Genomic DNA, 109,856 nt, shown 5'->3' on the forward strand with positions numbered 1-109,856 from the left:
GAGACCCGTGTGCGGGTCGGAAACAGCTCCGGATAGAAGCTCGGGAAGATCGCGTTGTAGCCCTGATAGACGACGCCCCACATCAAGAGCGACAGCAGGATCGCGAGCGGCACGTTCCGGATGCTGATGGCATACAGATAGCCGAACGCGAGCAGGCCCGAGAGCAACGCGCCCACGATGATCGGAGGTTTGCGGCCGACCTTGTCGGAGAGATGGCCGACGAAGGGAATGATGAATACGGCCAGCATGTTGCCGAGCACCGGGATCCACAGATAAACGTCCTTGGCAAAGCCGATGCCATAGGCCGGCTGCACCGCGTAGGCCGCACCGAAGATGGTCGCGACCACGGGAATGACGTTCATCAGCGCCATGCAGATCACCCTCAGCATGTCGGGCCAGCTCAACCTGATGGCCTGGACGATCGGAGCGCGCGGCGTTTCTCCCCGTTTCTCCTCTCGGGCAAAGGCAGGCGTTTCGTCGACCTCGCGGCGAATGATGTAGCCGGCGACGATGACGAAGAAGCTGAGCAGGAACGGGATCCGCCAGCCCCAGCTGTTGAAGGCCTCGGTCGGCATATAGGCCGCCAGCGGCAGGAAAACCGCGGCCGCGAGGATTTGTCCGGCTTGCACGCCCTGAAGCGCGAAGCTCGCATAGAAGCCGCGTCGGCCGAACGGCGCATGCTCCAGGATCATCGAGCTGGCGCCGGAGATTTCACCGGCCACGGCAAATCCCTGCACGAGACGCAGCATGACGAGCAGGATCGGCGCCAGGATGCCGGCCTGCTGATAGGTCGGCAGCAAACCGACGGCCATCGTCGAGATGCCCATCAGGAACATGCAGAGGATGAGAACGGTCTTGCGGCCATGCGTGTCGCCCCAATGTCCGAGCACGAAGGCCCCGATCGGCCGCGCCACGTATCCGACGCCATAGGTCGCAAGCGATGCGACGATCGCAACGGTGGGATTGTCCGACGGGAAGAAGATCTGCGGGAAGATCAGCGATGCCGCCGTGGCGTAGATGAAGAAGTCATAGTATTCGAGAGCCGAGCCGATCCAGCCGCTTGCTGCAGCCTTCCTCGACTGACTCCTGTCATGGATCGCGCGCGTGGTGGCCATCATAAAATTCCTCCCGATCTGGCTTGTTCGTTGACGTCCCGTTGGCGGGCTTCGTTGGACAATTGGACAGCAATCTCCCGGCGCTCTGCGGAGCACCGCGAGCGCTTGGCACTGCCGGTCGGTGTCTTGGGTGAGGACGACAATAGGCTTTCGCCGGGGTAACACAATTACCCAGTTATGCGATAAACCTAACATGATGTTATGGCGGTGGCGGACGCGCCGGCGGCAGCGATGGGGGCGCAAAGTGGCGTCGTCCTCGGCGATGGCATCGAAGCCGGCCGCTGGCGCCGTGGTCGCGATCGGGATCGCCTGCCGGGCGCGGGCGGCTGATCGTGTGATCACGACAGCCGCCGAGCGGCGTCACGCGGTGTGGCCGGGATCGATATGCTTCGGGGTCTTCTTGTCGCGCTGGGGCGTCATCTTGGCCGGATCAGGCGCGTCCGGCACGCCGCGCGGTCCGAGCTGGTCGCGCTGGATGTCGTCCTCGGAGCGGGATGGCTCGACACCGTTGGGCTCACGGGGTTTCGTCATCGCGGCCTCCTTCTCTCGAACGCCATGTCTGCGGCGGGCTCTACACGCCGAGCGCGTTGTCGCCGGCTTCGCGGCCGGGCACGCTGACATGGACTTCGTGTCCCTCACGGAGGGCCAGGGATGCCGCGGCCACCGCCGACTCGAATGCAGCTTCTTTGGTGGCGTATCTGCTCTTGACGTCGCCGTCATGCAGCACGCCCCATTCGTCCTGCACCGGCACGATGGCGTATTGAGCCAGACCCATTGTCCTACTCCTGATGATTTGCCGTTCAAAAAATCGCCTGGGCTCTCAACGCGGTGCCGGGCTTAACGTTGCGTCAGCTGCGGATGCGCCGCACTCACCCGCCAGACCGTGTTGCCGCTGTCGTCGGCGACCAGCAGCGCGCCGGTCTTGTCGATGGCGACGCCGACGGGGCGGCCGCGCGCCTGGTTCTTATCGTTTAGGAAGCCGGTGACGACGTCTTGCGCGGGACCGCTCGGCTTGCCGTCCGTGAACGGCACGAACACGACCTTGTAGCCGTTGAGCACCTGCCTGTTCCAGCTGCCGTGCTCACCGACAAAGGCGCCGCCGCGATAGTTGGCCGGAAGACTGGTGCCGGTGTTGAAGGCGAGCCCGAGCGGGGCGACATGTGAGCTCAGAGCGTAATCCGGCACGATCGCCTTGGCGACGAGATCCGGCCGCTCCGGCTTGACGCGCGGATCGACGTGCTGGCCGAAATAGCTGTAGGGCCAGCCGTAGAAGCCGCCCTCCTTCACCGAGGTCATGTAGTCGGGCACGAGATCGGGACCGACCTCGTCGCGCTCGTTCACCACCGTCCACAATGCACCGGTCTGCGGCTCGAAGCTGAGGCCGTTGGGATTGCGCAGGCCGCTTGCGAACACGCGCCAGCGGCCGCTGGCACGATCGACCTCGAGGATCGCAGCGCGGTTGTGTTCGGCTTCCATGCCATTCTCGGTGATGTTGCTGTTGGAGCCGACGCCGGCATAGAGCTTCGAGCCGTCGGGGCTGGCGACCAGGCTCTTGGTCCAGTGATGATTGATCGGACCACCCGGCAGCGGTGTCAGCACCGTGCCGGCCGCAGTGATCTTCGTATCGCCTTCCCTGTACGGATACCTGACGATGGCATCGGTGTCGGCAACGTAGAGCTCGTTGCCGACCAGCGCGACGCCGAAGGGCGAGTTGAGATGGTCGAGGAAGACGCTTTGCGTCTCCGGCACACCGTCGCCATTGCTGTCGCGCAGCAGTGTGATCCGATTGCTCTCGCCGCTGTCGCCGCCGGAGGTCGCCCAGGACTCGACGAAGCCCATCACGATCTCCTTGGGACGCTTGATCGGGGCGCCCTTCGGCGCCTTGGATTCCACCACCAGCACGTCGCCATTGGGAAGAACGTAAAGCGAGCGCGGGTGCTGCAAGCCCGTGGCGAAGGCCTTGGCCTGCAAGTCCTGCGCAACGGTCGGCGTCTCGTCCTTCTTCCAGCCGACGATGCGCGCGATATGAATCGGCGGCAGCAGATATTGCTGGATCTCGGGCAGCACCGGATTGGCGCCGATTTGCGCCTTCGGATCACCGCTCCCGTCGTTGCAGCCGGCAAGACACAGCAAGGAGGAGCAGAGCAGCGCGCGGGCAATCGAGGTTCTCATCGCACAACTCCCACGCCGTGACGGTACACCATGGCCCAGCCGAGCCAGCCCGTGACGGGCAGGATCAGGACGGTGAGGACCGAAAGAACCAGCCCGACCGGCCAAACCGAGGTCCAGGCGTCGCGGGTGTGGATCAGCGCGTTGAAGATCGCCAGGATCAGCGCCACGGCGTTGCCGATCAGATGCGGCCAGGCCGGGGTCTGCGCCCGCACCAGCCGGTTTCCGAGGAAGTCCATCAGGCCCGCGATCGCCGCCAGCACGCCGAAGATGACGCCGACGAGCAGAAGCCAGGCCGAAAAATCCGCCCACATGATCTCGGCGCTGACGACATAGGCGATGTCGGTCAGCAGCGCCCCGATGAAGCACACGATCGGGATCGGCACCAGCATCGGATGGATCGGATGACCCGCGATCTGCGCGGTCGAGCGCACGCGCACGTCGTCTTGCACGGTTGGCCTCGCGTGACTTTCGCCCCGCCCGGCCGGCCAACTCGCGCCTGCAGTGATGGTTCCTCAGACCCGACCTTCCCCGGATCCGCGGAGGCTGACACATCGGGTCACCGCTCGATCGTTCCGGTTCGCCGGATCTTCTTCTGCAGGAGGACGAGCCCATAAAGCAGGGCTTCAGCCGTCGGAGGACAGCCGGGCACATAGATGTCGACCGGCACGATGCGATCACAGCCGCGCACGACCGAGTACGAATAGTGATAGTAGCCGCCCCCGTTTGCGCACGATCCCATCGAGATGACGTAGCGCGGCTCCGGCATCTGGTCATAGACCTTGCGCAAGGCTGGTGCCATTTTGTTGCAGAGCGTACCCGAGACGATCATGACATCGGACTGCCTTGGCGATGCGCGAGGAGCCGCGCCAAACCGCTCGATGTCGTATCGTGGCATCGATACCTGCATCTGCTCGATCGCACAGCACGCAAGGCCAAACGTCATCCACATCAGAGAACCCGATCGCGCCCATGTGATGAGGTCGTCGAGCGGGGCGACGAAGTAGCCACGGTCACCGAGATGGTCCTGGACATTGTCGAGGGCAGCGTTTTCGAGATGGTTCATGGCGATATCGCCTTGCAAGCCCTTCCCGATGCGGCAAGCACAGCTCCGTCGCGCTGTTCCTAATTTCTTCGCTGATTCCTCGGCCCCGAGCTCAAATGTCGTTTGCACCCCGGAACAGTCTCGCGGATAGGCGGTTGACCGCCAAATTCGGAACCCGGGTCATCCCAATCCAAGCCATGGACACGAACATCATGAAGATCGAAAACTTCAAAGACCTGTATATCGCCGAGCTGCAGGAACTCGTCAGCATGGAGGACCAGCTGAGCGATGCACTCAAACGAATGGCCGAGATGGCGGTGCATCCCTCCCTGAAACTTGCTCTGGCCGAGCATCAGCGAGAGACGGAGCAACAAGGTCAACGGCTTCAGAAAATCCTGCGGCGGCATGGCGCAGATGCGCGCGTGCACACCGATCAGGCCGTGGAATCGTTGATCGAGGAGACTGCGAAGATGATGAAGATGGTGACGCAGGATGACTTGCGCGACGCCGCGATGATCGCATCGGCCCAGAAGCTGGAACATTACGAGATTGCCGCCTACGGCAGCGCAGCCGCCCTTGCCGGGCAGCTCGAGTTGAGGGAGGACCAGAACATCCTGCACGAAAGCCTGGAGGAGGAGAAGGCGACCGACGTCATGCTGACGACACTCGCGAAGGACGAGGTCAATCTCGACGCTCTTGCAGCCTGACTGGAACGTCGCCGATGACCCCTCGCTGACGGCCACTCGAGTTCGGTGGGAGGGCCCCGGCCTGCCCTAGATGCGGCGGTACTTAAGCGCAGTCTTTGTACCCGCAATCACGCGTGAAACGGATAGTTGCGCTTGGTTTCTCGTCGCGGAACCTTGGACCCTACGCAAATCCCAACGGGCCCCATCATCCCTAAAGCGAGGTCTTCAAAACAAGGAGTCTTCAAAACAAGGACCCCGCCGGTTACCGGGGTAACCTGGCGGGGCTTGTGACGAATCTTTGATTTGGTTTATCCGCAGCTTTCGCTCTGGCCTCGCCATTCATCGATCGTCACTGAACTACCAACCGATGACCTCCATGGACGTTCCGGACGACGGCTATTTTTAATGTTTCTGATCCTCCGTACTGGCGCTGGAGCGCAAGGCGCTGAGCGGAGGAAGGCCGGATCTCGGAGAGGAATGGAACAGGGAGCCGCACTTACCCTTCAGGTGTGAAGCTGCACGGTGACTACCTCGACACCCGCATCCTAAACACAGAAACAGAGCTGAGCACATATTCAGCAGCCATGAACAGTCTGCTCGATCGCATTGCTGACGAGCACGGCCTGATCAGCGCTCGCGCGGCTTCATGGGACGCCCCGTCTTCTCGGGCTTCTTTCTCGGCCTCGCGCGGCCGACTTCGTCCCCTGCGCGAGCACGGTGCCTTGTGGCAGCACAAGCTCGGCGACCTGGATGCCGAGCGCGAACGCGATCTTGTGCAACGAACGCCACCCCTCTCCGCCGCCATCGCTCGCCAGCGCTGCGCTTTTGGGCAAGCGAGCGACGGCGGCTCCGAGGGGATGGCTCGGCCGGACCCCATGATCAATTTTGCTGAACTTGACACACAGAACTCTCGATGGATCACCGCAGTCTCAAGTGATCTGAACTAGCAACCGACTTTAATAGCCAAATGACTATGTTTCAGCCGTTTTCAGTGATCCGGCACCCCCTAAGCGCGAAGCGGACGAAGAAATTGGCACCACGATGCTCAGGCCCATCAAGGGGATGCACGCCCCCCCTCTCCGCCGCCGTCGCTCGCCAGCGAACACGCCGGTGAGAACGTCGGGAATGGTCTTCTTCAAGTCCGGATGATCATCGGAGACGACGAACTCGACGCCATGCAGGCCGCGGGCCTTCAGGCCTTCCAAAACACCTTCCAGCTCGATCGGCTCTCCCGGTTGGCGAGCTCAACCGCGAGCACCTGGCGCCGTCCCTCCCAGTCGACCCTAGGGGAATCGCATATGGTGCTGGCAGGGTGTTGCCAAGCGGTTGGAACTGGATTCTTTGGGTGTCTCTCGATTCCAGAGGGAGACCTGAATGCGCAAGCTCAAGCGCCTGTTTCGACCGCTCAAGGACCCGCGCGCCAGCAACACCCGACATGATCTTGTGGAGATCCTCGTCATCGCCTTGGCGGCGACGCTGGCTGGCGCCAAGACCTGCACCGAGTTCGAGTTCTTTGGCCAAGGCCGCGAGGAGCTGTTGCGGCGCTTCCTGGAGCTCAGGCACGGCATTCCGAGCCACGATACGTTCAGCAACGTCTTCCGTGCGCTGGATCCGAAGGGGCTGGAAGCGGTTTTGCGCAAATTCAGCAAGAGCTTCGGCATCAAGGGGGTGGTCAGCATCGACGGCAAGGCGCTGCGCGGGGCCTACACGCGGGGCCGGCAGGCCACGCCGCTGCATATGGTCAATGTCTGGGCCGCAGGCACTCGCATGGCGCTGGCCCAGAGAAAGGCTCCCAACCGCAACGAGGTTGCCGGGGCTCTCGAAGTTCTCGCGCTGCTCGATCTGGACGGGGCTCTTGTCACCGCCGACGCCTTGCATTGCCGGCCCGATACCGCGCAGGCCATCCTCGATCGGAAGGGGCACTACGTGTTGGCCATCAAGAGTAACCGTGGCCGGCTCTTCAAGGCCGCCAAGACGTTGGTCGATACAGCCCGAAAGCCCGCGCGAGCGAGTCAACGAAGAGCCACTGCCCACGGTCGCGCCGAGCGCCGGCAGGCCATCGTCGCGCCGGCTCCTCAGTTGGCGAAGCAATACGACTTCCCCGCTATCGCCGCAGTCGGTCGCATCGACAGCTGGCGCGCAAACTCTGGCAAGACCGCCAAGCATACGGTCCGATACTTCCTCGCCTCGCGCCTGCTGTCGGCCAAAAAGCTGCTCGAGGTCGTGCGTGCTCACTGGAGCATCGAGAACAACCTGCACTGGGTTCTCGACGTTCTGTTCGACGAAGATGCCTGCCGCAGCCGCAAAGATCACGCCGCCGAAAATCTCGCCCTCATCCGCAAGCTGGCCATCAATACCCTGCAGGCAACGCCCGGTCCTGCCCGCATCAGCCACAAAATGCTCCAAGCCAGATGGAATAATGACTTCCTTCTCTCCGCCCTCGCCCATATGCGATAGCCCTACAGTCGACCCCGATCGCGATCAGCGTCGAGCTTGCGCAACTGCCTCTCCGCCCTCTCCCGCTCTTCCTCCGTCTTCGCCTCATCGACATGCGACTGAAGCCGGGCCTGTCCCCGGCCCGACGACTGTTATCTTTCTGCTAGAGCGCGACGAATGAAGCGCCGAGCGCGCTAATCATCAGACGAAAATTCTGATAATCTAAATCGCTCGGAGTCAAAAGTGCACGCGTCTCATAGACTTCGGGATTTTTGGAGTCCGACCTGCGCCCGAAGTATCCACAATTGGGTTGTGAAGAGCGATTGACTGCCGTCGGAACCGCATGCAACGCATTGAATCATTGAATCATCGATGATTTTTACGGCGCAACCGGAGCGAGTGAAAGGAATCAAACCCTCGTATTCAGCTTGGAAGTCACAAAAATTCGCAATCCGCGCAAGGCCGATTCCGACATTTTGCAGCCCTCCGGACGCTTGAGATCACAAGGGAATTTCCCGTTGTCGGAATGGTCGTGCGAGTTTCCCGAACGGTCTCCTAGTCTATGGAAATCCATGAAGTACGGGTGGCAACGTGTCTCGCGAATTGAGCACAGCTCATCCGGCTCAGCCGGTCGCCGCGGAACGATTGTTTGGCAGGCAAGCTGTTAGGCCTCGGACCAGACCAGGCGACGCCAAACCCGAGGCCTTCCGACTACCAGATGGAGGCCATCGTGGCCTACCTGGAGGAGTCGCGAGCCGGCCAGTCTCGCTGAGCGAGTATGAGGTCTACCCTCAGTTTCCAAATGAATCGAAGGCCACGAAGCGGAGGTATTTATCCTCATGATTCACCACGTTGCATCTAGCTGGAGATGGATCGAGCCTCCGATTGGCGGAATCGAAATCTTTTTGATTACCTCATATTCTCCGCATCCGGCCCAAACCGCTCCCATTTTTCCCCGTCGAACCGGATGAGTTGCTCCTGTTTAATCGGCGCAAAGTCCGTCGGTGACGTGTTGATCGTTATTCCCGGGAGAAGCATGTCGAGCTTCAGATCCTTGAGGCTGGCAGCTTTTTTCATAACGTTCTCTCGCGTGAGATCGTCGCCGCACATCTTGAGCACCTCCGCCAGGGTCTGCGCGACCGAATACCCATAGACCGTGTTGGAATCGGCTTTGTCAGTTCCGGGCATGTATTCGTTCATGAAGGCAAGCCCGTGCCGGTAGCCCTCGTCGCCGCTCCAGGCCGGATCGAGCGGATTCTTCAAATATGCGGTCGAGATCACGCCCTTGGCGTTGTCGAGCCCGGCAGGTTTCAAGACAGCGGCCACCGACGTGGAGACGTTGTTCAGGATGTGCAGCGGCCGCCATTGCAGCTCACCCGTCTTGCGAATGGCCTGCGCGGCAAATTTCGGCGACGTCACGTCGAAAAAAACGTTCGCGCCGGATGCCTTCAATTGCGACATCTGGGGATCGACGGTCGGGTCCGTGATCTCATAGGACAATCTGGTTGTGGGCTCGAATTTGCCGCCTAGCCCCGCAACGAAGCCCTTGACGTAGTCCCGTCCGGAGTCGTCGTTCTGCCAAAGTATCCCTATCTTTGCATCGGAAAGCGTTTGAGCGACATACCGACCATAAATTCGTCCTTCGGCTTGGTAGCTTGGCTGCCAGCCCATCGTCCAGGGAAAGTGCGCCGGGTCGTTCCATCGCTCCGCACCACTGGCCACGAACAATTGCGGCACCTTCTTGCCGTTGAGGTACTTCTGCACAGCGGCATTGTGTGCCGTGCCGAGGATGTTGAAGGTCAGCAGAACCTCATCGCTCTCCACCAGCTTGCGGACTTGCTCGACGGCTTTCGGCGGACTGTAGGCATGATCGTACGAGATGAAGTTGATCTTTCGACCGTTGATGCCTCCGTTCTTGTTGATCATCTCGAAGTACGCCGCCTCGACTTTCCCAATCACGGAATAAGCCGATCCCGGCCCGCTATAGGGCATCAGGTTGCCGACCTTGATTTCGGTATCGCTGGCGCCGGGATCATATTGCTTCTGCGCGGACGCGGCCGAAGAAAGGAGAGCGACGCTCAAGGCGACGAACGTCGAGGAGCAGGCATATCTCATTGTCAAATCCTCTTCGCGGAGCCGATCAGACGAGTCCGAGTTCTTGCAGGAGAGCATTGCGGTCGGCATCGAGCTCTGGCGCAGGCCGATAGTTTGCGAATTGTTCGCCGGCGAACCGGATGGGACAGGCCGCGGTTTTCAACACCATGCCCCCCGGAGCCTCCAATGAGACGAACATGTCGCGCGCGTTGAGCTGCGGATCACGCAGTACGCCGGCAATGTCGTTCATTGGTCCACAGGGAATCCCGGCTTGCGTCAGGATGGGGAGCCATTCCTCGGCGGTTCTGGTTGCCAGCGCCTCTTCGATCCGCGCGGCGAGGGCACGATGATGTTCGCATCGCGACGAATTCGAGAGGAATCGCGGATCGGCTTTGACGTCCCGCATCTGCAGCACATCGCAAAGATCTCTGAACTTCCGGTCGTTGCCGGCGGCGATGATGAGATGCCCGACCTTGCTCTTGAAGACGCCAAATGGCGTGATAGAGGGGTGTCTGGAGCCGATGGGCCCCGGAACGACTTGCTCGACTTGATAGCGGACAAGGGCATTCTCGAGCAGAGAGATCTGCGTATCGAGCATGGAAATATCGACGTGCTTACCGCGACCGGTGCGGGCACGCTCGATCAACGCCGCCTGGACCCCGATCACCGCATGAGTGCCCGCGGCGATGTCGCCGATCGATACTCCGACGCGCGTCGGCGGGCCTCCCTCCTCGCCCGTCAAGCTCATGACACCGCCCATGGCCTGCACGACCATGTCGTAAGCCGGCAGTTCGCGGTAGGGCCCCGTCTGACCAAAGCCCGATATCGACGCCAGAACCAGCCGGGGAAAGCGCGAGCTGAGCGCCTCCCAGCCGTAGCCGAAACGGTCCATGGTACCGGGCGTAAAATTTTCCGCGAGGACATCGGCGTCCAGCAATAGTCGCTCGAATATCGCGCGGTCGGCAGCATCCTTGAGGCTCAGTGCGATCGATTCCTTGCTTCGATTGATCGAGAAGAAATAGCCCGAGCTTGGCAAGCCATCGGCGTTCGAGATGAACGGGCCGATGTGCCGCGCATCGTCACCGATGCCCGGCATCTCGACCTTTATGACCCGCGCGCCGAGATCCGCGAGCATCATGGTGCAATACGGTCCGGCCAACACGCGGGTGAGATCGATCACGATCAACCCAGCGAGTGGCCCCTTTGACCGCGGCTTCAGCGTGGACGCCGGTGGCGAGTGAGGTCCGGTCATCGGCCGTCCAGGTCGGCGCCGAAGCGCGGGGGGCGCTTTTCGGCGAAAGCCGCGCTGCCCTCGCGCAGCTCGGCGCCCACGAGGCTCTCACCGTAACGCTGATCGGCAGCAGCACGATCGAACGAGTTTCCGGCGATCTCGTTGATGGCGCGTTTCATGCCACGCATGGCGGCCGGCGCATTGGCAGCGAGAACAGAGGCGAGCTCCTTCACGCGCGCATCGAGGCTGCCCGCAGGAACGGCTTCATCCAGATAGCCTATGCGCAGCATCTCGGCCGCGTCCAGTTTCAGGCCCGTGAGGAACAGCTTCTTTGTCGCCGCTACGCCGAGGCGCGACGCAAAGCGCATGAGACCGCTGCTGTAATAGTGAAGCCCGAGGCGCGCGGCCGGCATGAACATCTCGCAATCATCCACGCCGATCCTGAAGTCGCAGGCGAGCGCAAGATCAGTTGCGCCGCCATAGACTCCGCCGTTCAGCCTGCAGATGGTCGGTATCGCCAGAGTTTCGAGCTGATCGACGACGTTCTCAAAACCGGAAGCATGAACATCTTCCTTAGACGAGGTTCGCGCAGCGATGTCTCCGAGGTCGTATCCGGCGCTGAACGCGCGTCCTTCGCCGGTCAGGATGAGAACTCTCGCACCTGCCTTCTCAATGCTGGCGAAGTGGCCCGACAACACGGCGAGATCGGCTGCGGTGATCTTGTTCATCTGCCGCGGGCGATCGAGCTGGATCGTCGCGATAGGCCCATCCGTCTTCAGCAAAGGGGTGCCGCTCAAATTCACGGAAGTCATCGGCGTTTCCTGTTGTCCTCGTTCTGTGCCCGGATTATATGTATTTTTTTAAATGGTCTACGTATACATAAAGGCATAAGCGTATACATAAGGGCAAGCCAATGCGGGTTCGTGTCTCCGATGAGCTTTGTCGACGGATCGAAAGCGATATCGCCGAGGGACGGCTGGTCCCGGGCGACAAGCTGGACGAGCAGAGCCTCGCCAGACGCTTTTCGGTCTCGCGGACGCCAGCGCGGGAAGCGCTGCTTCGCTTGGCCAATGAGGGTCTCGTCAAGTTCAGGTCGCGCCAAGGCGCAACCATCGCGAGCATGACACCTCAGCGAGCGATCGGCATGGTAGAAATTCTCACTGCGCTCGAAGCGGAGGCTGCCGGTCTGGCGGCGCGCCGAATGACTGTCGCCGAACGAACCGGCCTGCGTGAGATACACGAACAATGCGCATCAGCCGTGCACACCGGCAACACGGCGCGCTACGTCGAACTCAACACCGCATTTCACCAAGCCATCTACGCTGGCGCACGCAACACGCCCTTGGCCGATCTCGTGACTGAAACCCGCCTTCGGATGCGGTTCTTCCGGCATCAGAGCTTGTCGCGACCAGCCCGCCTCGCGGCATCATTCGGCGAGCACGCTCTGATAGTCAGGGCGATTGAAACAGGGAGCGAAAGCGAAGCACAGCAATCGATGCGCGCTCACATCATCGTCGGAGGCAACCTCTTTGCCGACATGGTCGCTTCCATCAAGTCCGAGTGACGGTTCCGCGCCCCGCGCCGTGAAAAGGTCATCGATAAACGATGGTGCATCTTCATCACGATGATGAGGAGAAGCAGGACGCAAAAATGAAGCGGATCAAGCAGGCGGCCCAAAAGTGAACCCTTGTCGGAATGAAAACCAACAAGCTCACTAAGTAACTGAAATCATTGGAGCGGGTGAAGGGAATCGAACCCTCGTATTCAGCTTGGAAGGGTGTCGAACTCTCAGTATTTTCAATGCTCGTTCGGACAAAATGCAGCTTCGGACGCCTTTGAACCCCAATAACTTTCCCGGCCTGTCCGAACCCGCCGAATGCAGGCCCGCTCGACCCAACTCTCTGGAAATTGCCCAAACCATGCAGCGCAATTCGTAGTATACTTGCCGTCCTTTGCATAGCGCGGGCCGCGAGCGATGCGTATTTTAAGAATTGTTGCAGTAGCCATAGGGATAATTGCCGCCCTCACCTTCGGGCTGCCGATTTTTTTTCATTTCTACCGGCCATTTCCGAACCTCGCCGCCGGAATTTCTTCGCTCAGCACTGATGCAGAGGCGCGCTCTGAGTTCACCAGACGGTTGAGGCAGAAATTTCCAGTAGGATCACCGGACGCGATATTGAAAGCCGAACTTGATCGGGAGGGGTGGGGCCCAATCTACATAGATAATATCAACGACCGGAGACCTCCTGATCAGTACGTAAGGTTCAAGCGTCACATGAGCCTGCTCTTCGTGGAGGTCGCTACCGTTGCGTGGAAATCAGATGACAATGGCAACTTGATCGAAATCAGCGGCCGTTATTTTAGGGATGCTTTCTTCAAGCAAGGTTAGCTTGTCCGAACGGAAAGCGAGCTGCCCTACAAGTTCTTGAAAACATTGGAGCGGGTGAAGGGAATCGAACCCTCGTATTCAGCTTGGAAGGCTGCTGCTCTACCATTGAGCTACACCCGCGTCGGGCGATCCCCTAACACGGCTCGGCGGCGGTCTCAACTGCCCGGACGGCGCCTTTCCGGGCTTTGCGAAGACGGCTGGTTCCGACTTGGCCGCCCCGCCCCTTAACAGCGGCGGGATCGCCGCCTATGTTGAAGACTTCCTTAACCAACGAAAGGAGGTGATCCAGTGTCTTATCTCAAGCGCTGTCACCTCGCTGGGATCGCCCGCTGAGCTTTGGCTGAAGCTTGGCATCGGGGCGCTCTCGGCCCTGGACCAGCGAGCAAGAAATCGGGCGCGACGGGGCCTCCCCGCCGCGCCTTTTCTTCGCGATTTCCTTGAAGCCGGATCGCCGGGTCAGCCGGCGCGAAGCCGCTCGCGCAGTGCGACGGCGGCGATCAGCATGCCGACGCACCAGGCGACGGCCGCGCGGTGCGGCTCGCCGCCGAGCAGCACCGTGAAGAGGCTCGCCAGAAGGCACGGCGCAATGGCCTTGCCGGTCCGGCTCATCAGCGCGACCAGGAACGGCGTCGCCGCGATCGCCATTTGCAGGGCGCTCATTTTGACGACCGGCGCGTCGAAAGGCTTCAGAAGCCGCAGATGTTGAACGCGCGCGGCCGTTTGCCGCGCCGGCTCTCCGCGATGCGCTCGCCGCCGTTCTCGGCCGAGCTGCCTTAATAGCGGTGATGGCCCGCCTCGTCGTGCAAATCGGCCGGCTGCGACTGTGCCGCCCGCCGCGCATCCCAGATGATCTTGATGGTGTGACCCGACATTGCCGCCTCCAGCCAAAGCTTTGTTGTTCGTGGTCCATCAGTCGCGACCAGTTCCGGCGGCGTTCACATGGCAAGGCCGCAATCGGGTTTCAGGACGGTTTCGCTGCTTGCCGGCCACGCAATATTTTGCTTCGGGATTGTCGGCACGGGCTGCCGGGCCGCGTCCTTGGAACTTGCGCAGAAAGAAACGAGGTGATGATGCTGTACGCCATCCTGGCCTATCACGTGGAAGACGAAGTCCTGTCCTGGACGCCGGAGCAGGACGCCGCGGTCGTGGCCAAAGTCATCGAGGTTCAAGCACCTCTTCGGGCCAGCGGACAGTTTGGGCCGGCGGCCCGCCTGGATGAAACCCGAAAGGCCCGCACCCTGCGGGGCCCCGGCGCGGGCATGGTGCTGGACGGGCCGTTTGCCGAGACCAAGGAGCAGCTTCTGGGCTTCCACCTGATGCAATGCGCCACCGAGGATGAGGCGATCGCGGCGGCGCGGAAGCTGCGTGCGGTCAATCCGACGGCCGTCTACGAAATCCGCCCGGTCAAGCTCTACGTGCCGGCCGATGGGTTCGGCGCGACATCCGGTTGAGTCCTACGCCTCCAGCCCTGTCCGCCCCGCATAGAAGCGCTGGATCACGAGCCCGCCGAACGCAATGAACCACACAAAGGGGGCGACCTGGGGCGCGAACGCCGCAACGATCGTGCCCGGGATGAACACCAGAAGTGGAAACAGCGAGGCCATGATCTCGTGGCGCCAGCCGCCCAGGATCGTCCACCACATCCAGGCGTTGAGGCCGGCAATCGCGGTCAGATGCAAGCCGTAGAGCACGGCGACGGCGCTGCTCATGGCGTAATTGGTATAGAGGCCGTTGGTCACCGGCAGCAGCACGATCGAGAGCAGGAAAAACAGATTGAGGATCACCATGCCGCGGCTGCCGACCGGCTGGCGCGCCAGCCGGCGGTGATGACTGATCCAGAACACGCCGGCGATGATGAAGCTGAGCGCGAAGCCGGCGAGCTTGCCGGAATAGACATGGGCAAGATCGCTCCAGCCGGGAGCGCTGGTGAACACCGCAGCCTTGGGCAGGTCGTAGGCGAGCAGCGTCATGGCGACACCGAAGATGGTGTTGCTGAGCGATTCCAGCCGCCGCATCTCGAACTGGTCGGGCTTGAGCTCGGTCATAGCGGACGCGTTTCTCGGGCTGGAACTCGGGGCCGCCCCTTCCCCCTAAATCCTAAACCCGGTTTCGTCCAGCCGCATTGCGATTCGCGCCGGGATCGCCGACTCTCATCCTTTCACCGGGGCGATTCGTGGCGACATATCTGGACACGCTCAATGCGGAGCAGCGCCGCGCCGTCGAGCATGGCGTGGCTGAAGGCGCGACCGTGGGCGCCCCCCTGCTCGTCATCGCCGGCGCCGGCTCCGGGAAGACCAACACGCTGGCCCACCGCGTTGCGCATCTGATCGTCGCAGGCAGCGATCCCCGCCGCATCCTGCTGATGACATTTTCCCGCCGCGCGGCGGCGGAGATGGCCGGCCGCGTCGAGCGTATCGCCCGCAAGGTGCTGGGTGAGAACAACGCCGCGATCATGCGCGATGCGCTCACCTGGGCCGGCACCTTCCACGGCATCGGCGCGCGGCTCCTGCGCGAATATGCCGAGCGGATCGGCGTCGATCCCGCCTTCACCATCCATGACCGCGAGGACTCTGCCGACCTGATGAACCTGGTGCGGCACGAGCGCGGGCTGTCGAAGACCGAGAGCCGCTTTCCCGCCAAGGGCACCTGCCTGTCGATCTATTCCCGCTGCGTCAATGGCGAGATGGAAATCGAGAAGGTGCTCGGCCAGCACTATCCCTGGTGCGCGGGCTGGGCCGCCGAGCTGAAGGGCTTGTTTGCCGCTTATGTCGAGGCCAAGCAGGCCCAGCACGTGCTCGATTACGACGACCTCCTGCTCTACTGGTCGCAGATGATGAGCGATGCGCTGATTGCGGAAGAGATCGGCGGGCGCTTCGATCACGTGCTGGTCGACGAATATCAGGACACCAACCGCCTGCAATCCTCGATCCTCTTGGCGCTGAAGCCCGACGGGCGCGGCCTCACCGTCGTCGGCGACGACGCGCAGTCGATCTATTCGTTCCGCGCCGCCACCGTGCGCAACATCCTGGAGTTCCCGCAGAGCTTCTCGCCACGCGCGGAGATGATCACGCTCGACCGCAATTACCGCTCGACACAAGCGGTGCTGTCAGCGGCGAACGGCGTCATCGGCCTGGCGCGTGAGCGCTTCACCAAGAATCTCTGGACCGACCGCATTTCGGGTCAGAAGCCGCAGCTCGTCACCGTGCACGACGAGGCCGATCAGGCGCGCTACATCGTCGAGGCGGTGCTGGCGAACCGCGAGCAAGGCGCGCTGCTCAAGCACCAGGCGGTGCTGTTCCGCACCTCGTCGCATTCGGGCCCGCTGGAGATCGAGCTGACCCGCCGCAACATCCCGTTCGTCAAGTTCGGCGGGCTGAAATTCCTCGACGCCGCCCATCTCAAGGACGTGCTGGCGCTGTTGCGCTTCGCCGAAAACCCGCGCGACCGCGTCGCCGGCTTTCGCCTCCTGCATCTGTTGCCGGGCATCGGCCCCGCGACGGCGCAGCGCGTGCTCGACCAGATGGCGGAGAGCACCGACCCGCTTGCCGCGCTCGGCCGGCTCCCGGTGCCGGCGCGCACCGGCCCCGACTGGACCGACTTCGTCCGCACCGTCGAAAACCTGCGCTATTCGGAATGGCCTGCCGATCTCGAACGCGTGCGGCTCTGGTACGAGCCGCATCTCGATCGCATCCACGAGGATGCCGAGACGCGCCGCGCCGACCTGATGCAGCTCGAGCAGATCGCCGGCGGCTATGCCTCGCGCGAGAAGTTTTTGACCGAACTCACGCTGGATCCGCCCGATGCGACCAGCGACAAATCCGGACCGCCCCTGCGCGACGAGGATTATCTGATCCTCTCCACCATCCATTCCGCCAAGGGCCAGGAGTGGAAATCGGTGTTCGTGCTCAACGTCGTCGACGGCTGCATGCCCTCCGATCTCGGTGCCGGCACCAGCGCCGAGCTCGAGGAGGAACGCCGCCTGCTCTATGTCGCGATGACGCGCGCCAAGGACGATCTCCACCTCGTGGTGCCGCAACGCTTCTTCGTCCACGGCCAGGCCGCCAAGGGCGACCGCCACGTCTACGCCTCGCGCACCCGCTTCATCCCGAAGCAGCTGGTCTATCTGTTCGAGCGCACCGCCTGGCCGAAAGCCGCGGCGGGCGCAGCGCGCACTGCCGCGCAGGGGCCGAAGATCGACATCGGGGCGAAGATGCGGGGGATGTGGCGGTAGTTGGCGTCTTGTTGTGACGCGTTTTCTTTACGCGAACCGGTATCCACTTCGCTCCAAAAGGCTTTAGGCTTTCAGCCTGTCGAACTGGACCTTCCCCGCCTTCACCACTAGCGGGATATGCTCGCCCTGACCGAGCAGGCAGGCGACATCGCGCAGCGGATTGCCGTCGACCACCAGCAGGTCCGCGATAGCCTCCGGCATGATGCGACCGAGCTTGCTCTCCATGCCGAGCACCTCGGCACCGATCACCGTCGCGCTGGCGATGACGGCGCGCGGGCCGAGGATTTCGGCGCGAATGCGGAATTCATCGCTCTGCAGGCGTTGCGACGGCCCGAGCAAATCGCTGCCGAAGCCCATCTTCACGCCGGCGTCGCGATAGATCGCGAGCGAGCGCAGGCCGGCGTCGCGGACATCGGCGATCTTGGCCACGCTCTCGGGTGGCAGGCCGTATTGGGCGCCCTCGTTGGCGAGCGCCTCATAGGTGACGAGCGTCGGCACCACATAGGCCCCCTTTTCGGCCATCAGGTGCGCGGTCGGCGCATCGACCAAATTGCCGTGTTCGATGGTGCGCACGCCGCAGCGCACCGCGCGCTCGATCGCGGCAGCGGTATAGGCGTGGGCGAGCACATAGGTCTGTCGCCCGCGTGCCTCCTCGACGATCGCGCGGATCTCGTCCTCGGAGTAACCAAAGGCGCCAACCGGATCGGTCGGCGACGCCACCCCGCCGGAGGCCATGATCTTGATCTGGTCGGCCCCCATCTGGAGCTCTTCGCGCGCGGCCTTGCGTACGCCGTCGACGCCGTCGGCCACGCGCGCCAGCGCGCCGACCCGCACGCAGCAGGGACAGGGCGCGTCACTCGCAAGGTAATCCGAGCGTGCCCGCATGTCGCCGTGGCCGCCGGTCTGGCTGAGCGCGCGACCGGAGACGAACAGCCGCGGTCCATCGGTCAGGCCGGTCTCGATCGCCTGCTTCAGCGCGTGGCCGGCGCCGCCTGCGTCGCGAACCGTGGTGAAGCCACGCCGCAGCATGCCGCGCAAGAGCAGCGTCGAGCGCAGCGTCACCAGCACGTTCGGCATGTGCACCTGTTGCGCCAGATTGAGCTCGACCGCGATCGCGTGAACATGCAGATCGATCAGCCCCGGCATCAGCGTCTTGCCGTTCAAATCGATGGTGCGATCGGCGGTGGCCTGGATCGGCCGGTCGGAGATCTCCCTGATCAGATTGTCCTCGACCAGCACATGATGCCCCTCCAGCAAGTCCGGCTGGAGCGGATCGAGCAGTGCGGCGTTCTTGAAGAGGATGCTTGTCATCGCGACGGTCCTGTCAGAGATCGGCCGGCGAGAGCAGTGCCGGCAAGGTAAGCTGGGCAAAGGGAAGGCACGCAGCCACATCATCTTCGCCGTACCAGCCCGCCTCGTGAAGCAGATTGAGCGAGCCGAGCGTGCGCCCGCGCCAGCGCACGGGCATGTTGAGCACGCTCTCGCAGCCGAGCGAAGCGATCAGCTCATGATCGGAGAAGACGGTGCGCAGATCGTCATGAGTACGGCCGATATAGGCTTCGCCGCGATCGAGCACGGCCTCGGTCCACGGTCCGGGCGTGAGCCGCTTGCGTCCGCCGGTCGGGTACGGGCTCGGGAGATTGGAATAGACCCGCGCCGCTTCACCGGTGCTGCCGTCATAGGTGAGGATCGTGAACAGCTTGTGCCCGATCGCCGACTTCACGGCCTGGTCCAGCGCCACGTACAGCGCATCCGGCTGATCCATCCTGCCCTGCGCCGCCGCGACGGCGCAGAGCCAGGGATCGGCCTTCAGTTTCGTCCGCGTCATGCGACTTCGCCCGCCGCAATCTCCTCCAGCGAGCGACCGCGCGTCGGCACGCCCATCAGCACGACGGTGACAGCCCCGAGCAGCAGCACGGTGGTGGTGACGCCGAACACGCCGGCAAAGCCGAAGGTCGGATAGAGATAGCCGACCAGGATCGGCGAGACGATCGCGCCGATGCGGCCGATTGCGGAAGCGAGCCCGGCACCCGTGGTCCTGACCGGGGTCGGGAAGACTTCCGCGGTATAGGCATAGACGCCCGCATAAGTGCCGTTCATGAACAGCGACAGGAAGATTCCCGCCGCCATGATCTGCTGGTCGCTCTGCGCGAAGGCGAGCCCGAGCGCGCTGGCGCCGCCGAGCACCATGTAGGTCGCGATCGTCGCCTGCCGGCCAATGCGCTCGTTGAAATACGCCGCGCTGAAATAGCCGGGAATCTGCGCGCAATAGATCGCGATTGAATAGGCGAAGCTCTTGGTGATGCTCATGCCGTTCTGGACCAGGAGACCGGGGATCCAGACGAAGAAGGAATAATAGCTGAAGGTGATCGCCAGCCACATGATCCAGGTCATGATGGTGATGCGCGCCTGCCGGCCCGTCAGAAGCGCGGCGAAATTGGCGAGCAGAGTCCCGCCTGTCCCCGCCGGCGCTGTTGCTTCCACCACCGGCTGCGGCAGGACATGACCCTCGCGCGCAAAGCCCGCCTCGATCCGGTCCAGCAGGGCCTCCGCTTCCTTGCCCCTGCCCCGGCTTTCGAGCCAGCGCGGCGATTCCGGCAGCGACTTGCGCCACCACAGCAGCATGACGACCGGCACCGCGGTGATCACCAGTACGATACGCCAGCCGTTGTCGGAGGTGGGAACGATGAAGTAGCCGAGCAAGGCTGCGGCGACGAAACCGAAGGAGAAGAAGCCGGCCAGCGCGCCGGTGAAGCTGCCGCGATAGCGGCGCGCAACGAACTCCGCGAGATAAGGCGCGATGATCGCGCTCTCCGCGCCGGTGCCCATGCCGGCCACGACACGCGCGGCGAAAAAGGACGGCCATGTGTCGACCACCGCGCTCACGATCGACGCCGCGCAATACAGCGCCAGCGCCGACATCATCACCGCACGTCGGCCGATCAAATCGCCCAGCGTGCCGGCCAGCAACGCGCCGAACAGGAAGCCGATGTAAGTGCTGCTGCCGAGCACGCCGATCTGCACGCTCGACAGATTCCACGCCGTGCGCAGCACCGGCAGGATGAAGGCCAGCACCGCCGCGTCCATCGCGTCGAACATGTAGCCGAGCCCGCCCATCAGCAGCAGATGCGTGTGGAAACGTGCGAACGGAAGGCGCTCGATGCGCGCCGATATCATCGACATGAAAGTCCCCCTCTGATGTCACGGGCCCGGCGCGCCGCTCGGGAGGGAACCATAGACAAAGTGACATTATCGTCATAATTTATAATCATGATCTAATATATCACTAAGGTGAATGTCCTTGTCGTTCCGCGCGCTCGACCTCAACCTGCTGAAAGTCTTCGAGGCGCTGATGACCGAGGGCAGCGTCACGCGCGCCGCGAATGCGCTGCGGATGACCCAGCCCGCCGTCAGCAATGCGCTCGCGCGGCTGCGCGACGCGCTCGGCGATCCCCTGTTCGTGCGAGCCGGCACCGGTATCCGCCCGACCCAGCGCGCCGTAGTGCTGTGGGAGCCGATCGGCGAGGCACTGGAAAGCCTCCGTGGAGCGCTCGACGAGCAGGTGTTCGATCCCGCCCGCGCACAGACGGAATTCAGCCTGTCGATGTCGGACTACGTCTCCTCGCTGGTGATGCCGAACCTGCTCGACCATCTCGGCAGGGTTTCCCCAAAGTCGCGCGTCCACACTGTGCCCAATACCGTCGTCGAGATCGCCGACCAGCTCGAGGACAACAGAGTCGATTGCGTGCTCAGCGTCTATGTCAACGAGGCGCAGCAGCCGGCTGCCATTCGCTCGCGCTCGCTGTGGACCGTCGACTATGCCTGCTTCATGAGGCGCGGCCATCCGCTTGCTGCCCAGAAACGGCTGAGCACGCGAACCTTCCTGAACGCGGGACATGTCGACGTGAGCCTTGCGGGCAAGACCATGCCGTCTTACGACCTCTTCCTTGCCTCGCGGGGGCTGTCGCGCAACCTGGTCGCCACCGTCAATCACTACAGCGCCGCCTACGAGGTCGTGCGCCAGTCCGACCTGATCGCCGTGCTGCCGAGCGACCTGCGCTCGCAATCGAGGCATGCGCCGTTCCTGCATGCGATGCCGCTGCCCCTCAAAGCGCCGCCGCGCATCGTCAGCCTGTTCTGGCACCAGCGCAACGACACCGTGCCGGCGCAGCGCTGGCTGCGCGAAACCCTGGTCGAGATGTTCGCCAGATCCGATTGAGCCCGCCGGTTCGATGAAGAACCGGAAACGATGGCTTTCCTGGAGCAGCATTGTCGAAGCGGTCTTCACCCCCTAGCTCCACCGGAATCATTCCCTCCCACACGACGGCGCCTTCGCGCCCCACAGAGACCTCATCGATGACCGCACCGCTCGAATTCGGACTGGATACCTTTGGCGATGTCACCAGAGCCGGCTCCGGCGGCCTGCTTCCGCATGCGCAGGTGATCCGCAACGTCGTCGACGAAGCGGTGCTGGCCGACGAGCTCGGGCTCGACTTCATCGGCCTCGGCGAGCATCACCGCGCCGATTTCGCGATCTCCTCACCGGAAACCGTGCTCGCGGCGATCGCATCGCGCACCAGGCGCATCCATCTCGGCTCGGCCGTGACGGTGCTGTCTTCGGACGATCCCATTCGCGTCTTCCAGCGTTTTGCAACACTGGACGCGCTCTCGAACGGACGTGCCGAGGTGATCCTCGGCCGCGGCTCCTTCACCGAATCCTTCCCGCTGTTCGGCTTCGACCTGCGCAAATATGAAGAGCTGTTCGAGGAGAAGCTCGATCTGTTCGCCGCGCTGTTGTCGCAGAAGCCGGTCACCTGGGAAGGCAAGCTGCGTCCGCCGCTGCGGGAGAAGCTGGTCTATCCGCCGGTCGAGAACGGCACGCTCAAAACCTGGATCGGCGTCGGCGGCAGTCCGCAATCGGTGGTGCGCGCCGCGCATTACGATCTGCCCCTGATGCTCGCGATCATCGGCGGCGATCCCGCGCGCTTTGCGCCTTACGTCGATCTCTATCACCGCGCCTTCAAGGAGTTTGGCCGCACTGTGCAGCCGATCGGCGTGCATTCGCCGGGCTATGTCGCCGAGACCGATGCGCAGGCGCGCGAGGAGCTGTGGCCCGATTACAAGGCCATGCGCGACCGTATCGGCAAGGAGCGCGGCTGGCTGCCGATGGGACGCGACGAATTCGTCAACGAGGCCGAGCATGGATCGCTCTATGTCGGCTCGCCGGAAACGGTGGCGCGCAAGATCGCGAAGACCGCAAAGGCGCTCGGGATTTCGCGATTTCAGCTGAAGTACTCGGCGGGACCATTGCCGCACGAGAAGCTGATGCGGAGCATCGAGCTTTATGGACGGAAGGTGGTGCCGATGGTGCGGGAGATGATGGGGTAGCGGTTGAGACAGCCTCAGTCCGTCTTCGCCCTACGGGCTTCGCCGGACACCACGCTTCGCCTATCGGGTATCACGTGGCTGCGCCACGCCTAGCCCGAAGGGCGAAGCATGGTGGGGGAGGCAGGACTCGAACCTGCGAAGCCATGAGGCGGCTGATTTACAGTCAGCTCCCTTTGCCACTCGGGACACTCCCCCGCTCGACGGCAGCACAATCGGGCCGGACCTTGCCGGCGGACCGAAGACGGCCATGGAACGTGAAGGCCGCGACAACCCGGATCGGGGCGCGACCGGGCGCGTTTATGGGCGAAGCGGTGGGGCAAAGTCAACCGAGGCAAGCAGCTAAAATCGCCCCCTCAGGCACCGAAATTGCCATATTCCGGAACCCGTGACAGAAGCGAACCCATGAAGGATCGAAAATTCGGCCCCAAGGGGGCTCGCGGCGGCGCTAAGCCCTTCAGCCGGCCCGGAAAATCACCCGGCCGGCCGGCTTGGCGCGAGCGTGATTCGCAAGCAGATGGCCCCATCATTCTCTATGGCTGGCACACCGTCACCATGGCACTCGCCAACCCTCGGCGCCGAATCCGCAAGCTGACGCTGACCGAGAACGCCGCAAGACGACTTGCGGAAGAGAACATCCAGATCCGTGTGGCGCCCGAGATCGTGCGGCCCCAGGAGATCGATCGGCTGCTGTCGCCCGACGCCGTGCACCAGGGGCTCTTGGCCGAGGCCGATCCCCTGCCCTCGCCCGATATCGAGACCTTGACGCAGGAGGGCATGGTGCTGGTGCTCGACCAGATCACCGACCCCCACAATGTCGGCGCCATCCTGCGCTCGGCCGCAGCCTTCGCGGTGAAGGCGATCGTCACCACCGCGCGGCACAGCCCGGAAGCGACCGGCGTGCTGGCCAAGGCCGCCTCCGGCGCGCTCGAGCTGGTGCCGATTGTCACGGTGCAAAACCTCGCTCGTGCGCTGACGGCGCTGAACGAGCGCGGCTTCCAGACCGTCGGCCTCGACAGCGAAGGCAGCGAGGATATCGGCGACGTCGCGCTGCGCGAGCCGCTTGCACTGGTGTTGGGAGCCGAAGGCAAGGGCCTCAGGCAATTGACCCGCGAGACCTGCAGCGTCGTCGCACGGCTCGACATGCCCGGCGAGATCAAGAGCCTCAACGTCTCGAACGCCGCGGCGCTCGCGCTCTATGTCGGCGCCAGCCGGCTCGGTTTGATGAAGCGCCAATAGAACAAAACGCCCGTCCGCATTGCGCAGACGGGCGTCACGTTGGCTCTAACCGATCAGAGATCAGTAATAGCGGCGCAGCACGCGGTGACCGCCATAATAGTACGGCGCGTGGCGATGGGCATAGCCGTAACGCGGAGCATGGCCGTAGTGCACGCGCGGCAGATAGCCGTAGCGCGGGCCATAGCCGTAGCGATACGGACGGAAGTACGGGCGGCGATAGGGATAAGCGGCCGGCGGCGCCACCGTAGCAGCACGATAGCCATAGCCATGACCGTAGCCGTAATTGGCAGGCGCGACGACGGCGTCCTCACGGTAGGTCGGATACGGCGCGAAGGCACCCGGACCGGTATAGGTCGGGCCTTGGTTGACGTAATAATACTGCGTGGTCGGCTCGACGAGACGCTCATAGGCGCCATAGCCATAGCCGTAGCCATACCCGCCGCAGCCGGTGTTGCAGCCGGTATAGACCGGTGCAATCGGCGCGCACGTGGTGAAGCCGCAGGCCGCGGCGGGCGCGGTGGCGGCAAACATCACGGCAGCTGCCGCGACCAGTCCCGAAATCATCTGACGCATTACTCTCTCCTGTTGATTTCCGTTTTTTGGATTTTCACGTTTCTCAACCCGGCGGCTTGCCGGGTATCTCCGTATGCGGCCGCAGCCGAGGGGGCCGAGGACGGTCGTTGATCTCGGGCGCATAGATCACGGGCGGCGGATCGACGGGCACGTCCATCTGCGGCGGCAAGGGCGCGGACGACGCGCCCCAACTCTGGTGGTAGCTCTCGGCGGGCGCCGGCAATTTGCGGTTCGCGGGCGGCTCGACCTCGAGCCGGCCGTAGCCCGGCCGCAGACCCAGCGTCGGATAATAGTGGCCGACGTGGTCGGGCTGCCGCTCGGCGATGTAGCGTCCACCATAGATTGTGGGCTGTACTTGCTGGTTCTTGCCGAGGCCCCAGACACCTTCGACCACGCTATAGGACGCGTCGATGTTGTTGATGATGATCGGCACGCCGGGACGGCCCGGGACGACGATCTCGAAGCCGCCGGCCAACGCCGTCGCAGGCATTCCGATCAGAAAGGCGGCGAGCGCGACAGCGCGCATGAGGAGACCCCGGTTATCCGGGTACAACCTAACCGATCGCGGCGCCGAGAGGGTTAAGGCCAGCTCACCAAATTCCGGTAAGCCTAACGTGCAAGGATTGCGCGACACTCAATGCTGAAGAGCGAACTAGCGAAGCGTTAACGGCGCGGGATTCCGCCGCCGGAACGGCGCCTTTGTGCTCACATCCGTTTGACTGTTCGCCGGCGAAAATCCCACGGTTGCACCGGAACGTCCTGCGCCGTCAGCGTTTAGTTCCCGTCAACAAAATGGGAGCGAAGAACCATGAACATCAAGCTTCTCGGGGCCACCGCGATTGCAGCGACCATGCTGGCAGGCTCTGCCATGGCGCAGGCGGTCGTCACCAATCCGGGCCGCTGCTCGGCGCAATTCCCCAACGCCAATTGCCAGAACCTCGGCCCCGGAAATCCGTACACCGATAGCGGATACCGTCATCGCCGCATGTCCTATCGTCAGACCCGGGCCGACTGGAATAACGATTGGAACAGGAGCCGCACCGGCTTCTGGCCCACCGACGTCGCGGCCGGCGTCGCCGGCGCCGCGATCGGCACTGCCGGCGCGATTGCCACCGCCCCGTTCCGCGCCTGGGACAATTCCTACGCCTATGACCGCGGTTGGGACAATCGCGGCTGGGACACCCGCACCTACGCCCAGCGCAACGGCTTCGTCTGTACGCCCGGCACTTACTTCAAGGGCGAAGACGGCCGCCGGCACATGTGCCAGTAAGGCGGTTTGAGCCGAACGCCACAGATTGGGCGGCGACACGGATCAGGCGGCTCCTCCTCGGGGCCGCCTGATTTCATGCCTGCGACCACGATCGCGGGTTCTGGCACTTTCCAATCAAGTCTGGTATTGCGGCGCGCACGGGCAGACGGCTCCAGGTAGGCCGAGCCCCGCCCCGCATCTTGGGTGTCGCCGGCTTAGCTCAGCGGTAGAGCAGCGGTTTTGTAAACCGAAGGTCGGGGGTTCAATCCCCTCAGCCGGCACCATTGGTTTAGCTCCGCGACCGCAGATCGAAACCTGTCAATGGCCACGGCCCCTTTCGGCGACCACCGGAAGAACTAAATCATCGGTTTGGCGTTATCATCCTCCTGCTATAGAGCCGTCTCGCGGAGGTCTAGCGATGGACCCGAATGATCGGGTAGCCTTAGCCCTATCCGCTGTCGCCTTGGCCATCGCCATTGTGGTTGCATCGACAGTCACGTTGGAGCGCGTCAATACCCGTACGGCCAGCAACGGCGCTCCTCCCGGAACGGTAGGACTCGCCAGGCCCCACCCGCCGCTGGACCGTGCTCCCGGTGAACCGATACAGACAACAGGAACGCCATCCAACGCAAGGCAGCGCCCCTGACCGAACGCCGGCCGCGACCGGCACGAGCAGTCGATGCCTGTGCCTCAGCTTGAACGCTGCGCGCGCTGCCCTGTTCGAAGTGCGCGACGCCGGCGCCACCGATCTCGACCCAGGCGTGTTTCGATTGGTCGAACACCGATCTGACGGGCGCCGGAAAATCCGGACCCGCGATGGCGCCGACGGCAATGCCGATCGTGTCGGGCAGATTGTCGGCCTTCCAGCACACCGTCGAGCCACAGCCAGCGCAGAAATAGAAGCGAACCCCATCGCCGCTTGCGGCGACGCGAGCGTACTGCCGCGCCCCAAAGGTTGTTGATCAGCTCGACGACGTCGCCGATGCGGGTGGCGGCGACCGAGAGCTCGCTGACGCGCTCGGTCGTGGTGCGCGCCTGGGTGACGGCTTCGCCCGCCATCCGCGCCGATGCCTGCACCTGGCGGCTGATCTCGTTCACCAAGGAGGACAGCTCCTCCGTCGCGGTCGCAACCGACTGGACGTTGCCGGTGGCTTCACCCGAAGCCGCGACGATGACGGAGGTCGGCATGTCGCGGCGGCGCTGCTCGGCGGCCTGCTTCTCCGTTTCGATCTGCGCGGCCTCGAGACGGCCTCGGTTGCCTCGGTGAGGACCGCGTCTGTTTTCGCCCGGCCCGGAACTGGCTCCGCCACCAGCCGTTATTGGCCCATGCGGATCCGGGAAGAAAACCGAAACATGATTCTACTAGCGACGGTGACGCTGTGCTGCAGCGCCTTGGCTGGCACATTGGCGCTGTTCGAGCCGGTGCTGGGACCGGCGCCTGAAAAGCGTGTCGCCGAGGGAGCCGTGATCGACATTACCCGGACATCGATTCAGGCCCCAGTTCGAGTGGTCGGCGCGCCGTTCGAGCCCAACGTCAATCCGCGCGAACGGTAGCGCTCACCGCGGCGAGACCTTCGCGCCCTCCTCGGGCGGGCCGTGGGCACGTGCCAATTCTTCCACGAACGCGATCACCTCCGCCCGCTTGTCGGGCGGCAGCGACAGGAACGCGCGGATGAGCCTCAGCCCCTCCATTTCGTCCGACCGTTCTTCTGCAGCGACCATTCGGTCAATGTCTGACGACCGGGAAAATTATGCAATCCCTTTGCGAACCTCCTTGATTCGATGCAGCCGCTTTGCTGGAATAAGCGTGGCTGAGGTGGATCATGAAATGGATCAGCGAGCGCGACGCACTGATCGCGCAGACACTGGCCTTCGTCCAATCGGTGACCGGCAGGAAGGATGACACCCTTCAGCCGGAGAACCCTGCGGTTGGCTCGACCGCCGCGGTGGAGATCGTCGCCGTGGAGGCGGTCGCCCGCGAGTTCGAACCGCCGCCAGCCCCCCCTCCGTCCCGACCCGCACCTGTCCCGCTGCCGCGGGCAAACGGTGATTTCCGCACCGAGATGCAGGCCCGCATCGCCAATTTCCGCAAGCATCAGGAGCGCTTCGAGCGCGAGCGTGAGGAATATTATGCGGCGACGCTGACCAAACTGCGTGCCGCCATCCGCGACCCCGGCGGCCCCCCGCCCAAAAAATAAGGTCGCCCCGTCAGGGACCTACAGCCAGGACCAGACCACCCAGAGATTGGTCGCGCAGGCGCCGAACAGCGCTAGCGTGAGGGGCAGGAGCATGTGCCCACAGGATGTCTTCAGGTCGCTCGTCATGGCGGAAAACATCCGCTGATTCCGGCCAACGAGTCCCAGGGATTCTTTTTTCCGGGATTCAGGACTCGTTAAGGACTCAGGGACGGCGGTAACCGATCACGGCGCCGTGATCGAACCGCGGGCCGGAACCCCTTACCGGGCAAGCTCGTTAACTGGGTTTGTTGGAGCGGGAAGAATGCCCTACGCCCTGTTCTGCAACGACGCCCAGATCAGCAAGGCCTATCCGAGCGAGTCCGACGTCTGGAAGCTCGCGCAACGGAGCGGTCTCGTCGTGGACGTGATGGCGGACGACGAGCGGCCGGGACCGCGCCGGGTGCTCGACAACGACTACGAGATCGCGCCTTGCCAGGCAGCTCAGGGCGAGGACCCCGCCAAGAACAAGGCTGAGGCCGACCAGGAGTCGCGGATGGAGTTCGAGCTGAACTCCTGAGCTCCGGCACGAAACCGGATCGCAGCTCAGGGCGTGTCAGGGCGTGGCGGCCGCAAGCGAGGCCTGCTCGCCTGGCATGGCGACGCAGGCCTTGCGGCGATGCAGCCCACGGATGGAGCCGGTAACCTTCAACACCTGGCCCGACGGACAGGAAGCGTTCTTGACGAAGGCGACCTCATAAGGTGCCAGCATCAGAGGCTCGGATTTGAGGATTGTCTGTGCAGAGCACGGCAGGCCGAAGAAGCACGAGAGCACCACTGCCGACATCAAGATACGCATGTCCGTCGTCCCACCAGCCCGGTAAATCTCATATAACGCGTTCCGGAGCGCGAGTTCCGTAAATCGCAAAGATTATTTTTGCTTTACGTCGGCTCCGTGACGCGCGTGAGAAGGCGCGTCAGCATCGTTTGCAAGCAAATGACGCGCCAGATGGTTTACGCAAGGAAGCAAGCCGCCGGAAGACCGGCAAACGAAAGGCCGGCGGAGCCGGCCTTTGTCGGGTTTTGGATCGTCGCTGGGCCGCTCACTAGCGGGAGCCGGCCGGGCCGCCCCAGCCGAAGCGATAGTTCACACCGACCTTGACGGCATGGTCGTCCTCCCGGCCACGAACGCCGACGATGTCGGCCGGACCAGAGGTGAAGGTGGTGCTGCCGAAATTGTAATACTGGTACTCGGCCTTGGCCGACCAGTTCGGCGCGAACATGTATTCGAGGCCGGCGCCGACGGTATAGCCGTCCTTGCTGTTGCCGGTGGTGGTGAAGGCCTGCGGCACCCCGGCGATGTTCACGCCAAGGCCATTATTGCGCCAGGCGTAACCGCCCTTGGCGTAAAGCAGCGTCGGTCCCCAGGTGTAGCCGATGCGACCGGTCACCGACCCGATCTGGTCGGTGTTGGACGTGACCTGCGTGCCCAGCGGGAAGGTGACACCGTTGTTGTTGGTCGGCAGCCAGGAATATTGAGCCTCGACGCCTACCACCCAGTTGGGCGCGAACTGGTAGTCGAAGCCGCCCTGCACGCCGCCCATGAAGCGGGCGTCGCTCGACTGGAAGCTGCTGTCGCCGGCAAACGCGCCGCCGACATGGCCGCCGATGTAGAAACCGGTCCAGTTGTAGATGACCTGCGGCGGCGTATAGGCCGGAGCCTTGGTATAGGTGCGCGGCTGCATGTCCGCGGCGGCCGCCGGTGCGGCCAGCGCCAGCAGAGCTGCTGCACCGAGCAAAATCGACTTCATGATCATCCCCGTTCTTTCATCTACGACACTCGGGAAACAACGTGGCGTGAATTGGGTTGCTTCGCGGCGATGCCGGAACGTTGATCGTTCGTTACTGTGACGGCTTTGCAACGAGAGTATTTTGTTCCACCACGTCGACTGCGCAAGGCCGCCGCAACGATTTGTCGCAAGACAAACCACCCCGTTCAAAGCTCGCCGAAACGTGATCCAGCGGCTCGGCCGCTTCTGTCTAACACCAGACGATGAAGGCGGGCTTTGCGCTACCGCGTCATCTTTTCCAGTTCCGGAAAGGGAGCGTAAACCGCACCAGTGCAGAGATCGCTGGTCCGGTCGACCACGCGATCCGCTCGGCCGTTGACGAAGATCACGGCACGCTCACGCATGGCCTTGTAGCTGCCATCGCTCTCGCGCGGGGTGAAGTGCAGGCAGCTCACATAGAACTGCCGGCCGCCGACCTCGCGTTGCACCGGCTCGGCCATGCTGGCATCGCGCACGCCGACCGGATTGTTGAGATACGCTTTCATCAAAGCCACCGTGTCGCTGCGGAAATTGTCGGGAAACGGCTGCGGCCCGCCCGCCTGTGTCCCATCCAGCAGGGTTGGACGGTCACCGTCATTGCCGAAACATGCCGCAAGCACCAGCGGCAACGCCAGGATCACCGCACATCTCGCCAATCGCCCCACCGGCCCCGCTCTCCGCTCGATCAGATTCGGAGACGTTCTAGCCCCAAGCCTGCGCGAAGGGAATTCGCTTGCAGCGGAGCAAACAGCGCACCGGCCCGCTGCCGGCACCTCGGGCTTTCGCGCAAGGTGTGGCGAACGGACCGGGCCTGACGTCCGCGCGCGGCAGCGGGCAATGCCAGGGATGCCGCCGCGCGGGATCAGTCGTCAGTTGCGCTTGTCCGACGTTGCCGGCTTGGTCACGTCCGGCTGCGCCTTCTGCGACGCCTTGGCCGAGACCTGCTTGTGGTGATGGCGATGCTTGCGCACGGTCTTGTGCTCGTCGGTGGTGACCGCGGCATTGGCGTTCATCGCCTTCGACTTGGTATCCACCTTGGCATCGGCCTTTGCATCGGGCGCCTTGACGCCGGTGTCCGGTTTCGCAGCGGTGGTCGCCGCCTTGGTCTGGCCCTGATCCGCCTTGATCACCGGGGCTGTCGTAGTGGTCTTGCCGGCTTCAGCTGCGAAGGCAGGGGCTGCGATCACGGAAGCTGCGAGCAAGGCTGCAGAAATCGTCTTCAACATGGTGGTCTCCTCTTGCAAGGATCTTGAGGCGGCGCCCTCTCGTCACCCCTTCGATCGTGGGTCGGAGCCTAGGCGTGGCGCGCTGAACCCAGTCTGAAGCCCCTTGCAGGCTTCCGTTCATCTCGATGACAAGTTTGTCATCCGCGGCTGGGCGAACAGCGCGACTTGGGTAATAGAACTTGGCGAATAGAACTTGGCGAATAGATCGTGCGAAGCGGGAATGTTTCCGCCCGATGGGTGTTCCGGTCTTTGGGCAATCGTGTAGGATCGCCACGTTCCATACGGGAGACTTTTAGATGCGCAAACTCTCAACGCTTGTTGTGCCGGGCTTGGTCGCCATGACGTTGGCGGCTGCGCCGGTGCTGTCCAGCGCCTACGCCGCTGGCAGCGACGAGCCGTCCTCACCGCCGAAATCGGACTCCTCGTCCAAGAAGGGCAAGAAGAAGAGCTCTTCCGTTAGCGATCCCAAATTCCTGGCTGCCTATCGCACCGCCTACGCCGCGGTCTACGACAAGCACGATTACACGGGCGCGATCGACCAGCTGAAGTCGCTGGGGCGCGACGACGTCGCCGACGTCGCCAACCTGATCGGCTATTCCTATCGCAAGCTCGGCGACTACCAGTCGTCGAAGGTCTATTACGAGCTGGCGCTGAAGGACGATCCGAACCACGTGCGCACCTGGCAGTATTACGGCCTCTGGCAGCTCGAGCAGGGCAACCGCGAACAGGCGCAGTATCATCTGAACAAGATCGCCTCGCTCGCCGGCACCGACAGCTCTGAATATCGCTCGCTTGCCGCAGCGCTCGACAAGCCGACCGGCGCGACGCTGGTCTACTGAGACCAATCGCATCTTCTGACGAAGCGGACGGGCACAACCTCAGGGTTGTGCCCGTTCTGCATTTTCGGCTAGCCTCGCGCACCCAATCCTCCCTCGCAAATTGGTTTCGCAATGGACACGTGGCTGCGATCCGCGATCGACTACATCGGCTCCTGGATCGAATTCCAACTGACGACAATCCAGCAGCCGGGCGTCATCGTGGCCTTCGCCCATCGCGGCGAGGTCGTCGCCGAGCATGCATTCGGCCTCGCCAATCTCGACACCGGCGAGAAGCTCACGCCGCGCCACCGCTTCCGCATCGCCTCCCATTCCAAGAGCTTCACCTCGGCCGGCATCATGAAGCTGCGCGAGCAGCGCAAGATCCGGCTCGACGACATGGTCGGCCAATATGTCGGCGGCCTGCATCCGCGCGTCGCCGAGACGACGATCGCGCAAGTGCTCTCGCACAGCGCGGGGCTGACGCGCGACGGCGCCGATTCCGGCCAGTTCATCGACAGCCGCCCCTATCTCGATGCCAACGAGCTGCTCGCGGAATTGAAGCAGGCCACCGCAATCGAGCCCGGCACCCGCTTCAAATATTCCAATCACGGCTTTGGGCTGATCGGCCTCGTGATCGAGGCCGTGACCAAGGAGCCCTACCCGGTCTGGATCAAGCGCGAGATCATCGAACCCGCGGGCTTACGCGAAACCGAGCCAAATACGCCGCTTGCCAAGGGCACGCCGTTCGCGTGCGGTCATACGCGCAAAGTGCCGCTGGGCGAGCGGGGCGTGATCCCCGGCGACAATCCCGCACATGCGATGGCATCCGCCGCAGGCTTCGTCGCCACCGCCGCCGACACCGCCCGCTTCTTCGCGCAGCTGGCACCCAATGCGAGGAAGAGCGTGCTGTCGGTCGCGAGCCGCCGCGAGATGACGCGACACCATTGGCGCATCCCGCAGAGCTTCGAGGCCTACTATGGCTTGGGCGTCAATGCCGGCAAAACCGACGGCTGGGACTGGTTCGGCCATGGCGGCGGTTTCCAGGGCTACATCTCCCGGACCTGCGCCATTCCCGCCTGCGAGCTTTCGATCAGCATCCTCAGCAACTCCATCGACGGCGCGGCCCCGTTCTGGATGGATGGCGCGATGCAGATCCTGCGTGTCTTCCAGACCCGCGGCGCGCCCGACCGGCGCGTGCGCGACTGGACCGGCCGATGGTGGACGATCTGGGGCGCGACCGATCTCGTGCCCGCGGGCAACCGCGTGCTCGTCGCCAATCCGCAGTTCAACAATCCGTTCATGGATGCCGCCGAGATCGAAGTCACCGGCCGCGACAAGGGCAAGCTCGCCTGGGCTGCCGGCTATTCCAGCCATGGCGAGCCGGTGCGCCGGATCCGTGACAAGCGCGGCAAGATCAGCGACATCTGGATCGCTGGCGCGAATGTGAAGCCGGAAAACGCCGTGGCACGCGAGATCGCGCGCCGGTATCCGCCGCGCAAGCGAAGGCCTACTCCCTGATCAGCGTCTCGACCTCGCTACGGAACGCCTGCCGCGATCCGTCGCGCGAATAGAACATGTGGCCGCCGGGATAGACGACGAACTTCACGCGCTGCGTCACGAAGGCCGGCAGCTGATCGAGCACTCGCTTCGTTCCGAAATAGGGCGTGGCGAGGTCGAACAGGCCGTGCGCGACCAGCACGTTCAGCTTCGCATCGGTGGCGAGGATCTGGCGCAGCTCGGAGACCGATTGCGGCGGGTTGATGCCGCGGCCGAAATCCCAGTGGCCTTCCACGGTGCCGTTCAGGACTTCATAGGAGCCGTCCGGCCGCCAGTTGAGCTTGCGCGTCAGGACGTCGACGGCCGCACTCGTCAGCGGCGCCTGTAGCGCGTCGCCCGAGGGATCGCCGAAGCGCGAGCTGCCGGAATCCGGATAGGGATCGAAGCCGCGGACCGAGCCGTCGTAGCGCCCCGTCACCTTGCCGTTCTTGCGGTCGAGCTCGCGGCGAAATTCACCGACGTCGAAGCGCCCGGCGAGCCTGCGGCTGACCGCCTGGTCGATCCCGGTGAGCTCGGCGACCCTGTCGGCGAGACGATTGGTTGCCTCCTTGTCCGCCTCGCCCTTGACGAGATCGGTCAGGAATTCGCCGCGCGCGTAAGCCTCGACGTCGGCGAGGTCGGCGCGCTTGACCGGTCCCTTGGCTTCGCGCGCCACTGCGACATAGCTCGGCAGCGTCGCCACATATTGCAGGAGGCTCGTGCCGGTGAACTCGCGGAAATCCAAGAGCGGCGACACCATGATCAGTCCCCTGACGCCGATACCGTGCTGAAGCTGCAGCTGGCGCACGACCTTCGGCCCGCGAATGCCGCCATAGCTCTCGCCCGCGACGTATTTCGGCGAGGTCAGCCGGTCGTGCTTTTCGAGCCAGCGCCGGATCACGAGCGCGATCGAATTGACGTCGCCGTCGACGGAGTAGAAGGATTTGCGCGCGTCCTCGCCGCTCGCGACGAAGCGGCTGTAGCCGGTGCTGACGGGATCGATGAAGACGAGATCGGTGAAGTCGAGCCAGGTTTCCGCGTTCGGTTTCACTTCGGGCGAGGCCGAGGGCGACAGGGCCTCGCCATCGAGCGGCAGCCGCCACGGACCGGCCGTGCCGAACTGGAGCCACGCCGAGGACGCGCCGGGCCCGCCATTGAACAGGAACGTCACCGGGCGCGTCGCGCGGTCGGCACCGTCGAGCTCATAGGAGGTGACGGCGATGTCGGCCAGCGGCTCGCCCTTGCCATCGAACACGCGGATCGAACCGGCGGTCGCGGCGAAATTGAGGGTCCGGCCGGGCAGATCGAGCGTCTGCTTCGTGGTCGAATCCGGCGGCAGACGGTGTAGCTCGGCGGTCGATGACGATGTCTGCGATGCGCTCTGCGCGCCGCCACCGCGCCCGCCCTTCTGTTGTCCGGCCGGCGATGCCGTATCGGAGCGCGGCTGCGGCGGATCATCCGCGTGCGCAAAGTCCGCGAGCGCGAAAGCCGCGACCGCCAGCACCAGACTCGCGTGACGGAGCACCGGCAAGTTCGTGACCATGATCGTTCTCCCTGCCCGGCCCTGACAGCCGGTGAGAACGGAAAGCTTAGCGCGGAATTGCGACGGTTTGGGGGATCATTGGTCTGGAGGGGCCTGAAGAAGCCGGCCAGGTTCAAATCGCCCGGTTCTGTGCTTAAATCCGGTTGCACAGTCCCTGTTAGGTTTGGCGGGCGGTCATCCTCGACAATGGATGCTTAGGTCGTATAGACGAGCCCGGCGGAACTTTTCTCCAGCAAGGCGGCCCTGCCGAGAAGCCATGACCAAGCCCTCGCGATACGACCGGATCGCCTTCGTCGCCAGCCCGAGTAACGAGGCGCAGGTCGCCTTCGGCCAGCTCACCAGGGACTATGGCAATTGCGACCCCAAGGAGGCCGACGTCGTCGTCGCACTCGGCGGCGATGGCTTGATGCTCCAGACGCTGCACCAGCACATGCACACGGGGAAGCCGATCTACGGCATGCACCGCGGCACCGTCGGCTTCCTGATGAACGAGTATTCGACGCACGATCTGCGCGCGCGGCTCGAGGCGGCCCATGAATCCGAGATCAATCCGCTGCTGATGCGCGCGACCGATGTCAATGACCACGTCCATCTGCACCACGCCATCAACGAGGTCGCCCTGTTCCGGCAGACCTACCAGGCGGCGCGGCTGCGTATCCTGATCGACGAGCGCGAGCGCATGTCCGAGCTGATTGCGGATGGCATCATGGTGGCGACGCCGGCCGGCTCGACCGCCTACAATCTCTCCGCCCAGGGACCGATCCTGCCGATCAACGCCGCGTTGCTGGCGCTGACACCCATCAGCGCCTTCCGCCCGCGCCGCTGGCGCGGTGCGCTGCTGCCCAACACGGCCTATGTCGTGATCGAGGTGCTGGAGGGCGACAAGCGGCCCGTGGCAGCCGTCGCCGACCACGACGAGGTGCGCGACGTCCGCCGCGTCGAGGTGCTGTCCGACAGGACGATCGCGATGCGGATGCTGTTCGACCCCGGCCACAGCCTGGAAGAGCGCATCCTGCGCGAGCAGTTCGGCTATTGAGCCCGACAGCGCGTCATTGCTCGCAAGGCTGAATCGCGTCCAGGCCGCTCGCCATGGCGGGATCACTGAGCAGGCCGAAATCCCTGACGACGGGGTGAAGCTCTTCGTCTCCGACGTCATCAGGTAGATCGTGACGGGCAGCGTGGCCTGCGGCGCCGCATTGGTGCGACCTGCTCGACCATCGAGGCGCGCAACGCCTCGAAACGCGTGGCATCCTCTGGCAACCCTTCGTTAACCGCCAGCGCGATATGGTTAACGAAAGTTGACCGCTTTGGCCCAGGCGTCATGTTCCGCATCGATTTCAACAAGCTGCGCTTCCTCGTCTGCGACGACAATCCGCACATGCGCCGCATCCTGCGGACGCTGCTGCATTCCTTCGGCGCGCGCGAGGTCTATGAAGCCGAGGACGGCGCCACGGCGCTCGAAATGTACAGTCATTACGTGCCCGACATCGTCATCACCGATTGGGCAATGCCGATCTTCGACGGGCTCGAGCTCGCGCAGATGATCCGGCAGCCGGAATCCAAGGGCAACCCTTACGCGCCGATCATCATGCTGACGGGCCATTCCGAGAAGCGCCGCGTCACGGTCGCGCGCGATGCCGGTGTCACCGAATTCCTGGCCAAGCCGATCTCGGCCAAGGGACTCTATCAACGCATCCTCAACGTGGTCGCCAATCCCCGCCCCTTCATCAAGACCAAGACCTATTTCGGTCCGGACCGGCGCCGCAACACCAACTCCGCCTATATGGGTCCCGAGCGCCGCGTCGGCGAAAAGCACGAGGTGCTGCAGCAGCCCTCACTGCTCGACAAGGCCCGCTCCACCATCTAGCGCAACGTCCTTCAGACGAGGCAGGTATCATGGCGAAGAACAGCGCAAAGGACATCGAGGTCAAGGCCTTCGCCACGCATCAAATCATCACGCAGCCCAACCCGCTGCGCAAGGTCCTGCGCCGCGTCGAAGCAAAGGACATGGACGATCCGGTCGGCCGCGCCGAGCAGGCGCTCGCAAGCCTGGCCGGTGAGTTCAAGGACTGGATGGCGATCGAGGTCGAGAGACTGTCGGCCGCCTGGACTGCCGTGCAGAAGCATGGCTTCACCAAGGAACTGCGCGACGAGCTGTTTCACGCCGCACACGACATCAAGGGCGATGCGGCGACTTTCGGCTTTCCTTCGGCAGCGGGAATCGCCGAGAGCCTGTGCCGCGTCATCGAGCACGCGCCTGATCTGGAAAAGGTGCCGGCCGAGCTGTTCACGCACCACATCAACGCCATTCTCGCCATCGTGCACGAGAACACCAGGCTCGACAGGATCAGCGTCTCCGCCGAGCTCAGCCGCCGCCTGCGCAAGGTCGCCGACGACTATCTCACCCAGGTCAACCGCGACCGCCCCGAGCATCTCGAGGTGATCCTGGCCCCGACCATCGCGCCGGTGGATTGAAGCCTCTCTCCCCTCGTCATTGCGAGCGCAGCGAAGCAAATCCGGACTGTCCCCGCGGCGGGATTCTGGATTTGCTTCGCTGCGCTCGCAATGACGGAGTTTGCGGATCCGGCTACGCTGCAATCAGATCGTCGTATACCGGATCGATCGAATCATCCGCGACCAGCTCGTCGCAGAACAGCCGCGCCTCTTCGCGCGCGGATTCGGTGGCGAAGCGGCGCAGCAGGACCATCAGCGGCTCGGTGGCGCCCCGATCGGTCTCGCAATGGGTGAGCACGCGCTCGACCATGCGCCGGCGCAGCCGCACCGCGCCGTCGTCGCTATCGACGAAGCCCTGCTCGTGGCAGGCATCGAGCGCGATCTGGAATGCCGCAAACGTCGCCTCGGGAAGGCCGGCGCGGCGCAGCAGCGCGTGCAGGCTGTTGCCACCGCGGTCGTGCAGCAGCGCGGTGACGCGTGCCAGCGGTAGGTCGGCAAGCTCGGCGAGAGCCGCATCGAACAAATCGAGATTGCTCGACAGCAGTGCGCGCAGGATCAGCCCCGCGGTCAGCTGGCCAGTGATGCGCAAATGCCGGACCAGGTCTTGCATGTCCTCGCCGCGCGAGCGCGCCGCGATGTTCATGGTGGAGCGGTCGCGTGCCTCGATCGTGATGCGGTCCGCGCGGTCGGCGCTCAGCCAGTTCCGCGCCACGACGAATTGCGCCAGCGTCTCCGAGAGCTTTGCCACCAGCGCGGCACGCGTTGCGGCCGGAAGATCCTCCAGCACCAGCATCGCCTCGCGGATTGCTGCGAGATGGCCGTGACGCTCGACGATGCGGTGCCAGGAGAACGGAGCCAGCTCCGCGTGGGGATTTTCGATCAGCTCCAGTGCGGCAGCCGCGCAGCCGACTTCGGCGATCGCGGCGCAGACCGATACCGGCAATGCGATGCGGCGGGCCACCGCACATTGTACCTCCTCGTTGCCGGTCGCGACGATATCGACGAGATCGGCGTCGATCAGCAGCGGAGAATGTTCGAGCACGGGCAGCGCAACGCTCGGCTGATCTGCCGACAAGGCCCGCACGATTGCGGCGGGCGCATCAAGGCTGCGGGCAAAGGCCTGGGCCATCGCCTGCCGCACCAGCGGCGAGGGATCGTCGAGCAGCATCAGAAGCGCGCCTTCGGCGGCGATGCGGTCGTCTGCAGAAAGGTCCGAGATCAGCCAGGCCCGCGCCAACGCCCGCGTTGCCTCGGCCCGCTCGCCGGCGGGCGCCGTCCTGATCCAATGAATGAACTGCCGAACAATCATGCTGCTTCCGGCTTACACAACAAACGAAAATGGTGACGGCTCGTCACTTGCAACACAAAATAAACCACGACGCTTAACAAAGCGTTCACCATAACTGGCTGGTTTTATTGATGATTTGTTAAGGGAACAAAGGCGCCCGCGAGCCGTGCCCCCGGGACGCTGCGCAGCATGCAAGTAATGCGCTGCTGAGCCGGGGTGCCCAGAGTTCAGAGAGCGGAGCTTGTTGCGCGGGTCCCGGCTCTGCCAGCAGCGTTTCACGCTGCAGCGCGTTCGGGACACGAGCGCGGACACTAGCTCGAGAACGTACCGCTGCGATCGCTGAAGAGATCGAGCGGCTGCGGCGGCCGCACATCCGGCGTCACTGATGCGACTGACGTAAGAGAGGCATTGTTGCCCCACAATTTCTGCACCGTCGCCGAGACCGGCTGCGTGGCGTCGCCGGGCTGATAGATCGAACGAAACACCGGCGTGCTCGGGACGTTGTCCGCGACGGAGCTTGGCGAAGTCGCACTGACGGGCGTCACGACGCGTGTGTTCGGGAAGGTCTGAAGATAGACGGCGTTGTCGATCACCGGTGCAGTCGGCTGCACGCCGTTCGCGCTCGCGACCTCAGTTGTCGACGGCGTGCCGCCATACATCGCCATCGCGCTGCGCGTGACTTTCGAATTCGCTGCACTGGCGTAACGTGCGTCGAGCACCGAGTAGACCTCGGAGACACTGCGGGCGCGGCCGTCCCTGGCGTAGAAGATCGAGCGGTTGGCGGCAGCCGCGTTGGGAAACAGCCGCGCGCCGACCGCTTGGGGATTGTCCTCGGCATTGGCGATCAGTTTTGCGGCCCCGCCGACGCCCATGAAATGCGCCATGTAGAGCTCGCTGTCGCTTGGCCTGCGGCCAAGCAGACCGGTGAGCTTGAAACTATTCGACTGCGTCAGCGCTGCCGCCATGGTGGATGCGGCCTCCGGGTCATCGCGCAGCTTCATGATCGACCGCTTCATGACGGGGTCGCTGACGGTATAGGTGCCCGACGATGTCTTGGTGATGGCGTCGGCGAAGCTGCCATAGCCGAGCTGGGCGCCCGCCTCCTTCACGGTGCCGAGCCAGGTCTGGTCGATGAACTGATAGAGCCCGTGCGCGGACGAGGTGGTGGCGCCTGCCGTCGGGTCGAAATCCGATTCCATCTTGGCGGTGGTCAGCATGTACTGGAAGCTGACGCCGGAGATATTCGAGGCCTGCTTGATCGCGCCGGCGACGCGCGCCCGCGACGGATCGAGTCCGGCCGCCTGCGTGGCACTGGAATTGTCGATCGACATGATGAAGTGCCCGCCCCGTGCGGCGTTGCGGCACCGGCAATTCGGCGCCCGTCCTCACCGTGGGACAGGTATGGTTAATGCGGGGTTAATTGCACCGAATGGTCATTCCGGGGCGCGCGAGACGGTGCGAACCCGGAATGACGGACGTCACTTCTTATAGACCGCGTCGGGATCAAACAGCCGCTTGGCGTCCGTGAAGACCAGCTTCGCTCCCCCGCCCTCGGCCTCGACCTTGCGGTAGAAGCACGACCGCCGCCCGGTGTGGCAGGCCGCGCCGATCTGCTCGACGCGGATCCAGATCGCATCCTGATCGCAATCGGTGCGCATCTCGATGACGCGCTGGGTCTGACCTGAGGTCTCACCTTTTCGCCACAAGGCATTGCGCGAGCGGCTGAAGTACCAGGCCTCGCCGGTCGCAATCGTCTTGCGCAGCGCCTCCTCGTTCATGTGCGCGACCATCAGCACGTCGCCGGTGGCGACGTCGGTCGCGACGCAGGTCACGAGGCCGCTGGCGTCGAACCTGGGCAGGAAGGCAAGACCTTCCTCGATCTCATGGGAGTGAACGGACACGGGACCCTCGCGCGAGCATGATCCGGAAAAGTGTGAAGCGGTATTCCGGAAAGATCATGCTCAAAAAATAAAGCCTCGCGAGGTCAGCGCGTCGTGCCTCGCACCAGGGACAGGAAACGGGCCTGCTCCGCCGGATTGTCGCGGAACATGCCGGTGAAGCGGCTGGTGAAGGTGGAGGCGCCATGCTTGGCGACGCCACGTACCGACATGCAGGTATGCTCGGCCTCGATCAGCACCGCAACGCCGCGGGGCTTGAGGATCTCGTCGATGGCCGCGGCGATCTGCGCGGTCAGGTGCTCCTGGGTCTGGAGCCTGCGGGCGAAGATGTCGGTCAGGCGGGCGAGCTTGGACAGGCCGACCACGCGTTCCACCGGCGTGTAGGCGATATGCGCCTTGCCGTAGAACGGCATCATGTGATGCTCGCACTGCGAGGTGAACTCGATGTCGCGCACCAGCACGAAATCGTCATAGCCAGCGGTCTCGCCAAAGGTGCGGTCGAGCACCTCCGCCGGGCACTGGTGATAGCCCTGATAGAGTTCGTCGAAAGCCTCGACGACGCGGCGCGGCGTGTCGAGCAGGCCTTCGCGCTGGGGGTTCTCGCCGATATAGGCGAGCAGTGTCTTCACCGCCGCTTCCGCCTCGGCGCGCGCGGGGCGCGGCTGGTCGGCGCGGACGGCGGCTTCGAGGAATTCGGCAGGGTCAAGCTCGGCCGGGCGGCTCTCGGGCTGCCGGTCGGAGGGCTTGTTGGGGCGGATGGATTTGATTGCAGCGTCCATTTCGACTCCGTTCGACGGCCTTACGGCCGGAGTGTCACCGGCAGACGGGGCGGCCAAGCCGCCGGACGCCTGAAGAGAACAATTGAAGCCGGTGGAAAATATCCTCACCACTAACGTCGGCCGCGTGGGTCTGCCCCCCGCTGGACTATTTTTCCGCCGGTTCCGCCCCTATATAGGACCGTGGACGCCGCCCGCCAAGGCCGATCGGGTGGGGAAGTGCTGGACTCCATCACATGCTGAACGACATCTACAACAAGCGGATCATCGAACTGGCCGGGAATATTCCGCGCCTCGGACGGTTGTCGGACCCGGACGCCTCCGCAACCGCCCACTCGAAGCTGTGCGGCTCGACCGTGAAGGTCGATCTCAAGATGAGCGGGGACACCGTCACCGACTTCGCCCATGACGTGAAGGCGTGCGCCTTGGGCCAGGCCTCTTCATCCATCATGGCAAGTCACGTGGTCGGCTCGACTGCGAGCGAGCTCCGTGAGTTACGCGAAACCGTTCGTAAGATGCTGAAGGAGAATGGCGCGCCTCCTGAAGGCAAATGGGAAGAGATCAAGTTCCTCGAGCCGGTCCGCGACTACAAGGCGCGCCATGCCTCGACGCTTCTCACCTTCGATGCCGTGGTTGATGCCATCGGTCAGATCGAGGCGAAGATCAAGGCCAAGCCCAAGCAGCCGGCCGCAGCGCAGGGCTGAAACCCCTCTCCGTCATTCCGGGGCGATGCGCGGCATCGAACCGGGAATCCCGAGATTGCAGCGCGAGATTCCGGGTTCGCGCTACGCGCGCCCCGGAATGACTGCCAGAACTTAAGAGCTTACTTCTGCGCCGCCGTAGCCGGCGTCGCCGCGCTGCCGGTCGGCACCAGGGCTTCCGCCGTCTTGGTCGACTTGGCAGGCTGCGCCTGCTGCGGTTCCGCGCCGAACCTGGCCTGCGTCTTCGGTGAAAGCTCCGCCATTGCCGGCGCTGAGATGTCCACATGCGGAAGCACATCCGCCACGAGATCGGTCGTGACCAGATTTGTGAGCTTGAGCTCGCCGGCATCGAGCTCGTGCAGGTCTTCCCAAGGCGGAACGCTGAGCGCAAGCGACAGCAAATCGCCGGCGCCGCCCATGTCGAAGGTGTATTTGGCGAGGCGGCCGATGTCGCGTTCCACGATCATCAGGTCCTGCGCGCTGTAGCTCGCCGCCTTGGCATCGTCGGCCCGGTCGCCCATCCAGATCTGATGGACGCGAACATGGGCGGCTTCCGGCACGTAACGCTTCTGGCCGGCCAGCAGCAGGAACACGCACATGGATTCGCAATAGGCTTCCGGCGCGACCGTCGGGCGAGCCGACTGCCCGCCGCGGAGGCTTACGCCGACCGTGGTCAAGAGCCCGAGATTGCGGAAGCGGCGGCCGAGCGTGATCGCGTCATTGACGGAACCGCCGCTGGAGTCGAGCACCACGGTCGCGCCGCCGAGCTGGCGTCCACGCGAAAACTCTTCGAATGCTTTTGGCGTATCGGCAGTGATGATGCCGACTGCACTGATCCAGCCGCGACAGTTGGGCTCGCAGGCGACCCAGCTGAACTTCATCGGCAGCTTGCGCTCCTCGAGGGCAGCGCCAGCTCGAGCCGACGATCCGAATGTCGCGACGGCGCCAGCCAACGCGATTCCGCAGACGGCGGTTCCCACCAGCAACCAGCCGCGAAGATCAAGGGAGTTCAGAAGTCTCAATCTGGTTCCTTCCCCAAGCCCCAAAGGTCCCTAAACAATCCCCGGTAGCGCCCTCTGAGTCCATCATACAGGCGTATGTTTCTACACATGGGCGTCACGAAAATGGTATCCGTGCGAATACAGATCGTCCACAGATACTTGCTGCACTGCTCCCAAAAAGCACGCAAAATATGGCGCGCAAACAACAGCTTACGGTTCCCTGCGCCGGAACCGTGCAACACCTCGATCAACATCGCAGCAAAACGCACATGAAGCATTCAGCCTGCGAGCATTGTTCCGGTTCCATCGAAGGCGTGCTCCGGCTGCCGCGCAGATTCGGCCGCGCGCTGATCTGGCTGTATCGCCACACGCTGTCGCCCCTGGTCGGTTACAACTGCCGGCATTTGCCGACCTGCTCGGTCTATGGCGATGAGGCGATCGAACGGTTCGGGCTCTGGGCCGGCGGCTGGATGACGCTCGCGCGCCTGCTCCGCTGCAATCCGTTCGGCACATCCGGCATCGACAACGTGCCCCTCACCGCGCCGCACGGCGCACGCTGGTATCTGCCGTGGCGGTACGGCCGCTGGCGCGGGGTCAATGCATCCTGACGTTTGCGCGGTGCTTTGTGCATCGCTGCCCTGACCGGAACCGGAACTTTCTGCTCGCGTTGTTTTGATGCTCCCACGGGAGGAAACAACAATGCGCTGGAAAATCAGCCCTCATTTTCACTTCAAGCCTGGTCCGAATTTCAGTCACAGGGGACACGATCCCAGAACCATCGACCTGCTCGCCATCATCGCCCTGCTCGCGCTCGTCCTCGGCTCAGGCTGGTATCTGGCGAGGAGCCTTGCGACACAGCCAAGCGCGACGACGTTCATCGTGCCGAGCCAGAGCGTGCATTGGTAGCTCAGAGGTCCAGCACCAGCCGCTCGGCGTCCGAGCCCGCCACGCAAACCATGAGATAGCGCTCGCGCTCATAGGGCGAAAGGATGCGGTCGCGGTGCACCGGCTGGCCCTCGATCCATCCAACCTTGCAGGCGCCACAGATGCCGCCGCAGCAAGACGCCGCGACGTCGATGCCGCCCTCCTGCAATGCGGCGAGGATGGTCTGGCCGGCCCGCACGTGAATCTCGGCGCCCGAGCGCGCCAGTGACAGGGTGAACGGTTTGGCGTCGGGATCGATGACGGGTGACGGTGCGGTGAACCGCTCGATGTGGACACTCGCCGCGGGCCACGCTGCGGTCACCCGCTCGAAACTCTCGATCATGCTTTCCGGGCCGCAGCAGGCGACCACGGTCTCAGACCCGCCCTCTCCGACGAGCGCGGCGAGATCGGGACGCCCGGTCCGGGATGTCCGATGCACGATGATGCGCCCCTGTTCGACCAGCGAGCCGAGTTGCGCGGCGAGCGGAACCTCCTCACGCACGATCAGATGCAGCGTGAACTCGGCTTGCTGTGTCCGTTCGAGATGCCTCGCCATGGACAAGAACGGCGTCACGCCGATGCCGCCGGCCAGGAACACATAACGCGCGATGTGAGCTTGCGGCTCGATGCCGCCGCGCGGCAACGACACGCCGATGACGTCGCCCATGCCGACTTCGTCATGCAGCGCCCGCGAACCGCCGCGTCCATCCGCTTCGCGCTTGACCGCTATGGCATAGCGCGTGTTTTCCGCGGGCTCGTTGCACAGCGAATAGGTGCGGACCAGCCCGTTCGGCAGATGCAGATCGATATGCGCACCGGGCTTGAACGGCGGCAATTCCCATCGGTCAGGATCGGCCAGCGTGAACAGCTTGACACCTGCCCCAGCCTCCTCGATGCCGGTAACGACCGTCTTGACTGTCGTGATCGGGCGCGCGCTCATGCCGCATTCCGCACGATGTCGCCGACCCTGACGATGCCGCCTCGCAGGATCTTGCAGTTGAGGCCGGAGCGATTGATCAAGGGGTCGAAGATCGCCTTGCCAGTGATCTCCTCGATATGCCGGCACGGCACCGACAGGCGCGTCGCTTCCAGCAGGGTCTCGCCCAGCCAGAACCGGCGGCCGACGAGATGATTGAGGGGCACACCCTCCACCGTGACGTTACGCCGATGCTCCTCTGGGCCGAGCGCGATCCCCGCGTCGCGCTTCAGCGCGACCAGCGTCTCGAGTTCGAACAGCGTGACCTGCCGGCCTTCTTCCGGCTTGTGCGAGTAAAAACCCTCTTCTTTGCCGATCATGTAGCGGTCGCCCTCGATCCCCTTGCCGGCGACGAGGGTGAGGGTCTCGGCTGCACGCATCGGCAGGAACGCGCGCGGGGCAAGATGGAGGAAGCGCACCACGCCGGTCCAACCGAGCTGTGCTGCACCCTGCGCCGGACCGGCGCTCATTGTATCGAGCATGACAAATCCTTTGAGAAGGTGTGGCGCCGCCGGCAGCGGCGCCGCGGGGATCAGGTCAGTTCCTTGTTCGCCATCTCCGGCGCGAACGTGGTCGCGATCGCGGTGATGGCGGCGCAGGCGATCAGCAGCAGCGAGACCGGCCAGGTTGCTCCACCACTCCAGGCCATCAGAGAGGCTGCGATCAACGGCGTCAATCCGCCGCTCAGCGCTGCACCGACCTGGAACCCCAGAGAAGCGCCGCTGTAACGCAGACGCGCGGTGAACAGCTCGGAGTACCAGGGCGCGCCGATGCCGAACATGACCATCTGACCGAAGGTGATCGCGACCACGATGGTGCACACAACGATGGCCGGATCGCGGGTGTCGAGCAGCCAGAACAGAGGGAAGGCAAACAGCGCCGAGAACAGGCAGCTCGCATAGAACATAGTCTTGCGGCCGACGAGGTCGGACAGCCAGCCGAACAGCGGGATGGCAAGCAGCGCGACCAGCGACGCGGCGAACGCCCCGTTCAGCACCACCGCGCGCGGCAAGCCGAGATTGGCGGTGGCGTAGGACATCACGAACACGCCGCCAATGCTGGCATAGGCGATTTCAGAGATCTTCAGACCGACCGCGGTAAAGAATGGCCGCCGGTGATGCCTGAAGATCTCGAGCAGTGGCAGGCTTGCGACTTCCTTTTTGGCCTGGACCTGACGGAAGGCCGCTGTCTCTTCCATGTTGAGGCGGATGTAGAGACCGACGCCGACTAGCAGGATCGAGATCAGGAAGGGGATGCGCCAGCCATAGGCCATGAAGTCGCTTTCCGGCAGGCTCGCCACCAGCGCGAACATGCCGATCGCGGCCAGATTGCCGATGGGATTGCCGACCTGCACCATGCTGCCGAGCAGGCCGCGGCGGTGCGTCGGGCAATTCTCCACCACCATCAGCACGGCGCCGCCCCATTCGCCGCCGAGGCCGATACCCTGGAGAAAGCGCAATCCGATCAGCAGCACCGGCGCTGCAATACCGATCTGCTGATAGGTCGGAAGCAAGCCAATCAAGAAGGTGCCGAGGCCCATCACCATGATCGTGATCGCGAGCATCGCCTTGCGGCCAACCCTGTCGCCGTAATGGCCAAAGATCGCAGCCCCAAGCGGCCGCGCCAGAAATCCGACGGCATAAGTGCCGAAGGCCGCGATGGTGGCGAGCGTGGCGTTACCGGCGGCGAAGAACACCTTGTTGAACACCAGCGCGGTTGCCGTGCCGTAAATGAGGAAGTCGTACCATTCGACCGCGGTGCCGATCACGCTCGACCACACGATCCGCCGCAAGCTCGCCGCCTCGTCCGGCGCTACGTTCAGGGTTACGTCGTCTGCTACGGTCATCGATCTCTCCAAAAGGTACCGGCGCCTGGGAAAAGCAGTTGGTTCGGTCCGTGGCGCCCATCGGCGGTCACGACGGTAAAGATCGATCATGTTTACTAATAGAAATCAACGCAACGAAACGCGGCAAATGCCGACGATCGCGGCAAAGTCGACGAATTGCACTTATATTCGGCTAGTTTCCGCGATATGCCAGTTCATCTGCTCATATTATCTGCGCCTCTGCCTGAAATTTCCGCCCATACGTTTTCCTTTGGAATACACATGCCGCCGACCGGCGGGGCGCCTTGCCGGCCGCCGGGCTGGCAGTCCGGCGCCATCTGTTGCAAAAAGGCCTGAACTGTTCTGGAGATTCATGCGTGCTTGACATCAGCAAAGCCACGGCGGTCGGGGCCAACATCCGCGCGGCGCGGATCGCCAAGGGCCTGACGCTGGACCAGCTTGCGAAAAAGAGCGATCTCACGCGAGGCTACATTTCGCTGGTCGAGCGCAATCTCAAGATCCCCTCGCTTGCCGCTCTGCTTCGGATGGCCGCCGCCCTCGAGGTCAATGTCGCGAACTTCTTCGACCCGAACGCCGAGCCGGCGCCGCGCTACACGCTGTTCCGCCGCCAGGACGGCAATGTGCCGCTGTTCCAGGACACGTTTGGCGTGGTCCCGCTGGCGACCGGTCGCACCCGCAAGATGATGGAGCCATTTCTACTGAGCCCACCGCACAAGGCGGCGACGCGCGCCTCGCATGCGGGCGAGGAGCTGCTGTTCGTCATCAACGGCAAGATCGCGATCAAGCTCGACGGCGAAGAGCTCGTCCTCGGCAAGGGAGATTGCCTGTATTTTTCAGGCGAGACGCCGCATGAGGTCAGAAGCCTCGGCCGGCAGAAAGCCGAAGTGCTGGTCGTCGTAGCCCAGATCTCGTGAGGCCCGACCTCTGCCAAGAGCCTAACGGAACCAGAAAAAAAGTCCCTGTGACGGCGGGATCGACTCCGGCGGCCGCAGCCGCTTCGGGCGCGACGGCCTTGGCGCCGGCTCGGCGGCCGAAGTGCTCTCCGCCGCCGGCGCGCTCTCGGTGCCCGGCACCTTCACCGCCAGCAGCAAATTCGTTTCGTGCATCCGCCAGCGATAGCCGACGCCAAAATCGATCGGCTGGGCACGCGTGAACAACTCGGCGTAGCGCTCCTGGTAGCGGCCGGGGAATTCGTCGATGGGGCCGAGATAGCGGCCGAACGGGAAGAACCGCCATTGCCGCGCGTTGTAGTTCGCGAGCGGAATGCCGGAATCGTCCTGGATGATGGTGGCACTGTTGGCGAGCAACCAGTCTCGCACGACGGTGAAATTGTCGGAATGCAGCAGATAGGACGCGCTCTTGAGCAAACTGTTGCCGGGGCCGAGCGTCTGGCAAAATTTCAGGAATCCGGTCGCGCGCGCACCGGAATTGGAAAGATCGGTCGAGAAATAATACAGCGTGCGCGTTTCGCCATCACTGCCCGCAAAGCTGATGCGGACGCCGCGGGTCGCGTTCGGCCCCGGATTGTCACCTCCCGCATGCATCCCGCCCTTGTTGTCGAGCGCGATCATCTCGACATTGCGGATGGTCTTGCCGGAGCGGGCGAGGAAGACATAGAGGATCGGCAAGGTGCCGTTGACCTGGTCGGCGTGCAGGTCGACCTTCATCTGCTTGGTGATGAAGAAAGAGAAGCTCAGGATCGAGCCGAGCGAGCGTTCGACATTGTAGAGCGCGGCGCCGACCGAACCGCGCGGCAGCCGCGTCAGATCGGGCACCGCACCGACCGGCTCGAGCGCTCCGAGCACGTAGGTGCCGGCCTTTGAATAGAAGGCATTGGCGTAGAGGAAATCCGGCCCGCTGAACATGTAGAACATGGTCGGCCGCGGCGCGGCGAGATTGACGTCGGCCCAACTGCGGATCTTCGAGAGCTGCCTCTGCTCGAGCTGAGCGAAGGCCCCGTCGAAGAATTTTGCGTGACGCTGCCAGCCTGGATCCTTCGTGAGCGGCACCAGCGGCGACTCCGCCGAAGGCTGCATGCCTGCAAGGAAGCGCGCGGTGTCGTCGAAAGTGACCTCTGCGGCATGCGTACACGACACGGCCGCAGCCAGGAGGGCGAAAGCAACGGCCGCAATTCTCAGGGGTCGGACCATGTCTATTCGGGATGTGGTGAAGCGATAGCGGCGACCGGCCGCCTGCGGAAGACACCATAAATCAACAGGCCGGAGAGCATGACGAGCATCCCCGACAGCGACTGCACCGGCCGCTCGGTCAAGAGGTAGTACATCATGAACGCGGTCACGAGCAGGAAAACGAGCGGCGTGAACGGGTATCCCCAGGCGCGATAGGGCCGCGGCAGATCGGGATCGGTGATGCGCAGCTTGATGACGCCGGCGACCGTGAAGAACGAGCAGAACAACAGCGCGAACTGGATGAAGTCGAGCACCGCCTCGAAGCTGCGCGTGAACAGCAGCAGCGTCGCGACCGCGAGCTGGAACAGGATGGCGTAGGCCGGAGCACCGCTGACCGATCGCTTCGAGAAGACGCGCAAGGCGGGAATGTCCTCCCCCATCGTCATCATCACGCGCGGGCCGATCCACATCATGGCGCTGATCGAGGAGATCAGGCCGACGCAGATCATGGCTCCGACGATCCGGCCGCCGAGGCTGCCGAAGATCGCGCTGCCGGCGACACTGGCGACGTCGAGCTGGCCGGCAAGCGCACCGACCGGCGTGGAATAGAGAAACACCGCATTCAGTGCGACATACAGCACGAGCACGATCAGCGTGCCCGCGAGCAGCGCGCGCGGCAGGCTCAGCTGCGGCGTGCTCATCTCGCCGATGATGTAGGTCGCGGCATTCCAGCCCGAGAACGAATACATCACGAAGACGAGGCCGATTGCGAAAGGCGCGCTGACGATGTGGGCGAGGTCGCCCGGCTGCGGCGTGAAGGCGATCGGCTGCGGCACGCCGATGACGAAGCCGGCGACCAGGAAGGCGACGATCAGCACGACCTTGAGGATGGTCGAGATCAGCTGGAAGGTCGAGGAGTGCCTGACGCCGGTCAGCTGCACGATCGAGACCAGCCACACCACGCCGATGGCGAGCGGGATCGGCGGCAGATCGGGCACGACCGATTTGGCATATTCGCCGAACGCCATTGCGGCGAGCGCGACGGGCGCTGCAAAGCCGACCGTCGCCGACACCCAGCCGGCGAGAAAGCCGAAAGCCGGATGATAGGTGCGGCCGAGGAGGTTGTACTCGCCGCTCGAGCGCGGAAACATCGCGCCCAGCTCGCTATAGGCGAACGCTCCGCACAGCGCGACGATGCCGCCGACTGTCCAGAGCAGCAAAATCGAGAAGCCGGACGGGATGTCCTTGACCTGGAAACCGAGGCTGGTGAAGACGCCGACCCCGATCATGTCGGCCACAACGATGGCGGTTGCGACCGGAACGGAGACCCCGGCCCCGCTCCCGGTCAGCCGGCTAGTCCAGGCTGCGGTTCCCGCATCTGAGGCCGTCATCGGGGTCCTTCATCTCAGGCATCTCGCCTCGTGGGCCCATCGTGCAGTTTGGCCCAGTCAATTCAAGCAGGGTTAACAAGGGTTAAATGAGGCAAACGTTAGCAGGTACCAAAACACCGACTAAGCACGCTTTGGGACGATGACGCTGGATTTGCCCGGAATTTCCCATTCCCCTTCCCCACAATCAGGACACGATTGCGTGGTCCTTTTTGAGCGTTCCGGATGTGGGGAAGTTTCTCCGGACGCTTAACGCCGCCTAAATGCCAGTCGGCGCAATTGTCATAGAGTATGCCGACGGACTGATGTCGTGGCTTGGGGTCATGGGTGGATGTTCGGGGCCGTTCCGACATTAGGGGCTGACTTTCGTGCCGATCGGATGCGGTCCGGTCGGCACGGTCGTGCGCTCCGGGTCGGTCTGATCTCAGGCTTGGTGCCGTTGGCGCTGGCACTGGTTCAATGCGGCAAGGCGCCCGATCCCGCTGCGCTGGCGGCGAACTCGCAGGCGAATGTCCAGGTCGTCGCCAAAACCAACTCGCAAACTTCGCGCGTGGCAAGCGGCGACACGTTCGAGGACCGCTTTCCGGCCCCGCAGTTTGGGGAGCGCTTTCCCTCGGCAAGTGAGAGCTTCCTGCAACGGCAGATGTCGGACTTCTCGCCCAAGCGCGCTGTCCAGCAACAACCGCGGGAGCAATCACCCTACAAGGTGGCGTCGCTCGAGCCGCAAGTCCCCTACAAGCGCCCCGGCCGCGAGGACCTGACGACGCTGGTCAGCATGAAGTCGTCAGCCTTTCCCTATTTCGGCAACAACCCCGCCTCCGACGCGCCCTTCCTCAACATCTCCAAGGGCGACCGTCGCGGTCATCGCAGCTATTCCGGACCCGTCTACTGGCAGGACGAGACCTATAGTGACAGCCGCGTGCTGGTGCACGTGCCCGAGCATTTCGACGTGCGCAAGCCGGGCGTGATCGTGGTGTTCTTCCACGGCAATGGCGCGACGCTCGAGCGCGACGTGCGCGACCGCCAGTTGGTGCCCAAGCAGATCACCGATTCCGGGGCCAATGCTGTGCTCCTTGCGCCGCAAATGGCCGTCGATGCCGCCGATTCCAGCGCCGGCAAGTTCTGGCAACCGGGCGGATTCAAGCGCTTCATGGCGGAATCGGCCGACCATCTCGCCCGCCTCACCGGCGATCCCAACAGCGCGCGCGCCTTCGCCAACATGCCGATCGTGATCGTCGGCTATAGCGGCGGCTTCCTGCCGACGGCCTGGAGCCTGGAGGTCGGCGGCATCAGCGACCGCGTCCGCGGCGTGGTGCTGCTCGACGCCGTCTACGGCGAAATGGACAAGTTCGCCTCCTGGATCGAGAGCCACCGTTCCGGCTTCTTCGTCAGCTCCTACACCCGCTACACGGCGCGGCGCGACCGCGAGCTCATGAGCATGCTCAGGCAGAAGGGCATCAGCGTCGCCGAGGACATGGATGGACCGCTACAGCCCGGCAGCGTGGTGTTCGTGGAGACTGGCGAGGGCATCACCCATCGCGACTATGTGACCCGCGCCTGGACGCGAGACCCGCTCAAGGACGTGCTGGTGAAGATGTCGGCGACGCCATCGCTCGCGCTCACGCGCGTCGCCGCCACCAATCCATCCGTATCGAGCCGCTAGGCCGATAGTGAGCCTTGGCCTGATAAGTTGAATATTAGTTCTTGGGCAGCTTCGGAATGCTCTCGGCAAAGCCGTTGAAGCAGGCCAGCCGCTCGTCCTCTTCCTTGAAGAAGCGGCAATCGGCGTAGCCCTTGGCCTTCGCCGGCTTCGGCTTCGGGGCCGGCGGGATCACGGCGTCGTAGCAGTTGAGGCGATCCTTGGTGCCGTCGTCGATATCGAGGCAGGCCTGGAGCCGAACGGCGACCGATTGCGGCTTGCCCTTCGCTGCCGCGGCAGGCTTGGCCGCGGCCTCCTTGGTCCCCTTGGGCTTGACCTGCACCAGCGGCTTGTCCCCCACCATCGGTGGCTTCTCGGTTTGCGCAAATGCGGAGGCTGAATAAAGCACCGCGGCAACCGCCAAAATCATCCTCATCTCGGTCAACTCTCTTTGATCCCCATGAACGGCCTTCTAGCGCTCCCGCGCGCCGTTTGCCAAGCGCCTTGCGTAGACGAAACGCGGCGTTCAGGCGGTTGCGGCAGCCGCCGGCCGGGGCCGGGTCAGCACCACCAGCATCAGTGCCAGCACGACGAAGCCGACCGCGACGAAGCCGAGCGCATGCAGGAGCTCGTGGGCAAACAGCAGCCCGCCGACGGCAGAGCCCACCGCCTGGCCGATATAAAGGACCGAGGTATTGAGCGCGACGGTCGCCGAGGCCAGCGGCGGCGCGGCCGCGACCAGCCGCACCTGTTGCATCGAATTGGTCGAGGCGAAGCCAAGGCCCCAAATCGCGACCCCGCCCGCCATCAAGACGAGCGAGCCGGCGCCGAGCGTCCAGCCGGTCATCCCGGCAAGCAACAGGCAGGTGAACAGCAGCGAGGTGCGATAGGGCCCCGAAGTGTCGACGATGCGGGTCGCGACGACAACGCCGAGGAAGCCGCAGACGCCATAAAGCGCGAACACCATGCCGATCGCATCGGGACCGGCGCCGGTGAGCTTGTTGAGCAGCGGGCCCATGTAGGTGAACACGACGAATTGTCCCGACATTTGCAGCATCGTGATCGCAAGCAGCAGCAGGATCGTCCTGCTCCGGCCGACGGCGGCCCACGTCTTCAGATCCACTGGTGCGCCCTTCAGGCCCGCCGGCAGTCGCAGCAACAGCAGCAGGAAGCTGATACAGCCGAGCGCGCCGATGCCGCCATAGGCCGCGCGCCAGCCATAGCGACTGGCGATGAAAGTGATCAGCGGCAGGCCGATGGCGGCTGCCAACGACCAGCCGAGGAAAATGTACGCAATGGTGCTACCGCGTCGCTCCGCTGGCACGATCAGCGCTGCCGTGCCGGCGGCCTGCGGCGTATAGAGTGCGCCGACCGCGAGCATCACGAGACGAATGATCAGGAGGCTGATGTAGTCGGTTGCGAAGGCCGAGGCGAGATTGCCGGCGGCGAGCACCGCCAGCGTCGTCGCAAGCAGCGTTCGCCGTTCGATACGGCTGGTGAGCCAGGCCGTCAGCGGCGAGCCGATGCACAGGGTGACGGCACCGAAGGTGATCAGGAGGCCGGCCGCATGGACGCTGACGTCGAGCCCCGTCGCCAATTCCGGCAGCATGCCCGCCGGCGCCAAAACCGAGCAGCCGGTGACGAGATTGCCGAGCATCAGGGCGGTGGGGGCGAAACGGCCAGCGGCTGGGGCATTTTCCATGCAATCGCATGTAGCGGCGGCATGTGACGAGTTAAAGGGCACGGCACCAAATAGTTGGCCCACCGCCCCGGCTTTTGCGCGCCACTTTCTTGGAAATGCCGGATTGCACAGGCCGAATCGCCTGATATATCGCTCGTTCCCGCTTACCTGCGCTCGTTCGCAGGAGTGAGCCTCAGGAGAAAGCAATGACCGACCAGCCCAAATCCGAGTCCGGCTTCCAGTACAGCCTGTCCAATCTGAAGCCCGTGACCCCCGCTCCCAAGATCACCCTCACCTTCCCCGACGGCGCGAAGCGCCAGTTCGACAAGGGCATCACGGGTCTCGACATCGCCAAGGGCATCTCGCCGTCGCTGGCCAAGCGCACGGTTGCGATGGCACTCGACGGCGCGCTCGCCGATCTCAACGATCCCATCGAGAATGATGCGAAGATCGAGCTGGTTGGCCGCGACGATCCGCGCGCGCTCGAATTGATCCGCCACGACTGCGCGCACGTGCTGGCGGAAGCCGTGCAGACGCTGTGGCCGGGCACCCAGGTCACCATCGGTCCGGTGATCGAGAACGGTTTCTACTACGACTTCTTCCGCAACGAGCCGTTCACGCCGGAAGACTTTGCCGCGATCGAGAAGAAGATGCGCGAGATCATCGCGCGCGACAAACCCTTCACCAAAGAGGTTTGGGATCGCGAAAAGACAAAGCAGGTGTTCCGCGACAAGGGCGAGGCATTCAAGGTCGAGCTGGTCGACGCCATTCCCGGCAACGAGCCGATCAAGATCTACTACCAGGGCGACTGGTTCGACCTCTGCCGCGGCCCGCACATGACCTCGACCGGGAAGGTCGGCAATGCCTTCAAGCTGATGAAGGTGGCCGGCGCCTATTGGCGTGGCGACAGCAACAACCCGATGCTGACCCGCATCTACGGCACGGCCTTCGCCAAGCAGGAGGACCTCGACGCTTATCTGAAGCAGATCGAGGAAGCCGAGAAGCGCGACCATCGCAGGCTCGGGCGCGAGCTCGACCTCTTCCACTTCCAGGAGGAAGGTCCGGGCGTCGTGTTCTGGCACCCGAAGGGCTGGACCATCTTCCAGCAGCTGATCGCCTATATGCGCCGTCGCCTGACCGGCGACTACAACGAGGTCAACGCGCCGCAGATCCTCGACAAGGTCTTGTGGGAGACCTCGGGCCATTGGGGCTGGTACCGCGAGAACATGTTCGCGGCGCAGTCGGCCGGCGACGAGGCCGAGGACAAGCGCTGGTTTGCGCTGAAGCCGATGAACTGCCCGGGCCACGTGCAGATCTTCAAGCATGGCCTGAAGAGCTACCGCGACCTGCCGCTGCGCCTCGCCGAGTTCGGCGTGGTGCATCGCTACGAGCCCTCCGGCGCCATGCACGGCCTGATGCGCGTGCGCGGCTTCACCCAGGATGATGCACACATCTTCTGCACCGAGGACCAGCTCGCCGAGGAGTGCCTGAAGATCAACGATCTCATCCTGTCGACCTACGCGGATTTCGGCTTCACCGGCGACCTCACGGTGAAGCTGTCGACCCGCCCCGACAAGCGCGTCGGCACCGATGCGATGTGGGATCACGCCGAACGCGTGATGGCGACCGTGCTGCGCGAGATCCAGTCGCAGAACAATCACATCAAGACCGAGATCAACCCGGGCGAAGGTGCGTTCTACGGGCCGAAGTTCGAATATGTGCTGCGCGACGCCATCGGCCGCGACTGGCAGTGCGGCACCACGCAGGTCGACTTCAACCTGCCGGAGCGGTTCGGCGCGTTCTACATCGACCATGACGGCGGCAAGAAACCGCCCGTGATGGTGCACCGCGCGATCTGCGGCTCGATGGAGCGCTACATCGGCATCCTGATCGAGCACTATGCCGGCAACTTCCCGCTCTGGCTCTCGCCGGTGCAGGCAGTGGTCACCACCATCACCTCGGAAGGCGATGAGTACGCCAAGGTGGTGCTGGAACAGGCGCGGCGCGCCGGGCTTCGGGTCGAGATCGACCTGCGCAACGAAAAGATCAACTACAAGGTCCGCGAGCACTCGCTGGCCAAGATCCCGGCCCTGCTCGTGGTCGGCAAGAAGGAGGCCGAGACGCATTCGGTCTCGGTTCGCCGCCTCGGCAGCGACGGGCAGAAGGTGATGTCGACGGCCGAGGCGATCGCCGCCCTGGTCGACGAGGCGACCCCGCCCGACGTCAAGCGGGCACGGGGCATCGTCTGATCCCTGAAATCGATCTAAACTCGCTTCCGGTTGCGGGCGTGCATGCCTATCTCGGCATGGCACGCCCGTCGACCCGTTGAAGAGGATATCGCAGTGCCCGACGCCATCGAACTCCTGAAGACACGCCGCTCGGTCAAGCCGCGCGAGATGACCGGACCCGGCCCGTCGGCGGCCGAGCTCGAGACGATCCTCACCATCGGCGCGCGCGTACCCGACCACGGCAAGCTCGCGCCCTGGCGTTTCATCATCTTCGAGGGCGATGCCCGCCAGCGCGCCGGCGAAGTCATCGCGAGGGTCTTTGCCCGCAAGAATCCCGGCGCGCCGGCCGCCGACGTCGAGACCGAGCGCAAGCGCCTCATGGATGCGCCGCTGGTGATCGGCATCGTCAGCTTCACCAGGCCGCACCCCAAGGTGCCGGCCTTCGAGCAGGAATTGTCGGCGGGCGCCAGCGCCATGAACATCGTCACGGCCGCCACCGCGCTCGGCTACGGCGCCTGCTGGCTGACCGGCTGGTTCGCCTTCGATCGTGACGTGCTTGACGGTCTCGGCCTCAAGCCGGACGAGAAGCTTGCCGGCTTCGTCCATATCGGCACGCCGACCAAACCGAGCGAGGACCGTCCGCGACCGTGCCTTTCGGAAAAGGTCACGCGTTTTTAATCGAAGGCTTGTTGACGGTCTGAAGATCCTGCGGCTTTGATCCCGCCGAGGGAGGAAGCCCGGATGAGACGGCGTGAATTTCTTGTCGCGGCTGCGATGCTCGCCGGCTCGATGATGCGAGGCCGTGCTGCCGATATTCCCGCCCCCTCGTCCGAGGGTCTCGACCGCATCACGGCGTATTTCGACAACGAAGTGGGAAGCGGCCGACTGCCGGGCGCGGTGATCCTGGTCCAGCAGCACGGCAAGCCGGTCTATCTGAAGTGCTTCGGCGTGCGCGACACCAGAACCGGCCTCGCCATGACGCCGGACACGATCTTTGCGATCCACTCGATGACCAAGCCGATCACGTGCCTTGGCGCGATGATGCTGATCGACGAAGGCAAGCTTGCGCTCACCGACCCCGTCTCGAAATACATCCCGCTCTTTGCCGAGACCAAGGTGGGCCTCGAGGTCACCGAACCCGACGGCAAGCTCGAGCTTGACCTCGTGCCACCGGTCCGTCCCGTCAACATCGAGGATCTGCTGCGGCACACCTCGGGCATCAGCTACGATTATATCGGCGGCAAATGGGTCGAGCAGGCCTACAAGGCCGCCAATATTTTCGAGGGTCAGTTCAACAACAGGGAATTCGCCGATCGCATCGCAAAGCTGCCGTTGGCGCGGCAGCCGGGAACGCTGTGGCGATACGGCCATTCCACCGACGTGCTCGGCGCCGTCATCGAGATCATCGCGGGCCAGACGCTGTATGAATTCCTGAAGGCACGCATCCTCGATCCGCTCGGCATGAGCAGCACCAAATTCGCGCTCGCGACGGAGGACGAGCTTGCGCGGATGGCGCGGCCGCTGCCGAACGATTTCATCCTGCTCGCCGGCGAGCGGGAGCGGCTCGATCATCCCGAATGGCAGTCCGGCGGCGGTGGCCTGCTTTCGACCATCACCGACTATCAGCGTTTCGCGCAGATGCTGCTCAACGGCGGCGAGTTCGCAGGCAGGCGCTATCTCAGCCCGGCCGCGTTCAAGGCCATGACGACCGATCACATCGGGCCGGGCTCCGGTGTCGGGCGCGACTATTTCTACTTCCCGGGCGACGGCTTCGGCTATGGCTACGGCCTTGCGGTTCGGACCGATCCCGGCAATGCGAAACCACCGCCGCCGGGCTCGCTCGGCGAATTGAAATGGGACTCAGGGAGCGGCACCTATTTCGGCGTCGATCCCAAGCTCGACATGGTCTACCTCATGATGCAGCAGACCCAGAACGAGCGCAGCCGCATCACACCCGCGTTCAAGGCGCTGGTCTACGACTGTTACCCGTCCGCACTACGCCGCCCGTGAGGTGCGCTGAGCGAAATCGGCCAGGAGCTTTCCGATCTCGGCTGCCGGCCGCGCAGCGCTGAACAGAAATCCCTGCACCTCGTTGCAGCCTTCGGCGCGCAGCCAGTCGAGCTGATCCTCGGTCTCCACGCCCTCCGCGGTCGTGGTGATGTTGAGGCTGCGGCCAAGCCCGGAGATCGCGCGCACGATCGCACTGCAGTCGGGCCGCTGCGCCAGATCCTTGACGAAGGAGCGGTCGATCTTGATCTTGTCGAAGGGAAAGCTGCGGAGATAGCTGAGGCTGGAATAGCCGGTGCCGAAATCATCCATCGAAATGCCGACGCCGAGTTCGCGCAACTGGTGCAGGATGGCGAGATTGGCATCCGTCTCGGCCAGAAAGACCGATTCGGTGATCTCGAGCTCGAGCCGCTTCGGCGACAGGCCGGACTGCGCCAGGGCCGAAATCACCACCTGAACCAGGTTGCGGCTGCGGAATTGCGCCGGCGACAAATTGACCGCGACCTTGACGTCGACAGGCCATTTGACCGCCTCGGCGCAGGCTTCGCGCAGCACCCAATCGCCGAGCTGGATGATGAAGCCAATATCCTCGGCAACAGGGATGAACTCCGCCGGCGAGATCATGCCCTTGTCCGGATGACGCCAGCGCAGCAGCGACTCGAAGCCGGAGATGCGGTCGGAGGCGATCGACACCAGCGGCTGATAGTGCAGCTCGAACTCGCCATTGGCGAACGCGCGGCGCAGATCGAGCTCCATGTCGCGGCGCCTCTGCGCCTGGAGGTCCATCTCACGCGCGAAGAAGTGGTGCACGCCACCGCCCTCGGATTTCGCCCGGTACAGCGCCATGTCGGCATTGCGCATCAACTCTTCCGGTGTCGTGCCGTCGCCGGGCGACAGCGCGATGCCGATGCTGGCGCCGATCACCATCTCCTGCCCGTCGAGATCATAAGGCGCCTTCAGCATGTCGATCAGCAGGCTCGCGCAGGCGCTGGCCTCGTTCGGCGAAACGTCGGCCGCCAGGATCACGGCGAACTCGTCGCCACCAAGCCGCGCCGCCAGATTGGCGCCGCGGACCGCTGCGGTCAGGCGTTCGGCGACCTGCTTCAGCAGGCGGTCGCCCACCGGATGGCCGAAGGAATCGTTGATGTTCTTGAACAGGTCGAGATCGATGTAGAGCACGCCGACCCGTTTTCCGCCGGCCTGGCCCAGCGCCTGCTTCAGGCGCTCCTGGAAGTGTGCGCGGTTCGGCAGATCGGTGAGCCCGTCATGGTGCGCCATATAGGCGATGCGGGCCTCGGCCTTGCGCCGTTCGGTGATGTCGACCACCGCAACCAGGTAGCCGTCGCGATCATCGAAGGCGACGCGGCGGCCGAAGGTGAGCACCTCGATCTCGCTGCCGTCGGCGCGCAAATGCCGCCAGTTGCGCGAGGAGTGATAGGCATCGCCGACGCGCTCCAGCGCCTCGGCGTGGCTGTCCCACTCGTCCTCCGGCCAGATCTCGTGCAGCTTCATGCGCAGGAAAGTGGCGCGGCTGTAGCCGTAATGCTGGACCGCGGCGTCGTTGACGCTGAGGAACTGCTTGGTCTGAGCGTCGAACACCCACATCGGCATCGGGTTGTTGTCGAACAGCAGACGGAACGAGGCATCGCGCCGCTTCAACGCGGTGACATCGGAGATCGTCAGCGAGACCACGTCGGCGAAAGCGGTGGCGCTGAGCCTGAGATAGCGCCCCTCGCTCTCGATCTCGAGCTGCTCGCCGCGGCCGCCCGAAACGGCCTTGAGCAGGAATTCCATCACCTCTGGCGAGGCCAGGAGTGTGCTGCCCTCGCCGATCCGCCGCCACAACAGGCTTCCGCTCGCAACCTTCAACAGCTCGCCCGCGCTTCTGTTGTGATGCACGACCTGAAGATCGAACGGCCTGCCGCCCGCATCGCGCAGCGTCGCCAGCGAGACCACCGCGTCGTCGGTCGAGGAAAAGATGGCGTCGAGGAGATTGTATTGCGCGCCGCGCTCGTTGACATAGACGCCAACCAGCGTCGCGCCCCAGCGCGAGGACGTCGGCAGCGCCAGCAAATCGTAGGTCCTGACCATGCCGTCGCGCACGCAATGCGCGCTCGCCTGGTGCGGCCGTCCGGTCGCAAGCGCGCTCGCCGCCGCTTCCGACAGCGCCGTGGCACAGTCCGGCGAGAGCTCGGCGACGGGAATGTCCCAGCGCTCCTCGCCGAGCCATTTCTGCACGTAGCGGCCGCTGCGCGACAGCTCGAGCGCACCGTCGTGCTTCAACAGCGCGATGTGGTCGGCGAGCCGCCCGAGGCTGCCGAGCATCACGTCCTCGTAGCGCGGCAGCCGCTCGCCCGGCTTCAAAGCCGCGCGCCATTTGCGCTGAAGCACCGGGATGTCGTCGAACATTTCGGCGGCCGGTTTCCCCGACGTCTTCTTCGCGGCAGTCATCGTGATCCCCAACGCGCTTTCCGGGCGCATCCAATGCAGGCGCGCTTAACGACTTGTAAAAAGCGCGCAGGCGCGGGGTCCGTTCGGCAATTATGACAGTTTTAAGTCAGGTGTTGGTTAGTGCGCGTTAGAGACTATGACGGTTGTGCAAAGGCGATGCCCTCGTGTCCCAGACGCGCTGCAGCGCGCAAGCGTTGCGGCGCAGAGCCGGGACCCAGCAGGCCGCGGCATTTGCTGCAGCATGGGCCCCGGCTCTGCAGTGCAGCGCTAGAGGAGCGCTGCGCTGCGTCCGGGGCACGAGGCCTGAATCTTCGCGCACAGCTGCCTCAACATCGTCATTGCGAGCGGAGCGAAGCAATCCAGAAATGCATCCGCGGAAAGACTCTGGATTGCTTCGCTCCGCGCAATGACGGAGCAAGTGGCGCCGGCGTCGCTCTGCGGCCGGCATCTGAATTGCAGACACGCCTTCGCATCCTCGCGGCTCATCTCGCCCGAGCTTTGCTTGTCGCCTCACCCTCAATTGAAAGAGCAACTGTGGCGAAGTAGCCCGGCGATCGGCCGGCCTCAAGGCTGGCGCTGGCGCGCCCCCGCCTGCGGCGGCTGACGGCCTTGACCCCGTCCGCTCACCGGTCTGTTGGCTTTGCTCGCGCTCGGCCGAGGTCCGAGCGCGAGATAGGCGCGCTCGTCAGGCCACCCTGTATTTCTTCGGATCCCACGTCTCGCCGCGCGCGATCATGGTGTTGAGGATGATGATCAGCTTGCGCATGCAGGCGACGATCGCGACCTTTGGCGGCTTGCCCTTGGCAATCAGCCGTTCGTAGAAGGCCTTGAACACCGGATTGTTCAGCGTTGCGGCACCGACACAGGGCATGTAGAGGGCATTTCGCACCCAGCGGCGGCCACCCTTGATGCAGCGTTCACCTCGACGTTTGCCGCTATCGTCGTCATAAGGAGCAACGCCCATCAACGCGGCGGCAACTTCGTCGCTCACCTGCCCCAGCTCCGGTAGTCCTCCAAGCAGCGCCATTGCGGTCCCCTCAGCAAAGCCTGGTACGCTCTGGATGATCTCGGCGCGTTTGGCAAAGTCCGGCGTTGTCTTGATCGTCGCCGCGATCGCGGTCTCGAGCGCGGCAATTTCGTCAGCCAGCTTCTTAAGAAGACGCGCGCGAGCCTTCTGAACAAGGGCCGGCGCCTCATGCTCCTTCTGCATTTCCAGGCGAGCCCTGACGTCAAGCAGGCCTTGGCGTCCCTTCACCAGTGCCTTCATCTCCTCGTGAGCGGGATTGTCGACTTGGCTGGGAGCCTCGCCGAATGTCTCGGCGAACCAGGAGATCATCTCCGCGTCGATCTTGTCATTTTTCGCAAGGCGTCCCGCCGATTCCGCAAAGTGGCGAACCCGTTTGGGATCGACGATCCGTACTTCCAGCCCTGCTTGGCGCAACGCCTTGGCCCATACCCGCTCGTAGCCGCCGCTTGCCTCCATCACTGCCTTGCCGACCTGATGCTTGCGAAGCCATGCAATCAAGCTCCGTCGCCCCGCCGCGGTTGTTGGGCAAGTCTTCCGCTCCGTTACGGTCCGAATGCACGCATCAATCTTGTCTTTAGCGACATCGATGCCGACGACAACCAGATCGTCTTGTGTCATCATCCACTCCCTTCCTTGCCTGGTACGGGCTCGCAGCCCTTGCAACTGTTCGGGTTCAGGAAGACACCGGAGCTGTCCCTTGCTCTTTAGCAGGCTCTGTCGCCTTTGGGCGCAACGGGCTCAGTTCCGGCAACGGGCGGTTCTGATCCAACCGCCCGTTGCCACATTCTGGCAGATTTCGGGGACACAAGGGCGCAGGGAAGACCGCATAGGCGTTAAGGTAGCGCGAGCATCGATTGATACGGACGTTTTCGAGGAGGCTCGCGCAGGTGCCGCCCAAGCGCTCGCTTTCTGCGGCGAAAGCAACGGATGGTTGGTTGTGGAATGATCGCTTGTAGCAAGGATGCAACGAGTTGTTGCAAAACACGCCAAGCGCCAGGTGCCGTCAGGCGGCCTGCGTCCAGCGGGGAGAGTCCTCGAAGTCGCGGGCAAGCGGCTCGAGCAGCAGGATGATCAAGAGGTGTGCCAGCAAGTAGGGCTTGGCGGAGCGCGGATCGGTTCCAGGTGGCGTCTTGAGACCAATCAGACTCTTCAGTCGCTTGAAGCCAAGTTCGATGCGCCATCGCAGTCGATAGAGCGCGAGTACATCCTTGGTGGAGAACTCGTCCCGCGCGAGCGACGTGACCAGAATGACCCAATCCGCGGCTTCCAGAGTTTCTTTGGAGATGACGCGGTTTTCGTCTTGTGCGTCGCGCCGGGCTTTACGGCGCGAAGCCGCGACTGCACCGGCGGGCTTCTTGACTGCGACCAGACGCATAGCCAGAGGCGCACCGTCCTTGCGTTTGATCCAAATCCTCCGATCGATCAGTCCGTGCGCCTTCGGCGCACGCAATTGGGCCATCAGATCGAACGCAAGGCCTTTGGCATCAAGCCAACGTGCGTTCTTCCAGCCCGCTCGGATCAAAACGTCTGCCCCGGCGTCGCGCACAGCGGCGATGCGGTCAGGTTGTAGATAAGCGCGGTCAGCAATGCGGATCTCGTTCTTGACCACCGGTATCCGGTCAAACGTTTCGCCTTCTTGCTGATCTGTCAGCTCGAAGTGACCAAAGCGCTCATATGGCAGATCGAATGCACTATGAACGCGCCAAAGCTCACTGTTCCTGCGCGCAGCCGGTCCTGCCTGAGGCACTGTCGTCGCATCGATAATGCGGATCAGGCGGCCTCGGCTCGCTTTCGGGGCTGCCGCAGCGAGCAAGCCCTCCACCAGCACTGCAAACCAATCGCCACATTGACGCAGGCGATAGAACAACGCCACGCTGCTGAGGTCGGCAAGGCCAACAGAAGCGGCCCACGCGGCTGTCGATCTCAACCCTCTTTCACCCAGACAATAGGCCAGCATCAGCCGAAGTAACGACACCGCATCTGGAATTTGGCGCCGCCGCACGAAAGCCTTCGTCTGGCGCGCACTTATTTCAAGCTGCGCAGCCCCGCCGAGCTGCGTAACCACTCTCGTCCAGTCCTCGTTCAGAAGCGATTCGTCTGCCATCCCGCCTTGGAATCACGTGTGATTCCAACACTCAAGAACAAACTTAACGCCTATGGGGAAGACCGGGAGCCGGTTGGCTCCCATCGACCGCCATGCCAAGAGCAGATTGCGTATGCTTCATGCACGGCGGAGAAACAGGGCAACCGGAGACATCCCGGCCTTCCCTGCGCAGTGGTTTGACGGCTTATGTCGTGCTCTCCTCGGGGAGCGATGCACGATCGTGTCCCGTGGCGTGGTGTAGCTGAGTGCGGGTCACCACGTTCGCCGGCATGGGCCGGATCGGTCAGCTGGCGATTGCCGGGAAGCTGACGGCGGGATCATCGCCCAACGGGGCGATGGTTTCCAGTGTCATGTAGCGGCCGCGTTGAACCGTCCACTCGTCGTTCTGTTCGAGCAGGATGGCACCGATCAGGCGAGTGATGGCGTCCTCATTCGGGAAGATGCCAACCACTTCGGTTCGGCGCTTGATCTCGCCGTTGACCCGTTCGAGCGGATTGGTCGAGTGCAGCTTGGCGCGGTGCGCGGCCGGGAAGCTCATATAGGCCAGCACGTCGGTCTCGGCCTCGTCGAGGAAGGCGGCGAGCTTCGGCAGCTTGGGGCGGAGCTGGTCGGCGATGCGCCGCCATTGCGCCCGTGCTGCCTCGGCGTCGTCCTGGGCAAAGGCGGTGGCGATGAAGGCGGAGACGACGCGCCGGCCGCTCTTGCCGGCATGCGCCAGCGCGTTGCGCATGAAGTGCACGCGGCAGCGTTGCCAAGAGGCGTTGAGCACCTTGCTGACGGTCGCCTTGATGCCCTCATGGGCGTCGGAGACGACGAGCTTGACGCCGCGCAGGCCCCGCCGCGCCAGCTTGCGCAGGAACGCCGTCCAGAACGTCTCGGCCTCTGACGGACCGATATCCATGCCGAGCACCTCGCGGCGGCCATCGCTGTTGACTCCCACCGCGATGATCACCGCGACCGAGACGATGCGCCCGTTCTGGCGCACCTTCACGTAGGTCGCGTCGATCCACAGATAGGGCCAGTCGCCCTCGATCGGGCGGTTGAGGAAGGCCTTCACCTTGTCGTCGATCTCGCCGCACAGCCGCGACGCCTGGCTCTTGGAGATCCCGCTCATGCCCATCGCCTGCACCAGATCGTCGACCGAGCGGGTGGAGACGCCCTGCACGTAGGCCTCCTGCACCACGGCGGTGAGCGCCTTCTCGGCCATCCGCCGCGGCTCGAGGAAGCCCGGGAAGTAGGAGCCTTTGCGCAGCTTGGGAATGCGCAGCTCGACGGTGCCGGCGCGGGTCTCCCAGCTCCGGTCGCGGTAGCCGTTGCGCTGGACCTGCCGTTCCTGGCTCTTCTCGCCGTACGCGGCCCCGGTCAGGCCCTCGACCTCCAGCTCCATCAGCCGGTGGGCGGCAAAGCCGATCATCTCGCGCAAGAGATCTGCATCGGGGGTCTTCTCTACGAGCGTGCGCAGGTTCATCATGTCGTCGGTCATCGGTGGTTCCTCGAATCAGGTTGGCTGTCGCAATCCAAACCTTACCGACGAATCATCGGTGACCACCCGCAAAGCCGCTCGCTCGCTACGGCGCTATTGAGGGCGCGCTTCGCGAGCGGCTTTGCTAATCAGCTACACCACTCCTCGGGACACGACCCGATGCACTATTGCCCCCGTCGCCTTGCGGATGGCTGATGCACGTGCCCGGTCAGGCCGCCACATCACCGCAACACTTGGCGCACAGACCCCGGGCGCCAGGACCACACGATTTTGCCGTACGCGAACCGCACCCGTCGTTGGCGCGAGGTCTTCGCTCACGGTTGCCCGCCCTGCAAAACCCTTCGCGCCGGTGCAACCCACGTCCACCGCCGCCCGGCCCGCGTTCGTGACGATCGCGATACGCCCCTCTTCCTTGGGCCGGATTGCGGCGAGACATACGCCGTTTCCGAATTTCGGTAAAGCGGAATATTTTTGGCCGGGTGGGTTGACCCACCGCTCGCGTGTTTTGCCCGACGGTCAACGCAAGGGATGTGGCCGGGATCGAGCGCAGCGGAATCCGGGAATCCATCCAAGCGGACAAACCAGCCGCGGATCGCGCTGCGCTCCATCGGGGCTACGGACGCCGCTGATCCTCGCTGGAGGCCGCTGACCGGTTGCGCAAATAGGCCTGGGACAACAGGAAGAACAACGCGCGCTCGCCTTGATATTTGGCGGACGGACGCGTGCGCTCGAAACCGTCGGCAAATATCTTGCCGGACTGGTCGCACACCTGCCACCGCCAGCCAAACCGCTTGCGCCTGGTGAGGATCACTTCGAACATGCCGACGAGCCTGGTCCCCTGCTCCGTGCCGGTCTCGCAAGGCATGCGCCTGCTCCGGCCTTCCCCGTTAGACGGACGCCCGACATATAGCGCAGCAGAATGGAAAGAGAATAAGATTTGATTGCAGCAAATGCGTATCTTCCACCGGTCGTGGGCGGCAGGCGCGCCGCTGCTGGAATAAGGCGATGCCGCCGGTGTTTGTTGGCCCCAAGCTGGTAGCGCTGCCAAGATAAGACAGAACACAGCGGTTGAAGAGCAGTTGCTTGGCAGAACCCATACCGGAAGCGGCGGTATTAGGAGATGCACACCCATGCGCGCGATGAGAATTCTTGTGCCGAACGTCTCGCTGCGGGCGGCTTAGCGCGCGACCACCTCGACTTCGCCGTCGACGCCGTTGACGACGTTGAAACCGCGCTCGTAGACCTTGCCTTCGTTCTTGGCGATGGCGCGGTATTCGCCTTCGGAGAGCACGACGCGCGGGAAAGCACCGATCGATTCCTTGATGACGTCGCCGCCCGGAGTCAGCACCGACCAGGCCGTGTTGGCGAGCGCCTCGCCGCCCCTGTCGCTGACCAGCTTGAGCGTGATGACGGCGGCGCGATGGGTGATGGTGACGTCGGTGAGCTTGCCGGCCTGAACGCGAATGTCGGAGCGCACCACGGAATTGGCGTCGCCATAGTTGGAGACGATATAGTAGGTGCCTTCCGGGATCAGCACAACATCGCCGGCGGCGACATTCGGCACCAACGCAGCGCGATCGCCGGACTCGAACTGGCTGCCCTTGTAGATCGCGAACGAGATCTGGTTCTGTGGAATGCGGCTGGTGCCGACCCGGCCCTCGATGCGCAGACCGCCGGCCGGCAGCACGAAGGATTGGCGGTCGGTCTCGGCCTTCAGGCTGACGGTGCGCACCGCGCTGACGAGGCCGAAGGCGACGTGGACGACGTAGTTGCCCGGCGGCAGCACGATGTTCGGCGCGGCGTTGCGATCCTCACGGAGCAGCTTGAAGGTGCCGTTCTCGTCGGGACGGTCGGCGAACACGCGCCAGACCAGGCCGCTGGTAATGGGGGCCGAGTCCTTGCCGTATTTCGCCGTGAGCGACAGCACACCCTGCCCTGGCACGGCCGCATTCAGCGGCGCGGCCGGTGGCACGGTCGTGACTGCGGGCGGCGGCATGCTGGGCGTAGCGGGCTGCATCAGCGTCGGCGGCAGGCTCGGGACTCCGGCGCCCGGCCCGGAGGGCGGTGCCAGGCTGACGGCGCCGCCGGGGTCGGGCACCGATGCCGGCGGCACCGGCGGCGGACGATCGGAGAAAAGCTGCGCCTGCGCAGCATTTTGGCCCGAGGTCACGAGGCACGCGGCAAGGATCAGCGCCGGCAGCAGCCTGCCGCTGCGCCGCCATCCGATGATGCCGTCACCCCCGCGTGTCATGTTCCCTGCTTTTCACCGAAAACGCGGCAAATTCAAGCCTCTGAAACCCCAAGAAATACGGCCTCTGCTACGGCCCCTTCTTTCCCTGGAACTGGGTTGACGCCTGCGTGATTATTCCTGCAGCAACCGTCCATTGCCATACTCCTGCCCTGTGCGCTTCCCAAAGCGACATAAACCATGCTTCGCCCGCGAGATGGCGAAGTCCAGGAACGGTCCCTAGTCTGGTGGTTGGTTGGGGCTGGCCCGGCGTAGGAGAGTTTCGGTGCTGGACATCTTGAAAGGTCGGAGCGCGAACGGCTCGAACGGCGAGAAAATTGGTCTCGGCAGCATCCGCCGGCCGATCGTTGGCCTCGCGCTCGGCGGCGGCGCGGCGCGCGGCTTTGCCCATATCGGCATCCTGAAGACCTTGCTCAGCAACGGCATCGTGCCCGACGTCGTGGTCGGAACGTCAATTGGCGCCGTGGTCGGCGGGGCCTATGCGACCGGCCAGCTCGACACGTTCGAAGAATGGGGCCGCAGCCTGCAAGGCATGCGCAACATCCTCGGCTATCTCGACATCCGCCTCAACGGCTCGGGCCTGATTGGCGGCGAGAAGCTGGCCACCCGGCTGGAAGAGGCGATCGGCCAGACCCTGATCGAAGACCTGCCGATCAAATTCGCGACCGTCGCGACCGAAGTCCGTACCGGCCATGAGATTTGGCTGACCCGCGGCCGCGTGGTCGACGCGATGCGCGCCTCCTATGCCCTGCCCGGCATCTTCTCGCCCGTCCTGATCGGCGACCGCTGGCTGGTCGACGGCGCGCTGGTCAATCCGGTACCGGTCTCGGCCGCGCGCGCGCTCGGCGCCGAAATCGTCATCGCGGCAAACCTTTCCAGCGACATCTTCACCCATTCCACGACGATCTATTCGCACGGCGCGATGCCCACACCGGTCGCGCCGGTGGCCGAGGAGACGACCGCCAAACGGCGTTTCCCGCGGCTGTTCTCGCCCGAGAAGACCATGAAACGTGAGTTCTTCGGCGGCGGCGGACGCCCCGGCATCTCCTCGGTGATGGTGGATGCCTTCAACATCATGCAGGACCGCATCACCCGCGCCCGCCTCGCCGGCGATCCGCCCGACATGCTGATCACGCCCCGGGTCGGCCAGTTCGGCTGGTTCGACTTCCACCGCGCCGACGATCTGATCGCGCACGGCGTACGCGCGGCAGAGCGCGCGTTGGACTCGATCCAGGAAGCGATCCATGTGCTGGCGCCGCCGCCCGAGGGCGCCGCGCCCAAAGCCACCGAGTAAGGCCGCTCAGTAACGCCGGTCAGGCGGTCTTGATGTAGTCGCGCAGGGCTTCCTGTTCGGCCTCGTATTCCTGGACGCGGCGCTTGACGATGTCGCCGATCGAGATCAGGCCGACGACCTTGCCGTTCTCGATCACGGGCAGATGGCGAAACTTGCCTGTCGTCATCATCTCCATGAGCTCGGCGACCGTGTCGGTCTCCTTGCAGGTGACCACCTTGCGGGTCATCACCTCCGAGACCGGCGCCTCCAGCACGCCGGCGCCGCGTTCGCCGAGCACGCGCACAATGTCGCGCTCCGACAGGATGCCCTCGAGCCGGCTCTGGTTCATCACCAGCACTGCGCCGATTTTCTTCTCACCGAGCAGCTTGATCGCGGCCGCCAGCCTGACGTCGGGCTCGACGCTCACGATCTGGTGGCCCTTGGTGTTCAGAATGGAACGTACCGTCATTGTCGCCTCCCTGAATCGGAGCCGTCCGCCTTGCGGCGGTCCGAACTTGATCTGCGAGTCTTCAACTAACAGTTTTGGCGCGGGTTTCACGCTCGCGCGCTTGTCGAAACGTTGCCCCTATGGGCTTGTCGCTCCGGAACATTCTTCCCGGGAATGATGGATGAATTCGGGCCGCGCTGCAAGTACAGCTTCAAGCACGGTCAGAAACGTCCCGTGATGACGCATCCGCAGCATCGCTTCGCACGCGCGGCACCGGATCGAACAGCGCGAACAGCAACAGGCCGGCGAAGAAGCCGCCGATATGCGCTTGCCATGCGACGCTGGTGGTTTCGGCATCGATGCCGATCGCGCCGACGCCGAAGATGATGTTGACGCCGAACCACACGGCGAGGAAGCCGACCACCCGCCCGTCGCGCAGCGCACGCGACAGCGGCAGCGCAGGAACCTTCGCGGCGGTATCGGCATCCGATCGGCTGAACGACAAGAAGCTGCCGCGGGCGAAGGCGAAGCGGATCGCGGCAGCCATCGCGCCCGACACCGAGGCCGAAGCGCCGATCATCGGCGCCACCGCATGCTCATGGGTCACGAGATGGGCGAGCGCGCCGGCCGCCGCCGTCACCGCCAGGAAGACGAAGAACCTGACCGCGCCGAAGCGCCGCGCCAGCGCGCTGCCGAACGGCAGCAGCCACAGCACGTTGAAGCCGAGATGGGTGAGATTGGCATGCAGCAGCGAATAGGTGACGAAAGTCCAGACCTTCGCTCCCGCCCCGCCCGGAATCTGCAAATTGAGCAGCGAGGAATCGTAGCGCTTCGGAATGAAGCCGAAGACGTCGATGGTCCAGTTCTCGAGCTCCGGCGGCAGCAGCACCCGCAGATGGATCAGCGCCAGCAGGGCGATATAGGCGGTCAGCGCCGCCGGCAGCGTCAAGATCGGCTCGCGCGGAGCCTCCTCAGCGGCGGCCGGCATGTTCGGTGACGAATCTTGCGGGGAATCCAAGGCGGCTTCGCTTTCGGGCAATCGGAGCGACAGCTTGGAGATAGTCGCCTTTACCGCCCCTGCGCAAGTGCACAAAAGGACAAGCTGCGAGATGTCCGGCCCGATCCGTCGCTGGGTCTCGGCTCTGCGCAGCAACGCTATGCGTTGCAGCGCGTCCGGGACACGAAGGGTTTAAAAAGGAAAAGGCAGGGCCCTGGGAAAGCCCTGCCTGTCCGTGTCGGTCTTCCGGTGGCCGGAGAGATAAGGCTATCCCCACCCCTCCCCGCGATCGTGACCAAGCTGTTTGACGCCCCTAAGTACAGGCCCCGCCGAGAACCTGGAGAAAGCGGCGAGGCTTGCGACCGCGGTCACCATAGCAGGCGCGCGGCCGACACCAAGCGCATAGTTAATTTAACGTTAACGACGCAAAAGCTGGCATAAGAGGCCCGAAAACGCGCGCGCGGCATGGACGCTGCAAATCCCCTCCTGCACAACAACAGAAGGGATCGCGGGTGCACTGAAGCGGGACAGGTTTGTCCCTTCGAGGTTACACCCCGGGCGAGCGTTCAGTCATGAAACATCCGTCGAGCCGCACGTTCTTCGCGTATTGGGACAAGAAGCGCGGCACTGCGCGGGCCCCTGACCGGGCCGACATCGACCCGGCCGCGGTCCGAGGCCTGCTCGGCGACATCTTCGTGCTGTCCTGTGAGCCGAGCCTCGGCTTCCCGTTTCGCGTCGCCGGCACGCGCGTCTGCGCGCTGGCAGGGCGCGACCTCAAGGATCAGAGCTTTGCGGCGCTATTCGCTGATGCGAGCCGAGGCGAGATCGAGGAGATTACGACGATCGTCGCCGACGAGACGCTGGGTGCGATCGCCGGCATCACCGCGGCGCGCGAGGACGGCAGCAAGGCGCATCTCGAACTGCTGCTGCTCCCCTTCAACGCCCGTCCGCACACACCAGTGAGCGTGACCGGCGTGCTCGCGCCGTTCGACGACGAATGCGGCACGCTTTCCGTCTTCACCCTCACCTCCTGGCGCTATCTGCACCAGCCCGAGAAGCTCTTGCCGCGCGCCATCCGGAAATTGCAGGTCGCACGCGGGCTGATGGTGTATGAGGGGCTGAGATAGCCTCCGCGGCCCGATGCGCGGCATCGCGCCAGCGGAACTGAATAAACTGGTCTAACCAGACGGAACGACGGACCGACATGAGCAAGACGCACTGGCGTCCCGCGCACACCTGCGACTTGCCTGCCATCAGCGCGATTGCGGCACGCATCCACCCCTGCGCTGCCTGAGCGCGCCGAGGTGCTCGCGGAGAAGATGCGGCTCTACCCGGATGGCTGCCGCGTGCTCGGCGCAGATGAAGGCATCGTCGGCTACGGACTGACGCATCCCTGGATGCAATACCGGATTCCGCCGCTCGACAGCTTCCTGCACGAATTGCCCGATCGCGCGGATTGCCTCCACCTGCACGACCTCGCCGTATTGTCCGGCTTTCGCGGCGGCGTTGCACGCGATTATGTTGCCGAGATCGAGCGGCTGGCGCGCGCGTCGCACATCGCGACGCTGGCGCTGGTCTCGGTCTACGCCACGCGGCCGCTGTGGGAACGTGTCGGCTTTCGGGCCGTCACTGCGGATGCGGAACTGCGTACAAAGCTCGAATCGTACGGCGAAGGCACGACATACATGCTGCGCGACCTCGCCGCGACGTGACGTCCCTTCCCGGTCGGCTCACGTGGGCGTGAAGCCGCTCCCTCGAACCGGGCCGGATCAGCCTCCGTCGAAGGTATGTGCGAGCCGTTCCGGTCTCGCCGAACCGAGGCTGGAGAATGTCCATGAAACTCACATTGTCGAAAGTTGCTTTCCTTGCATGCGTTGCAACGGCCGCGCTCACCGCGACCGGTGCCAATGCGGCGCAGGTCCGATCTTACGGCTGCGAATTTGCCTTGTTCGAAAGCTGCGGCAGCGTCGTCGAAATGACGAACCCGGGCCGTGCACGCCGCGTCGTTCGCCTCACCGACGATACCTCGCCGACCTACATGAAGCAGACTGACCCGCGCTACAGTTCGTCGATGCGCGATGCCGGCGGTGGTGGTGGCGGCGGTGGTGGTGGCGGTGGCGGCGGTGGCGGCGGCGGCCGCTGAACTCACACCCGACTTTCAGATGATGTCGCCGGTGCAATCCGGCGGCATCGCTCCTGTCAGCGCGGAACGACAGAAGCTCAACCGCGACGCTTCTTCTTGGCCTTCTTTCCCGATGCACCCTTCACCCGCCAGGGCGTGACCGACGGCTCCGCGTGGCCCGGCCTGTCCTTGTGCTTCTTCTTCCCGAAGGAAGGAGCATCGGCGAATTTCGGCACGCGCTCACCATGAGCCCTGCTGCGTGGCTTGGCTCCACTTGCCTCGCGCGGGCGATCGTGGCGCCGTTCACGATGATCGCCGGCCTCGCGCTGCAAGGCGTGAGGGTGCGCCTCCGAATCTTCCTGCCGGCGGGGCACGTCCGCCATCGGCTCGATGCGAATGCTGTCTTCCTTGTCCGGACGCTTGATCTTGGTGGCGAACGAATCTGCGACCCGCTCGGAGATCTCGAACTCGGTCGTGGTATCCATGATCTTGATGGCGCCGATGTCGCGCTTGTCGATGCCGCCGCGGCGGCAGATCATCGGCAGCAGCCAGCGTGCCTCGGCATTCTTGCGCCGCCCGATCGCGGCGCGGAACCAGACGCTGCCCTCCGTCATGGCGTGTTTCGACGAGGCTTTCCCCGGCTTCGATCGCGCCTTGACGCGATCGTCGCCGCCTTCAAATCTGTCACGCCCGCGCTCCTCGCGCAGCTTACCGCTTCGCTCGCCGGGATCGATGATGTCCTCGGGCGCCGGCAGCCGCGCGCGATACAGCCGCGCGAGCGCGGCGGCGATGTCCTCGGGCGACCGCTCGGCCAATAGCGCATGCGCGAGAGCGAGGTCGTCGGCAGTCGTCTCCTCGGTGAACAGCACGTCCTTCATGCGCTCGTGATCGAGCTTGCGGATTTCGTCCGCCTGCGGCGCCGTGCCCCAGGCCGCATCGATGCCCGAGAGATCGAGCAGCAGTTCCGCGCGCCGCCGACGTGCGGGCGGCACCAGGAGGACGCTCGTCCCCTTGCGGCCCGCGCGTCCCGTGCGACCGGAGCGGTGCTGCATGACCTCGGCGTCGTTGGGCAGATCGGCATGAATGACGAGGTCGAGGCTCGGCAGGTCGATGCCGCGGGCAGCGACGTCGGTCGCGACGCAGACGCGGGCCCGTCCGTCCCGCAGCGACTGCAGCGCCAGCGTCCGCTCGTTCTGCGTCAGTTCGCCCGATAGCGCGACCACAGAGAAACCGCGTTCCAACAGCGCGGCCTGCAGATGCCTGACGGCATCGCGCGTGCTGCAAAACACCAGCGCGCTCGGCGCCTCGTAAAAGCGCAAGACGTTGACGACGGCGTGCTCGACGTCGGCGGGCGCGACGCGGATCGCGCGATACTCGATATCGGCGTGACCACCCTCGTCACCGGCGACCTCGATCCGGAACGCATCGCGCTGATATCGCCGCGCAAGCGCGACGATGCCGCGCGGAAAGGTCGCCGAGAACAGCAGGGTGCGGCGCGTCTCCGGCGTGGTCTCGAGGATGAACTCCATGTCCTCGCGAAAGCCGAGATTGAGCATCTCGTCGGCCTCGTCGAGCACGACGGCGGCGAGTTGGGAGATGTCGAGGCGGCCGCGGCGCAGATGATCGCACAGCCGCCCGGGCGTGCCGACGACGATGTGCGCACCGGCGGCCAGCTCGCGCTGCTCGCGCCGCGGGTCCATGCCGCCGACACAGGAGACGACGCGCCCGCCGGCATGCCCGTAGAGCCAGGCGAGCTCGCGCTGAACCTGAAGCGCGAGCTCGCGGGTCGGCGCCACAATCAGGGCGAGCGGCGCGGCCGCAGGTCCGAACTGCTCGGCGTCATCGAGGAGATTCTTGGCGATCGCCAATCCGTAGGCGACGGTCTTGCCGGAGCCGGTCTGGGCCGACACCAGGAGGTCGCGGCTGGTCGCTTCGTGGGCGAGCACGGCGAGCTGGACGGGGGTCAGTGAATCATAGTTCCGCTCGGCCAAAGCGCGGGCGAGCGGCGGGGTCAGGGCCGGAAAAGACACGGGATGGAGAACCTTGGTTGATTCAGGCGCGGAACGGTGATCCTGCGGACCTGAGCTGCGTGCGCGGCAAACGGCCCGGCCGCACGCTGATTTGATCTGGGCGCTCTTTACGCCAAAGGGTCGGAAATCACCATGCCTATGATGCATGGCTTGATGGAGAGCACCGCGCCGGAAGGTTGCAGCGGATTTTTACGGCCACCTCCATTAACCTGAGACCCACCGGATCGGATGGGAATGACCAAGTGACGCCGTCCGTCAAACGCACCTGCGGCCATCGGCTGATCCTAGATGAGTCCTGCGACCCGGCAGAGCTAAGTTCAGATAAAACAGAATAGGGAGCACGACGATGCGGTTGGCAGTCATTTCCGATATCCACGGCAATCTTGCTGCGCTTGAGGCGGTGCTGGCCGACATCAAGGCGCGGGGCGTCGACCGTACGGTCAACCTCGGCGATTGCGTCACCAGCCCGCTGTGGCCGAGAGAAACCTTCGAAGCCCTCCAGTCGCTGGCGTTGCCGACCGTGCGCGGAAACCATGATCGCTGGATTGAGGAGTTTCCGGACGACAAGCTCTCGCCGGCAGGCCTGTTTGCGCGTCGCGCACTGACTGCGGAGCAACGGCGCGCGCTCCACAGCCTGCCTCCCCAAATTCGGCTGGACGAAGGGATCCTGGCCTGCCATGGCACGCCCGAAGACGATACGGCGTGCCTGATGGAGGAAACGCTCGACGACGGCCGCTTTGTGCCGGCACGCCGCGAAGTTCTGGCGACGCGCCTTGCGAGCGAGCCGACGGCGCGCGTGGTGCTGTGTGGCCATAGCCACCGCCAAGCCGTCATTCACGGTCCGCGCGAGTGTCTGGTCCTCAATCCCGGAAGCGTCGGATGCCCGGTCTTCGCGGACATTCCCTTTGCCGCGAAACTGGAACACCGCTCGCCTCACGCCCGGTATGCGATCATCACGAAGGGAAAAAGGGGCTGGCAAGTCGAACTTCTCGCCCTCGAATACGACTGGGAGGCCGCCTCGGCACGCGCGCTCGCCAACAACCGCCCGGAATGGGCGCAGGCGATGTTGTCCGGATACGTCAAATAGAAGCCGGCTGTCGTGAGATCTCCGAATCCACGCCACAGGGCAGGATCGACCGCGCGTACGGCCTTGTCGCGCCCGCCACGCGCCCCCAAATCGTGCCCCAAGCGGGAGCAACGGGTGAAACATGGCCGACAGCATATCGCTTGCCGACAAACTGGCGACCTTTGGGGACTATTGGTCGCCGCGCACAATCACGACCTTCAACGATTGCGACGTGATGGTGGTGAAGGTGAAGGGCGAGTTCACCTGGCACAAGCACGACGACACCGACGATTTCTTCCTGGTCCTGAAGGGCCATCTGGACATCGAAATGCGGGATCGCACGGTGACGCTCGGTCCGGGCGAGCTCTATGTCGTGCCCAAAGGCGTCGAGCATCGCCCAGTGGCCCGCGAGGAGGTTCATCTCATGCTGATCGAACCGACCGGCACGCCAAATACGGGCGACACGGCGACCGCCGCTGCGCGCAAGCTCGCATAGCGAGCAACGCCGTTGTCTCTGGTCTAGTCCCTCGAGGTCTCCAGCCTGCTGAAGCTGCCGACCAGCTTGGCTTTTGCCCGCGCAACAGTGTCCTTGGCAGCGCGGGCCAAGGCTCGGACGGCGCGCCAGGCTTCGGTCGCCTGCAGCCACGCCTTCATCGCCGCGACCTTCCCGTAGGTCCAGGCGAAGGCCGGAATCCGCATCAGCTTGTCCCGCGTGAGATGGAACAGGCGCTCCACCAGCACGAGCTTGAGCAGCTCGCCGATGATGAAAGTCACCGCACCGGTCACGAACTGCCCCGTTGCAGCGAGGTAGGCAGCGACCGGTTTGATCGGTTCGAGAATGATGACGGGCACGGAAAATAAGGCGAGTGACGGATAAGGCGGAAGCGCCCTGATCCAGGCGCGCAACCGCCGGAATTCGAAATGCCGCCCAATCCAGCGGGCGATGGGCCGTGCCACGGCCATGAAGACCGCATCCACCAGGAGGTAGACCGCAGCCAGGATGTAAGTGACGGGTTTCAGGATTCGCTTCACGATACCTCTCCCGCGAACTGAAAGCCGGAACTGGGGCCTAAGTTTCACCTCGACGTGAATAACTTGCGAATTCCTGGTGGAACTTTTTGGGCGAAGGGCGCCCCAACTGCGCTCTTCCTTCTCCCTTTGTGGAAGAAGGTGGGATAGGCGGCCTTCGGCCGCCGTTCCTGAGAACGCCGAGGCGAAGCTTCGGCTGTGGCGCCGGACGAGGGGTATCTCTGGGAACAACGACCGAAACTCACGCGCGGAGAGATATGCCTCACCCGTCTCGCCGCTTTGCGGCGAGCCACCCTCTCCCACAAGGGCCCACAAGGGGAGAGGGTGAAGTCAGACCAACGTCCTCATATCTCCGCATAGACCTCCAGAAGATTGCCGTCGGGATCGCGAAAGAACAGCGTGCGGTGGCCGAAAGACTGGTTCGTCGGTGGCGACAGCAGCGCCACGCCATGCCGCGCGAGTTCATTGGCGCATTGATCGACCTCGGCCACGGAAACCCTAAAGGCCAGCTGCAGCGAGGCGCTGCCCGCCGGAATCGGCGCATCGGCGGCGGTGCGGCTCGGTCTTGCCAGCGCCAGCGTGTTGCTGCCGAGGCCGTACTCGATCCAGTTCGGCGACAGCTCGCGCGAGAGCGGAAAGGCGAGGACGTCCTCGTAGAAGCGCCGCATCGCGGCCATGTCGCGCACGAAGATGACGGTGTAGTCGATTGCGCGGATGGAGTTGAAGGGGGAGCGCCGGGCCGGTTCGGGTGTCTTTTCGTCGGTCATTTCGTCACTCGTTCCAGGCTCCGACTTGTAGCCCGCATGGAGCAAAGCGGAATGCGGGACCAGGCGTCCCCGTATTATGGTCCGCTCCATCCCGGGCTACGGATTTATCTATCGCAGCAGGCCGCCACCATAACGCAGCTCATAAAGCGGTGTACCATCGTGCCGCGCAATTGTCTCGATGCCGTGAAACCGATGGCGCGCGGTGCTCGAGCTGCTTCGAGCCGGTGAGCAGCGGCGTGGGCGATGGTCGCGTCGTCGTCGAGGCCCGCATAAGTGCGTCTCTTGGCCTCGACCAGGAATGCCGCGAGATCGGGCGGGATGAACGGCATCGCCTATTCCACCAGCTCCGGCCACGGCACGATGGTCGACTTCACCGTCTTCATCGCCATCGCGTCCTTCACCGCCTGCGCGACGCCCGATTCCGTGAACGGATAGATCGTCTGCATCTTCAGCCACGGATATTTGTCACGCGTGCGATAGAGCATGTCGACGCCGAGCGGCAGGTCGTTGCCGGTGAAGCCCCAGGATCCCAGCACGTTGAGGTCCTTGGTGCAGATGCGATGCCAGGAGGTCTCGATCGAGCCGGCGTCGGTGAACTGGCCCATCTCGACATAGGTGCCGCCATCGCGCAACATCTCGATGCCTTCGGGGCCCGCCGAGGGATGTCCCGAGCAGTCCATCACGAGGTCGGCGCCGAAGCCGCCGACGATGTCGCGCACGCGCGCGATGCGCTCCTGCGGTGATTTCAGCTCCTCGATGTTGACCGTCGCCGCCGCGCCGAATTCGCGGGCGAGCTTGAGCCGCGGCTCCTCCGGCGCGCCGACGCAGATGACGCGCCCTGCCCCCATCTCCTTTGCGGCCGCGACCGCGAGAATGCCGATCGGGCCCGAGCCCTGGATCACCACGGTGTCGCCCCAGCTGAACCCGCCTGCGCGGGTCGCGCGATTGAAGGCGCGGATGCAGGAGGTGAGCGGCTCCGACAGCGCCCCCAAACGCAGCGACATGTCATCGGGCAGCTTGTAGATCTTAGTGCCCGGCAACATGTCGAGATCGACATAGACATATTCGGCCCAGCCGCCCCACAGATGCGGCGCCTTGTCGAAGCCGAGATAGCGGCCGTAATAAACCGGCGTCAGGCATTTGTTGGCGGTTTGTGGATAATGGATGCAGTAATAGCAGCGTCCGCACGGCATCAGCGGCGGGATCATTACTTTTGAGCCGACCTTGAGCGGTTTGCTCATGAAGTCCTCGGTGAATTCATCGCCGCATTCGACGATGACGCCGCCAAGCTCGTGGCCGAGCGTGAACGGCCAGGGCAGCGGCTTCGGCCAATGCCCTTTGAGAATATGCAGATCGGTGCCGCAGACCCCGCAGGCGCCGACCTTGATCAGCGCAGCCTTGCGGCCGACCTTCGGCCACGGCACGGTTTTGATGACGGGCTCCGAGCCCGGCCCTGCGTGGGTGCAGACGCGGATTTGCTCCATGGTGTGTCCTCGCTGCCCGTTTGTTATGATTGGTTGTGCGGGCTGATGGGAAGCGTATGTGAGATGCGCGGCCATGCCAAGGTGGTGCGGCAACGCGTAGCCCGCATGGAGCAACGCGGGATGCGGGGACAGCGGCCCCGGATTACGCAGCTCCATCCGGATCTACAAGGATCACGCCGATGCTGCGCGATTATAGGTCCGACGATGCGGATGCGATCGTGCGCGTTGCTCTCGCGGCGTTCGCACAATTCGAGCATGACTATTCCGACTGGCCGCTGTTTACGGCCAATGTCGCGAAGATGCCGCTACTTGCCAAGACCGGCGAGATCATCGTTGCCGAAAACGGCGATCAGATCGTCGGCGCCGTGGCCTATGTCGGCCCACAAGCGCCGAAGCCGGCATTCTTCGATCCGTCCTGGCCAATCATCCGCATGCTGGTGGTCGATCCTTCCGCGCGCGGCAAGGGCATCGGCCGGCAATTGACCGAAGAATGTCTGCGCCGCGCCGAGCGCGATCAGTCCCCGGTCATCGCACTGCATACGACGACGATCATGACGGTTGCGCTGCCGATGTATCTGCGCATGGGGTTTGAGAAGGTGCATGAGGCGCCGGATATCTCCGGCGTGCCGTATGCGGTTTACGTGAAGTCGCTCGGGTAGTCTGGTGGCCCGCATGGCGCGCAGCGTAATGCGGAGACAGCGGCCCCGGATTTCGCTTTCGGTCCATCCAGGCTATGGCGCTGATCGGCCTGATCGACGGCGATCCGGCCGGCCCGATCATGAGCGGGGCCGCCCGCGTGCTGGGTGCGACTGTATTGGCCTGCCCGCCCTTGCTGTGGCTTTTCGAGCGCATTGTGTCTGTCCGTTACCGCCGCGCCCGATCCTAACGCGGCATTAACCCTATGCACTTTAGGGTCGTGCCGGACTCCGCCCGGGCGGGGGGTCGGGTGTTGGAAATGGCGTTGGCGAACAAAAAATTTCTTCCTGCCACCGAGGAGCGCAGGCGCTTCCAGCGGGTGAAGGTGCACCTGCTCGGCCGCTACATGCTGCCGGACCGCCGGGAATTCCCCTGCCAGGTGATCAACATGTCGCCGGGCGGCCTTGCTTTGCTCGCCCCCGGCATCGGCAATGTCGGCGACCGCGTGGTTGCCTATCTCGACCATATCGGCCGCGTCGAGGGCAAGATCACCCGCATCATCGACAACGGCTTTGCCATGACGATCGGGGCGACGCCGCGTAAGCGCGACAAGCTCGCGGCCCAGCTGACCTGGCTCGCCAACCGCGACATCCTCAATCTGCCTGAGGATCGCCGTCACGAGCGTATCGTGCCGCGCAACCCGATCGCGGTGCTGACGCTCGAGGACGGCACCAAGATGACCTGCCGCATCATCGACCTCTCGCTGTCGGGCGCGGCCATCGCCGCGGAGAACCGGCCGCCGCTGAAATCGACGGTTCTGCTCGGCCGGGTCCAGGGCCGCGTGGTCCGAAACCTCGAAGACGGCTTTGCGCTGGAGTTCATGCACGAGCAGCCGGCCGAGACACTCGAAGAGAGCGTTACCGCGCGGTAAAACGCAAGGACGCGAAAACTTCGGCATTTCCAGGCTCGAAGGCGGCCTCCGCGATGCGGACGCCGCCTTTTTCATGTCTTGCGGCAAGCCGCCCCGCGGTTAACGCGTGGGTTGTAGATGCCCGCAAACAACGCTTCCGCCGGCGTTTCCCCGTTAATGGATAAAATTTGAATCAATTGCAGTCATATCGAATTTTATTTGAATTCGATTCAAGTATAGATCGAATTCGCCGCGCCTTTTACTTGCATTCGTCTCGACTTGACTTGGTTGACTTAGCGGCAACTCAAAAGCTCCGTGCCAAACGTGGTCCCAACAAGAAACGGGGGCCGCAATGTTTGACTTCAAGGGACAGGGGAAGAGGCTGGCGATTGTCGCCATGCTCTTCGGGATCAGCGCGGCAGCGCAGGCCGGCGAAGGCCGTCTGCTCTACGCGAGCCTCGGCGACACCACGCGTGCACCGATCGGCTGGGTCGAGTTCTGCGCGGACAATGCTGCCCAGTGCCAGGGTGCGCCGATGCAGCCGCGCGACATTGTGATGTCACAGGCCGCGTGGCGCGACCTCGTCAAGGTCAATCGCTGGGTCAACGAGACCATCAAGCCTTTGACCGACCAGGAGCACTGGGGCGTGATCGAGAGGTGGTCGCTGCCGACCGACGGCTACGGCGACTGTGAAGACTACGTGCTGTTGAAGCGCAAGATGCTGATGGATGCCGGATGGCCGCGCCAGGCCCTGCTCATCACCGTGGTGCGCGATAAGAAGGGCGAAGGCCACGCGGTGCTGACGGTGAAGACCGACAAGGGCGAGTTCATTCTCGACAACCAGAACGAGAACGTCGTCGCCTGGACGGAGACCGGCTACCGCTTCGTCAAGCGCCAGTCGCAGAGCGATCCCAACGTGTGGGTCTCGCTGGGCGATACCAAGCCGGCGGTCTCCACCGCCAGCGCGAAGGATCAGTAGGAACGAGACAACGAGTTACGCGGCCCGGTCACATCCCCACCCCTCCCCGTCCCAGACCGGTTCGCGCGCGGCCAGCCATCCCCCAATGGCTGGCCGCAACTTTTTCGGGGGGATGACCACTCACTCTGCGGCTTCAAGATTGGCGGGCTTGTCGGCCTCGCCCAGCGGCGACACTGCGGGGCCGTTGAGCGCGGTGCCGTCGGGCGCAAACTGCGATCCGTGACACGGGCAATCCCAACACTGTTCGAGTGAATTCCAGTGCACGACGCAGCCGAGATGGGTGCAGCTTGCCGAATGCAAGTGCAATTGCCCGTTCCGGTCGCGGCACGCAGCGATCTTCTTCAGGCCGCTGCGGACGAGGCGCCCCTCGCCCGGCCGCAAATGTTCGACGCTCGCGATCTCACTCGCGGTGAGATATTCCGCGAAATTCTTCAGCGGCGTGATGTTCTCGCTGATGAACTCGCCGATGTTCTTGTGGATCTTCCGCGTCGGAGCGTAGACCTCTTCCCACGGGCTCGCGCCAATCGTGATCAGATCCGTCACCAACAAGCCGGCAACGAGCCCGTTCGTGATCCCCTGCCCTGAATCGCCGCTGACGACGTAGAGATGCTCTTCGCCGGGACTGCGGCCGATGAAGCCGGCGAAATCGATCGGCTCCAGCACCTGGCCGGACCACCGATGAGTGACCTCGCGCAGGTCCGGCAATCGCTCGCGCCCCCAGCGTTCGAGCGCATCAAGGCGTTGTGCGCCGTCGTTCGCTTCGCCCGACTTATGGTCTTCGCCGCCGATGATCACGAGATGCTCGTCGGTGGAGAACGGCTGGAGTCGGACATAGTGATAGGGATCGAGCGTATCCCAATAGAGCGCGTCCTCCAGCGCTCCGGCCGCGATCTTCGCGGCGAGCGCATAGGTGCGGTAAGGCGCCTGCTTGGTGTGGATCGCGACCTGCACATTGACGGGCGAGTTCGTCGCGACCACCACGTCGGCGGCGTGGACCTCGTGGCCTGAGGCGGTCGTCACGACCATGTCGCCTTGGCGTTGACGGATGCTCTCGACACAGGTGTCGGCGTAGAGCCTGGCGCCCCGGCGCTCCAGTGCGCTCGCGAGACCAGCGAGATATTTGGTGGGATGCAGGCGCGCCTGGCGCGGAAAACGCAGCGAACGCATCTGGCCGTTGGCATGGAACGGGGTCGGCTCGACGTAATTTTCGACGGGAATCCCCAGCCTGAGACAGCAATCCAATTCCTCGTCCAGCTCGGATGCTGGCGTTTCGGGCGCCTGCACCCAGTAACCGTCCACGCGTTGAAAATCGCAATCGATGTGCTCGATGCGCTGAATGGCCTCGGCGCGATCGATCGCGGTCACGACGCTCTGATAGTAGTGGCGGGCACAGTCGGGGCCTCGCACCCTCAACAACTCGTCGTAACCGTCGTCGAGCGCCGTCGCCAGGTGTGCGGTGGTACGCGCCGTCATCCCGCTGCCGATGCCGCCGCGGTCCAGCACCACGACCGAACGTCCGTGGCTGGCAAGCTCATAGGCGACCGATAATCCGGAAATTCCGGAGCCGACAACGGCGACGTCCGCTCCCACGGTCCCGGATAGCGCCGGCGCGTCTGCGACCGAGATATCCATCCAAGGCGATCGGGTGTGCTCGTCCCGTACGTTCATGGCAGTTCTCCTCGGAAGAACAAACGATGTGGTACGATCAGGGTTCCTGTCGCCGGCCGGCGAGCGGAACGTGACCGTGCTCACCTCATCGATTAGGAACCTTCATCGTGCTCGCGCATGAAACCGCATGAAAACTCCATCACCCGGAATGCGCAGGGCGCTGCGTCAGGCTCAGTTGTACGGGCACCTGCTCGTCCGCAATGACAGGCTGTATCATCCGGGAGGCAATCATCCGATCTGCTCCATACAGCTTGCACGAGAGATGGTCAGGTCAGGATGGATGACCAAGCACGACGGCGAATACGAAATCACGCCTGACGGGCAGCTCGCCGCTGAAAGCGAACTCAGCCGCTGATGCGGCGTCGCGGGCGCGACCGCAACCCCGCGCGGTACCGGTCAGGCGCCGAGCACATCCGCCAGCCGCAGCTCGTCGGCGGCGGGATCCTTCAGGAACAGCTCCGCCTCGATCTCGTTCAGGTGCGACAGCATCAAGGCCCCCGCGCGCGCCTTGTCGCGCTTGCGGATCGCGGCGACGATTCCCGCGTGATGATCGGTGCCGCAGGCCGGCGTGTCGTGGCGGCGGTAGAGCAGGATGATGAGCGAGGAGCGCGCGATCAGCTCCTTCAGAAAGCCGAGATAGATGCCGTGGCCGCTCATCTCGGCGACGAGACGATGAAACTCGCCGGAGAGCCGCACCGAGGCGCGCGCATCGCCGCGCAATTCCGCTTCGCGCTCCTCGGCAAGATGCTGGCCGAGGCGATCGAGCCAGGCCGGCGAAACGGCATCGATCGCGCGGTCCACGATGGTAGGCTCGATCAGGCGGCGCGCCTCGAACACTTCGCGGGCATCGGCGGGCGTCGGCCGCGCGACGAAGGCGCCGCGGTTCTTCTCGATGTTGACGATGCCCTCATGTGCGAGCTGCTGCAGCGCGGTGCGCACCAGCGTACGGCTCGCGCCGTAGATCTCGCCGATCTCGTCCTCACCGAGCTTGGTGCCGGGCAGCAGGCGATGTTCGAGGATCGCCGCGGTCACGCCCTCCCGGATACGGCTGACGCGATCGCTCGCATCTGGCGCATCGGGTTTTTGGCGGGTCTTGGCGGCCATGGGGGGCGGGAGCTCGATCGACAGGCGTTCGGCCTCGAATGTTAGTCGACGAGCTGTATCCAATCACAGGCGAAACTTTATACAATCTTCGCCCGTTTTGTGTGCAGATGACTGCGCAGGTGGTGGCCAGCCAACCGGGGGCCGGAACTGACCTAACGATCTGACTCCGCTGCACAGTTTTGGAAATTCGCACAGCCGCGGGCTGTTGGCACGGACCTTGCGGAGAGAGGCGAGACGCATCGCCCCTCCTCGGACACGCCATGGCCACTCCCGCCGCTCTCGAACTGGTCGCCGTCACCAAGCGCTACGACACCACGCTGGCGGTCGATAACGTCAATCTGAAGATTCCGGCCGGCACCTATTGCTGCCTGCTCGGCCCCTCCGGCTGCGGCAAGACCTCGACCCTGCGCATGATCGCCGGCCACGAGGCGGTCAGCGCGGGCGACATCATCCTGGGCGCGCAGAACGTCACCGACCTCGAGCCCGCCAAGCGCGGCACCGCGATGATGTTCCAGTCCTATGCGCTGTTTCCGCACCTCTCCGTGCTCGACAACGTCGCATTCGCTTTGAAGATGCGCGGCATCGACAAGCCGACGCGGCACAAGCGCGCCGGTGAATTGCTCGAGCTGGTCGCGATGAGCCAATATGCGGGCCGTCTGCCGGCGCAGCTCTCCGGCGGTCAGCAGCAGCGCGTCGCCCTCGCCCGCGCGCTGATCACCGAGCCGCAGATCCTGTTGCTCGACGAGCCGCTGTCGGCGCTCGATCCTTTCCTGCGGGTGAAGATGCGCGGCGAGCTGAAGCGGCTGCAGCGCGAGCTCGGGATCAGCTTCATCCAGGTCACCCACGGCCAGGAAGAGGCGATGGCGCTCGCCGACCACATCGTTGTGATGAATCACGGCCGGATCGAGCAGCAGGGCACGGCGCGCGAGATCTTCCACCATCCCCGCACCGAATTCGTGGCGCGCTTCATCGGCGGCCACAACGTGATCAGCGACGCCGGCAATCTCATCGCCGTGCGCGCCGATCAGCTCGGCATCGTGCCGTTGGCCGACGGCGCCTTCGGTGCGCCGGCGCTGCTGACGCAGACCGAGTACCAGGGCTCCTATATCGCCGTCTCGCTCACGCTCGACGACGGCACCGCCCTGTTCTCCCATGTTCCCGAGGCCACCTTCGACGTCCACCCGTTCCGTCCGGGCGATCGCGTGCTGGCCACCTGGGATCCCGCCAAGGCGCAACGCCTGCAATAGCGCCGATCGATCACTGGAATGCGCAACAGAGGAGTGACTGACATGAGCGAGACCACCAGGACGACCGGCGTCAGCCGCCGCACGCTACTCAAGGGCACCGCGGGTCTCGCGGGCCTTGCCGCCGGCTCCGGTGCGATCACCGGCTTTCCCTACGTGAAATCGGCCGACGCGAAGGTGCTGCGCTATCTCGGCACCGCCGTGAACGAGGGCGACGACATCTCCAAGCAGTGCCTGAAGGACACCGGCATCAAGATCGAATACATCACCGCGACCACCGACGACGTCACCAAGCGCGTGATGACCCAGCCGAACTCCTTCGACGTGCTGGACACCGAATATTTCTCGCTGAAGAAGCTGGTGCCGTCGGGCAACATCCTCGCGCTCGACGCCAAGAAGATCAAGGAGTTCGACAACATCACGCCCGTCTTCACCAAAGGCGAGACGCCCGGCGGCAAGAAGATCGGCGGCCAGGGCACGGCACCCTGGAAGGTGCTCTATCTGGAAGGCAAGGACTCCAAGAAGTTCGCGACGTCGGCGACCGAATTCGTGACGCTGATCCCGACCGTCTACAACGCCGACACGCTCGGCATCCGCCCCGACCTGATCAAGCGGCCGATCAGCTCCTGGTCCGAGCTGCTCAATCCCGAATTCAAAGGCAAGGCCTCGATCCTCAATATCCCCTCGATCGGCATCATGGATGCCGCCATGGTCGTGGAAGCCTCCGGCAAGTACAAATATGCCGACAAGGGCAACATGACCAAGGAGGAGATCGATCTCACCATGAAGGTGATGACCGACGCCAAGAAAGCCGGCCAGTTCCGCGCCTTCTGGAAGGACTTCAATGAGAGCGTCAACCTGATGGCTTCGGGCGAAACCGTCATCCAGTCGATGTGGTCGCCGGCCGTCACTAAGGTCCGCTCGATGGGCATCCCCTGCACCTTCCAGCCGCTCAAGGAAGGCTACCGCTCCTGGGCCTCCGGCTTCTGCGTCTCCAAGGGCGTGTCGGGCGCGAAGCTCGACTGGGCCTACGAGTTCGTCAACTGGTTCCTGTCCGGCTATGCCGGCGCCTATCTCAACCGCCAGGGCTATTACTCCGCAGTGCTCTCCACCGCGAAGGCACACATGGAGCCCTACGAGTGGGCGTACTGGATGGAAGGCAAGCCGGCCGAGAAGGACATCAAGGCGCCCGACGGCTCGCTCTTGGAAAAGGCCGGCGCGGTGCGCGACGGCGGCTCCTACGAAGACCGCATGGGTGCGGTCGCCTGCTGGAACGCCGTGATGGACGAGAACGACTACATGGTCCGCAAGTGGAACGAGTTCATCGCGGCGTAATGGACATGTCGGAAGAAGTCCTGCAAGAGGCTACCCCGGGCTTGCTCCCGGGGTCGGGCACAGCGCGCGCCGCAAAGCCGACGCGCCTGTCGCCGTCATTCATCTCCTGGCTCCAGGCCGGGCCGATGATGCTGGTGTTTCTCGCCTTCTTCCTCATTCCGCTCGTCTTCGTCGTCATCGTCTCGTTCTGGGACTACAACGAATATCAGCTGCTGCCGGCTTTCTCCGGCCGCGGCTACACCGATACGTTCGAGGGCTGCATCGCGCAGCTTCCCGACCTCTGCACGATCGGCAAGACCTATGTGATGACGCTGAAGCTCTGCTTCATGGTCTGGGCCATCACCCTCTTCCTCGGCTTCTGGGTCGCCTACTTCCTCGCCTTCCACGTCAAGTCCAAGACCTGGCAGATGGGCTTGTCGCTGCTCTGCACGATCCCGTTCTGGACCTCCAACGTGATCCGCATGATCGCCTGGATCCCGTTGCTCGGACGCAACGGCCTCGTGAACTCCGGCCTGATGAAGATGGGACTGATCAACCATCCCTTGGAATGGCTCCTGTTCTCCGAATTCTCCGTGGTGCTGGCGCTGGTGCACCTCTTCACCTTCTTCATGGTGGTGCCGATCTTCAACTCGATGGTGCGCATCGACAAGTCTCTGATCGAGGCGGCCTATGACGCCGGCGCCACCGGCTTCCAGACCCTCGTCAACGTCATCATCCCGCTGGCGAAGCCCGGCATCGTGATCGGCTCGATCTTCGTCATCACCATCGTGATGGGCGACTTCATCACCATCGGCGTGATGGGCGGCCAGCAGATCGCGGCGGCCGGCAAGATCATCGAGACGCGGGTGAATGCGCTGCAATTTCCCGCCGCCGCGGCCAACGCCGTGATCCTGCTCGCGATCACCTTCCTGATCATCACCATGATGTCGCGCATCGTCGACATCAAGAAGGAGCTCTAACGCATGAAGGAAGGACGTCCGCGCTCTTTCTACGTGCTCGCGATCTTCTTCGCGGCCTATGTGCTGTTTCTCTATGGGCCAATGATCGCGATCTACGTGCTGTCGTTCCAGGGACCGCAAGGCGGCCTCACCTTCCCGATGAACGGCGTGTCGACCTTCTGGATCGCAAAACTGTTCCAGGGCACCGGCATCGTCGATCTCGGTGCAGCCTTCCGCCGCTCGCTGCTGCTTGGGGTGATCGTGATGATCGTCACCGTCGTGCTGTCGGTCGCGGCCGGCATGGCTTTCCGCAGAAAATTCAAGGCACAGAGCATCCTGTTCTATTCGGCGATTGCGAGCCTCATCGTGCCCTCGATCATCACCTCGCTCGGCATCTCGCTCGAATTCCGCATCATCGACGATCTGATCAAGGCGCATTGGAACGAGAATTTCGAGACCTCGATGGGCCTGCTCACCTCGGGGCTGGGCGCACATCTGACCTGGACGCTGCCGTTCGGCCTGCTGATCATGTTTGCGATCTTCAACCGATTCGATCCGCGCCTAGAGGAAGCCGCGCGCGATCTCGGGGCGACGCCGTGGCAGACCTTCCGACACGTCGTGCTGCCGATCATCCTGCCCTCGGTGATCGGCATCGGCCTGTTCGGCTTCACGCTGTCCTGGGACGAGCTCGCGCGCTCCAGCCAGGCGATCGGCGCGGTCAATACATTGCCGCTGGATCTGCAGGGCCTCACCACTACGGTGACCAACCCCGACATCTACGCGCTCGGCACCGTGATCTCGGCAGTGTCATTCGCGGTGATCACGCTTGCGCTCGGCACCATCCACATGCTCAACAAGCGGCAGGCGGCCAAGGGTTCGGACGCCGGCAAAGGGCTCGTCTGACGAGGGACTTGTCTGATCACGATGCGACTGCACGTCGTCAATCCCAACACCACCGCGTCGATGACCGCGAAGATCGCCGCTGCGGCGCGCAGCGTTGCCCTCCCCGGCACCGTGATCGACGCGCGTCAGCCGACGATGGGCCCAGTCTCGATCGAGGGGTTTTACGATGAGGCCTTCGCTGTTCCCGGCATGCTCGGCTGTATCCGCGAGGCCGACCGCGATGGCGCGGAGGCGCACATCATCGCCTGTTTCGACGACACCGGCTTAGATGCGGCGCGTGCGGTGGCGAAGGCACCGGTGATCGGCATTGGTGAAGCCGGTTTCCACATCGCGAGCCTGATCGCCGCGCGTTTTGCCGTCGTGACGACGCTCGGCGTCTCCATCGTGCCGATCGAGCATAACTTAAGGAAATACGGCCTTTCTGATCGCTGCGCCCGGGTCCGCGCCGCCGAGGTGCCGGTGCTGGCGCTCGAGCAGCGCAACACCGATGCGCTCGGCAAGATCTCTGCGGAGATCACGGCTGCGATCCGCGACGACCGCGCGGAAGCCATCGTGCTCGGCTGCGCCGGCATGGCCGATCTCGCCAGCGAGCTCGCCGAAACACACGGCCTACCTGTCGTCGACGGCGTCGCTGCCGCGGTGACGTTGGCGGAATCACTGGTGCGGCTGGGACTGAAGACATCCCGCCTCGGCCCCTACGCAGCGCCGCGCGCGAAGAGCTATTCCGGGCCCTTTTCGCAGTTTCAGCCTTGATCCTGCGCCTTACGGTGCCCTGGAGCCCGCAAGGCCCGCTGATCACTGGTTTTTTGGCTCTCAGCCTCTTTTTGGTCCCATTCCTTGCCGAAACGTAGCGTTTTCGGGACGCCCCCGGTGACCCCTCTGAGTTGCCGGTCTTCGCCACTCGCCAAGTTTCTGTTGGGTTTTGTCAGCGATGATCGATCTCGCCCAGGACACACCGTCCAACCCCCTCCTTCGTCTTGGCGCCCAGCCCATCGCGCTGACCGCTGCAGCCCTGTTGCTCCTGATCGCGGGGGTGACTTCAATCGGGATCTGGCGTGCCTATACCGGCGCCGCCCCCGAGACCGACCGGGTGGTGGCATCGCGACAGCTCCAGGCCCGCACGGTCCAGGCATCCGAGCAGCTGGTTGAGAAAACCAAAGGGCTCGAAGCAACCCAGCAGGAATCAATCGACCAGCTTCAGGTGGTGCAGGACCAGCTCCAGACGATGAAGCGGCTGATGGCGGCGCAACAGGCCGACACCAAGCGCCTGTCCGAGCAGGTCGCAAGCCTGAACGAATCCATTGACGGCCTGCGGCAGTCCTTTGCCAGTGCACGGTCGACCGAGGTCGAAACGCCATCGGTTACCCGCAGGAAACCTACCCGATCCCGCGTCCACGCCAGCGCACGCAAGAACTCGCGCGGCTGACCTGATCAGGGCGCGACGGGAACTTTATTTTCGCCACTTGTGAACTGGATCACATTCGCTCGTATGATTCCGCGCGATGCTCGCGGTTACCGGATGGCGTGAGCCGATTTCAATATCCGGGGCTGGCAAGGTCGTTGACGGTATACTGCGTCAACGGCCTTGTTCTTTAGCAGGCGTACCGCCTCACTCGCAGACGTCGACCCGACGGTACCGCCATCCCGATGGCCTCATGACACGCTTCCGTGCGACATAGCAGCCGCCATAACCGTCGTCGTAGCCGGCGCCATAATAGTAGGGATCACCGTAGTAGGGGTAGCCGTAGCCGTAATAGCTCCCGTAGTAGCCGGCACCGACGAAACCCGCCCCGATCGCGAACCCTGGCCAGAAGCCGCCGCCATGCCAATGCCGGTGCCCCCAACCGCCCCCACCATGGAAACCACCGCCATGGAAGCCTCCACCATGCCCGAAACCGCCCCGCGCCTCGGCCACTTGCGGCGCTGACAGCCCGACTGCCGCGGCGGTCAGCGCCGCCGTCACCATCTTGCGTAACATTACTCGATCCTCCGCGCGGATACGCGCTTCAAAGCAGGATCAAGCTAACGTCACCCAGGCATTCCGGACAGCCACACTGTCTCACTTCCGCGCGAGCATTCAGCAGCCGCGGCAGATGCTGTTCATTTTCTTGTCGAGCCGCCGGTTCTCGGCGTTGACGGTGGCATCAGTCTCCCCACCTGTGCCGGCGCCGGTGGTGACTCCGGATCCCGGACCGGATGATTGAGCCGTACCCAGGCTGTTGGTCCCGGGCGGCGGAGCGGGCGAGTTGCCAACGCCTCCGGTCGATCCCATCGAACCTCCGGTCGTTCCCACCGAGCCTCCGCTCGATCCGGCAGAGCCGCCGGTCGCTTGCGCCAATGAGACGGCCGGCACCGCCGCGAGTGCGAGGATCATGATCGTGGTCTTGATTGAGCCGGTTGCGGACGGTCTGGCCATTGCAAATGCTCCTTTGCCGGTCAACGGCCGCGATCAAGACCTGTTCCGGAACAAATGCCGTCACAGCTTGAAAGCGAGGGAGGCAAATCACGATGACCGACCGCGATCCCTTTGGCGAGCGCAAGATGTCCGGTCTCGTCGTGACGGTGCAGATGCGGCACCTCGCTCTTGATCCGCGAACTGCTTCACGATTAAAGGACGCGCCGGTATTTTTACCGTACCGAGCCCTGCCTGGAGGCGGGCCGCGCCGGCACGTTCTCAGCCGATCCGCTTCAAGCCTTGCTTGAAGCGCGGACCGTTGGCGACGTAAAACCTCGCCGCACTTCCCATCTTCTGCACCTGAGCGTCGTCGAGCGTGCGGATCACGCGCGCCGGCGAGCCGATGATCAGCGAGCGCTCGGGGAACTCCTTGCCCTCGGTGATGACGGAGCCGGCGCCGACGATGCTGTTGCGGCCGATCCTTGCCCCGTTCATCACGATCGAGCCCATGCCGATCAGCGCGCCCTCCTCGATGGTGCAGCCGTGCAGGATGACGTTGTGGCCGACCGTGCAGTTCCTGCCGATGACAAGCGGAAAGCCGAGATCGGTGTGGCAGGTCGAGCCGTCCTGCACGTTGGCGCCCTCGCCGATCTCGATCCACTCATTGTCGCCGCGCAGCACCGCGCCGAACCAGACGCTCGCGCCCGGCTTCAGGCGCACCCGGCCGATCACGGTGGCGGTCTCGGCGATGAAATAATTGCCGTCGGCGGGAAGGTCGGGCGCCTGCCCATCGAGCTCGTAGATCGCCATGGAGGTCTCCTGTCGCGTTGACCACTGGCATAGCCAAACGGCAGCCTGGACGCAAAGGGCCGGCCGCGATCAAGACGCGGGCATCAGACCAGGAGGCCGGCCGCGCGCAGCGTCATCAGAAAGAAGGTGCCGCTCATCATGCTCCAGAACCCGGCGATGAGGGTCGCCATCATCACGAATTCGACGCGGCGGCTTTCCACGCGCATGCCGCGCAGCGTGTTGCGCATGATGATGAAGGGCGCGGCGAACACCAGGAACGGAACCGCCGCAAAGGTTTTCGGCGCCACACCGTCCTGCAACAGGCCGAAGCCGGCGGGCCGCTGCGCGAGCGCCTGGTATCCGTTCACGAGCGCGCCCGCGAGCGCAAAACCGATGCAGATCGAGAAGAAAGTGTTGAGAGCTTCAGGTGTCATCGGAACGGTCCGCCCTTACGCAACGCGAGGTGCCATCCTGTGACAAAAAGTGCCGGTTAACGCTACATTATCCTTAAGGGAAGGTTAACGCGACCGGCCGGTCCGCGCAGAGCCGTCCCCGCTTCCCGCAGCCGCGAACGCTGCGCGAACTCGCCGTCGCGTGGCATATTCGGCGCTGATTCGTCGGCCATCGGCCGACCTCCGGCTCGACTTGCGCGATTCATGACGGTGTTCTCGGTAGCTCCCCTCAGGTCCCCCCGCACGCGCCCCCGGGCGCATGTCGTCCCCGTCGCGCTCGCCGGCACTGCCGCGGCATGCGCGGTCGCGCTCGTCGCCTACCTGTTGTGGCCGACCTGGGGCAGCCGGGGCGCGGACGCCCCGGACAAGCTGCCGGTGAGCGTCGGCGGCACGCTGTTCAACCTGCCGGTGACCGCGATCCGCATGAAGATCCAGCGGCACTCGGGGCCGCAGGAACGCATCGATCTCGACTTCCTCTACCCCTCGCTGGAGCCGCCCGGCGCGCCCAGGCACGTCACTGCCGACACGGCGGAAGCGGCGGTGCAATCGATCGACCGCATCTTCCTGTCGATCGCGGCCCATCACGAGGCGCTCTCGCCCGAGCAGCGAACCGCAACGATCTATCCGCGCTATCTCGACCAGGCCGCGGCGATGCCTGTGGACGGCCTGACGATGCGGATGTTCCGCACCGACACGCCCTACGGCAGCGAGGACCTCTATTCCGCTGCAAGCCCCGCGCTGACGGCGCGCTGTACCCGCGATGCGGCCACCCCGGGCATGTGCCTCTCGGAGCGCCGCGTCGGCGGCGCCGACCTCACCTTCCGCTTTCCCCGCAGCTGGCTGTCGCAATGGCGCGACGTGGCGGAGGCGATGGACAGGCTGACGGCGCAGTTGCGCGGGCCACGGGGCTGAGCGGGGGCCTTCCAAAACAAAAAGTTCGAAAACAACCCCATGCATAGTAGCCAAGTGCCTGGCACGACTTCGTATTTTTCGAACAAGACTTGATCCGTCGGGCAAAACGGGAGCATGATGCCATCATGCGCTTCCTGAAGCCGCCGGGGTTGGCTCTAACAGACACGTGCGCGAACTAGGCAGCGCATCGATCGCGACATTCGCCTCTTTGAAGAGATCAAGCGCGCTCATGGGCGTTGCAGCGCGTCCGGGACACGATAGCGCCGCACACGGCAAAGGTTTCTTCGCCCGCAACGGCGGCGTAGCGACAACTACTCCTGATCGACGAGATCGTCCTCGAGGATCGCCATCTGGAACTGGAACGAACGATCGTCGTCCTCGTCGTCGACGAACAGCACGCCGATGAATTCCTCGCCGATATAGACTTCGGCGGAATCGTCCTTCTTCGGCCGCGGCACGACGCGAATCTTGGGATTGCCGAATACGCGCTTCAGATACGCGTCGAGCTTTCTCACTTCCTTGACGTCCACGGCAGTCTCCAATCGAAAATGGGTTGGCGGGGTTTACGACGAGACGCGGCGAACCGCCAGCATGAATTGCCAAAGAAATTTGGGACGGAAAGGGCCGGAAAACCGGCCCCGTTCCGGTCGAGCGGAGATTAAAGTCCCATGGCGTTGATCATTTGATCCATCGTGCGCGACGGCTCGGCGCAGCCGGCTTCGCCGACGATCTTGGCGGGCACTCCTGCAACCGTGACGTTGTGCGGCACCGGCTTGACCACGACCGAGCCGGCAGCGATGCGGGCGCAATGGCCGATCTCGATATTGCCGAGGATCTTCGCGCCGGCGCCGATCAAGACGCCATGGCGGATCTTGGGATGACGGTCCTCGTTCTCCTTGCCGGTGCCGCCGAGGGTGACGCCGTGCAGGATCGAGACGTCATCTTCGATGACGGCCGTCTCGCCGCAGACGAAACCGGTGGCGTGGTCGAGGAAGATGCCGCGGCCGATGCGCGCGGCGGGATTGATGTCGGTCTGGAACACCGCCGACGATCGGCTCTGAAGGTAGTATGCGAAATCCTTACGGCCCTTGAGATAGAGCCAGTGCGCAAGGCGATGGGTCTGGATGGCGTGAAAGCCCTTGAAGTAGAGCAAGGGATCGATGAAGCGCGAGGTTGCGGGATCGCGGTCGTAGACGGCAACGAGATCGGCGCGGAAGGCGTTGCCGATATCAGGGTCGTCGCGCAGCGCCTCGATATAAGCCTGGCGCACGAGGTCGCCCGACAGTGCGGAGTGATCGAGCCGGTCGGCGACGCGGTGGACCACCGAATCTTCCAGGCGGCCATGATGCAGCACCGCCGAATAGATGAAGGTCGCAAGCTCCGGCTCGCGACGGACGATGTCCTCCGCTTCGCTCCGGATCCGGTCCCAGATCGGATCGAGCGATGCGAGCTTTCCTCCCGGATTGACCTGATGCACTGCCATGGGAATTTGCTCTCTCGAATGGGCGTCTTTTGCGGGCTGTATAGCACAGTCTAGGCGACAAAGTCCTGACGGGCTTGCCTGAGAGTGAACAGCACCTCGCCCCACGGGGGCACGCCAAGGCTTTGAAACACAACAATTTCTTCTGACGCCCCGAAGTGCAAGGTCGGCTCAAAGTGGTCAGAGTTTTGCCAAATTCAAGCGGGGCGGCGTCAAACTATTGGTGAATTCTCTCTGAGCCTTTATTGCGGTCATGTCCGAGCGAGGACGGGAGCGGATTTGAGCATCACCACCGAACAATTGCGCGCGCGCGCCGCTGATACGTTTTGGCTGCGGCTGGCGACGGTGGCCCTGCCCCTCCTGATGATCGCGCCGGCGGTCTGGAACGGCTATCCGCTGTTGCAATGGGATACCGGCGGCTATCTGGCGCGCTGGTATGAGGGCTATCTCGTGCCCAGCCGCTCCACGGTGTTCGGCCTCTATCTGCATTATGGCGAGGGTTTCGGCTTCTGGATCAATCTCGCCGTCCAGTCCCTGGCGACGCTGTGGCTGCTGCAGCTCACACTTCGTGTCCTCTCGATGATGCAGACCTTCCGCTTCGTCGCGATCAGCCTCGGCCTGATCCTGTCGACCGCGCTGCCCTGGCTTGCGAGCATGCTGCTGACCGACATCTTTGCCGGGCTCTCGGTCCTGTCGCTGTTCCTGCTGGTCGTCGGCGCCGGCAGGACATCGACGCGGGAAAAGGTCGCGCTGTTCGCCTTCACCTCCTTTGCCGCGGCGACCCACAGCGCCACGCTCGGCGTGCTGCTCGGCCTGTGCGTCGCCGGATTGATGGTGCGGCCGTTCATGGGCAAACGCCTGCCGCTTGCCGGACTAGCGCAGGCGAGCCTCTCCATCGTTGCCGGCGGCCTGATGCTGGTGTCGGCCAATTGCGCACTGTCCGGCAAGCTGGCCTGGACTCCCGGCGGTTACGGCGTCGCCTTCGGCCGCATGATGCAGGACGGCATCGTCGCACAATATCTCAACGACCATTGCCTGCGCGAACGTTACAAGCTCTGCCCCTATCGCAACGAGCTCCCGGCGACCGCCGACGAGTTCCTGTGGGGCAAGAGCATGTTCAACACGCTCGGCCGGTTCGATGGGCTCAACGAGGAGATGGGCTACATCGTCGTGCATTCGCTCGCGGATTATCCGGCCTGGCAGGCCGGCGCGGCGTTGCGCGCGATGGGCCAGCAATTGCTGCATGTGGCGACCGGCGAAGGCATCAATGGCTGGATCCCGCACACCTACGGCATCATCGAGCGCTACATCCCCGCGCAGGTCGCTCCGATGCGGGCGGCGCGGCAGCAGCACTGGGACATCAACTTCGATGACGTCAACTGGCTGCATGTCCCCGTCGCGCTGGCCTCGATGCTGGCGCTGGTTCTGCTGCTCGCAGATGCGCTGGCGAAACGCCGGCTGGACGATCTGACGCTGCTGGCGGCGACGGTGACGCTGGCGCTACTCGGCAACGCGTTCATCTGCGGCGTGATCTCCGGCCCGCACGACCGCTACGGCGCGCGGATGGTGTGGGTGGCGACGTTCGTGGTGCTGATGGCCGCGGCGCGGCGGCTGGGCGAGGACGTCAAAGCGCGATGAGATTGGGATGACGAGTCATCGCGCTTGGTTTCGTCCGAGCAGCGATTGCTATTGACTTGGCGTTCAGCAGCCTATCCGCCTCGGCAAAGAACGAGAGTCCAATGACAGCCCGTGGCGAACTCCAGGCGCTCTTGCACGTTTGCTCGTAACTCGCTGCTGACATCCCCTATTTTCTGCGCGACCTCCCTGAGGGAGTGGGGAGGGAGCGGACGTGGTGCAACGCACAGAAAATCAATCTTGAGTCGCGGCCGCTGATCGGGCTTAATTTTCGCGATCTGCGATTTCCGCCGATCGGAAAACGGGGAATTGCGATGAAGATGATAATCGGACTGCTGTTTGCATTTCTTTTGGCCGTACCCGCTAAGGCGCAGGACTCTCCATTCCGTAAGGAGCTGAAGCGCGCTGATCTCTCAGGCACAAACATGGAAGTCATCACCAGCATTTCTGAGATCAAACCGGGTGACGTCTCAACCCTCCACATTCACCACGGAGAGGAGTCATTCTACGTCTTAGAGGGCGGCACGATCGAACTTCCCGATGGGAAGCAAGTGCCGTTCCCAACCGGTATAGCTGCCGTTAACGTCCGCGAAGTGCCCCACGGAGCTTTCAAGGTCGTCGGCGACAAAACCGTGAAGCTTCTCACGGTGCATATCGTCGACAAAGGTAAGCCTCTCTACGACAAACCTCCTGCGAAATAGATCGACCCGCGGGAGACCGCATTGTGCGGGCGGTCTCTCCGCTCCCCTGAGAGGAGTCAGGGCGAGTGAACGTCGGCTTTTGGCCCTTTGCGAGCGGATGGCCCCTTGTGATGGGACATTTCAGGACAACCCGACCGCCTCAGACAGCATTGCCTCAGCCGCGGCGTGAGAGGAAATCGAGCACGCCGATCTTGTAGACCTTGTCGCCGACCGCACGCATGTGATCGCGATTGGGAATATCGAGCACTTCCGAACCAGGGATGATCGCGCCGAGCGCGCTGGCACTTCCTGCGACGTCGTCGGCGCTGCCGACCGCGATCAGCACCGGCACCTCGATGCGCGCGGCCTCGTCCCTGGTCATGAGCTCGCGCGTGCCGCGCAGGCAGGCGGCGAGCGCACGGCGATCGGAGCGCGTCTGATCGGCAAAAGCGCGAAAGGTGCGGCCGACGGGATCGGTGACGTCGTCGAGCGAGGGTGCTTCCAGCGCCTTGGCGACGTTCTCGCCGGGTCCGGTGCCCTCGATCAGGCCGCCGATGCCGATGCCGCCGAGGATCGCCGAGCGCAGGCGCTGCGGCTCGTTGAGGGAGAGCCACGCCGTCATCCGCCCGCCCATCGAATAGCCCATGATGTCGGCCTGCGGGATGGCGAGGTGGTCCATCAGCGCGAGCACGTCGCCGGCCATCGCGGGAATCGAGTACTGCCCGGGCTCGTAGAGCTTTGCGCTTTCGCCGTGGCCGCGATTATCGAGCGCAATCACGCGGCGGCCGTTCTTGCGCAGCTCCGAAACCCAGGTCGGATAGACCCAGTTCACGTTCTTGCTGGAGGCAAAACCGTGCACCAGGATGATCGGATCGCCCTCGCCTTCATCGAGATAGGCAATTTCAATGGCGCCGTTGTGGAAGCTCGGCATCAATCAGTTCCGGAGGTTTCGAGGGGGAAAGCTCGATCTTAGAGCACGATCCGGAAAAGTGTGCAGCGGTTTTTCCTCGCGGCAAACGCGGACCGCGCTTGCGCAGAGATCATGCTCAAACAATAGCCCGGAATGCGCCGACGATTTACCCCAATTTCGTCGCGCTTTAGGCCTCGAGAGCCGCACGTTCCAGCGCGGCTTCGGCTGCGATCTGCGCGCGGCGGAGCCGCCGCGCGCGCCGGCGATCGCACCAGGCCTGGGTCAGGCGCTCGGTGGTCGCCTTGATGGAGGAGAGAAGACCGAACAGCGTCAGTGCCGCACCGAGCAGCCAGAGCGTCAGATCGAACGCGCCGCCGATCAGCAGCAGCGCGCCGCGGCCGAGCAGCTTCAGAATCGCGCGGGTCTTGCCGCCCTGCGCTTCCGCAAGCCGCGCCGCGCGCGCGACGTCCTTCGGTCCTTCGGCGATCCGCAGCGTGTCCATCGCGCCGCGCGTGCCGGTCTTTTCGGCGACGCGCGTGACATCCTTGCCGAGCCGGACCAACGCGCCGGCCTTCTCGGCCCGGAACGCGGCCTTGATCGCGCTCACGGTCTGACCCGGCCGCAGCACCGAGCCTGATGCCACCGCGTTCCGGAGCGCCGGCGTGTCGACGACCTCGCGCGCAGACCGGCCGGCCCATGCGGCGAGCCCCTCGCCGAGCCGTCCGACCTTCCGTGCATCCTTCACCAGCGTCAGTCCGGCGCGCACCGGCGCGGTACCGCCGACGGACACGTAGGTTGCCGCCGTCACCGCAAGGCCGGCCGCGGCAAGGGAGAGCACGAGGCGGTCGGTGTCCTCGCCCATGGCCAGATGCTTGCCCTCGCGCACCACGTCCCTGACGTCGCCGATCACGAACAGATCGCCGGCCACCGTTCCCGACAGGCTCGCGACATCGTCCGCGTTGCCGGTGACGAGACCGGTGGCGAAGCGCTTGGCGAAATGCGCGGTGGAATTCGCCGATTTCACGGCGTCCTCGACGCGGCTCAGGAGGTCGTCGGGGAGCGCGATGTTGCGGTCACGCGCCAGCGCGACGAAACTGTCGGCGAGATCGGCATCGCCTGATGCAAGCGCGGCCTCGATATTGTCCTGGACCAGGTGGTCGTTCTGCCTCAGCAGTGCACCGAGCTTCAGCTCCGAGAGCGCGGCCGGATCATCCTGGGCAGAGAGGATCGCGCCTGCCTCACGGGCGTGCGGCGCGACCTGCGCGAGCATGAAGCTGCAAGCCGCGATACCGGTCAACGCTGTGCTGATTCGCAGCCACTTCATGCGGAAAGCCTGGACACTCTCGGATCGCTCGTGCCTGATGACTCGTCTTTCGTCACAAATTGCACGCGTCCCCAGACATAGTGTGCCAAAATTGCGACACAACGTCCCCGACGAAAGAAGGGCTTCTCTCTGGCCTCAAGATTGTGTCGAATTTGCATGAGCAAACGAGCATGGGGCAATTGCAAGCTTTCGGTTCCGCTGGACTAGCAATCATCTGCACCCGCCAGTATGGTCCGCGGCGCCTTAAAGATGCCGCGTCAGTCGTTGATTGTGTCTGCCGCCATTGCCACTCCAGGATGAGTTACGATGTCCGACCATGTCGTCCCGCACTTCCATAACGATGCCGGTGTCCCCGTCATCGAGATCGGCTCGCAAGAGTTCATGTGCGTCGGCGCCAATCCTCCGTTCGATCATCCGCACGTGTTCCTCGACCTCGGCAACGACAACGAGATCATCTGCCCCTACTGCTCGACGCTGTACCGCTTCGCGGCCGACCTGAAGCCGGGCGAAGCCCGCCCGCCGGAATGCGTCCTGAAGGACAAGGTGGCCTGACCGCCTCCGTCGGTCTGGGGTGGCGCTCTCCCGAACGATTGTCATCGCCGGCGCCGGCATGGGTGGCCTGACGGCCGCGCTTGCGCTCGCCGCCCGCGGCTTCCGCATCGTCGTGCTGGAAAAGGCCGAGCGCCTCGAGGAAGTCGGCGCCGGCCTGCAACTCTCTCCCAATGCCAGCCGCGTGCTGGTCGAGCTCGGCCTCACCGACCGCCTCAAGTTGCGCGCGGTGATCCCCGAGGCGGTCTCGATCATGAGCGCGCGCGCCGGCGGCGAGCTGCTGCGCATGCCGCTCGGTGAAGCAGCCTCCGCGCGGGCCGGCGCCCCCTACTGGGTGGTGCACCGTGCCGACCTGCAATCGGCACTCGCCGGCGCTGTTGCCGATCATCCCGATATCGACCTGAAGCTGGGTGCGGTCTTCGAGGACGTCGCGCCCCACGCCAAGGGACTGACCGTCGTCCACCGCAGCGGCACGATCCGCCGCAGCGATCTTGCCAGCGCCCTGATCGGCGCCGACGGCATCTGGTCGACGGTACGCCAGCATCTGTTTCCTGAGGTGCAGCCGCGCTTCTCCGGGTTGATCGCCTGGCGCGGCACGCTCGAGGCCACGCAGCTGCCCAAGGAGTATACCGCACGCCGGGTGCAGCTCTGGATGGGGGCGAACGCTCATCTGGTCGCCTATCCGATCGCAGGCGGACGCCAGATCAACGTGGTCGCGGTGCTGCCCGGCACCTGGAACCGGCCGGGCTGGGGCACGCCCGGCGATCCGCGCGAGGTGATGGACGCGTTCGCGGCGTCACGCTGGCCGCCGGCGGCGCGGATGATGCTCGCCCCGGTCGACAGCTGGCGGAAATGGGCGCTGTTCGGCGTACCCGATGGTTGCCCCTGGAGCAAAGGTCCGGTGGCGCTGCTCGGCGATGCCGTGCATGCGATGCTGCCTTTTGCAGCCCAAGGCGCCGGCATGGCGATCGAGGATGCTGCCGTGCTGGCGCGGCTTTTGAGCCTCGAGGCCGCCGAGAGCACCGCGGGCATCACCGCCGCGCTCAAACAATATGGAGCTGCGCGCCGGGCCCGCGTGCGGCGGGTGCAGCGGACCGCACGGCAGCAGGGCCGGATCTATCACTTCAGTGGGCCGCTCGCGTTCGCACGCGATCTGGCGATCCGCGCGCTCGGCCCGGAGCGCATGTTGGCGCGGCAGGATTGGATCTACAACTGGCGGCCTTGATGCGAAGCGCCGCCGGCGCGATGCGTCAACGGGCCGCTTTCCCGGATTTCGATGCCGGCTTGGCGGTGGCTGCGGGCGACGTCGCAGGCAGTGTCGCCTCAGGCGGCGTCTCCCGGCACTTGTTGCGGCGCCAGGCGTCCTCGGCCAATTGCGCCTGCCCGCGCACCGCGACGTAGTCGTTGCGATAAGCGAGCTCGGACACGACGGCCCCGCCGGCCCCGGTCTGCGCCTTGTCCATCAGTCTCTGCAAATCGGCGGTGCGATTGGCGAGATTCTTGCGCTCGGTCTCGAGCTGCTTGCAATCGTACAATTCGTATTTGGCGGGATCGGCAAAGGCTGGTGCGATCGTCTCGCTCATGCCGGCGCAGCCGGACAGCGCGACGCCAGCTGCAAGCAGCGCGATGAGCGCGCAAAAGCCGCGCAGCGAAGAGCAAGACGAAACAGCCATGCCGGATGAATAGCCCCCGTGGATTGAGAATGCCTAAAGCAGCAACAGATGTCCGGATTGAGGCTTTGCCTTGTGCGCCCGGCTCGCTTAAGGAAGAACCGTCCCCTCGGCTATGCACCGCGCCAATTCCAGACGGCCGGGAAGGACTTAAATATTTGATCTCGTTGGATCAAGCGGGCATGGCGGAATTGGTAGACGCAAGGGACTTAAAATCCCTCGGTGCGCAAGCGCTGTGCCGGTTCGACCCCGGCTGCCCGCACCACGAGAGCTGACGGTGCCACCTCGGCAAGAAATACAGCACTGTCAGAACGGGACAGAGGACCAGCTCGAAGGCCTTCACGATGCCGAGTAACCCGGCCTGAGGCACGAGCGAAAACCATCATCCTTGCACGCTCCCTCACCGGTTTTTTGACCGCCCCTGCCCCGCCTGCCAGCCATCCCGAAACATGGGTTGTGCGACGCAGCATCAGCGCTAGATAAGTCGCTCGATTGCAGGGGTGAGTTTCTTGTCTGACGTCAATGCCGACGATTGGGTGTCCTCCGGACACCGCCCGATGGGTTTTCCAGAATTCGTCATCGTGATCGCGTCCATCATGGCGCTCAATCCGCTCGCGATGGACATGATGCTGCCGGCGCTGCCCAATATCGGCGCCGCCTTCAAGATTCCCGTCGCGAACCATCTCCAGTTGGTGCTGTCGACTTTCCTGATCGGCTTCGGCGCCGGCCAGTTCGTCATGGGTCCCCTGTCGGACCGTTTCGGACGCCGGCCGGTGCTGCTCGGCGGCATGGCGGTCTATGCGGTGGCGAGCGTGCTGGCGGTCGCGGCGCCCTCGTTCGAGACGCTGCTGTTGGCGCGTGCGCTGCAGGGGCTCGGCACCTCGGCGACGCGCGTGATCGCGACCTCGATGGTGCGCGACTGCTATGTCGGCCGCCGCATGGCGAGCGTGATGTCGCTCGCGATGATGGTGTTCATCGCGGTGCCCGTGGTCGCCCCCTCGTTCGGACAGGCGGTGCTGCTGGTGACGGCTTGGCGCGGCATCTTCGTGGTGCTGATGCTCTACGGCCTGCTCGCGCTCGCATGGTGCGTGCTGCGGCTGCCTGAAACCCTTCCCGAGTCCGAGCGCAGGTCGCTGGCGCCCGCCGACGTGCTCGCAGCCTTCCGCCAGACCGTGACCCATCGCCAGACGATCGGCTATGCGACGGCGGCCGGAAGCGTGATCGGCGCACTGTTCGCTTACGTCTTCTGCGCCCAGCAGGTCTTCACCGGCATCTATCATCTCGGCCACTACTTCCCGCTCGCTTTCGCGGCGATCGCCGCCGGCACTGCCATCGCCGGCTTTCTCAATGCGAGGCTGGTCGGGCGGCTCGGCATGCGCGTGATCTCGCACGGGGCGCTGACGCTCTACGCCGTGGTGGCCGGCGTGATGCTGCTGACGGAAAGCCTCGGCGTGCTGCCGCTCGCCTTGTTCATGGCGCTCTCCGCTTTGATGATGTTCTCGTTCGGCATGATGGTCGCCAACTTCACCGCGCTCGCGATGGAGCCGCAGGGACACATCGCCGGCACCGCCTCCTCGCTTTACGGCTCGATCACGACGCTGATCGGAATCGTGGTCGGCATGGCGATCGGGCAGAGCTTCGACGGCACGCTGCTGCCCTTCTCGGTCGGCTTCTTCCTGTCGACCCTCGCTGCGCTCGCGATCGTGCTGGTGGTCGAGAAGGGCCGATTGTTCAGGCCGCATCATCGTCCCGTCGGCTGAGGAACCACGCGGCGGCCTCGATGTTGTCCTGCAGCAATGCCAGAGGATGCTGCAATGGAACTGGAACACCGCGAAGAGCGCGGCGAGGTAGAACGGCAGAAGACGGAACGTTCCGAACCGCGCGCTGAGCAGGCCACGTTCACCACGCCGCTTGCGAGCGAGGGGCTCGAGCAGGTGCGCGACAGCCACTGCTGAGCACGCCGCCTATTCGGTGCCCCGCCGGCTGGCGCTGAAATCATCCGCAGCGCTGGCCGGCACCGGGCTTCCCTGCGGCAGCGCCATCAGCACGATCACGTCCCGAGACAAACCAGGCTGGCCCCACAGGGAAGCGCGCACGGTGAACTCGCGCCTGACGAAATGTCCACCGCGGGCGGACACCCATTCCATCCAGCGGCTACAATATTCCTGCCCGCGAAAACAGAGTGCGGCCCAGCCGCGGTCCAGCGTCGTCTGGTGCGGCAGACCCCAAGTGTATTGGTACTCGAACGGCCGCGCGTAATGCGGATGGTCGGGACTGTAGAACGCCGTCGCGAAGGCAAGCGCGTCGTCGCCGCTGACCGCACTCAGCGGCTCACCGGTCTGCTCGCGCCACTCGCGCGCCAACTCGCCGGCCGCCTGCGCGTAAAAGTTCCGTCCCTCTTCATAGCCGTGCTTGTTGCGATAGATGGCATGGATCGGCGCCGCGATCAGGACGGCGGCAAGCGCAGCGCCGGCAACGATCACCGTGAGGTTCACGGTGTGGAAACGCTCGATCGGATAGCTCGTGCCGCAGACCACGAGAACGGCGAACAGGAATAGCCCCTGCAAGGCCCACAGCGACGGCAGATCGGTGCCCCACACAAGCGACGTCAGCACCGGCAGCACGATCGTACCGATCGTGACGTAGAACAGTAACCGCAAGCCCGGGCTCATGGCCGCGAAGTCGGCCGGAAACTGCTTCAAGCGCGTTCCCGCGATCAGCACCCAGAGCAAGGCCGATAGGCTCATCGCGGCGGCCAACCCCAGCACAAAGTTTCTCGCCTCGCCGAGTGAGCTCGAGACGTTGCCGTTGGCATGCGCCAGTGCGTAGGTGAAGGTCGACGCGCCCGTGGTCGCGAGCCAGTAGAGGTGGGGCGACAGCGCCGCGAGCCCGACGACGACCGAGATCCATGGCGAAGCGGAGCTGAAATAGGCGCGCCGCGCCGGGTGCGCCAGCGCGGCAAACGCGAAGCTCACGACGAGAAAGATCGAATAATATTTGCCGACCATCGCCAGCGCGGTCGTGCATCCCGCCGCGATAGCCCACGGCCAAGCGCGCGTCTCGAACGCGCGCAGAAAGCACCAGGTCGCCAGCGGCCAGATCGCCAGCAGCACCGAATTGGCATTGAAGCGCTGGGCATGAAATTGGTAGGCCGGCGTCAGCATCAGGAGCAGGAGCACCAGGATCCGCTTGTGTCCGGTCACGAACTGCCGCGAGATCAGATCGACGAAGAACAGCGCGAGCCCGGCATTGGCCATCGCCATCAATTGCAACGACCAGTCGCTGAGCGGAAACACCGAGGTCCACGCCGCCGTCACCCACCCCATCAACGGCGGATGCTTGTGATAGCCGAAAGCGAAATTGCGGCCCAGCGTCCAGGCTTCGAGCGTATCGGGATGAAGGCCCCCGCCGGCATAGGCGATAGCGAGATAGAGGGTCCAGACCACGACAAAGCAGGCGATGAGAAGCGGCACGGCCCAGCCAGCCTCGACGGCGTCGAGCCAGCGCAGGAAGGGCCGGCGCCAGGGCGCCGGCGCGCGATCGGACCGTTCGGCCATCGCCTGGAATGCAAAATCGATCGGCACGGGAAGCAAATCTGAAAAAATGATACGCGAAGACGCAGCATCTATTTCAGCTTGGAAACAAATAGCAACGATCAGCAATTGAAAAAGTTAAAGGGCGTCGCCTTTCAACGAGCGCAAGGCCATCAAACGGCAACGGCGCCGCTGATGACAGCGGCGCCGTGCGAGGGTCCGGCCGAAGGCCGCGAGAGGGGTTCTCGCCCTATTCCGACTTGTCGATGTTCCAGAACAGCGGCGTCGCCGGACCGTCGAGCACGCCGGTCAGCGATTTGCGCCAGCCGCTCGGCAGCAGGTACTGCCCGAGCGGGATATAGATCACCTGCTCATAGGCTTCCTTCTGGATGTCGGCCGCGATCTTCTTCTGCTCGTCGAGCGAGGCTGCGCGGACGAACGCATCCTTGAGCTGCTCGATCTTGGCATCCTCCGCCCAGCCGAACCAGCCGCCCTTCTTGCCCTGGCCGCCGATCGAGAGATTGGCGATCGGGTTGGAGACGTCGGCCGCGACCCAGTTGGTGAAGAACATGTTCCAGCCGCCCTCCTTCGGCGGCTTCTGGCTGGCGCGACGGCTCACCACGGTCTGCCAATCGGTCGCCTGCAGGTCGATCTTGAAGCCGGCCTCGCGCAGCAGCTGGGCCGCAACGATCGGCTGCGCCTTCAGCGTCGTGACGTCGCCAGGTGCCATGATCACGACCGGCGTGCCGTCATAGCCGGATTCGGCGAGCGCCTTCTTCGCTTCGGCCATGCCGTTGCCCTTCACGAGGGTCTCGGCACCGACCTCGGTTGCGAGCGGCGTGTCGCACACGAAGAAGGCACCACAGATCTTCTGATATTTCGGGTTTCCGACCAGCGCGTCGAGAACGTCCTTCTGGTTCATCGCCAGCAAGGCAGCGCGGCGCACCTTCACGTTGTCGAACGGCGGATAGAGGAAGTTCATGCGGCCGAGGGTCTGGAAACCGAACTTATTGGAGACCTCGATCGTGAGCTCCTTGTTCGCTTCCAGCACCGGCAGCATGTCGTATGGCAGATTTTCCATGAAATCGATGTCGCCCGACTGCAGCGCGTTCACCGCGGTCTGCGAGTCCGGCATGGTGATCCACTCGACGCGGTCCACCTTCACCACCTTGCCGCCGGAGGTCCAGCTCGCCGGCTCCTTGCGCGGCACGTAGTCGGTGTTCTTGACATAGACCGCCTTCACGCCGGGCTGGAATTCGCCCTGCACGAACTTGAAGGGACCCGAGCCGATCTGCTCGGGGATCTGCTTGTCCGGCGGCGTCTCGGCGAGACGCTTCGGCATCATGAACGCGACGCGCGAGGACGGCTTGCCGATGGAGTCGAGGACGAGGCCGTAGGGTTCCTTCAGCTTCAGCGTGATGGTCTTGGCGTCGGTCGCCTCGAGGCTCGCGGTGAAGTCCATGAGCTTCTGGCCCATGCCGTCGACCGCAGCCCAGCGCTTCAGCGAGGCGACGCAGTCCTCCGCCGTCACCGGCGCACCGTCATGCCACTTCAGGCCATCGCGCAGGGTGAAGGTGTAGGTGAGCTTGTCATCGGAGATCTTCCAGTCCGCCATCTGCGGCTGGATCTTGAAATTCGAATCCGGGGCGACCAGCGTGTCGTAGACCATGTAGCCATGGTCACGCGTGATGTAGGCCGTGGTGAAGATCGGGTCGATGATGCGCAGATCCGAATGCATCACCGCCGTGAGGGTCTTGCCGGCCGCCAGCACTGGCGAAGCCAGCGCAGTCGAAAGCGCGACGACCGTCAGCGCAAGTTTGGAGGCGAATGCGCGAGGCCCCCGGCGCGTGAAGTGGAACATAGAGGGTTCTCCTGACGTGAAACTGTTCAAAGGCAGGTTATTGGTTGAGCATGCGGTTCGTTCGTTGGGCGAACTAACCTCATGCAATGCCTTTATCTTTTCGAGACTTGCAGACAGTGTTGAGCGCGTCAATCCGGTTTCGTCGCAAGCCCTCGCGGCGCGCGCACGGGCTCCACAAAGATCAGTTTGGCTCTACAACGCTCTCCGCTGTCCTGCCCCGCGCCGATGCAATGCGCGTTCCATCTTCGCAGCTTGAGAGACATTGAGATGAATCCAGCCAATCTTCCCTTCGATTCCGAGGCCATGCTCGAGGGCCTGCGCACCTGGGTGGAATGTGAGAGCCCAACCTGGGACGCGAACGCAGTGAACCGCATGCTCGATATCGCAGCGCGGGACATGGCGATCATGGGTGCGACGATCGAGCGCATCGCCGGCCGCCAGGGCTTTGGCGGCGTCATCCGCGCGCGCTTTCCCCATCCGAAGCAGGGCGAGCCGGGAATCCTGATCGCCGGACACATGGATACCGTTCACCCCATCGGCACCATCGAGAAGCTGAAATGGCGGCGCGAGGGCAACAAATGCTACGGCCCCGGCATCTACGACATGAAGGGCGGCAACTATCTCTCGCTGGAAGCAATCCGCCAGCTGGCGCGCGCCTCGTTCACGACGCCGCTGCCGATCACCGTGCTGTTCACGCCGGATGAGGAAGTCGGCACGCCCTCCACGCGCGACATCATCGAGGCCGAAGCCGCACGCAACAAATACGTGCTGGTGCCGGAGCCCGGCCGCGCCGACAACGGCGTCACCACCGGACGTTACGCCATCGCACGCTTCAATCTCGAAGCGACGGGACGGCCGAGCCACGCCGGCGCGACGCTGTCGTCGGGACGTTCGGCGATCCGCGAGATGGCGCGGCAGATCCTCGCGATCGACGCGATGACGACGGAGGATTGCACCTTCTCGGTCGGCGTTGTCCACGGCGGACAATGGGTCAATTGCGTTGCCACGACAGCCACCGGCGAAGCGCTGTCGATGGCCAAGCGCCAGGCCGATCTCGACCGCGGGGTCGAGCGGATGCTGGCACTGTCGGGCACCAACAACGACGTCACGTTCAAGGTGACGCGCGGCGTGACGCGGCCGGTCTGGGAGCCGGATGCCGGCACCATGGCGCTGTACGAAAAGGCGCGCGGCATCGCCAAATCCCTCGGCGCGGAATTACCGCATGCAAGCTCCGGCGGCGGCTCCGACGGCAACTTCACCGGCGCGATGGGAATCCCAACGCTCGACGGCCTCGGCGTGCGCGGCGGCAATGGCCACACGCTGGAGGAGTTCATCGAGGTCGACAGCCTGGTCGAGCGCGGCCGCCTGATGGCGGGACTGCTGGCGACGTTGGAATAACGGCGCAGCGACGACGCAGGCTTCGCACTGCACAATGCATTGGCAATCGCGGTCGAAATTTAGCCTTGTCCAAAAATGAGGCGTATCGTACTGCTCGGCTTGTCCACGCGACGATGCGGGAGAGATCGCGACGAAGGTTTCAGCTTTAGTTGCGGCGCCGACGGAGCAACCGCCCCGGAAACTCTCAGGCAAAAGGACCGTTTCGTCAGGACAATCTGGAGAGAGACGGCACGATTGAAGTCGATCGTGATGTCCACCGAAGGGGATAGTCCGCTGCAAGAACCGCAGCGGATCAAGCTCTCAGGTACCGTGACAGATGGGGCGCCGCCAACGGCCTTTGGCCGGCGGTCAGCCTATCCTAACTCACGGGAGCCCCGAAACCATGACCCATATCGCCATCATCGGCGCCGGCATCACCGGCGTGACGACTGCCTATGCCCTGCTCGAACGCGGCTTTGCGGTGACGGTGCTCGACAAGCACCGTTACGCCGCGATGGAGACATCCTTCGCCAATGGTGGACAACTCTCCGCCAGCAATGCCGAAGTGTGGAACAGCACCGCGACGATCTTGAAAGGCCTGCGCTGGATGTTCCGGCGCGACGCGCCGCTGCTGATGAATCCGCGGCCGAACTGGCACAAATATTCGTGGATGAGCGAGTTCGTCGCCAATATCGGCAACTACCGCGCCAACAGCATCGAGACCACGCGGCTGGCGATCGAAGCGCGCAGGCATTTGTTCGACATTGCTGCGCGCGAAGGCATCGACTTCGACCTCGAACGCCGCGGCATCCTCCACATCTATCACGACAAGAAGGGCTTTGAATCCGGCCTGCGCGTCAACGCGCTGCTGAAGGAAGGCGGCCTCGATCGCCGCCCGGTGACGGCGGAGGAAATCCGCAACATCGAGCCGACGCTGCGCAAGGATTATTACGGCGGCTTCTTCACGCCGTCGGATGCGACCGGCGATATCCACAAATTCACGCGCGGGCTGGCAGAGGCCTGCAAGCGTCGCGGCGCGACCTTCGTCCACGAAGCCAACATTGATTCCATCGCGCAAGCCGGCGGCGGCTTTGTCCTCGGCTGGGCTGATCTGTCCGCAAGCGACGCTCGCGGTATGTTGAAAGCGGATGGCGTCGTGGTCTGCGCCGGTGTTGCCAGCCGTCACTTCGCGGCGATGCTCGGCGAGCGCGTCAACGTCTATCCTGTGAAGGGCTACTCGATCACCGTGCAGCTCGACACCGCCGAGAGCCGCAACGCCACCCCGACCGTGAGCCTGCTCGACGAGGCCGCCAAGATCGTCACCAGCCGGCTCGGGGCCGATCGCTTTCGCGTCGCCGGCACCGCCGAGTTATACGATTTCAATCGCGACATCCGCGCCGATCGCGTGCAGCCGCTGGTCGATTGGGTGCGCAGCAACTTCCCCGCCATCGAGACGTCGCGGGTCATTCCCTGGGCTGGCTTGCGGCCGATGATGCCGAACATGATGCCGGTGGTGCGCGCAGGACGGATACCGGGCGTGTTCTTCAACACCGGCCACGGCCATCTCGGCTGGACTCTGTCGGCGGCGACGGCGCAGATGATTGCCCAGACCATCGACGGCTGGCGCGGGCTCAATGCGCCGCCGACCGTGCCTTCACTTAGGGGTGAGCATGAACTGCGACATGCATCCTGAGTGGCCGATGCCGGGGACATGCCGGCCTCTTGCTACAGCGCAGCCCTTGGCACACAATTTGCCCCAAGAGGATGGCGTCTCCGGGCAGCCTTTTCAGTCCAAGTGATAGGCATGATAGACACGACAGAATTCCCGGGCGCCTCGAGGCGCCACAAGTTCCGCAGCCGGAGATAGGTGCATGCTGGGTTATCTTATTCGCCGCGTTCTGGCCGCGGTGCCCGTGATGGGCGTCGTCGCTCTGTTCGTGTTCCTGCTGCTGCGGCTGACGCCCGGCGATCCCGCCGCGATCCTCGCCGGCGACAACGCGACGCCGGAACGGCTCGAGCGCATCCGCGCCTCGCTCGGCCTCAACGAGCCGCTGATCGTGCAGTTCATCACCTGGGTGAACAAGCTGCTGCACGGCGACCTCGGAACCTCGCTGATCTCCAACCTGCCGGTGATGAAGA

The 109,856-nt window shown here is 64.1% G+C and carries 112 protein-coding genes, 4 tRNA genes, 5 pseudogenes and 2 riboswitches (2 of these 123 only partly in view); of the genes and pseudogenes, 56 read left to right on the plus strand and 65 right to left on the minus strand.

Annotated features, from left to right (window positions below):
- From P6U28_RS18350 to P6U28_RS18375, 6 genes and pseudogenes are all read right to left on the minus strand, one after another.
- Nucleotides 1–1,115 carry the 5' portion of an MFS transporter gene (locus P6U28_RS18350; protein ID WP_122406598.1) on the minus strand. The gene continues 283 nt to the left of window position 1, outside the view, so 1,115 of the gene's 1,398 nt are visible here — the first part of the coding sequence; it begins with the start codon at nt 1,113–1,115; the stop codon falls past the left edge of the window.
- 360 nt (nt 1,116–1,475) lie between these two features.
- Entirely contained in the window at nt 1,476–1,646 is a 171-nt protein-coding gene (locus P6U28_RS18355) for a hypothetical protein (RefSeq protein ID WP_198028350.1), read from the minus strand.
- 40 nt (nt 1,647–1,686) lie between these two features.
- Entirely contained in the window at nt 1,687–1,890 is a 204-nt protein-coding gene (locus P6U28_RS18360) for a hypothetical protein (protein ID WP_061030115.1), read from the minus strand.
- 62 nt (nt 1,891–1,952) lie between these two features.
- The gene (locus tag P6U28_RS18365; RefSeq protein WP_407122925.1) at nt 1,953–3,287 is read right to left on the minus strand and encodes a PQQ-dependent sugar dehydrogenase; all 1,335 of its coding nucleotides are present in this window, start codon (nt 3,285–3,287) and stop codon (nt 1,953–1,955) included.
- Nucleotides 3,284–3,736 (minus strand): DUF2231 domain-containing protein, encoded by a 453-nt coding sequence (locus P6U28_RS18370; protein ID WP_129146312.1) that lies wholly within the window; start codon nt 3,734–3,736, stop codon nt 3,284–3,286. Before P6U28_RS18370 ends, P6U28_RS18365 begins: the two co-directional genes overlap by 4 nt.
- Before the next feature lie 107 nt (nt 3,737–3,843).
- Nucleotides 3,844–4,305 (minus strand): annotated as a pseudogene (locus P6U28_RS18375) (NuoB/complex I 20 kDa subunit family protein); the annotation flags it as partial.
- 179 nt (nt 4,306–4,484) lie between these two features.
- Between P6U28_RS18375 and P6U28_RS18380 the strand changes: the two are divergent.
- Both P6U28_RS18380 and P6U28_RS18385 read left to right on the plus strand, forming a co-directional pair.
- Nucleotides 4,485–5,036, plus strand: coding sequence for a ferritin-like domain-containing protein (locus tag P6U28_RS18380; RefSeq protein ID WP_245509721.1), 552 nt, complete (start codon nt 4,485–4,487; stop codon nt 5,034–5,036).
- A 563-nt stretch (nt 5,037–5,599) separates the two neighbouring features.
- Entirely contained in the window at nt 5,600–5,962 is a 363-nt protein-coding gene (locus P6U28_RS18385) for a hypothetical protein (RefSeq protein WP_129146313.1), read from the plus strand.
- Between the two features lie 165 nt (nt 5,963–6,127).
- On the opposite strand, the pseudogene P6U28_RS18390 reads toward P6U28_RS18385, so the two are convergent.
- A pseudogene (locus tag P6U28_RS18390) lies at nt 6,128–6,297 on the minus strand (transposase); the annotation flags it as partial.
- A gap of 92 nt (nt 6,298–6,389) precedes the next feature.
- On the opposite strand from P6U28_RS18390, the gene P6U28_RS18395 reads away from it, so the two are divergent.
- Complete coding sequence (locus P6U28_RS18395) at nt 6,390–7,472, plus strand: ISAs1 family transposase (protein ID WP_407122927.1); 1,083 nt, start codon at nt 6,390–6,392, stop codon at nt 7,470–7,472.
- Between the two features lie 888 nt (nt 7,473–8,360).
- On the opposite strand, the gene P6U28_RS18400 is transcribed toward P6U28_RS18395, so the two are convergent.
- The 3 genes from P6U28_RS18400 to P6U28_RS18410 all read right to left on the minus strand — a co-directional run bounded on the left by P6U28_RS18400 (nt 8,361) and on the right by P6U28_RS18410 (nt 11,588).
- Nucleotides 8,361–9,566, minus strand: a complete 1,206-nt coding sequence (locus tag P6U28_RS18400; RefSeq protein WP_407122929.1) for an ABC transporter substrate-binding protein — start codon at nt 9,564–9,566, stop codon at nt 8,361–8,363.
- A 25-nt stretch (nt 9,567–9,591) separates the two neighbouring features.
- On the minus strand, nt 9,592–10,725 hold the full coding sequence (locus P6U28_RS18405; RefSeq protein ID WP_208738544.1) for a CoA transferase: 1,134 nt from the start codon (nt 10,723–10,725) through the stop codon (nt 9,592–9,594).
- Between the two features lie 68 nt (nt 10,726–10,793).
- Entirely contained in the window at nt 10,794–11,588 is a 795-nt protein-coding gene (locus tag P6U28_RS18410) for an enoyl-CoA hydratase/isomerase family protein (protein WP_407122931.1), read from the minus strand.
- 101 nt (nt 11,589–11,689) lie between these two features.
- Between P6U28_RS18410 and P6U28_RS18415 the strand changes: the two genes are divergently transcribed.
- Both P6U28_RS18415 and P6U28_RS18420 read left to right on the plus strand, forming a co-directional pair.
- The gene (locus P6U28_RS18415; RefSeq protein ID WP_129145182.1) at nt 11,690–12,340 is read left to right on the plus strand and encodes a GntR family transcriptional regulator; all 651 of its coding nucleotides are present in this window, start codon (nt 11,690–11,692) and stop codon (nt 12,338–12,340) included.
- Between the two features lie 411 nt (nt 12,341–12,751).
- Nucleotides 12,752–13,165: a hypothetical protein gene (locus tag P6U28_RS18420; RefSeq protein ID WP_129145183.1), complete on the plus strand. Its 414-nt coding sequence runs from the start codon at nt 12,752–12,754 to the stop codon at nt 13,163–13,165.
- Between the two features lie 46 nt (nt 13,166–13,211).
- On the opposite strand, the gene P6U28_RS18425 is transcribed toward P6U28_RS18420, so the two are convergent.
- Both P6U28_RS18425 and P6U28_RS18430 read right to left on the minus strand, forming a co-directional pair.
- Nucleotides 13,212–13,285, minus strand: a tRNA-Gly gene (locus tag P6U28_RS18425).
- 336 nt (nt 13,286–13,621) lie between these two features.
- Nucleotides 13,622–13,825, minus strand: coding sequence for a hypothetical protein (locus tag P6U28_RS18430; RefSeq protein WP_129145184.1), 204 nt, complete (start codon nt 13,823–13,825; stop codon nt 13,622–13,624).
- A 410-nt stretch (nt 13,826–14,235) separates the two neighbouring features.
- On the opposite strand from P6U28_RS18430, the gene P6U28_RS18435 reads away from it, so the two are divergent.
- Nucleotides 14,236–14,616 carry a YciI family protein gene (locus P6U28_RS18435; RefSeq protein WP_122406594.1) on the plus strand — a complete coding sequence of 127 codons (381 nt, stop codon included), beginning with the start codon at nt 14,236–14,238 and terminating at the stop codon, nt 14,614–14,616.
- Between the two features lie 3 nt (nt 14,617–14,619).
- Here the strand turns inward: P6U28_RS18435 and P6U28_RS18440 are convergent, their stop codons facing one another.
- Complete coding sequence (locus tag P6U28_RS18440; RefSeq protein ID WP_407122934.1) at nt 14,620–15,210, minus strand: TMEM175 family protein; 591 nt, start codon at nt 15,208–15,210, stop codon at nt 14,620–14,622.
- Nucleotides 15,211–15,338: 128 nt separating this feature from the next.
- Between P6U28_RS18440 and P6U28_RS18445 the strand changes: the two genes are divergently transcribed.
- The gene (locus P6U28_RS18445) at nt 15,339–17,396 is read left to right on the plus strand and encodes an ATP-dependent helicase (protein WP_407122936.1); all 2,058 of its coding nucleotides are present in this window, start codon (nt 15,339–15,341) and stop codon (nt 17,394–17,396) included.
- Nucleotides 17,397–17,459: 63 nt separating this feature from the next.
- Here the strand turns inward: P6U28_RS18445 and P6U28_RS18450 are convergent, their stop codons facing one another.
- The 3 genes from P6U28_RS18450 to P6U28_RS18460 are packed head-to-tail and all read right to left on the minus strand — an operon-like array spanning nt 17,460 to nt 20,579.
- A complete protein-coding gene (locus tag P6U28_RS18450) occupies nt 17,460–18,707 on the minus strand; it encodes an amidohydrolase family protein (RefSeq protein WP_407122937.1) in 1,248 nt (415 codons plus the stop codon).
- Between the two features lie 13 nt (nt 18,708–18,720).
- Entirely contained in the window at nt 18,721–19,224 is a 504-nt protein-coding gene (locus P6U28_RS18455) for a GAF domain-containing protein (protein WP_209295883.1), read from the minus strand.
- On the minus strand, nt 19,221–20,579 hold the full coding sequence (locus P6U28_RS18460; protein ID WP_129145190.1) for an MFS transporter: 1,359 nt from the start codon (nt 20,577–20,579) through the stop codon (nt 19,221–19,223). Before P6U28_RS18460 ends, P6U28_RS18455 begins: the two co-directional genes overlap by 4 nt.
- Nucleotides 20,580–20,691: 112 nt before the next feature.
- On the opposite strand from P6U28_RS18460, the gene P6U28_RS18465 reads away from it, so the two are divergent.
- Together P6U28_RS18465 and P6U28_RS18470 are read left to right on the plus strand one after the other, a co-directional pair.
- The gene (locus P6U28_RS18465; protein WP_407122938.1) at nt 20,692–21,615 is read left to right on the plus strand and encodes a LysR family transcriptional regulator; all 924 of its coding nucleotides are present in this window, start codon (nt 20,692–20,694) and stop codon (nt 21,613–21,615) included.
- 137 nt (nt 21,616–21,752) lie between these two features.
- The gene (locus tag P6U28_RS18470; protein ID WP_407122939.1) at nt 21,753–22,784 is read left to right on the plus strand and encodes an LLM class flavin-dependent oxidoreductase; all 1,032 of its coding nucleotides are present in this window, start codon (nt 21,753–21,755) and stop codon (nt 22,782–22,784) included.
- Nucleotides 22,785–22,893: 109 nt separating this feature from the next.
- Here the strand turns inward: P6U28_RS18470 and P6U28_RS18475 are convergent.
- Nucleotides 22,894–22,979, minus strand: a tRNA-Tyr gene (locus tag P6U28_RS18475).
- A gap of 207 nt (nt 22,980–23,186) precedes the next feature.
- Here P6U28_RS18475 and rlmB point away from each other — a divergent pair.
- Nucleotides 23,187–24,020, plus strand: coding sequence for a 23S rRNA (guanosine(2251)-2'-O)-methyltransferase RlmB (rlmB, locus tag P6U28_RS18480; RefSeq protein ID WP_164937118.1), 834 nt, complete (start codon nt 23,187–23,189; stop codon nt 24,018–24,020).
- 60 nt (nt 24,021–24,080) lie between these two features.
- On the opposite strand, the gene P6U28_RS18485 is transcribed toward rlmB, so the two are convergent.
- Nucleotides 24,081–24,593, minus strand: coding sequence for a hypothetical protein (locus tag P6U28_RS18485; RefSeq protein WP_407122940.1), 513 nt, complete (start codon nt 24,591–24,593; stop codon nt 24,081–24,083).
- A 43-nt stretch (nt 24,594–24,636) separates the two neighbouring features.
- Complete coding sequence (locus tag P6U28_RS18490; protein WP_407122941.1) at nt 24,637–25,119, minus strand: hypothetical protein; 483 nt, start codon at nt 25,117–25,119, stop codon at nt 24,637–24,639.
- Nucleotides 25,120–25,401: 282 nt separating this feature from the next.
- Here P6U28_RS18490 and P6U28_RS18495 point away from each other — a divergent pair, with 282 nt between their 5' ends.
- Complete coding sequence (locus tag P6U28_RS18495; protein ID WP_122402647.1) at nt 25,402–25,863, plus strand: hypothetical protein; 462 nt, start codon at nt 25,402–25,404, stop codon at nt 25,861–25,863.
- A gap of 188 nt (nt 25,864–26,051) precedes the next feature.
- A tRNA-Thr gene (locus P6U28_RS18500) sits at nt 26,052–26,126 on the plus strand.
- Nucleotides 26,127–26,351: 225 nt separating this feature from the next.
- Here the strand turns inward: P6U28_RS18500 and P6U28_RS18505 are convergent.
- Together P6U28_RS18505 and P6U28_RS18510 are read right to left on the minus strand one after the other, a co-directional pair.
- Nucleotides 26,352–26,726, minus strand: a pseudogene (locus tag P6U28_RS18505) (hypothetical protein); the annotation flags it as partial.
- 61 nt (nt 26,727–26,787) lie between these two features.
- Nucleotides 26,788–27,024: pseudogene (locus tag P6U28_RS18510) on the minus strand (methyl-accepting chemotaxis protein); the annotation flags it as partial.
- Nucleotides 27,025–27,195: 171 nt separating this feature from the next.
- On the opposite strand from P6U28_RS18510, the gene P6U28_RS18515 reads away from it, so the two are divergent.
- Nucleotides 27,196–27,396, plus strand: coding sequence for a hypothetical protein (locus P6U28_RS18515; protein ID WP_164937122.1), 201 nt, complete (start codon nt 27,196–27,198; stop codon nt 27,394–27,396).
- 3 nt (nt 27,397–27,399) lie between these two features.
- Here the strand turns inward: P6U28_RS18515 and P6U28_RS18520 are convergent, their stop codons facing one another.
- The gene (locus P6U28_RS18520; protein ID WP_164937123.1) at nt 27,400–27,564 is read right to left on the minus strand and encodes a hypothetical protein; all 165 of its coding nucleotides are present in this window, start codon (nt 27,562–27,564) and stop codon (nt 27,400–27,402) included.
- A gap of 101 nt (nt 27,565–27,665) precedes the next feature.
- On the opposite strand from P6U28_RS18520, the gene P6U28_RS18525 reads away from it, so the two are divergent.
- The gene (locus P6U28_RS18525) at nt 27,666–28,040 is read left to right on the plus strand and encodes a hypothetical protein (RefSeq protein WP_407122942.1); all 375 of its coding nucleotides are present in this window, start codon (nt 27,666–27,668) and stop codon (nt 28,038–28,040) included.
- A gap of 301 nt (nt 28,041–28,341) precedes the next feature.
- Nucleotides 28,342–28,596 (plus strand): hypothetical protein, encoded by a 255-nt coding sequence (locus P6U28_RS18530; protein ID WP_122402645.1) that lies wholly within the window; start codon nt 28,342–28,344, stop codon nt 28,594–28,596.
- Nucleotides 28,597–28,632: 36 nt separating this feature from the next.
- Here P6U28_RS18530 and P6U28_RS18535 read toward each other — a convergent pair whose 3' ends face one another.
- From P6U28_RS18535 to P6U28_RS18550, 4 genes are all read right to left on the minus strand, one after another.
- Complete coding sequence (locus P6U28_RS18535) at nt 28,633–28,875, minus strand: DUF6719 family protein (RefSeq protein WP_129145217.1); 243 nt, start codon at nt 28,873–28,875, stop codon at nt 28,633–28,635.
- A 247-nt stretch (nt 28,876–29,122) separates the two neighbouring features.
- A complete protein-coding gene (locus P6U28_RS18540; protein ID WP_164937124.1) occupies nt 29,123–29,827 on the minus strand; it encodes an outer membrane protein in 705 nt (234 codons plus the stop codon).
- 260 nt (nt 29,828–30,087) lie between these two features.
- A complete protein-coding gene (locus P6U28_RS18545) occupies nt 30,088–30,483 on the minus strand; it encodes a hypothetical protein (protein ID WP_122406592.1) in 396 nt (131 codons plus the stop codon).
- A 231-nt stretch (nt 30,484–30,714) separates the two neighbouring features.
- Nucleotides 30,715–31,071, minus strand: coding sequence for a His-rich protein BRANT (locus tag P6U28_RS18550; protein WP_122402642.1), 357 nt, complete (start codon nt 31,069–31,071; stop codon nt 30,715–30,717).
- Nucleotides 31,072–31,367: 296 nt separating this feature from the next.
- Between P6U28_RS18550 and P6U28_RS18555 the strand changes: the two genes are divergently transcribed.
- Complete coding sequence (locus P6U28_RS18555) at nt 31,368–31,910, plus strand: lipopolysaccharide assembly protein LapB (RefSeq protein WP_122402641.1); 543 nt, start codon at nt 31,368–31,370, stop codon at nt 31,908–31,910.
- A 111-nt stretch (nt 31,911–32,021) separates the two neighbouring features.
- Complete coding sequence (locus P6U28_RS18560) at nt 32,022–33,407, plus strand: serine hydrolase (protein WP_129145220.1); 1,386 nt, start codon at nt 32,022–32,024, stop codon at nt 33,405–33,407.
- Here P6U28_RS18560 and P6U28_RS18565 read toward each other — a convergent pair.
- Nucleotides 33,397–34,968 carry a S10 family peptidase gene (locus P6U28_RS18565; RefSeq protein ID WP_129145221.1) on the minus strand — a complete coding sequence of 524 codons (1,572 nt, stop codon included), beginning with the start codon at nt 34,966–34,968 and terminating at the stop codon, nt 33,397–33,399. The two genes, P6U28_RS18560 and P6U28_RS18565, sit on opposite strands and share 11 nt — an antisense overlap.
- A gap of 256 nt (nt 34,969–35,224) precedes the next feature.
- Between P6U28_RS18565 and P6U28_RS18570 the strand changes: the two genes are divergently transcribed.
- The 3 genes from P6U28_RS18570 (at nt 35,225) to P6U28_RS18580 (ending at nt 37,443) form a co-directional block, all read left to right on the plus strand.
- Nucleotides 35,225–36,004 (plus strand): NAD kinase, encoded by a 780-nt coding sequence (locus P6U28_RS18570; protein ID WP_122402638.1) that lies wholly within the window; start codon nt 35,225–35,227, stop codon nt 36,002–36,004.
- A 285-nt stretch (nt 36,005–36,289) separates the two neighbouring features.
- Complete coding sequence (locus P6U28_RS18575; RefSeq protein WP_011088265.1) at nt 36,290–36,835, plus strand: response regulator; 546 nt, start codon at nt 36,290–36,292, stop codon at nt 36,833–36,835.
- Nucleotides 36,836–36,864: 29 nt separating this feature from the next.
- Nucleotides 36,865–37,443 (plus strand): Hpt domain-containing protein, encoded by a 579-nt coding sequence (locus tag P6U28_RS18580; protein ID WP_209295897.1) that lies wholly within the window; start codon nt 36,865–36,867, stop codon nt 37,441–37,443.
- Between the two features lie 112 nt (nt 37,444–37,555).
- Here the strand turns inward: P6U28_RS18580 and P6U28_RS18585 are convergent, their stop codons facing one another.
- The 4 genes from P6U28_RS18585 to folE form a co-directional block, all read right to left on the minus strand.
- Complete coding sequence (locus tag P6U28_RS18585; protein WP_129145224.1) at nt 37,556–38,731, minus strand: DUF2336 domain-containing protein; 1,176 nt, start codon at nt 38,729–38,731, stop codon at nt 37,556–37,558.
- A gap of 290 nt (nt 38,732–39,021) precedes the next feature.
- Nucleotides 39,022–40,041: a lytic transglycosylase domain-containing protein gene (locus P6U28_RS18590; protein WP_407122943.1), complete on the minus strand. Its 1,020-nt coding sequence runs from the start codon at nt 40,039–40,041 to the stop codon at nt 39,022–39,024.
- 147 nt (nt 40,042–40,188) lie between these two features.
- Nucleotides 40,189–40,611, minus strand: coding sequence for a phosphoribosyl-AMP cyclohydrolase (gene hisI, locus P6U28_RS18595; RefSeq protein WP_209295898.1), 423 nt, complete (start codon nt 40,609–40,611; stop codon nt 40,189–40,191).
- 83 nt (nt 40,612–40,694) lie between these two features.
- On the minus strand, nt 40,695–41,387 hold the full coding sequence (folE, locus tag P6U28_RS18600; protein ID WP_122402633.1) for a GTP cyclohydrolase I FolE: 693 nt from the start codon (nt 41,385–41,387) through the stop codon (nt 40,695–40,697).
- A gap of 233 nt (nt 41,388–41,620) precedes the next feature.
- Between folE and P6U28_RS18605 the strand changes: the two genes are divergently transcribed.
- On the plus strand, nt 41,621–42,088 hold the full coding sequence (locus P6U28_RS18605; protein WP_209295899.1) for an iron-sulfur cluster assembly scaffold protein: 468 nt from the start codon (nt 41,621–41,623) through the stop codon (nt 42,086–42,088).
- 119 nt (nt 42,089–42,207) lie between these two features.
- Here P6U28_RS18605 and P6U28_RS18610 read toward each other — a convergent pair whose 3' ends face one another.
- Nucleotides 42,208–43,107, minus strand: coding sequence for a hypothetical protein (locus P6U28_RS18610; protein ID WP_209295900.1), 900 nt, complete (start codon nt 43,105–43,107; stop codon nt 42,208–42,210).
- A gap of 248 nt (nt 43,108–43,355) precedes the next feature.
- Between P6U28_RS18610 and yidD the strand changes: the two genes are divergently transcribed.
- The gene (gene yidD / locus P6U28_RS18615) at nt 43,356–43,694 is read left to right on the plus strand and encodes a membrane protein insertion efficiency factor YidD (protein ID WP_122402631.1); all 339 of its coding nucleotides are present in this window, start codon (nt 43,356–43,358) and stop codon (nt 43,692–43,694) included.
- Between the two features lie 91 nt (nt 43,695–43,785).
- Entirely contained in the window at nt 43,786–43,992 is a 207-nt protein-coding gene (locus tag P6U28_RS18620; RefSeq protein ID WP_122402630.1) for a hypothetical protein, read from the plus strand.
- A 1-nt stretch (nt 43,993) separates the two neighbouring features.
- Here P6U28_RS18620 and P6U28_RS18625 read toward each other — a convergent pair whose 3' ends face one another.
- Genes P6U28_RS18625 through P6U28_RS18635 form a run of 3 tightly spaced genes read right to left on the minus strand, consistent with a single transcriptional unit; the run spans nt 43,994 to nt 46,832 of the window.
- A complete protein-coding gene (locus tag P6U28_RS18625; protein WP_407122944.1) occupies nt 43,994–44,950 on the minus strand; it encodes a PDR/VanB family oxidoreductase in 957 nt (318 codons plus the stop codon).
- Nucleotides 44,947–45,468 carry an MOSC domain-containing protein gene (locus P6U28_RS18630; protein ID WP_209295902.1) on the minus strand — a complete coding sequence of 174 codons (522 nt, stop codon included), beginning with the start codon at nt 45,466–45,468 and terminating at the stop codon, nt 44,947–44,949. Before P6U28_RS18630 ends, P6U28_RS18625 begins: the two co-directional genes overlap by 4 nt.
- Before the next feature lie 50 nt (nt 45,469–45,518).
- The gene (locus P6U28_RS18635; protein ID WP_129145229.1) at nt 45,519–46,832 is read right to left on the minus strand and encodes an MFS transporter; all 1,314 of its coding nucleotides are present in this window, start codon (nt 46,830–46,832) and stop codon (nt 45,519–45,521) included.
- Nucleotides 46,833–47,188: 356 nt separating this feature from the next.
- Between P6U28_RS18635 and P6U28_RS18640 the strand changes: the two genes are divergently transcribed.
- Nucleotides 47,189–47,746 (plus strand): helix-turn-helix domain-containing protein, encoded by a 558-nt coding sequence (locus P6U28_RS18640; RefSeq protein WP_122402626.1) that lies wholly within the window; start codon nt 47,189–47,191, stop codon nt 47,744–47,746.
- Nucleotides 47,747–47,767: 21 nt separating this feature from the next.
- Here P6U28_RS18640 and P6U28_RS18645 read toward each other — a convergent pair whose 3' ends face one another.
- Entirely contained in the window at nt 47,768–48,982 is a 1,215-nt protein-coding gene (locus tag P6U28_RS18645; RefSeq protein WP_407122945.1) for a hypothetical protein, read from the minus strand.
- 2 nt (nt 48,983–48,984) lie between these two features.
- Complete coding sequence (locus tag P6U28_RS18650; protein WP_407122946.1) at nt 48,985–50,352, minus strand: APC family permease; 1,368 nt, start codon at nt 50,350–50,352, stop codon at nt 48,985–48,987.
- Between the two features lie 328 nt (nt 50,353–50,680).
- Here P6U28_RS18650 and P6U28_RS18655 point away from each other — a divergent pair, with 328 nt between their 5' ends.
- Nucleotides 50,681–52,012, plus strand: coding sequence for an alpha/beta hydrolase (locus P6U28_RS18655; protein WP_407122947.1), 1,332 nt, complete (start codon nt 50,681–50,683; stop codon nt 52,010–52,012).
- Between the two features lie 34 nt (nt 52,013–52,046).
- On the opposite strand, the gene P6U28_RS18660 is transcribed toward P6U28_RS18655, so the two are convergent.
- Nucleotides 52,047–52,424 (minus strand): hypothetical protein, encoded by a 378-nt coding sequence (locus P6U28_RS18660; RefSeq protein WP_129145232.1) that lies wholly within the window; start codon nt 52,422–52,424, stop codon nt 52,047–52,049.
- Between the two features lie 90 nt (nt 52,425–52,514).
- A complete protein-coding gene (locus P6U28_RS18665; RefSeq protein WP_407122948.1) occupies nt 52,515–53,690 on the minus strand; it encodes an MFS transporter in 1,176 nt (391 codons plus the stop codon).
- A 185-nt stretch (nt 53,691–53,875) separates the two neighbouring features.
- On the opposite strand from P6U28_RS18665, the gene thrS reads away from it, so the two are divergent.
- From thrS to P6U28_RS18680, 3 genes are all read left to right on the plus strand, one after another.
- Nucleotides 53,876–55,918 carry a threonine--tRNA ligase gene (gene thrS, locus P6U28_RS18670; protein WP_407122949.1) on the plus strand — a complete coding sequence of 681 codons (2,043 nt, stop codon included), beginning with the start codon at nt 53,876–53,878 and terminating at the stop codon, nt 55,916–55,918.
- A gap of 93 nt (nt 55,919–56,011) precedes the next feature.
- Nucleotides 56,012–56,575 carry a nitroreductase gene (locus P6U28_RS18675; RefSeq protein WP_162500224.1) on the plus strand — a complete coding sequence of 188 codons (564 nt, stop codon included), beginning with the start codon at nt 56,012–56,014 and terminating at the stop codon, nt 56,573–56,575.
- Between the two features lie 63 nt (nt 56,576–56,638).
- Entirely contained in the window at nt 56,639–57,907 is a 1,269-nt protein-coding gene (locus P6U28_RS18680) for a serine hydrolase domain-containing protein (RefSeq protein ID WP_407122950.1), read from the plus strand.
- On the opposite strand, the gene P6U28_RS18685 is transcribed toward P6U28_RS18680, so the two are convergent.
- The 6 genes from P6U28_RS18685 to P6U28_RS18710 form a co-directional block, all read right to left on the minus strand.
- Nucleotides 57,893–60,355, minus strand: a complete 2,463-nt coding sequence (locus tag P6U28_RS18685; RefSeq protein WP_407122951.1) for a putative bifunctional diguanylate cyclase/phosphodiesterase — start codon at nt 60,353–60,355, stop codon at nt 57,893–57,895. The genes P6U28_RS18680 and P6U28_RS18685 overlap by 15 nt on opposite strands.
- A 685-nt stretch (nt 60,356–61,040) precedes the next feature.
- Entirely contained in the window at nt 61,041–62,003 is a 963-nt protein-coding gene (locus P6U28_RS18690; protein ID WP_244607735.1) for an IS110 family transposase, read from the minus strand.
- 382 nt (nt 62,004–62,385) lie between these two features.
- Complete coding sequence (locus P6U28_RS18695) at nt 62,386–63,486, minus strand: IS4 family transposase (protein ID WP_407122952.1); 1,101 nt, start codon at nt 63,484–63,486, stop codon at nt 62,386–62,388.
- 283 nt (nt 63,487–63,769) lie between these two features.
- Nucleotides 63,770–64,969 carry an IS256 family transposase gene (locus P6U28_RS18700; RefSeq protein ID WP_407122953.1) on the minus strand — a complete coding sequence of 400 codons (1,200 nt, stop codon included), beginning with the start codon at nt 64,967–64,969 and terminating at the stop codon, nt 63,770–63,772.
- Nucleotides 64,970–65,582: 613 nt separating this feature from the next.
- Nucleotides 65,583–65,834 (minus strand): hypothetical protein, encoded by a 252-nt coding sequence (locus P6U28_RS18705; protein ID WP_244607965.1) that lies wholly within the window; start codon nt 65,832–65,834, stop codon nt 65,583–65,585.
- A 312-nt stretch (nt 65,835–66,146) separates the two neighbouring features.
- Nucleotides 66,147–67,220: a hypothetical protein gene (locus P6U28_RS18710; protein WP_122402618.1), complete on the minus strand. Its 1,074-nt coding sequence runs from the start codon at nt 67,218–67,220 to the stop codon at nt 66,147–66,149.
- Between the two features lie 262 nt (nt 67,221–67,482).
- Here P6U28_RS18710 and P6U28_RS18715 point away from each other — a divergent pair, with 262 nt between their 5' ends.
- Nucleotides 67,483–68,511, plus strand: a complete 1,029-nt coding sequence (locus P6U28_RS18715) for a patatin-like phospholipase family protein (protein ID WP_129146395.1) — start codon at nt 67,483–67,485, stop codon at nt 68,509–68,511.
- Nucleotides 68,512–68,530: 19 nt separating this feature from the next.
- Here P6U28_RS18715 and P6U28_RS18720 read toward each other — a convergent pair whose 3' ends face one another.
- Complete coding sequence (locus tag P6U28_RS18720) at nt 68,531–68,959, minus strand: CBS domain-containing protein (protein ID WP_122402616.1); 429 nt, start codon at nt 68,957–68,959, stop codon at nt 68,531–68,533.
- Nucleotides 68,960–69,149: 190 nt separating this feature from the next.
- The gene (locus P6U28_RS18725) at nt 69,150–69,926 is read right to left on the minus strand and encodes a rhomboid family intramembrane serine protease (protein ID WP_122402615.1); all 777 of its coding nucleotides are present in this window, start codon (nt 69,924–69,926) and stop codon (nt 69,150–69,152) included.
- Between the two features lie 581 nt (nt 69,927–70,507).
- Between P6U28_RS18725 and P6U28_RS18730 the strand changes: the two genes are divergently transcribed.
- The 3 genes and pseudogenes from P6U28_RS18730 to P6U28_RS18740 all read left to right on the plus strand — a co-directional run bounded on the left by P6U28_RS18730 (nt 70,508) and on the right by P6U28_RS18740 (nt 72,078).
- Complete coding sequence (locus P6U28_RS18730; RefSeq protein ID WP_407122954.1) at nt 70,508–71,062, plus strand: PAS domain-containing protein; 555 nt, start codon at nt 70,508–70,510, stop codon at nt 71,060–71,062.
- A 77-nt stretch (nt 71,063–71,139) separates the two neighbouring features.
- A pseudogene (locus tag P6U28_RS18735) lies at nt 71,140–71,647 on the plus strand (GNAT family N-acetyltransferase).
- A gap of 122 nt (nt 71,648–71,769) precedes the next feature.
- On the plus strand, nt 71,770–72,078 hold the full coding sequence (locus P6U28_RS18740; RefSeq protein WP_407122955.1) for a hypothetical protein: 309 nt from the start codon (nt 71,770–71,772) through the stop codon (nt 72,076–72,078).
- A 77-nt stretch (nt 72,079–72,155) separates the two neighbouring features.
- Here P6U28_RS18740 and P6U28_RS18745 read toward each other — a convergent pair whose 3' ends face one another.
- Nucleotides 72,156–74,087 carry a DEAD/DEAH box helicase gene (locus tag P6U28_RS18745; protein WP_407122956.1) on the minus strand — a complete coding sequence of 644 codons (1,932 nt, stop codon included), beginning with the start codon at nt 74,085–74,087 and terminating at the stop codon, nt 72,156–72,158.
- Between the two features lie 346 nt (nt 74,088–74,433).
- Here P6U28_RS18745 and P6U28_RS18750 point away from each other — a divergent pair, with 346 nt between their 5' ends.
- Both P6U28_RS18750 and P6U28_RS18755 read left to right on the plus strand, forming a co-directional pair.
- Nucleotides 74,434–75,174, plus strand: a complete 741-nt coding sequence (locus tag P6U28_RS18750; protein ID WP_407122957.1) for a metallophosphoesterase family protein — start codon at nt 74,434–74,436, stop codon at nt 75,172–75,174.
- Nucleotides 75,175–75,295: 121 nt separating this feature from the next.
- Nucleotides 75,296–75,649, plus strand: coding sequence for a cupin domain-containing protein (locus P6U28_RS18755; protein WP_122402609.1), 354 nt, complete (start codon nt 75,296–75,298; stop codon nt 75,647–75,649).
- Nucleotides 75,650–75,672: 23 nt separating this feature from the next.
- Here the strand turns inward: P6U28_RS18755 and P6U28_RS18760 are convergent, their stop codons facing one another.
- From P6U28_RS18760 to P6U28_RS18775, 4 genes are all read right to left on the minus strand, one after another.
- The gene (locus P6U28_RS18760) at nt 75,673–76,185 is read right to left on the minus strand and encodes a hypothetical protein (protein WP_209296189.1); all 513 of its coding nucleotides are present in this window, start codon (nt 76,183–76,185) and stop codon (nt 75,673–75,675) included.
- Nucleotides 76,186–76,526: 341 nt separating this feature from the next.
- The gene (locus P6U28_RS18765) at nt 76,527–76,949 is read right to left on the minus strand and encodes a VOC family protein (RefSeq protein WP_129145775.1); all 423 of its coding nucleotides are present in this window, start codon (nt 76,947–76,949) and stop codon (nt 76,527–76,529) included.
- A 104-nt stretch (nt 76,950–77,053) separates the two neighbouring features.
- A complete protein-coding gene (locus tag P6U28_RS18770) occupies nt 77,054–77,278 on the minus strand; it encodes a hypothetical protein (RefSeq protein WP_407122958.1) in 225 nt (74 codons plus the stop codon).
- Between the two features lie 3 nt (nt 77,279–77,281).
- Entirely contained in the window at nt 77,282–78,433 is a 1,152-nt protein-coding gene (locus P6U28_RS18775) for a zinc-binding dehydrogenase (protein WP_129145776.1), read from the minus strand.
- 179 nt (nt 78,434–78,612) lie between these two features.
- Here P6U28_RS18775 and P6U28_RS18780 point away from each other — a divergent pair, with 179 nt between their 5' ends.
- From P6U28_RS18780 to P6U28_RS18795, 4 genes are all read left to right on the plus strand, one after another.
- Nucleotides 78,613–79,092, plus strand: a complete 480-nt coding sequence (locus P6U28_RS18780; protein WP_122402606.1) for a GNAT family N-acetyltransferase — start codon at nt 78,613–78,615, stop codon at nt 79,090–79,092.
- A 74-nt stretch (nt 79,093–79,166) separates the two neighbouring features.
- The gene (locus P6U28_RS18785) at nt 79,167–79,319 is read left to right on the plus strand and encodes a hypothetical protein (RefSeq protein ID WP_244607963.1); all 153 of its coding nucleotides are present in this window, start codon (nt 79,167–79,169) and stop codon (nt 79,317–79,319) included.
- 69 nt (nt 79,320–79,388) lie between these two features.
- Nucleotides 79,389–80,000, plus strand: coding sequence for a PilZ domain-containing protein (locus P6U28_RS18790; protein ID WP_407122959.1), 612 nt, complete (start codon nt 79,389–79,391; stop codon nt 79,998–80,000).
- Between the two features lie 331 nt (nt 80,001–80,331).
- Complete coding sequence (locus P6U28_RS18795) at nt 80,332–80,958, plus strand: transglutaminase-like cysteine peptidase (RefSeq protein ID WP_122402604.1); 627 nt, start codon at nt 80,332–80,334, stop codon at nt 80,956–80,958.
- Nucleotides 80,959–81,078: 120 nt separating this feature from the next.
- On the opposite strand, the gene P6U28_RS18800 is transcribed toward P6U28_RS18795, so the two are convergent.
- Nucleotides 81,079–82,626, minus strand: a complete 1,548-nt coding sequence (locus tag P6U28_RS18800) for an FAD-dependent oxidoreductase (protein WP_245163232.1) — start codon at nt 82,624–82,626, stop codon at nt 81,079–81,081.
- Between the two features lie 127 nt (nt 82,627–82,753).
- On the opposite strand from P6U28_RS18800, the gene P6U28_RS18805 reads away from it, so the two are divergent.
- Complete coding sequence (locus P6U28_RS18805; RefSeq protein WP_122402602.1) at nt 82,754–82,981, plus strand: hypothetical protein; 228 nt, start codon at nt 82,754–82,756, stop codon at nt 82,979–82,981.
- A gap of 41 nt (nt 82,982–83,022) precedes the next feature.
- On the opposite strand, the gene P6U28_RS18810 is transcribed toward P6U28_RS18805, so the two are convergent.
- A complete protein-coding gene (locus P6U28_RS18810) occupies nt 83,023–83,730 on the minus strand; it encodes a GntR family transcriptional regulator (RefSeq protein ID WP_129145777.1) in 708 nt (235 codons plus the stop codon).
- Nucleotides 83,731–83,990: 260 nt separating this feature from the next.
- Between P6U28_RS18810 and P6U28_RS18815 the strand changes: the two genes are divergently transcribed.
- From P6U28_RS18815 to P6U28_RS18840, 6 genes are all read left to right on the plus strand, one after another.
- Nucleotides 83,991–84,977, plus strand: coding sequence for an ABC transporter ATP-binding protein (locus P6U28_RS18815; protein ID WP_129145778.1), 987 nt, complete (start codon nt 83,991–83,993; stop codon nt 84,975–84,977).
- 42 nt (nt 84,978–85,019) lie between these two features.
- The gene (locus P6U28_RS18820) at nt 85,020–86,309 is read left to right on the plus strand and encodes a PotD/PotF family extracellular solute-binding protein (protein ID WP_407122960.1); all 1,290 of its coding nucleotides are present in this window, start codon (nt 85,020–85,022) and stop codon (nt 86,307–86,309) included.
- The gene (locus P6U28_RS18825; protein ID WP_407122961.1) at nt 86,309–87,268 is read left to right on the plus strand and encodes an ABC transporter permease; all 960 of its coding nucleotides are present in this window, start codon (nt 86,309–86,311) and stop codon (nt 87,266–87,268) included. Before P6U28_RS18820 ends, P6U28_RS18825 begins: the two co-directional genes overlap by 1 nt.
- A 3-nt stretch (nt 87,269–87,271) precedes the next feature.
- The gene (locus P6U28_RS18830) at nt 87,272–88,150 is read left to right on the plus strand and encodes an ABC transporter permease (RefSeq protein WP_122402597.1); all 879 of its coding nucleotides are present in this window, start codon (nt 87,272–87,274) and stop codon (nt 88,148–88,150) included.
- Between the two features lie 21 nt (nt 88,151–88,171).
- The gene (locus P6U28_RS18835; RefSeq protein WP_407122962.1) at nt 88,172–88,903 is read left to right on the plus strand and encodes an aspartate/glutamate racemase family protein; all 732 of its coding nucleotides are present in this window, start codon (nt 88,172–88,174) and stop codon (nt 88,901–88,903) included.
- Nucleotides 88,904–89,081: 178 nt separating this feature from the next.
- Complete coding sequence (locus P6U28_RS18840) at nt 89,082–89,576, plus strand: hypothetical protein (RefSeq protein WP_407122963.1); 495 nt, start codon at nt 89,082–89,084, stop codon at nt 89,574–89,576.
- A gap of 183 nt (nt 89,577–89,759) precedes the next feature.
- Here the strand turns inward: P6U28_RS18840 and P6U28_RS18845 are convergent, their stop codons facing one another.
- The 4 genes from P6U28_RS18845 to P6U28_RS18860 all read right to left on the minus strand — a co-directional run bounded on the left by P6U28_RS18845 (nt 89,760) and on the right by P6U28_RS18860 (nt 91,768).
- Nucleotides 89,760–90,128 (minus strand): hypothetical protein, encoded by a 369-nt coding sequence (locus tag P6U28_RS18845; RefSeq protein ID WP_407122964.1) that lies wholly within the window; start codon nt 90,126–90,128, stop codon nt 89,760–89,762.
- 99 nt (nt 90,129–90,227) lie between these two features.
- Nucleotides 90,228–90,566, minus strand: a complete 339-nt coding sequence (locus P6U28_RS18850) for a hypothetical protein (protein ID WP_122402593.1) — start codon at nt 90,564–90,566, stop codon at nt 90,228–90,230.
- A 258-nt stretch (nt 90,567–90,824) separates the two neighbouring features.
- Complete coding sequence (locus tag P6U28_RS18855) at nt 90,825–91,355, minus strand: gamma carbonic anhydrase family protein (RefSeq protein WP_122402592.1); 531 nt, start codon at nt 91,353–91,355, stop codon at nt 90,825–90,827.
- Nucleotides 91,356–91,438: 83 nt separating this feature from the next.
- Nucleotides 91,439–91,768 carry a DUF6949 family protein gene (locus P6U28_RS18860; protein ID WP_027576733.1) on the minus strand — a complete coding sequence of 110 codons (330 nt, stop codon included), beginning with the start codon at nt 91,766–91,768 and terminating at the stop codon, nt 91,439–91,441.
- Nucleotides 91,769–91,990: 222 nt separating this feature from the next.
- Here P6U28_RS18860 and P6U28_RS18865 point away from each other — a divergent pair, with 222 nt between their 5' ends.
- Entirely contained in the window at nt 91,991–92,698 is a 708-nt protein-coding gene (locus P6U28_RS18865; protein ID WP_407122965.1) for a hypothetical protein, read from the plus strand.
- A gap of 311 nt (nt 92,699–93,009) precedes the next feature.
- Here the strand turns inward: P6U28_RS18865 and P6U28_RS18870 are convergent, their stop codons facing one another.
- Together P6U28_RS18870 and cysE are read right to left on the minus strand one after the other, a co-directional pair.
- On the minus strand, nt 93,010–93,228 hold the full coding sequence (locus P6U28_RS18870; protein ID WP_007602550.1) for a DUF3126 family protein: 219 nt from the start codon (nt 93,226–93,228) through the stop codon (nt 93,010–93,012).
- Nucleotides 93,229–93,356: 128 nt separating this feature from the next.
- Complete coding sequence (cysE, locus tag P6U28_RS18875) at nt 93,357–94,181, minus strand: serine O-acetyltransferase (RefSeq protein ID WP_122402590.1); 825 nt, start codon at nt 94,179–94,181, stop codon at nt 93,357–93,359.
- A gap of 276 nt (nt 94,182–94,457) precedes the next feature.
- On the opposite strand from cysE, the gene P6U28_RS18880 reads away from it, so the two are divergent.
- Nucleotides 94,458–95,816 carry a hypothetical protein gene (locus P6U28_RS18880; RefSeq protein ID WP_407122966.1) on the plus strand — a complete coding sequence of 453 codons (1,359 nt, stop codon included), beginning with the start codon at nt 94,458–94,460 and terminating at the stop codon, nt 95,814–95,816.
- Nucleotides 95,817–96,127: 311 nt separating this feature from the next.
- Entirely contained in the window at nt 96,128–96,514 is a 387-nt protein-coding gene (locus P6U28_RS18885) for a cupin domain-containing protein (RefSeq protein WP_122402589.1), read from the plus strand.
- 154 nt (nt 96,515–96,668) lie between these two features.
- On the opposite strand, the gene P6U28_RS18890 is transcribed toward P6U28_RS18885, so the two are convergent.
- Together P6U28_RS18890 and P6U28_RS18895 are read right to left on the minus strand one after the other, a co-directional pair.
- Entirely contained in the window at nt 96,669–97,424 is a 756-nt protein-coding gene (locus P6U28_RS18890; RefSeq protein WP_407122967.1) for an alpha/beta fold hydrolase, read from the minus strand.
- A gap of 166 nt (nt 97,425–97,590) precedes the next feature.
- Complete coding sequence (locus P6U28_RS18895) at nt 97,591–98,727, minus strand: hypothetical protein (RefSeq protein ID WP_407122968.1); 1,137 nt, start codon at nt 98,725–98,727, stop codon at nt 97,591–97,593.
- A 306-nt stretch (nt 98,728–99,033) separates the two neighbouring features.
- On the opposite strand from P6U28_RS18895, the gene P6U28_RS18900 reads away from it, so the two are divergent.
- Both P6U28_RS18900 and P6U28_RS18905 read left to right on the plus strand, forming a co-directional pair.
- Nucleotides 99,034–99,279: a zinc-finger domain-containing protein gene (locus tag P6U28_RS18900; protein ID WP_008562814.1), complete on the plus strand. Its 246-nt coding sequence runs from the start codon at nt 99,034–99,036 to the stop codon at nt 99,277–99,279.
- Between the two features lie 19 nt (nt 99,280–99,298).
- Nucleotides 99,299–100,501, plus strand: a complete 1,203-nt coding sequence (locus P6U28_RS18905; protein ID WP_407122969.1) for an FAD-dependent monooxygenase — start codon at nt 99,299–99,301, stop codon at nt 100,499–100,501.
- A 25-nt stretch (nt 100,502–100,526) separates the two neighbouring features.
- On the opposite strand, the gene P6U28_RS18910 is transcribed toward P6U28_RS18905, so the two are convergent.
- Nucleotides 100,527–100,949 (minus strand): twin-arginine translocation pathway signal, encoded by a 423-nt coding sequence (locus P6U28_RS18910; RefSeq protein WP_129145787.1) that lies wholly within the window; start codon nt 100,947–100,949, stop codon nt 100,527–100,529.
- Between the two features lie 173 nt (nt 100,950–101,122).
- On the opposite strand from P6U28_RS18910, the gene P6U28_RS18915 reads away from it, so the two are divergent.
- The 3 genes from P6U28_RS18915 (at nt 101,123) to P6U28_RS18925 (ending at nt 102,901) form a co-directional block, all read left to right on the plus strand.
- Nucleotides 101,123–101,211 (plus strand) — tRNA-Leu (locus tag P6U28_RS18915).
- Nucleotides 101,212–101,455: 244 nt separating this feature from the next.
- On the plus strand, nt 101,456–102,706 hold the full coding sequence (locus tag P6U28_RS18920) for a multidrug effflux MFS transporter (protein ID WP_407122970.1): 1,251 nt from the start codon (nt 101,456–101,458) through the stop codon (nt 102,704–102,706).
- Nucleotides 102,707–102,760: 54 nt separating this feature from the next.
- The gene (locus tag P6U28_RS18925; RefSeq protein WP_164937207.1) at nt 102,761–102,901 is read left to right on the plus strand and encodes a hypothetical protein; all 141 of its coding nucleotides are present in this window, start codon (nt 102,761–102,763) and stop codon (nt 102,899–102,901) included.
- 9 nt (nt 102,902–102,910) lie between these two features.
- Here the strand turns inward: P6U28_RS18925 and P6U28_RS18930 are convergent, their stop codons facing one another.
- Both P6U28_RS18930 and P6U28_RS18935 read right to left on the minus strand, forming a co-directional pair.
- Nucleotides 102,911–104,503, minus strand: a complete 1,593-nt coding sequence (locus P6U28_RS18930; RefSeq protein ID WP_407123082.1) for a glycosyltransferase family 39 protein — start codon at nt 104,501–104,503, stop codon at nt 102,911–102,913.
- A 226-nt stretch (nt 104,504–104,729) separates the two neighbouring features.
- Nucleotides 104,730–106,340 carry an ABC transporter substrate-binding protein gene (locus P6U28_RS18935; RefSeq protein WP_407122971.1) on the minus strand — a complete coding sequence of 537 codons (1,611 nt, stop codon included), beginning with the start codon at nt 106,338–106,340 and terminating at the stop codon, nt 104,730–104,732.
- A 267-nt stretch (nt 106,341–106,607) separates the two neighbouring features.
- On the opposite strand from P6U28_RS18935, the gene P6U28_RS18940 reads away from it, so the two are divergent.
- The 3 genes from P6U28_RS18940 to P6U28_RS18950 all read left to right on the plus strand — a co-directional run.
- Nucleotides 106,608–107,738, plus strand: a complete 1,131-nt coding sequence (locus P6U28_RS18940; RefSeq protein ID WP_407122972.1) for a M20/M25/M40 family metallo-hydrolase — start codon at nt 106,608–106,610, stop codon at nt 107,736–107,738.
- Between the two features lie 106 nt (nt 107,739–107,844).
- A riboswitch (glycine riboswitch) is annotated at nt 107,845–107,948 on the plus strand.
- Between the two features lies 1 nt (nt 107,949).
- Nucleotides 107,950–108,058, plus strand: a riboswitch (glycine riboswitch).
- 62 nt (nt 108,059–108,120) lie between these two features.
- Nucleotides 108,121–109,410: a D-amino acid dehydrogenase gene (locus P6U28_RS18945; RefSeq protein ID WP_407122973.1), complete on the plus strand. Its 1,290-nt coding sequence runs from the start codon at nt 108,121–108,123 to the stop codon at nt 109,408–109,410.
- Nucleotides 109,411–109,588: 178 nt separating this feature from the next.
- A protein-coding gene (locus tag P6U28_RS18950; protein ID WP_162500221.1) for an ABC transporter permease crosses the window boundary here: on the plus strand, nt 109,589–109,856 show its start. 674 nt of this gene lie beyond the right edge of the window; 268 of the gene's 942 nt are visible here — the first part of the coding sequence; the start codon lies at nt 109,589–109,591; the stop codon falls past the right edge of the window.

It is taken from the genome of Bradyrhizobium sp. STM 3561 (assembly GCF_045571455.1).
Taxonomy (GTDB): Bacteria; Pseudomonadota; Alphaproteobacteria; order Rhizobiales; family Xanthobacteraceae; genus Bradyrhizobium; species Bradyrhizobium vignae.

What these genes read in the sequence shown, in the direction of transcription:
- P6U28_RS18455 (WP_209295883.1), bottom strand. Translation starts at nt 19,224, where the DNA reads ATGACGCGGACGAAACTGAAGGCCGATCCCTGGCTCTGCGCCGTCGCG.
- P6U28_RS18900 (WP_008562814.1), top strand. Translation starts at nt 99,034, where the DNA reads ATGTCCGACCATGTCGTCCCGCACTTCCATAACGATGCCGGTGTCCCC.
- P6U28_RS18700 (WP_407122953.1), bottom strand. Translation starts at nt 64,969, where the DNA reads ATGACCGACGACATGATGAACCTGCGCACGCTCGTAGAGAAGACCCCC.
- P6U28_RS18910 (WP_129145787.1), bottom strand. Translation starts at nt 100,949, where the DNA reads ATGGCTGTTTCGTCTTGCTCTTCGCTGCGCGGCTTTTGCGCGCTCATC.
- P6U28_RS18770 (WP_407122958.1), bottom strand. Translation starts at nt 77,278, where the DNA reads ATGCCGTTCATCCCGCCCGATCTCGCGGCATTCCTGGTCGAGGCCAAG.
- P6U28_RS18655 (WP_407122947.1), top strand. Translation starts at nt 50,681, where the DNA reads ATGTTCGGGGCCGTTCCGACATTAGGGGCTGACTTTCGTGCCGATCGG.
- P6U28_RS18645 (WP_407122945.1), bottom strand. Translation starts at nt 48,982, where the DNA reads ATGGTCCGACCCCTGAGAATTGCGGCCGTTGCTTTCGCCCTCCTGGCT.
- P6U28_RS18720 (WP_122402616.1), bottom strand. Translation starts at nt 68,959, where the DNA reads ATGACGGTACGTTCCATTCTGAACACCAAGGGCCACCAGATCGTGAGC.
- P6U28_RS18940 (WP_407122972.1), top strand. Translation starts at nt 106,608, where the DNA reads ATGAATCCAGCCAATCTTCCCTTCGATTCCGAGGCCATGCTCGAGGGC.
- P6U28_RS18730 (WP_407122954.1), top strand. Translation starts at nt 70,508, where the DNA reads ATGAAACATCCGTCGAGCCGCACGTTCTTCGCGTATTGGGACAAGAAG.
- P6U28_RS18590 (WP_407122943.1), bottom strand. Translation starts at nt 40,041, where the DNA reads ATGTCGATCGACAATTCCAGTGCCACGCAGGCGGCCGGACTCGATCCG.
- P6U28_RS18570 (WP_122402638.1), top strand. Translation starts at nt 35,225, where the DNA reads ATGACCAAGCCCTCGCGATACGACCGGATCGCCTTCGTCGCCAGCCCG.
- P6U28_RS18575 (WP_011088265.1), top strand. Translation starts at nt 36,290, where the DNA reads ATGTTCCGCATCGATTTCAACAAGCTGCGCTTCCTCGTCTGCGACGAC.
- P6U28_RS18410 (WP_407122931.1), bottom strand. Translation starts at nt 11,588, where the DNA reads ATGACTTCCGTGAATTTGAGCGGCACCCCTTTGCTGAAGACGGATGGG.
- P6U28_RS18665 (WP_407122948.1), bottom strand. Translation starts at nt 53,690, where the DNA reads ATGGAAAATGCCCCAGCCGCTGGCCGTTTCGCCCCCACCGCCCTGATG.
- P6U28_RS18765 (WP_129145775.1), bottom strand. Translation starts at nt 76,949, where the DNA reads ATGACCGACGAAAAGACACCCGAACCGGCCCGGCGCTCCCCCTTCAAC.
- P6U28_RS18830 (WP_122402597.1), top strand. Translation starts at nt 87,272, where the DNA reads ATGAAGGAAGGACGTCCGCGCTCTTTCTACGTGCTCGCGATCTTCTTC.
- P6U28_RS18435 (WP_122406594.1), top strand. Translation starts at nt 14,236, where the DNA reads ATGCTGTACGCCATCCTGGCCTATCACGTGGAAGACGAAGTCCTGTCC.
- P6U28_RS18800 (WP_245163232.1), bottom strand. Translation starts at nt 82,626, where the DNA reads ATGAACGTACGGGACGAGCACACCCGATCGCCTTGGATGGATATCTCG.
- P6U28_RS18855 (WP_122402592.1), bottom strand. Translation starts at nt 91,355, where the DNA reads ATGGCGATCTACGAGCTCGATGGGCAGGCGCCCGACCTTCCCGCCGAC.
- P6U28_RS18895 (WP_407122968.1), bottom strand. Translation starts at nt 98,727, where the DNA reads ATGAAGTGGCTGCGAATCAGCACAGCGTTGACCGGTATCGCGGCTTGC.
- P6U28_RS18845 (WP_407122964.1), bottom strand. Translation starts at nt 90,128, where the DNA reads ATGTTACGCAAGATGGTGACGGCGGCGCTGACCGCCGCGGCAGTCGGG.
- thrS (WP_407122949.1), top strand. Translation starts at nt 53,876, where the DNA reads ATGACCGACCAGCCCAAATCCGAGTCCGGCTTCCAGTACAGCCTGTCC.
- P6U28_RS18385 (WP_129146313.1), top strand. Translation starts at nt 5,600, where the DNA reads ATGAACAGTCTGCTCGATCGCATTGCTGACGAGCACGGCCTGATCAGC.
- P6U28_RS18550 (WP_122402642.1), bottom strand. Translation starts at nt 31,071, where the DNA reads ATGTTGAAGACGATTTCTGCAGCCTTGCTCGCAGCTTCCGTGATCGCA.
- P6U28_RS18520 (WP_164937123.1), bottom strand. Translation starts at nt 27,564, where the DNA reads ATGGTCGCTGCAGAAGAACGGTCGGACGAAATGGAGGGGCTGAGGCTC.
- P6U28_RS18625 (WP_407122944.1), bottom strand. Translation starts at nt 44,950, where the DNA reads ATGAGCGCGCGCCCGATCACGACAGTCAAGACGGTCGTTACCGGCATC.
- P6U28_RS18525 (WP_407122942.1), top strand. Translation starts at nt 27,666, where the DNA reads ATGAAATGGATCAGCGAGCGCGACGCACTGATCGCGCAGACACTGGCC.
- P6U28_RS18580 (WP_209295897.1), top strand. Translation starts at nt 36,865, where the DNA reads ATGGCGAAGAACAGCGCAAAGGACATCGAGGTCAAGGCCTTCGCCACG.
- P6U28_RS18630 (WP_209295902.1), bottom strand. Translation starts at nt 45,468, where the DNA reads ATGCTCGATACAATGAGCGCCGGTCCGGCGCAGGGTGCAGCACAGCTC.
- P6U28_RS18840 (WP_407122963.1), top strand. Translation starts at nt 89,082, where the DNA reads ATGATCGATCTCGCCCAGGACACACCGTCCAACCCCCTCCTTCGTCTT.
- P6U28_RS18825 (WP_407122961.1), top strand. Translation starts at nt 86,309, where the DNA reads ATGGACATGTCGGAAGAAGTCCTGCAAGAGGCTACCCCGGGCTTGCTC.
- P6U28_RS18690 (WP_244607735.1), bottom strand. Translation starts at nt 62,003, where the DNA reads ATGATGACACAAGACGATCTGGTTGTCGTCGGCATCGATGTCGCTAAA.
- P6U28_RS18680 (WP_407122950.1), top strand. Translation starts at nt 56,639, where the DNA reads ATGAGACGGCGTGAATTTCTTGTCGCGGCTGCGATGCTCGCCGGCTCG.
- P6U28_RS18650 (WP_407122946.1), bottom strand. Translation starts at nt 50,352, where the DNA reads ATGACGGCCTCAGATGCGGGAACCGCAGCCTGGACTAGCCGGCTGACC.
- P6U28_RS18660 (WP_129145232.1), bottom strand. Translation starts at nt 52,424, where the DNA reads ATGAGGATGATTTTGGCGGTTGCCGCGGTGCTTTATTCAGCCTCCGCA.
- P6U28_RS18705 (WP_244607965.1), bottom strand. Translation starts at nt 65,834, where the DNA reads ATGCCTTGCGAGACCGGCACGGAGCAGGGGACCAGGCTCGTCGGCATG.
- P6U28_RS18450 (WP_407122937.1), bottom strand. Translation starts at nt 18,707, where the DNA reads ATGACAAGCATCCTCTTCAAGAACGCCGCACTGCTCGATCCGCTCCAG.
- P6U28_RS18430 (WP_129145184.1), bottom strand. Translation starts at nt 13,825, where the DNA reads ATGAGCGCCCTGCAAATGGCGATCGCGGCGACGCCGTTCCTGGTCGCG.
- P6U28_RS18695 (WP_407122952.1), bottom strand. Translation starts at nt 63,486, where the DNA reads ATGGCAGACGAATCGCTTCTGAACGAGGACTGGACGAGAGTGGTTACG.
- P6U28_RS18725 (WP_122402615.1), bottom strand. Translation starts at nt 69,926, where the DNA reads ATGCCGGCCGCCGCTGAGGAGGCTCCGCGCGAGCCGATCTTGACGCTG.
- P6U28_RS18515 (WP_164937122.1), top strand. Translation starts at nt 27,196, where the DNA reads ATGATTCTACTAGCGACGGTGACGCTGTGCTGCAGCGCCTTGGCTGGC.
- P6U28_RS18755 (WP_122402609.1), top strand. Translation starts at nt 75,296, where the DNA reads ATGGCCGACAGCATATCGCTTGCCGACAAACTGGCGACCTTTGGGGAC.
- P6U28_RS18795 (WP_122402604.1), top strand. Translation starts at nt 80,332, where the DNA reads ATGTTTGACTTCAAGGGACAGGGGAAGAGGCTGGCGATTGTCGCCATG.
- P6U28_RS18355 (WP_198028350.1), bottom strand. Translation starts at nt 1,646, where the DNA reads ATGACGAAACCCCGTGAGCCCAACGGTGTCGAGCCATCCCGCTCCGAG.
- P6U28_RS18415 (WP_129145182.1), top strand. Translation starts at nt 11,690, where the DNA reads ATGCGGGTTCGTGTCTCCGATGAGCTTTGTCGACGGATCGAAAGCGAT.
- P6U28_RS18850 (WP_122402593.1), bottom strand. Translation starts at nt 90,566, where the DNA reads ATGGCCAGACCGTCCGCAACCGGCTCAATCAAGACCACGATCATGATC.
- P6U28_RS18925 (WP_164937207.1), top strand. Translation starts at nt 102,761, where the DNA reads ATGGAACTGGAACACCGCGAAGAGCGCGGCGAGGTAGAACGGCAGAAG.
- P6U28_RS18780 (WP_122402606.1), top strand. Translation starts at nt 78,613, where the DNA reads ATGCTGCGCGATTATAGGTCCGACGATGCGGATGCGATCGTGCGCGTT.
- P6U28_RS18365 (WP_407122925.1), bottom strand. Translation starts at nt 3,287, where the DNA reads ATGAGAACCTCGATTGCCCGCGCGCTGCTCTGCTCCTCCTTGCTGTGT.
- P6U28_RS18740 (WP_407122955.1), top strand. Translation starts at nt 71,770, where the DNA reads ATGAAACTCACATTGTCGAAAGTTGCTTTCCTTGCATGCGTTGCAACG.
- P6U28_RS18930 (WP_407123082.1), bottom strand. Translation starts at nt 104,503, where the DNA reads ATGGCCGAACGGTCCGATCGCGCGCCGGCGCCCTGGCGCCGGCCCTTC.
- P6U28_RS18805 (WP_122402602.1), top strand. Translation starts at nt 82,754, where the DNA reads ATGAAAACTCCATCACCCGGAATGCGCAGGGCGCTGCGTCAGGCTCAG.
- P6U28_RS18785 (WP_244607963.1), top strand. Translation starts at nt 79,167, where the DNA reads ATGGCGCTGATCGGCCTGATCGACGGCGATCCGGCCGGCCCGATCATG.
- P6U28_RS18685 (WP_407122951.1), bottom strand. Translation starts at nt 60,355, where the DNA reads ATGACTGCCGCGAAGAAGACGTCGGGGAAACCGGCCGCCGAAATGTTC.
- P6U28_RS18460 (WP_129145190.1), bottom strand. Translation starts at nt 20,579, where the DNA reads ATGTCGATGATATCGGCGCGCATCGAGCGCCTTCCGTTCGCACGTTTC.
- P6U28_RS18620 (WP_122402630.1), top strand. Translation starts at nt 43,786, where the DNA reads ATGCGCTGGAAAATCAGCCCTCATTTTCACTTCAAGCCTGGTCCGAAT.
- P6U28_RS18750 (WP_407122957.1), top strand. Translation starts at nt 74,434, where the DNA reads ATGCGGTTGGCAGTCATTTCCGATATCCACGGCAATCTTGCTGCGCTT.
- P6U28_RS18890 (WP_407122967.1), bottom strand. Translation starts at nt 97,424, where the DNA reads ATGCCGAGCTTCCACAACGGCGCCATTGAAATTGCCTATCTCGATGAA.
- P6U28_RS18495 (WP_122402647.1), top strand. Translation starts at nt 25,402, where the DNA reads ATGAACATCAAGCTTCTCGGGGCCACCGCGATTGCAGCGACCATGCTG.
- P6U28_RS18420 (WP_129145183.1), top strand. Translation starts at nt 12,752, where the DNA reads ATGCGTATTTTAAGAATTGTTGCAGTAGCCATAGGGATAATTGCCGCC.
- P6U28_RS18865 (WP_407122965.1), top strand. Translation starts at nt 91,991, where the DNA reads ATGACGGTGTTCTCGGTAGCTCCCCTCAGGTCCCCCCGCACGCGCCCC.
- P6U28_RS18635 (WP_129145229.1), bottom strand. Translation starts at nt 46,832, where the DNA reads ATGACCGTAGCAGACGACGTAACCCTGAACGTAGCGCCGGACGAGGCG.
- folE (WP_122402633.1), bottom strand. Translation starts at nt 41,387, where the DNA reads ATGGACGCTGCAATCAAATCCATCCGCCCCAACAAGCCCTCCGACCGG.
- P6U28_RS18815 (WP_129145778.1), top strand. Translation starts at nt 83,991, where the DNA reads ATGGCCACTCCCGCCGCTCTCGAACTGGTCGCCGTCACCAAGCGCTAC.
- P6U28_RS18530 (WP_122402645.1), top strand. Translation starts at nt 28,342, where the DNA reads ATGCCCTACGCCCTGTTCTGCAACGACGCCCAGATCAGCAAGGCCTAT.
- P6U28_RS18585 (WP_129145224.1), bottom strand. Translation starts at nt 38,731, where the DNA reads ATGATTGTTCGGCAGTTCATTCATTGGATCAGGACGGCGCCCGCCGGC.
- P6U28_RS18810 (WP_129145777.1), bottom strand. Translation starts at nt 83,730, where the DNA reads ATGGCCGCCAAGACCCGCCAAAAACCCGATGCGCCAGATGCGAGCGAT.
- P6U28_RS18835 (WP_407122962.1), top strand. Translation starts at nt 88,172, where the DNA reads ATGCGACTGCACGTCGTCAATCCCAACACCACCGCGTCGATGACCGCG.
- P6U28_RS18400 (WP_407122929.1), bottom strand. Translation starts at nt 9,566, where the DNA reads ATGAGATATGCCTGCTCCTCGACGTTCGTCGCCTTGAGCGTCGCTCTC.
- P6U28_RS18790 (WP_407122959.1), top strand. Translation starts at nt 79,389, where the DNA reads ATGGCGTTGGCGAACAAAAAATTTCTTCCTGCCACCGAGGAGCGCAGG.
- cysE (WP_122402590.1), bottom strand. Translation starts at nt 94,181, where the DNA reads ATGGCAGTGCATCAGGTCAATCCGGGAGGAAAGCTCGCATCGCTCGAT.
- P6U28_RS18565 (WP_129145221.1), bottom strand. Translation starts at nt 34,968, where the DNA reads ATGGTCACGAACTTGCCGGTGCTCCGTCACGCGAGTCTGGTGCTGGCG.
- P6U28_RS18945 (WP_407122973.1), top strand. Translation starts at nt 108,121, where the DNA reads ATGACCCATATCGCCATCATCGGCGCCGGCATCACCGGCGTGACGACT.
- P6U28_RS18555 (WP_122402641.1), top strand. Translation starts at nt 31,368, where the DNA reads ATGCGCAAACTCTCAACGCTTGTTGTGCCGGGCTTGGTCGCCATGACG.
- P6U28_RS18490 (WP_407122941.1), bottom strand. Translation starts at nt 25,119, where the DNA reads ATGCGCGCTGTCGCGCTCGCCGCCTTTCTGATCGGAATGCCTGCGACG.
- P6U28_RS18360 (WP_061030115.1), bottom strand. Translation starts at nt 1,890, where the DNA reads ATGGGTCTGGCTCAATACGCCATCGTGCCGGTGCAGGACGAATGGGGC.
- P6U28_RS18860 (WP_027576733.1), bottom strand. Translation starts at nt 91,768, where the DNA reads ATGACACCTGAAGCTCTCAACACTTTCTTCTCGATCTGCATCGGTTTT.
- P6U28_RS18560 (WP_129145220.1), top strand. Translation starts at nt 32,022, where the DNA reads ATGGACACGTGGCTGCGATCCGCGATCGACTACATCGGCTCCTGGATC.
- P6U28_RS18535 (WP_129145217.1), bottom strand. Translation starts at nt 28,875, where the DNA reads ATGCGTATCTTGATGTCGGCAGTGGTGCTCTCGTGCTTCTTCGGCCTG.
- P6U28_RS18820 (WP_407122960.1), top strand. Translation starts at nt 85,020, where the DNA reads ATGAGCGAGACCACCAGGACGACCGGCGTCAGCCGCCGCACGCTACTC.
- P6U28_RS18710 (WP_122402618.1), bottom strand. Translation starts at nt 67,220, where the DNA reads ATGACACGCGGGGGTGACGGCATCATCGGATGGCGGCGCAGCGGCAGG.
- P6U28_RS18440 (WP_407122934.1), bottom strand. Translation starts at nt 15,210, where the DNA reads ATGACCGAGCTCAAGCCCGACCAGTTCGAGATGCGGCGGCTGGAATCG.
- P6U28_RS18395 (WP_407122927.1), top strand. Translation starts at nt 6,390, where the DNA reads ATGCGCAAGCTCAAGCGCCTGTTTCGACCGCTCAAGGACCCGCGCGCC.
- P6U28_RS18775 (WP_129145776.1), bottom strand. Translation starts at nt 78,433, where the DNA reads ATGGAGCAAATCCGCGTCTGCACCCACGCAGGGCCGGGCTCGGAGCCC.
- P6U28_RS18540 (WP_164937124.1), bottom strand. Translation starts at nt 29,827, where the DNA reads ATGAAGTCGATTTTGCTCGGTGCAGCAGCTCTGCTGGCGCTGGCCGCA.
- rlmB (WP_164937118.1), top strand. Translation starts at nt 23,187, where the DNA reads ATGAAGGATCGAAAATTCGGCCCCAAGGGGGCTCGCGGCGGCGCTAAG.
- P6U28_RS18465 (WP_407122938.1), top strand. Translation starts at nt 20,692, where the DNA reads ATGTCCTTGTCGTTCCGCGCGCTCGACCTCAACCTGCTGAAAGTCTTC.
- P6U28_RS18605 (WP_209295899.1), top strand. Translation starts at nt 41,621, where the DNA reads ATGCTGAACGACATCTACAACAAGCGGATCATCGAACTGGCCGGGAAT.
- P6U28_RS18885 (WP_122402589.1), top strand. Translation starts at nt 96,128, where the DNA reads ATGAAGATGATAATCGGACTGCTGTTTGCATTTCTTTTGGCCGTACCC.
- yidD (WP_122402631.1), top strand. Translation starts at nt 43,356, where the DNA reads ATGAAGCATTCAGCCTGCGAGCATTGTTCCGGTTCCATCGAAGGCGTG.
- P6U28_RS18935 (WP_407122971.1), bottom strand. Translation starts at nt 106,340, where the DNA reads ATGTTCCACTTCACGCGCCGGGGGCCTCGCGCATTCGCCTCCAAACTT.
- P6U28_RS18485 (WP_407122940.1), bottom strand. Translation starts at nt 24,593, where the DNA reads ATGCGTCAGATGATTTCGGGACTGGTCGCGGCAGCTGCCGTGATGTTT.
- P6U28_RS18470 (WP_407122939.1), top strand. Translation starts at nt 21,753, where the DNA reads ATGACCGCACCGCTCGAATTCGGACTGGATACCTTTGGCGATGTCACC.